Here is a 115,343-nt window from a genome sequence, read left to right as displayed (position 1 = left end):
AGCGTATATTGATCCAACACGTTTAAAAATGCAGAGAGCGCTTCCGCCAGAATCGGCTGCAATCGGCAAGAGGGAGTGATGACACATGTATTATCTTCACGAAAACACTCAACCAGCGCCATCTCATGTTCTGTATCTCGGACCAAAGCCCCCAGTGAAATCGTTTCTGGTGAGCGGCCAAGCAATAACCCACCACTTTTGCCGCGTATGGCGGTGAGATACCCCTTCTGATTAAGCTCTTGAACGATCTTCATCAAGTGATTACGTGAGATGGAGAACGTCTGTGCTATCTCATTGATCGTGGTGCGCTCTTCGCCCTTAACCGCGAGGTAGAGAAGTACGCGAATGGCGTAATCGGTATAGCGAGTCAAGTGCATAGAGGGCCATCAGTTCAAGTAAAACTCTATTGTACGGTCTGCGCAGGCCTGCGGAAATGATATTCGACTTCTGTTTACGCCAAGGGGAAAGCTTGATATTTTAAAGATGTATTTAAAATATATCTTATGAGGCGCTTATGTTGACACCAATGCAAGAAGAGATTGTTCAAGCCACTGCACCTGTGGTGGCAGAACATCTAGACGTGATTACTCAACGCTTTTACCCGCTTATGTTTGAGCGCTACCCCCAGGTAAAGCCCCTATTTAATCAAGCGCATCAGCAAAATGGCGGGCAACCCCGCGCACTGGCAGGGATGATTCTTGCCTATGTGCAGCTACGCCAGTCCCCTCAAAAAGCCAGAGAGACGTTAGAAATCGTGGTAAATAAGCACGTCGCCCTGGACATTCAGCCGGATCAATACCCCATTGTGGGTGAGTGTTTGATGGCGGCGATTGGTGAAGTACTAGGTGATGCAGTAACACCGGAAGTCGCCGATGCCTGGAGTGCGCTCTATCAGGAGCTGGCTGACCTGCTAATAAGCCTGGAAAAGCAGCGCTACCAAGCTTTTGAGCAGGAGCCAGGCGGTTGGCGTGGTGCTCGACGTTTTCGTATTGCGAAAACCCACCAGGAAAGCCGCGTGATTCGCTCGTTCATTCTCGAACCTGAAGATGGTGGCCAAGTTGCCGCCCACCTCCCAGGGCAATATATCGGTGTCAAACTTACCATCGGTGGCCAACCGGTTTACCGTCACTATAGCCTTTCGGATGTACCCAACGGGCACTCCTATCGGCTCTCTATCAAACGGGAAGCTCACGGTGTAGCAAGCCGCTATTTTCATGATCAGCTTAACGTAGGCGACACCATCGAACTGCTGCCGCCTGCGGGTGAGTTGATCTTGGCAGGTAATAAAGAGCCGTTGATGCTGATTAGCGGGGGCGTCGGTCAAACACCCTTGCTGCCAATTGCCAAGCAGGCGCTTGAACAGGGGCGCAGCGTTACCTACCTGCATGCTGCACTAGATGCCGAGCACCACGCCTTTGCCGATGATTTGGCGGAGTTACGCAATGCATACCCCGCCCAGTTGAATACTGTCACCATCTACGAAAATGAGGCGGGCGGGAATCATCAAGGACGCATTAACCGGAGTCTACTATCGGACTATTTGCCGGCCCAGGCTCGTTGCTATTTCGTAGGGCCACACGGTTTTATGGTGCTCATTAATCAAGAGCTGGAGCGCTTGGGTGTACCAGCTTCGAAGCGACACTTTGAGCACTTTGGCCCAGCCGAAGCGTTAAATGCGGCGTAACTCGCAGGGTGCTGCTGAGCAGTGGCGATAGAGCAAGTAGGAGGGGGCTCAAACAAGCTGAGCTCCCTAGTCGATATGCACTATCACTGTAAACCTATCCCCGCTCAATAAGCCTAAATAACGGCTAACAGCACTCCCCACCCTAAAATGCCAGCCGACATAATGGTGTAGGTAGCGGAGATAGTGACGACGTCATGCTCTTTTCTTGTGCAGAGCGCTTGTAAGCCGTGGTAAATCAAACTGCAAGAGATGCCTAGTGCAAAGAGCGCCACTAGCGTATTAAAGAGCAGACTGGGCACCCCCAGCGCCAATGAAGATGCCCAGAGAGGCAAAGGAGCCAAAGCCGCCAGCAGGTAGGCATCTTGATAATTGATGGAGAGCTGCTCCGTGCCATTGACGACGGCGTGGATTACCCAGCCCATGATGAAAAAGGTCAGTAGTTCAGCTAAAAAGAGAATAGTGGTGATGAACCGCCACTCGCGGTCAGCAAAGCCTGTCATGAAAGCATCGCCATAATGCGTGCCAGCAAAGTAGAGCATAACGGGGGGAAGCAGCGACATGGGTAACACCACACACCATGCCAGCAGTGGAATTGAGGGAGACTTTGCCTGAAGTTCTCGCCACCCTTCACGATAGCTGAAAGGCATCTTCATGTAGGCCATTACTTTCATCGTTAACCCCTCCAGTGAACATCGGCTAAACCGTTTTTTGCATCACATGAGATAGTATCTCTAGAGTAGCAGCAAATAGGGCATTGTCAGCGGATAGGGTGACAGAGCGATGATTTATCACATTGAACTAAAGCGCGTATACGCCCCTATCGACGAGCAGGATGGAGCTCGAATATTAGTCGACCGGTTGTGGCCACGCGGGAAATCGCACAGCTCCCTGGCACTGGATGAGTGGTGCAGGGAGGTGGCGCCATCAACCGAATTACGCCGTCACTACCATCAGCAACAGATTAGCCAAGCAGTGTTTAACTCACGCTACCGTCATGAGCTGGAAAGAGCACTAGATAATTTGCTACCGCTAATGACGTATGCGCGGCAGGGGCGTTTGACGCTGCTCACCGCAAGTCGCCACATAGAGAAGTCGCACCTTCCAGTGCTAAAGGAAGCGACGCTGGCCGCGCTTGCAGAAGAGGACGCTAGCGACAGTGAACCTTCTTCTCCGCCTTGCTGGGCTCATATGCTACCCACCTCTAGACACGAGCGTTGATGCCTTAGCCAAGCCAGGAGAGGGCAGAGCGCTCTACCGCAGCGCCGATTATATAAGCGAACACTAAAACCGCGGCGACAGCGGCAGTAGCACGAATTTTAGGTGTTTTACCACGTTTGATAGCGACAGTGCCGAGCAAAATATAAATCACAAGCGCGGTGATTTTGGCGCTCAGCCAGAGCGGTAGTGGCCAGAAGTTGAGTATAACGGCCAGTGTTACCCCGAGTGTGAGCAGTAGGGTATCCATCAGATGGGGTACGATTTTAACCCAGCGCGCTTGCAGTAAAGCTACTCCCCGAACCGACCAGAATGCCCGTAGAACAAAAAATGTCAGGCGGCATAAGCCGCTGTGATATGCAGATGTTTCAGTATTAAGTAGTGTTCAATCACCCTCATCCTCCCTTGCTGTATGCCGCGCCAATAATTGGCGATGGTTAGCCGTCCTCGCCATCAACACGCGCGCTCAACAGTGGCACAGCGTAGTGCAATACAAACACTAGATAGCTTAAGCACCAGGCAATAATGACAACGCTGTAAACCCAGTGGCTAGATTGAGGAAAGAGCACGAGCCATACCGAGCGTAGCAGCGCAGCGATAAGAAGTACCCCTAACGCGACCCCAATCCCTGGCAGTGTGCGAATGGCGCGACCTGTGTGGCCTAGCGATACCCGTGACATCATTGCCAGCATCATCGTGCCCATGCTACCAATCGCAAGCGCGTGCAAAGCGGTTTCTACCCGTTGACCAGTGAAGAAATCGGCCCCCTCGTGAATGAGGCGGGTTTGCTGCAAAGCTTTGGCCACTACATCGGTCATGGATTGGCTTGCTCCTGCAGCACTGCTGATGAATTAAGTATTCTGTATATTTAGCTGCGTTATGGGTGGTCATTTCGCACCACCCTGATAAAGTCCATTGATTAGTAGCATAATGCTGAAAGATGAATCTTTCTTAGCAAGTGCTAAATGCAGATGACATGGAGCCGTTTGTGCGAGTCAGCGACCAAATCTCAACAAATTTTAGTTTCCTAGCCGAGCATGACGCGCTTTTTGTTCAGTTGGCATCCGCTGCTGAGGGGGCTTTCTCCAGTGACCCCAACACCACTCTGATCAAACTCCGCCAGCTCGGTGAAGCCCTGGCCCAACACCTGGCCGCGCTCTCCGGTATCGAGTTTGACGAACAAACCAGCCAGTCCGAACTGCTGTACCGCCTGAACCGCGAATTACGGCTGGAACCGCAGATCAAAGAGCTGTTCCACATCCTGCGCATTGAAGGCAACAAGGCCACCCACCAGTTCCGCACCCAGCACAAAGAAGCGATGGATGGCCTGAAAGTGGCGCGGGCTCTGGCCATCTGGTTTCACCGCTCCTTCGGTAAAGCCGGTGCCAGCTTCAAGCCCGGCCCTTTCATACCCCCCGCCGACCCCAGCGCCCAGTTGCGCCAGCTTCAGGGCGACATCGAAAAGCTCCGGCACGACCTGCAACACGCCAACATGGCGCTGGACAGCAGCCAGCAGCTCAGCCAGCTGATCGAGCAGGAAAAAGCCGAATACGAAGCCCTGGCCGTGGCCATGGATGAAGAATCCCGCGCCCTGGCCGAGCAGGCCCGCCAGCACGAACAGGCCCTGAGCCAACAGCAACAGGCCTACGAGCAAAAGATCAAAGCACTGCAACAACAGCTCACGGAGCAGGGCGAGCAGACGGTTAACCAGCAGCGCCAACAGGTGGCCAAGAAAACCAAAGCTGCCACCGACACCCTGGTACTGAGCGAAGAACTCACCCGCATCCTCATTGACCAGCAACTGCAGGAAGCGGGCTGGGAAGCCGACAGCCAGGATATCACCTTCCAGAAAGGCGCCCGCCCGGAGAAAGGCACCTATCGCGCGATTGCCGAATGGCCTACCAACCATAACGGCGAGAAGGGTCGGGCAGATTACGTGCTATTCGTAGGGCTAACGCCCATCGCCGTGGTGGAAGCCAAAAAAGAAAACACCAACGTGGCCGGTAAAATTCGCCAGGCCGAGCGCTACAGCAAGGGCTTCAAAGTGGAAGCTCCGTTAGTCGGCGCCTGGGAGTTGATGGGCCGCACCATCGCATGGCCCGCAGACGAAAGCGGCCATTACCACGTGCCCTTCGTGTATTCCTGCAACGGCCGGCCCTATGTGCCACAACTGGCAGAACAGTCCGGCACCTGGTTCCGGGATGTGCGCGAACCCAGCAACCTGCGCCGCGCACTGCCGCAGTTCCACACGCCGGGCGGGCTGCTGGATTTGCTGGAACGGGACAAAGAAAACGCCGAGAAGCTGCTAAAGGAAGAGCCTTTCGGCTACCTGAAACTGCGGGATTACCAGCAGAAGGCCATTGTCGCCACCGAACACGCTCTGGCCCGAGGCGTTCGCACCGCCCTGCTGGCCATGGCCACCGGCACCGGTAAAACCCGCACCATCATCGGGTTGATGTACCGTTTCCTGAAAGCCGAACGCTTTCACCGCATCCTGTTCCTGGTGGACCGCACCGCCCTGGGCCAGCAAGCCATCGACGCCTTCAACGAAGCACCGCTGGAACAGAACCACACCCTCAGCAAGATCTATAACGTCGCCGAGCTGGGCGACATGGCGGCGGAAGCCGAAACCCGCATCCAGGTGGCCACCGTGCAGGCCATGGTCAAACGCATCTTCATGAGCGACAACCCGCCGCCCATCGACCAGTTCGACTGCATCATCATCGACGAAGCCCACCGGGGCTACACCCTGGACCAGGAAATGACAGAGGGCGAACTGGCCCTTCGGGACACCAGCCAGTACCTGTCCAGCTACCGCCGGGTACTGGATTACTTCGATGCGGTGAAAATCGGCCTGACCGCCACCCCGGCCAAGCACACCAGCGAGATTTTCGGCAAACCGGTGTACACCTACTCCTACCGGGAAGCGGTAGCAGACGACTGGCTGATCGACCACGAACCGCCCATCCGTTATGAAACCCTCCTTACCCAGAACGGCATTACCTTCGAGAAGGGCAAGCCGGTCGAAGTCATCAACCGCCAGACCGGAGAAGTGAACACCACCGAGCTGGAAGACGAACTCAACTTCGAGGTGGATGCCTTCAACCGCCGGGTGATCAACGAGAATTTCAACCGGGTCATCTGCGAACAACTGGTGCAGGAGCTGGACCCGTTCGGCGACGAAAAAACCATGATCTTCTGTGCCACCGACTTGCACGCGGATATGGTCAAACGCTTGCTGGATGAAGCCTTCAAAGCTCTCTACAACGGCCAGTACAACGAAGCCGCCGTGGCCAAAATCACCGGCCAGAGCGACAAGGTGGACCAGCTCATCCGCCGCTACAAGAACGAGCGCTACCCCAACATTGCCATTACTGTGGACCTGCTGACCACCGGCATCGACGTGCCGCGCATCTGCAACCTGGTGTTCATGCGCCGGATACGCTCACGCATCCTGTACGAACAGATGATCGGCCGCGCCACCCGCCGCTGCGACGAGATCGGTAAGACAGTATTCCGCATCTACGATCCGGTAGACATCTACGCGGCCCTGCAGGATGTAAACACCATGAAGCCCCTGGTGAAAGACCCCAACATCACCCTGGAGCAACTGGTGGACGAACTCACCGACGACGAGCAACTGGAAAAAGCCCTCAACAGCCCCGGCGAAGTTCCCGACGAAAGCCAGGCCGACGTGGTGCTCAGCCAGCTCAGCCAGAGACTCATGCGGGTGCTGCGCAAGGCCGACAACAAAGCCGAAAGCCGCCCGGAACTGAAACAGAAACTGGACGAATTGCACCAGAGCTGGGGCGTGGAACCCAAATCCCTGCACCAGCATCTGCACCAGCTCGGCCCGCGCCAAGCGTCCGCGTTTATCAAACAGCACAGCGGCCTGCTGAGCCAGTTAGCAGAGGTGAAATCCTTGGTCGGCAGCGAATATATGCCGCTGATTTCCGACCACGAAGACGAAATCCGTGAACGTATCCAGAGCTACGGTGTACACGACAAGCCGGAAGACTACCTGGACAGCTTCAACGAGTTCATCAAACAGCAACTCAACCAGTCCGCCGCGCTCGCAGTCGTGGTCAACAAACCCCGGGACCTCACCCGGGAACAGCTACGGGAAGTAAAACTGCTGCTGGACAACCACGGCTACTCCGAAGCCCGCCTGCAAAGCGCCGTGCGCAACCAGACCAACAAAGACATCGCCGCCAGCATCATCGGCTACATCCGCCGCGCGGCTTTGGGCGAGCCACTGATTCCCTTCGAACAGCGCGTGGCCGAGGCCATGGACCGCATCCTCACCCAGCACAACTGGACTCCGAACCAGCGCAAATGGCTGGAACGCCTGGCCAAGCAGTTGGTGCATGAAGTCATCATCGACCGGGAGTTTGTGAACCATCGCTTTGCCGATGACGGCGGCGCAAGGCAAATGGACAAGGTACTGGGAGCGCAGCTGGATACGGTGCTGGAGGAATTGAATGAGGCGATGTGGCCGCAGCAAAGTGCCTGAAAACCATCTGAATGACATGCATAGAAAACCGGCTTTTCTTATCATGTCGACCGCCACATGCACAGATTTCCGGATTATTTATACATAAGGCGCGGAAGAAGCCGGAGCGCCCTTCCAAGGATTACCCATGACCAACAACGACATCGTCCAAAAACTCTGGAATCTCTGCGACGTTCTGCGGGACGACGGCATCAACTACTCGGACTACGTCACCGAACTGGTGCTGCTGCTGTTTATCAAAATGGTCCATGAGAACAAGGATTTTGGCACCCTGGTGAGACACCCACTGCCGGAAGGCTGCCGCTGGACCGACCTGAACGGCAAATCCGGCATCAACCTGCTGAACGACTACAAACGCATCCTGCTCAGCCTGTCCACGGGCAAAGACGGCGACGGCACGCTGGTACACGATGACCCGCTGATCAGCGCCATCTACGCCGATGCCCAGACCCGCCTGCGCGAACCCCGCCACCTGGAGCAGATGATCAAGACCCTGGACCAGATCGACTGGTTCAGCGCCCAGAAAGACGGCCTGGGTGACCTGTACGAAGGCCTGCTGGAAAAGAACGCCAACGAAACCAAATCCGGTGCCGGCCAGTACTTCACCCCCCGCGCCCTGATCAACACCATGGTGCGCTGCCTGAAGCCGCAACCCGGCGAACGCATACAGGACCCGGCCGCCGGCACCGCAGGCTTTTTGATTGCGGCCCACGAATACATCAAAAGCCAGACTGACGACCTGTACGAACTGAACGAGCAGGACAAAACCTTCCAGACCACCCGGGCCTACGTGGGCATCGAACTGGTGCCCGGCACCCGCCGCCTGGCCCTGATGAACTGCCTGCTGCACGGCATGGAAGGCGATGCCGAAGGCGTGGTGCATCTGGGCAATGCCCTCGGGCAGACCGGCGCCGGGCTGGAAAAGGCCGACGTGATCCTCGCCAACCCGCCCTTTGGCACCAGCAAGGGCGGCGACGCCAGCATCACCCGGGACGACTTGACCTACAAAACCAGCAACAAACAACTGGCCTTTTTGCAGCACATCTACCGTAACCTCAAACCCGGTGGCCGCGCCGCCGTGGTACTGCCGGATAACGTTTTGTTCGAAGCCGGCGTGGGGACCGACGTGCGCCGGGATTTAATGAACAAATGCAACCTGCACACCATCCTGCGCCTGCCCACCGGCATCTTCTACGCCCAGGGGGTGAAAACCAACGTGCTGTTCTTCACCAAGGGCAGCGCCACGGACAAGTTCCAGGAAGAGAACTGCACCGAAAACGTCTGGGTCTACGACTTGCGGACCAACATGCCCAGCTTCGGCAAGCGCACCCCCTTTGGTGACCAGCACCTGAAGCCGTTTGAAGACGTGTATGGGGAAAGCCCCAACGGCGACAGCGAGCGCAAAGAGGGCGAATACAGCTTCCACTCCGAAGACATCGAACTGCCCGAACACAGCGACGAAAACGAAGGCATCGACCCACGCCTGGCCCACAGCCGCTGGCGCAGCTTCAGCCGCCAGTGGATTGCCGAACACAAGGGCGACTCGCTGGATATTTCGTGGCTGAAAGACAGCGACAGTGTGGATGCCGCAAATTTGCCGGAGCCGAGTGTGTTGGCGGGTGAGGCGATGGGGGAGCTGGTGCAGGCGCTGGGCGAGCTGGATGCGTTGATGCGGGAATTGGGGGCTGAGGAGGAGGCTGATGGGGCGAGGGTGCTTTTGGGGGAAGTGATGGGTGGGGTTAAGTAATGACCGATCGCAAAATACCCACCGAATGGTTATTTCTTAAATTCACTGAAATCCTGGACGTTCAAGGTGGAACTCAACCGCCAAAGTCACAGTTTATTGGTGAACCCAGAGAGGGTTATATACGGCTCTTACAGATTCGAGACTTTGGGAAAAAGCCCGTACCGACTTTTATCCCAGACACATCCAAACTGAAGAAGTGTAATAAAGATGATCTATTGATTGGCCGTTATGGTGCATCACTTGGACGCATTTGCACCGGCATGGAAGGAGCCTACAACGTAGCCTTAGCAAAAGTAATTATGCCTCCTTCTGTGGATCGTGGTTTTCTGCACGGCTATTTGGGTTCTGAGCATTTCCAGGGAGAGCTGCGTTTGCTCTCGCGCTCAGCACAGAATGGTTTCAATAAGGGCGACCTTGAAACATTCGATTTCTTGCTGCCACCCCTCGCCGAACAAAAAGTCATCGCCGACAAACTCGACACCCTGCTGGCCCAGGTGGAAAACACCAAAGCCCGCCTCGAACGCGTCCCGCAAATCCTCAAACGCTTCCGCCAGTCCGTGCTGGCTGCGGCGGTGAGTGGGCGGTTGACGGAGGAGTGGCGAAATGGAGCCGAATTCGAAGTCGAATCAGACGCGCTCAGTAAATTCGTCTCTATCGATATCGGACATGCATTCAAAAGCAAGGAGTTTACCGATCGAGGTATTTCATTACTGAGGGGCCAAAACATTGAGCCTGGAGCACTAAGATGGAGTGAAACCAAGTACTTTCCTGAAGCCAAGCTCTCGGAGTTTCGCCACCTATTCATAAATTCCGGCGATATAGTCTTGGCGATGGATCGACCAATCATTTCCTCGGGATTGAAAATTGCGAGGGCCAAGCCGTCAGATTTGCCATGTGTCTTAGTCCAGCGAGTAGCGCGATTTAAAGACTTCAACGACCTGCTACCTGACTATCTATATGTCTTGCTTCAAGACATTTCGTTCAGCAATTACATACAGCCCAACCAAACCGGCAGCGATATTCCGCACATTAGCGGAAAACAGATTTTGGCCTACCCGGTAGAAATTCCAAGCATCGAAGAACAAACCGAAATCGTCCGCCGAGTAGACCAACTCTTCGCCCACGCCGACCGCATCGAACAACAAGTCAACAACGCCCTGGCCCGCGTCAACAACCTCACCCAGTCCATCCTGGCCAAAGCCTTCCGGGGCGAGCTCACCGAGCAATGGCGCAAGGACAATCCCGAACTGATCACTGGGGAGAACAGTGCGGAGGCGTTGCTGGATCGGATCAAAGCGGAGCGGGCGGCGATGAAGCCAGTGAAGAAATCCCGTCAAAAGAGAACTACCGCTTGAGCAGTAGACCTGCCTAGGGTTTGTAAGACAGACGAAGTAAGGCATAAAAAAAGCCGCCACGCGTTAGCGTCGGCGGCAGGCTAATTCTTCTACTCTCTAGCGCTATTGTGCCTGCAACATAGGCGTCTCAGGCCGCCAGAAAACGTTTTGCCCAATCCGGCTAAAGCCCCACTGGCTTTTGCTACGAAACGCACGCTGTTGGTTATCTGTCATTGCACTCTGCCCGTCTGCATCACGAATATAACGAGCGAGTGTCATGGCGGCTGGCTGGCCGTAGCGTGCACCCGGTGAAGCACATGTCCAGATATGGCGCAAGGTCATCGCAATATCAGGCTCATGTTGGTCTAAGTAGGCAAGGCCATAGGCACACGCTTCTAGCGTAAATTATTCAACTGCGGGGTAGGGGATTTGCTCGAATTTGATGACGACAGGGAGAGATAAGAAGCGCAAAGAGACGAGGCAGCTTGTTGCCTGAAGGTCGTAGGAAAAAATTGCTGAGGAAGAGAAAAAAGCCAATGTGTCACATATACGTCACAGGAAGTTAGCCAACAAACAAACACAAAAAAGGCAGATCAATAAGTAACTGATCTGCCTTTCGAAATATTGGTAGCGGGGACCGGATTTGAACCGATGACGGTTATGAGACTGATGAAATATGGACATATTATATGTCCTAAGATTACGTTTAATGATCTAAAATCATCATTAGGAAGGGTTTTTTCTGGGTTACGTTCGTGGAGGCAGTGTCATTTAAGAGTACATGAGGGAGCTTATAGTAGGCACAAAGCTTGGGAAAGTTGCCTTGGCAGAAAGTGACCTTCAGGCGTTTTGTCGGGCTTTGACAAGACAGTGACGACAGGAGGTATCAATACTGCCACGATCAGTTAGAGGAAGTTGATTAGCTGCATGCGTACGGAGAAATTTCTTGAGACGATTGGGTTGTTGATAGAAGCTTGGTGCGAAACTAAAGCCAGAATCTGGAAAGGTACACATTTTCAAGGCAATGATGTTACCCATTGCCTCGCGTCGTTTTCTCTGTTTGAGCCTGTGGTAGTATAACTATCTTGTTAATTCTCACTTGACCTCTGGCTAAAGAGATCTTCGAAGAATGTCTTACCGGCATCTGTGAGTACTAGATTGCCTTCCAGCGGAACGGCTTGGGAGGGATGTAGTCCGGCAGCGTGCTGGCAAAGCCCAGCTTGCTCTCCGGCGTGTTTTCCCCATCCAATATATCCAGCCCAACCCGTGAGCCGAACCTAGTCGCGGTAACGGCGAAACCGGAGTAACCACCAGAGTAGATCATGTCGCCGTTTTGGTAACGCTGGAAGTGCACCGCCATTCGTATGGTCAGTCCGATAGGACCGCTCCAGGCATGGGAGAAATTAATCCCACGTAGCCCTGGGAAAGTTTTATAAAAGTTTTCGATTAGAGGGAGAAAGTTTTCTGGTGTTTTGTCTGCTTTCGGGTCGGTATCATTCTCATAAAAGTACCCTAGTCGACAACCGAAAAAGATCTGGTTGTCGGCAGTCAAGCGCATGTAGTTCAACTGCGTACGGGTGTCGTAAATCCCTTGACGGTGCTTCCAACCAATACGTGTTAATTGCTCATCGGTGAGAGGCTCAGTGACAATGATCCTGTCGCGAATCGCAGCGACCCGTTTACGGATATTGCTACCGCTAATGGCAAAGGCGTTGGTAGCCAGCAGCACCTTTTGAGCATTGATCGAGCCTTCGGGGGTGGCAACTTTTACCCCGGGGATAGGTCGTAAGCTAGGCCCTTGGGGATTGGCCAGCTAACAAGAGGTGAAGCATATAGTGGGACCCGTTTGCTTCTCCAATTTGAATTTACCGGGCCCGACACAGGCCCGGTAATCATTAGCGTTGAGTTTATCCGCAGCGCAGATCTATAAGTGGCTTGTTTAGAAGGTTGGCGAGAAAGCACTATATAATTGAATACTCATGTGTTTCCACAAGGCATTATTGCTTGCTGCATCAAGGATTAGTTGCCAATCGGCCCCACCACATGCTTGACCTCCAGGAAGGCCGCCAGGCCCCAAGGGCCTAATTCCCGTCCAATTCCGCTGCGTTTAAAACCACCCCACGCCGTTTGAGGTAGAACTAGTTGCTCGCTGTTATACCAGACGCTACCGGCTCTGAGTTGTCGGGCGATTCGCTGTGCTCGCTTCGGATCCCCGCTTATGACGGTGGCGGCCAGGCCGAAGTCGCTGTCATTTGCCAAGGCGATCGCCTCAGCCTCGTCGCTGATGCTACGGCCACACAGCACCGGACCGAAGATTTCCTCACGCCATAGGCGACTGGTCGTTGGTACGTCCCGATACAGGGTCGGCGCCACGAAGTAACCTTGTTCGGGTAGCATGCGGTGACTTGCGTCGCGAACCGCCACCAAGCCTTCCTCTTGGGCGAGTGCCAGGTAACGCTGCACTGTCTCGCGCTGGCGTGCGCTGGTCATGGGGCCCATGTCGGCTTCCCCGGCCAGCGGGTCGCCCAGCGTTAATGTATCGATACGCTGGGCCAAGGCTGCGTAGAGCGATTCTGCAGCCGACTCATGTACTAAGAGGCGAGAAGTTGCCGAACAGATTTGTCCGGCATTGAAGTAAATGCCGGCCATGACCCAATCAGCGGCTTGTTCGGTATCGGCATCTTCCATAACGATAATCGGTGATTTGCCGCCGAGCTCCAGCGATACGCCAGCCGTCCGCTCTGCAGCCGCATGCATGACGGCTTCGCCTACCCGGTTGCTGCCGGTGAAGGAGATCTTGTCGATATCGGGATGAGCGGCGAGTGGAGCGCCGATGCCCTGACCGTCGCCGAAAAGCACATTGAGCACACCAGCGGGAAGGCCCACCTCCAATACGATTTCGGCGAGCGCGCGCTCCGGTAAGGGAGTCACTTCTGAAGGCTTGAGCACCACGGTACAGCCGGCGGCCAGGGCCGGCGCGACTTTCCATGCGCTGGTCACCAAAGGGAAATTCCAAGGGGTGATTAGACCAACGACACCGACCGGGTCGTGGTAGCAGCGGGCTTCGGCGCCTTCCATGTCGAGGGGGATTGCTGTTCCCTGCCGGCTGTCCAGCTCGCGTGCTTGCCCCGCGTAGTATCGATAGCAAGCGATGGCATCGTCTAGGTCTATGCCGGCTTCGTCCAGCACCTTGCCATTATTTGTCGAGGAGAGCCGAATCAGTTCATTGCGCCGGTGTGACAACGCCTCGGCAAACCTGTCGAGGTGACTACCGCGCTCGGTGCCTGAGAGTGCTTGCCAATCAGTCAGGGCTCGCCGTGCCGCGGCCACAGCGATATTCACGTCCTCAGGGTGGCCTGCAGTAACTTCGGCTAACACGCTTTCCGTAAAGGGGTTGATGACGGTCAGTCGCCTGTCGCTTGATGAGACGAGCCATTGGTTATCGATGAATTGATGATCCAGTACTGTCATGTCAGCTCCTCAGAGGTGGGCGTGTTGTCACTGCACCACGCCAGCCAGGCGTCAGAGTCGATTTCAACGAGATAGGGTCCCTCGGTGGGGCGTGACCTGAGCGCTTGAGCCAACGCTATCGGCGTGCCGGCACGCGTCGCCTGGCAGCCAAAGCCATCGGCAACCTTAACGAAATCCGGTGCCTTTATGTCGACGCCCAGGCGTTCAACACCATGGTTATCCATATAGCGTCGAATTTCTTCATAGCCTTGGTTGTGCCAAAGCAGAATGATCACGGGCAGGCGCGATTCGACAGCGGTAGCCAGCTCCGAGAGGGTGAACATGACGCCTCCGTCCCCGACCAAGGCAATGACGGGCAGGCTCGGTTGGCCGATCTGGGCTCCCAAAGCCGCTGGCAGTCCGTACCCGAGGGTGCCATAGCCCGTTGAGGCGTTGAAGAAATGCCGGGGGGCTGGCAATGCTAATAAATGGTTGGCCGCATAAACCGGTGCAGTGGAGTCGCCGACCCAAATAGCATCGGGCAGTGCTTTGCGCAGGGTGTCACATAAGGGCACAAAGGGAGACAGTGTGGGATCTTGAGTGAGTGCGAGCCCTTCGCGTGTCTTGATCGCTCGTGCGATGCCGTTGCGTTCCAGTGACGTAGGAAAATGCTCGAGCAACGCCGTTAGCGCCTGTGACGCATCACTAATGAGACCCAGCGACAATTGCTGATTACGCACCAACTGCTGCGCATCTAGGTCGATGCGAATTAGCCGACCGCTGAGTGCAAAGCCATCGTCGAAGACGACGTCATAATCGGTCTCGCCGAGCTCGGTTCCGATAGCCAGGATGACATCGGCTTCGCGCGCCAGTTCGCGTACGGCGGGGAGTCCCGTGTTAGCCCCTAGATCCAGCGGGTGAGCATCACCGAGCAGCCCCTTGGCATTGATAGTGGTTGCCGCCGGCGCATCCAGGCGGGTAACCAGTTCTCTGGCCACATCCGGTGCCTTGACGCAGCCACCACCGAGCAGGATCAGGGGCCGTTGTGCCTCTTGCAGCCATTGGGCGGCCTTGGCTATCCCGGTGGGATCCGGCGCCGGAGGGTAGATTTCGGGGGCATCCCACTTAAGCGGGGGGGGCGCAGGGGCGTCGAAAAGATCGATGGGGATCTCTATATGTATAGGGCCCGGTCGCTGCCCTTGGAAAATGGCATAGGCTCGGGCCAAGACCTCGGGCAGTGCGTCGGGGGAGAGCAGAGTATGGCTGAAGCGTGACACCCCAGACACCAGACCCTGCTGGCTCTCAAGCTCATGCAGTCGTCCCTGCCCCCGAGCTAATGTGTCTCGTCGATTCACACTGGAAATGACCAACATAGGAACCGAATCGGCCAGTGCCTGGCCCATTGCCGTAAGGATATTGGTCATCCCAGGTCCCGTGATGATTAGGCACACACCAGGCTTGCCAGTAGCCCGGGCATAGCCATCGGCCATGAAGCCGGCGCCCTGTTCGTGACGCGGGGTGACGTGGCGCACTCCGCTATTCTCCAGGCCCCGATATAACTCGATGGTATGAACCCCGGGGATCCCAAAGAGCGTATCAACGCCATAGCGATCACGCAGCAGGTGAATCAATAATTCAGCACAGGTCATGTCATGCTCCAAAGTAAGCGTCGTGAGAGCTCGTGTCATGGTGAAAGTGTGGGGGGCTGGCCCTGCCAGGTGGCTTCCAGGCCGAAGGACGTCAAAGACTGTTCGCGGTCATAGACCGGGAGACCTTGCAGAAAGCTCATCTCTACCTGCGTCCTATGCAGGTTGCCACGTACTTCTCGTGAGAACGGATCGTGATCCAATACGATCAGGTCGGCGGATTTACCGACTTCCAGCGAACCGGTTTCATGCTCCAATCCCATGGCATAGGCACCGTTAAGCGTGGCGATCTGCAGAGCTTCTTCCAGACGTATTGGCGTGCCGAAGCGTTCTTCGCCGGGTTCCCAAGGGTTCTGGCGAGTCACCAACGTTTCCAGGGCGAGCCAAGGATCAATCGAGGCCACCGGGAAATCGGTGCCGAATACGGCGACGCCACCGGCGTCCAATACGCCGCGCGCGTTATAAGCACGCGCTAGCCTCTCCGGACCGTACCCTGCACGCGCTCCTGATGTGAAGCGCGACGGATACCAGGCAGCGGGGGAGAACTCGGCGATCACGTCGAGTTCGGCGAAACGGGCCAGATTGGCGTCGTGCAGGATAGTGCTATGAGCACACTGATGCCGGATTCCACTGGGTCCGTTGATACGTCGGGTTTCCGCCACAGCATCCAGGAAGAGATCGGAGGCGCCGTCACCGGTACAGTGGGCTATAACCCGGATGCCGCGCCGATCCATATCAACCAGCATGTCGCGTAGATGCTCAGGCGTCAGGTTTATTTTCCCCCGCCACTGATCGTCACTCTCCCACGGAGTGAGCAGGAACGAGGATCGGGGCTCCACGGTGCCGTCGAAGTGGAACTTGACCGCATTGGCACGCAGGCGGCTGCTTGCGTAATAATGACGTTCGCCGCACAGAAGCTCCCAGCGTCGCTTAACCGGAAAGATATCGTCCTGCCAGCTGATTGCCGCTTCAACGCGCAGGCTTAGCGTGCCGGCATCGTCTAGCTCCTTTAGCGCGGCTAGGCGTTGCTCGCAGACATGGACATATTTAGTCGCCGTGACACCTCGACTGGTCTGATAATGCATCCCTTCCTGATAGGCTTTGCGCAACACGTCGACCGGCGTGGGGGGCATAGCGGCATGAATCATGGCATAGGCACCATCGATCATCAGGCCGTTAGGTTCACCAGACAGCGGATCCCGCTCCATGTAGCCATTGCGCGGGTCGGGAGTGTGGCGGTTAATGCCAGCCAAGGCCAGTGCCTTGCTATTGACCATCATGGTTCCCCACATTCGATCCAGAATGGCCACGGGACGGTCGGGCATAAAACTATCCAGCCATTCTCGACCCGGCGTTAGGCCAGCTTGCCGAAAGGTATAGCGTACGAAGTAGGCGCCGTGTATCCAGCCGTCCCCCGGATGCTGAGCGGCATAGTCAAGGATCGCTTGCTTGACTTGCTCAGGCGAGGGGTCTTCGAGACCAATTTTGAGGGAATCATCATATTTGGACGCCAATCCGAGATCCGGGTGGGTATGCATGTCGTGTAGGCCAGGCATGACAAATCGGCCATTGAGGGGAATGACCTGGGTATCGGGACCGATCCATTCATGCATGTCGCTCTCGTCCCCAACGGCACACAGCTTGCCCCCTGCCATGGCGAGCGCCTCGGCCCAGGGCCGGAGAGGATCGAGGGTGTAGATCTTGCCCCCCCTTAGCACGATGTCGGCATGAGTCGGGGCGGGTGCGTGGCTGGAGCGCCAAGGATCGAACATGGGATCACCTCTAATTGTTGTACAAGAGTCACCATAAACCAGCCTAAAAGGTCATGAGGTGTTAATTTCTTGCGTCAGAGGTGAGCATTCTTGGCGTGTCCTTGCGTTAGCCGGACACGGCCGCCGTGCCTAGCAGCCCTTCCAATAACTTCTTTATCCAGTCGCTGAAGGCCTGCACGTTGGGATCTTCCAGGCGACTCTGTGGCGTGACCAGATAGTAGGCACGGTCGCTGGAAATCTTCTCGCTGAAGGGACGCACTAACTGCCCTTGCCGAAGACTATCGCCGCAAACCACGTCATCGCCAATGGCAACCCCCTGACCGGACAATGCTGCCTGTAACACGAGCAAGATATTTGAGAAGTACAGACCTGAATCGACCTTGATTTTGTTTTTTCCAGCACAGCCGGCCAGCCATAGTTGCCAATCGTGGGAATCATGCAGATGTAACAATGTGGCGTTATCCAAATCGCGCGGATGGGTAATATTGAGCTCGTTGAGCAGCCTAGGGCTACATACGGGGTGATACATGGGCTGCGCCAGGAGTTCCACATGCTGGTCGTTATAAACGCCGTCGCTGAATACTACGAATAAGTCGAAATTGGGCTGGTTGATGGTTTCGTCTTCGCGATTGGTGCTCAAGTGCAATCGGATAGTGGGGTAGGCACGGTAGAAGTCATTGATATGTCGACTGACTACGCTCGCGGCAAAGCCAGGGGGCATACAGATATGCAGGTGACCATTGTATTCCTGGCCCGGCAGGTTGGCATGGATCCGCTCCAGGTTATGAAGTACCTCGCGGACCTCGCCGGCATATAATTGGCCCGCCGGTGTCAGGATGACGCCGCGCCCACGGCGCTCATACAGCTGAATATTCAACTGGCTTTCCAGCAGTCTCAGCTGGTGGCTAATGGCACTTCGGGTCAGGCTAAGATAGTCGGCGGCATCGGTCAGGCTACCCAGTCTTGCCAAGGCTTCGAAGGCGCGCATAGCCTGTAGCGAAGGGAGGTGATGAGTTTTTTGTTGAGACATTTTGACCAATAAGATGATTTTTTTTGACTTTTGATGAGTTGAGTTTGCTCTATAGTAGTTTTCAAAGCAACAATACTCCTCAGAGGAGCTTTTGATGACTACGCAGACCCAACGTGATGTTCTGACTCAGCGCGTCGACGCCTTGATGCCCCAGCTTTCCGAATGGAATCAGACCATCTGGCACTATGCAGAAACTGCTTGGCGGGAGTACCGCTCGGTACGTTTTTATGTCGACTTGCTTCGCGATTATGGCTTCGAAGTCGAAGAGGGCTCGGCCGGCATGCCGACGGCCTTCTGCGCCACCTGGAGCAATGGCGAAGGACCAACACTGGGCGGTTACGCCGAATACGATGCGGTGCCCGGCAATTGCCAGGCTGCGGATGTCGTCAAGCGGCCCCGCGATAACCTCAGCCCCTGGGCAGGCGGGCATACCGATCCACATTCTGCTTTGGGCATGGGGTCGCTGGGGGGCTTTCTGGCCATGCAGGCCCTGATGAAAGAGCAGGGTATTACCGGCACATTGAAGTTCTTCGGCGAACCGGCCGAGAAAGTGCGTGGCTCCAAACCGATCCATGCGGCACGTGGCTACTACGATGACCTAGATGCGGCAATCAGCTTTCACCCCTTCTATATGCTGCCGCTCTGCAATACGACTCGCTGGGACACGCATTGTGGCGCTGCATATGGGGTTATCTATACCTTCCTGTGCGAGAGCCCCGAAACCTGGATGACGCGCGGCAGCCATTCTCCAATCGCTGCTTCCCATGCCAGCGCTCGTGCGCCCGGAGCCAACGACGCCGTCACCCAGATGTATACCAATGCCAAGGCTCTGCGCGAGCACGTTATGGCCAGTGGCCTGAACTGGTCGATGAATGAGGTGATACTCAACGCAGGTCAGGCGACCGCCGATAACCTAGCTGCTCAGATGTCACAGATCCAGTACTTCATCCGCGTCTCGTCGGTTGAGCAGGCGGAACATGTGGTGCGAGGCCTTGATCACATTGCGGAATCCGTGGCCAAACTGACGCACTGTCGGGTCGAGCGCCACTGGGTAGCCAAATCACGTCCCGGTCTGCCGAACCATTCCATGGCCGAGCTGACCTACGCCAACCTCGAGCGTGTCGGCCCGCCGCAATTGGGTAAAGAGGCGATCGAATTGGCGCGTCGGATCCAGGCTAACCTGGGCATGAGTCCGATGGAAAAGCCGTTTCTGGCCGATATTGAGACATTACGTACTCCTCAGGACGCTGAACATGAACTGCGTCAGATATTGCCGCCCAACCAGACCCATTTCACCTCCGACGATTACACCGAGTACAGCTGGCATGCGCCTACCGTTCGTTTGTATATCGGACGTCCCGCGCTTGCGCCCCGTGACGATGGCGGCGCGTACCCTGACTGGGTCATGAACGCTCTCGGCGGGCTGGCTCCTTGTATCGATCCGATGATCGAGACGGCAGCGAAGACGGTTGGCCTGACCCTGCTTGACCTTTTTCAGAAGCCTGGTGCGTTGGATGAGGCGCGCGCTGAGTTCGAAACGCGGACCGGTGGGGGTGTCGGGGGCGAGGAATGGATGGCACCACTTTGCGATTACGAGCCGCCGATTCATTTCCGCTGGCCAGAATATGTCACCACGCCACGTGGTGAGAATGAGTGGGTGATTCCAGCATCCAATGAATGCCCTCCGGCATCCCGGTAAGACTAACCCTTCCCTGCAGCAGGAGAACGAATCCATGGATAACAACAAGTTCGCAACTCGCACCCTTACCACCTCCATCAAGGCAAGCTTGGCCTGTCTTGCATTAGCAGGCAGTGCCTTGACCTTCCCAATGCTCGCATTGGCTCAGGATGGTGAGGTTATCGAAATACGCATGCAGCGTTACACGGGTACCGAAGAAGACGAAATTTTCAAGCGCTATCAGGACATGTTGGCTGAAGCCAGCGATGGCCGAATCAAGCTGAATATTTTCCGTGGGGGGGAACTGGTCCCCAACGATCAAATGTTCGCTGCACTTCGCGGTGGTACGTTGCAGGCAATCTACGGCTATGGCGGCTACTGGGGTGGTCAGATGGATACAGCCGTGCTTGAGTCTGGCATTCCTATGGCTTGGACTAGCCTCGAAGAAGCCAAGGAGCTCTGGAATGAGCGTGGACTAGGTGAATTACTGGCCGAAAATTATACACAGCAGGGTGTTCATTACACCGTGCCCGTGTTCGGCGGTAAGTTCGACCTGCTGACCAAGGAGCCTGTCGAATCCCTGGAGGATATGAGCGAGCTCAAGATCCGCGCGACCCCATCCGTATCGGCCGTTCTCAATCACTTCGATATCCCTACCGTCTATATCCCGCCTCAGGAGTTCTATATCGCCCTGAGTACCAATGCCATCGACGGTCTTATCTACGGTGGTCCGTATGACTACTCGGTGCTCAAGCTGAACGAGGTGGCGACGAGCTATACCGAGCTGAACATGCTCTACCCAGGCTTCGTCGACAATGTGCTGGTAAACCAGAATGTGTGGAACAGCATGCCCGAAGACCTTCAGGATACATTCATGGAGGTCACCGCCGAGTGGGCTGATTATCGTCATCAAAAGTTCGTCGAATGGAACGAGGAGGCGGCCCATCTTTTCGAGGTCACGTCTTTGCCAGAAGGCGATGTAGTAGCGATGACCGAAGCGGCCCAGGAGGTTTGGAACGCCGAGGCCGAGAAGTCACCACAGGCCGCCGAGGCGATCGAGATGATCCGCTCCATGTCCCGTGACAAGGGTCGCCTTGAGTGACCGGGAGCTAAGCAATGCACTTGCTTCATGCTTGGATCCGTTGGCAAGACCGCCTGAGCGAATGGCTCGGGCGGTTCGTAGCCTGGCTAGGCTTCGCCCTCGCCTGCATTCTGGTATATGAGGTGGCAGCTCGGCAATTGCTGAGCTCGCCCACCAATTGGGCGCATGAGGCCTCAACCCTGACCTATGGCGTCTACGCCATACTGGCTGGGGCCTATACCGAGAAATGGAATGGCCATGTGCGGATCGATATCTTCTATCAACGCCTTTCGCCAAAAGGGCAGGCGTTGGTTTCCTTTGTGATCGGCGTATTGACGCTGATCCTGCTTGCGCTGCTTCTTACAAGCGCCTACGACTTCGGCATGCAATCCATGGCCATGCAAGAACGCTCCTATCGGAGTACCTGGGCCCCGTACATCTGGCCCGTGAAGGTCATGATTCCCGTGGCCGTTTTCTTGATCATGCTGCAAATGCTGGCAAACACTTTGCGCCATCTCTGTACAGTGCTGGGTAATCCATTGGATAGCGATCCCTCGACCGGCCATTCCACTAACACACGGGGAGATTCGCATGGTCAGCATTGATCCCATACTGCTTACGGCATTGATGTTCGGCGCCATGTTAACCCTGATGTTCTTTGGGGTACCGCTGGCTTGGACGCTGATGGGTGTGGGTGTCGGCTTCGGCTATTGGATCTGGGGGCCCGACAGCCTGGGCATTATGTTGCCTTCAGTCTTCGGCCTCATGAACGAGTTTATCCTGGTCGCGCTACCATTATTCATTCTGATGGGGATGATTCTGGAACGATCCGGCATTGCTGACGACCTTTTTGAGATGATCTACAAGCTCATGGGCGGCGTGCGCGGTGGCCTGGGCATGGGGACCGTAGTGATCTGTGCTTTGATTGCCGCCATGGTAGGCATCACAGGTGCGGCGACCGTCAGCTTGGGGCTCATTGCACTGCCTGCCATGCTCAAGCGTGGCTACAGCAAGCAACTGTCGGCAGGGGCGATCATGGCCGGTGGTGCGTTGGGGTTCTTGATTCCCCCGTCATTGGTCATGATTCTCTACGCCTTCCTGACACGTGAGTCGGTGGGCAAGCTCTTCGCTGCAGGGGTTATGCCCGGCTTGATGTTGGCGATCATCTACATGATTTATATCGGAATACGCTGCCATCGAAATCCCTCCTTGGGGCCACCCATCGAGGCTTCCGAACGCATCGGCACGTGGGGCAAGGTGAAGGCGCTGAAAGCTGTGGTGCTGCCCGGTGCCCTCATTGCCGTGGTGTTGGGAACCATGGCGATCGGTGTGGCATCCCCCACAGAAGCCTCGGCATTGGGCGCTAGCGGTGCCATGCTCTGCGCCTTGGCGCATCGCAGGCTGAACATGACCATGCTCAGCAGTGCGCTGTACAGCACGGCGCGCATCATGGGTATGCTGATGTGGATCATGATCGGCGCGGTGATTTTTTCAAAAATCTATATCGCCCTGGGCGCCGGGCAGGCGATCGTCGGTCAGATAATGGCTGCGGAGCTGAGCCCTTACCTCGTCCTGACGGTGATCTTGCTGAGCTATCTGGTATTAGGAATGTTCTTGGATGACTCGGCCATTCTGTTTATTACCGTGCCGCTTTATGTCCCGATAATTAAGGCGCTGGGCTTCGACCCGATCTGGTTTGCCACGCTGTTCGTGCTGGCAATGCAGAGCGCCTATCTGACGCCGCCCTTTGGTTACAACCTGTTCTACATGCGTTCCGTCGCACCGCCCGAAGTGACGACTGGCGATCTTTATCGCTCGGTGGTCCCTTTCCTGATCATGCAAATACTCGGCATCGTGCTGTTGGTGCTGTTTCCACAGATTGCTCTATGGCTACCTGAGCTCATCTTCGACTAGGAGGCATCATGCCGCATCGAGTGTTACCGGCCCAGGCGACACGGCAAATCGAAGACGAACGGATCATCGTGACGCGCTGGGACTTTGCCCCAGGCGCGGAAACCGGATGGCATCGACATCCTCACGACTACGTCGTCGTGCCGCTCGTCAATGGTGTGATGCGTCTGGAGACGTCAGATGGCAGTCATGAGAGCGCAGTCCAGGCCGGTATGTCTTATCGTCGCTCGGCGGGGGTGGAACATAATGTTATCAACGCGGGCGCAAGTGACTTCGCCTTCGTAGAAATCGAGATAAAATCCGCTGGGGAATAGCAGCATGTCGCAATTAAATCAGCCACTCGGTGGCAACGAAGTGCCCCGGTTCGGGGGGGCCGCCACCATGATGCGGCTGCCAGCCCACGACAGTGCAAAAGACCTGGACGTAGCGTTCATTGGCGTGCCGATGGATATTGCCACCTCCAATCGTCCGGGTACACGACTGGGGCCTCGCCAGATTCGCGATGAATCTCGTATGTTGCGGCCCTATAACATGGCCACTCGCGCCGCACCCTTTGATAGCCTGCAAGTGGGCGACATTGGCGATGTTCCGATCAATACCTTCCACCTGCCGAAGTCGGTCGACATCATCGCGCGCTATTACGACGATGTGCTCCGGCATGGCTGCATCCCGTTGACCTTGGGAGGTGATCACCTCATTACTCTGCCCATCCTTCGTGCCATGGCCAAGAAGCATGGCCCGGTAGGGCTGATTCATATCGATGCTCATGCCGATGTGAATGAGCATATGTTCGGAGAGCCGCTGGCGCACGGGACCCCCTTTCGGCGGGCCCAGGAGGAGGGGTTGCTGGCTCACGGCAAAGTCGTTCAGATCGGCTTGAGAGGGACGGGCTACGCGGCAGAGGACTTCGACTGGTGCCGCCAGCAGGGCTTTCGCGTCGTGCCGGCTGAAGGGTGCTGGTATCGCTCGTTGGCGCCGCTAATGGATGAAGTACGCACGCAAATGGGCGAAACACCCGTCTATATCACCTTCGATATCGATGGTCTCGACCCTTCGGTGGCGCCGGGAACGGGCACTGTGGAAATGGGGGGACTGACCTCCACCCAAGGGCTCGAGATAGTAAGAGGCGCTTATGGGCTCAATATCATTGGTGGGGATCTGGTAGAAGTCTCGCCACCCTATGATACAAGCGGCAATACTGCGCTAATGGGCGCGACGATACTTTACGAGATGCTGTGCGTACTCCCCGGCGTCAAGCGTCGCGATTAATGAAGAGCGAGGAAAGGGCTATGTCAGAGGAACTTGGGGTAACTGTGGTGGCAGGCTTTCTCGGTGCCGGTAAAACGACCCTGATCAATCATCTTCTGAACCAGGCCGATGGTCGTCGACTCGGGGTCATGGTCAATGATTTTGGCGCTCTGAATATTGATGAGGCCTTGGTCGACGAACGGCGTGATGACTTGATCACCCTGAGCAACGGCTGTGTTTGCTGCAGCCTGCAAGGGGAGCTTTCATCCTCTATCGAAGCGATGGTTTCCAGGCGAGGGGAACGGCTTGATCATCTACTAATCGAGTGCAGCGGAGTCTCGGATCCTGAGCGGGTGGTAAATGTGCTGCGCTATCCCCGTATTCGTGCAAGGGCGCGGTTGGAAGGGGTCATCACACTGGTTGATGCTGCGCTCGATTATGCCAGCCTCAGCCCGGCCCTGCGCCATCTTGTATTCTCCCAGATCGCTAATGGCGACCTCATTGTGATCAATAAGAGCGACTTGGTCGATGACGAGGATATCGCTCGACTCGAGCAGGCATTGCTTCTGCCCGACAGTCGGCATGTTCGAGCGACCCAGGCAGCCTTGCCAGCGGATTTCATATTCTGGCCGGCCCTACCGGACACACCATCGTTTCGTCGGGCGCATTCACAGCCTCTCCCAGCCACCCGCATTGAAGATCTGGGGCTCAAAACGCTCAGCTGGCAGCATCCAGGGGCCGTGAATCTGACCGAACTCCGCGCACTCCTAGGCCACATGCCCAAGCAGATTCTGCGCTTCAAGGGCGTCGTGCTGCTGAGCGACGGAAGGAGGCTGGCCCTCCAGCGTGCGGCTGGAAGATTGACTAGTTGGGAGCTGGAACGAAAGGAGAATGAGGAGAGCTGTCTGGTCTTTATAGGCGAAGATACGCCTTCCCACTGGGAGGATATCGTACAGCGACTTGATCGGCTACGAGCTTGACTTAATTTTAACCGACCGAGTACGTTAACACCTATTAGTCAGTTGTGAGGGTAAACTAGCGCATTGCTGTCTCTCTTCAATGTAAGTATTTCCAAGAAAATGACCTGGCTCTGCAGAAAACAAATACATCATGTGCCCGTTATCATGAGGCATGAAGGTGAGCCAGTTCAGCAACCTTGGTATTGCCCTTGAGTATGTACATGAACCACACCGGTCTTATGTTAGGCGATCCGCATTAGAAGGTAGGTACGTTGCTCATCCCACCTTCCTGATGGCTACCCTATAAGCTGTGCGATTCCGAGTGGGGGGACTTCCTGAGAGACAGGTCATTCACGGCCTGTCTCTTGAACTCGATGCCAAGTGTATCTGGTCGCGGATTGGTTGCTCTCCTGATTTACTCCCGCCCGAATAGCGGGAACAGGCTCATTCTCATGCAGACTGAGCCGAACTCAGAGGAATTGAGCGGGAAAAATCTCAGATACGACAAGTCAGACAACGGTCCACCTGCGACCTAGAATCACCCATTACTTGGTTTTGAATCACTCTGCCTTCAGCAGGGATTGTCAGCTGATCGGCGCCTAGCTGGCTCCAGCAGCGGAGGCCGACACCGTCTTTAGTTATATGAATAATCAAAAATGGCAGGATGACAGCTCTGGTGTGCGACTACTTTTGCTACTCGTGCTTGGTATCAATAGATATTGGTAGCTATCACTATTATTTATATATTTTTTAGATATATAGTAACTGTCTATATAAGAAAGAATAAGTCGTAATGGTAGAGCATACGTTCGCGGTCAAAAGAGACGATATAAGCACTGGTAAGCAAATAGCGCGCTTTGGCCACCCCTATCGCGATATATGCCAATGGGCTGCCCAGCATGATCTCAGTGACGCTCTGGAGCTGGCTTTCTGGACGTTGGGGCTGGATCAGCACATCGTTGCGATCGGCAACCTGGTTAATGAGTTTCATCATCCTGAGTCAAAAGACATTCTTGCCCGGTGGCGGCAAACCCCTGTTGTTGCCCTGTTAGATGATCTGGCGAAAGCCATTCGTCAAGATCCCTTGATCAACCGTCAGTATCCTGCATTTCCTCATGCAGGAGACGCTACAAAAACGAAACAAACATATAAAGGCAGCCTTAAAGAGCAAACGTTTCTTATAACGTTAATTACTTACCCGCTGCCTGGGGCGGAGCAATCATCTGAATACGTGTTAAGGCGTGCGCTACGCTTGTGGTTGGTCGCGCAGGCGGCACATCGGGTAGCGACAGAGCAGTGCTTGGCGGATCGCAATATCAGTACTGCCGCGCGCTTTTTGATTGCCGACCGTTACCAAGCGCAGTGGCAGCTTGTTGATGATGTTTTGCGCCGTGCCCGACGTTACCTGACACCTGATACTTGGACATTTGAACGTTTTACTAACGCGTTGTCTTTGGCTGCTGAGCAGTACAAGCAAAGCCATACATTTGGTAAAAGTGGCACCGCATTCATCAACGCCATCATCGAGATTGCCAGTGGTGATACAAAACCTTTCACCACTCAGCGAGATCTCCCTCCGCAGCCTTTTGTACATGCTGAGTTATCTGCAATCACACCTGAGCCGAAGCAGTTAATCAGTTTTGATGAGTCCTCTGGGCAGTTCATCGAAGTATGCCCAGTCCGAGAGGATTCGGCAGATGAAGAGGCTGATGAGGCGATTTACTTACTGCCGGTTGATGCAACCGATACGCAGGCTCAGCAAGAGCTAACCGGGCGTAGTTTTTACCATCAGCAAGCTGAAACGTCCCATTACTTACCCTGGAGCTACTCAAAGCTTTTGCCGCCTGAATGTTTGATGGTAGAGGAGTGGGTGGCCCGTCAGCTGACACACCCGGATGGACAAGAACGATTGGGTGGCGCGTTAGTGTGGATCGCCATCCGTTTTTCTCGGACACTCAGCCAAGTGCTCGCCATGAAGGTGGGGGATGATGTTCAAGGAGAGTGGTCTTTATCCTCCAACCTCCAGCAAATGCACCGTCTATCACCGCGTCGACGTAATACCTGGCAGCCCGATATCGCCGCACAAGCTTATCTAGCAGCATTTCACGAACAGCAGTCTGTTGGTCTAATCCCCGAAGTAAGAAAGACGCTTGTAGTTAGTAGCCAGCCATTAATCACCCCAGCATCACTGGCAGAAGTGTGGCAACGCATATCGCCAGCCCAAAAAATTGAGGTGTGGTTCAATGAACACATGAGCGCTGTATACCCTCGTGTGACTAGCGGCAGGTTGGCTGAGGCATGGGGTCAAACTGTTTTTGATGCGTCAGGCAATCACCATTTCGCGAGGATGTTAACGGCCCACCCCAATAGCGCCTTACCTGGTGCTTGTAGCTATGCTAGCTGGGATATTAATGCGATTGAACAAGGGCTCGCTTTACCGTATCAGTTCCAGGGCGCAGAAACGTTACAGTCGACGAACCAAGGCAGTTTGCTGGTTCCTCTTGAAGCTGAGCTCAATAGGGCGATTAGCAAAGCAACTCATCAGCTCAACGAAACGTTAAACGGCAATGATCTGGTGCGTCTACATAATCAGTGGACCAGCTACTGTGTCATGGCACTTTATGCGTCAACGGGCAGCCGCTACCTGAAAGACCCTTTTGAAAGCCCAGGGTTTTTCAACCACGACCTCCCAGCTGTGTTCATTAATGATAAAACGGAAGGTAGCGGTGCGCGCAATGGCCGTATGGTGCCACTGGCCGATAAAACGCTTGAGTTTGTCGAGGCTTATCTCTCGTATCTTCAGCGTCTCGCTGACCACTTGTTGAGCACCCATCCAGTAGTCGCGTCGCGAATTAACACGCTAGTAGAATTGCCTGCGAAGGCTGAACAGCCACTGTTCTTCTTACTCGATGAGTCGCTCAATTGGCACTCTATGTCAGCGACAGATCTACCCGGTGTCCCTTTATTTGATTGGCCACTACCTCCGAATTTGTTCCGTCACCGACTAGCACAGCAATTACCCTTATTAGGCGTCGATAACGAAGTGGTGGATGGTTGGCTGGGGCATGCGGAAAAAAGTGTCGCCACCTATAGCGACACCTCGGCCCGGTGTTGGATGGACGATTGGAAGGCTTACCGTAAAGAGGTCAACGAACTCTTTGAGCGGCTGTCGTTTGATTTGCTAGCACCACCTGCCTCCTTGCCCGTTGCCGCCGTGAACGTATTGCGGGATTCAACGACAACTTCCCGGGCATTTGGACAGCGGCTACGCGAAAAAAATCGTCGCTTGGCAACACGCAACGTCATCAGATCAGCGCTTAACGATATTGAGCTGTTTTTAAGAGGGCGTGATATAGCCGAACTGTCAGCGGATGAGGTCAATCAACTGGGGCGGCACATGTTGCTTCAGCAGGGAAAAACGCCTTATCCCTCTGCAGCTTTAAGGTTTAGTGTGCTGACACGCAGTTTAGAGCGGCATGAGTCACCGCATCGCCATGCGTTTCAGCGCCGTTACATCCCGATGTTGCCAGAAAAAACGCTGATTCATGAACAGGCGCCGGCTTACGCTGCATTAATGGCGCAGCTAATGCAGTGGGCACCGAAGGTGCGCCCTTACGCAACGCGAGTACACTGTTCGAAACGCCAGGCATTAGCGCTCGGTGCGCTACTTTTATGCATTGAAAAACGCATCAGTTACACACGTTTGTTGAATGATGTGTGTCAGGGGGACAACTTTCGGCTGTTATATCATCGTAAAACCTATTATTTGGAGTATAGCGAGCTCCTGGATAGCACCGACTGGCAAGCCCCCGTACAGCGCCATGCGGTGTCCTACCATGTGGCATCGCTCTTAAGCTATGGACAACAGCTAACATCGACAAAAACGCTCGACGATCTTTGGACGGTCCCAAAGCAAGCGCCTCCGTTGCCTGAGGCGTTTATCCAGTGCTGTGAGAGTCACGAGTGTATATCGATCCAGCAGGTACTTGAGCAGGCGGCCGCTATTGTCGATCAAGCCAATCTTCTGGAATTGCCGGGCGTCGTAGCGGGTGCCCTAGCAGGGCGGATAGTGGCCACCAGCCTTCCTATGCAAGCGCATATGCGTATAGTGCACGGCAAATCGCTGATATTCCCACCGCCAACTGTCAACACTGAGGATTCGGAGTTCTCGGCAGCATTGCCAGCGCTATTACGAGCTAATGGCGATAAACATGAGCTGCAGCAACAGGCGGTACTTCTCTTTAAAGAGGTGAAACAACTTTTAGATGCCTATGCCAAGCCGCAGGCAAAAATAACGGCAAAATCACTGGAGCAACTGGTCACACAGCGAAATGGTAAGGTTAGTAGCGCCATCATGCTGTTGGTCATCTGGATCGCGTCGGTTATCCGAAGGGGCAAGGGAAAAGCGGGAAAGCGCTTTAAGCCGTTCGAAAGCAGTAGCATTCATCGCTACTGGGGGACGTTGCGTAAGCTATTTGAGGAACTGGCGTACGGTGTCGATTTGATGGCGCTTGGTAGTGAAGAGGTCACTGCTTTTTATGCGGGGTTGATTGATTATCAAGAAAACCAGCTAAGCGATATGAGCTATTTTAGCAATCGTCTGCGCTCTTTTCACCGCGTAGCTGCCGCTCATGGAGTTGAAGAGCCGGATTGGGGTGAGCTACCCGTTGCAGAGCAAGGGCGACACGTGCGTGCGGAAATACTCTCAGAACGGGAGTACCTTGAGACACTGAAGCAGATAGGGACAACCCAACGAGATCTGGATATTGGGTGTTTACTTCAATTTGTATTGCTATGCGCGTATCGCTTTGGCTTGCGGCTAGATGAAGCGAGGGGATTGCTTCGGCGAGATTGGTGTACATCTCATGGCTACAGTTGGGTGCTGGTTCGGAATAATCATTATCGAACGCTCAAAAGCGAGGCCTCTCGCCGCGCCGTACCGCTTTTGTTTTCTCTCGACGCAATAGAGCAACGCACTATCAATGCCGTGTTTAACCGTCATGATGCACTGTTGGGCGGGGAAGCAGCCACGCCACTCCTCGGTGAGATGCGTAAGGGTAGCGTCGAAATAGCGCTCAGTGCTTCAGCCATCAGTGCTGCTGAGATAGATGCATTGCGTCACGTGAGTGGCAGCCCATCACTATCACTCCATCACGCGCGCCATGCTTTCTACAATATAGTGGCGGCCTCTCTGCTGCAGCTAAACACGCCTGTGGCCACAAAAATAACCCAGCATGTAGACAGCGCTCATCTGCGTCAGATGGTGATGGGGCAACAACATCACTGTTCGCGTCGCGTGATGATGGGATTGGCGCGCTTAATGGGGCACCGGCAGCCTGCAACAGGGTTACTAAACTATAATCACTTGATTCTAGAATGGGCGGATGCGCTGACGCCTGTTAAAGGAATCAATGGCAGTATTCTCAAAGAAACCATAAAACCACAGGATTTTAAACGTTACACGCCAGCTTCTGCGATACCGCAAGCGCTTCCTTTATTTCACGAACCCACACCGCATTTATTGATGAAAGCGTTGCGATTAGGCGCGCTAAGGCAGAACGTGCGGCGAGCGAGTGAGGCGTTAGGGTTGTCCCCATTACATGCCGCCCTTCTTGAAGATGTTGTTAAAGCGGCTGAAAAAAATATGCGCTTCAAAGTTCGTGGGCAGGATCAGTGGGTGACGTCGCAGGATTATCCTTTGGGGTTGCTGCGCAGTATCAGCGACGCTGCTTGGGATAGGCTACTTGAACATACTAAAACAACTGATAGTGAAACCTTAACTATTCGTGAAGGGCTAGAGCTTGATGAATTAGCGTGCCAGGTTGGGCGTCATCGGCATCTATTGATGAGCGAAGCAAGGCATGTGGCCATTATTGCCCGTACTGTCAAAGCATTTAACGTGGCTAAAAGCCACTACGAGATTGTTGGCAAAAACTGCAGCGATGACATAAGGAGTATGCTGATCGCGTATGGGTTGAAAGGGATCAGTGATACGGGTGTTCAGCTAGATATGTTCGAAGTTGTCAAGGGCAGTAGAGTGATGAAGCATCAGGAATATGCCGGACTGCTATTAACTAAAAATGAAAGTGGTGTCGTTAGAAATCGTTATGAGTTGGCAGTCGCGTACATAGTGACTGCCACTTATTTGTATATGAATAAGAAGTAGTTTAACGCTAGCTAGATTGCAGCTGAAAGTTTTTGTAAGGATTGTCATTGCTCGTGATTGAAAGAGTAGACAATGTATATGTCTTTTGCTTAGTGGGACCTTTAGGGTTTTCCAAGCGCTCACCGGTGTAGTATAAAATGTGGTTATTAACTTTTGCAGAAGCTAATGTCATGATGTGGTCAGTATGATTAGAAGTGAGCGTAAAAGGTGTGCTTGAGACTCTATTGTTTGAATCAATGTTATACAGAGAGACTGTATTGCCATGTTCGTCATAACCTGCTGGAATAGCATAACCGTCAATGGGCGTTGGTTTGGGCGTTTTGAATGTTGGTGCAGAATACTGCCCGCTAACTAAAATTTCAGCTTTTGATTGTTTTTTATCATCTGTCTCAAGCGATACAATAAATGGGTGCTTAATAGATTTTCCGCTTTTTTTATTGATGAATTTTTCAGACTGCTCAGTAATAAATTCTTCATCTTCTGGTGAGTTCTGATTGGTAGGTGCAGTGCTTAAGATGTCTCTTTGTGTAATGACAGAGTGTGTTATTTCGTAAGCCAGTAAAGCGAGTTTGCGTGTTAGATTTTCTTGGTGAGACTGGTCGCTTAAAAATAGCATGCCGATATATTTTTTCTTATTTTCGCCATCTGTTTCTATAAAAAATTTATTTTCAATACGGTCTTCGATATCAGTATAAAAATCTTCGATGTACTGATTTAGAATACTTTGCAAGTGGTAAGTGAAATCTTTTATTTCAGTGTTTGCTAGATTTTCTGGGGTGCATTCGATGCCGTTACTATATTGAAGTTTTATAGCGTCTTCTAAAGAAACTACTTTGATGATGAGGTTGTTCGGGTACTGAAAATGCGTCTTATCTTCTTTTTTAGGCATGCTGTTCCTCAATACTGTGGGACCGAAAGATTTAGGTTTTTCTAATAATAATTAATTTTTTGTGGTAGGATGCACTACCGCTTTTTGCTTTTTTAGTACCATATGTGCTTAAAAATAAGTTATCAGCTACTACATATGCTCAAAAGGCTAAATAGACGCAGGTTTTAGCGCTATTTTCTAATTTAGCAATGATGGCGTCAGTGTTCGTGATGAGCGGGTGTGTAATAGTGCTTCCCAACATACTAGGTAGCGGGGTAGGCCCATTTCGCTAGCTTAGCTGTGCAGAATAATAACTTGGTCGAAACAGGCGTAACCTTTACAGCTATAGCTGCCAAAGACCTTGCATTGCATGCAACAGCTTATGGCTTTCTCCCGTCGAGCGGTCTGATGTGGTCACTGTTGCTGGATAAGACCAATTTGACGATAGATGTGATGCATGGATGAACGGAATCTGATGGAGTTTAGGCACTTCGTGATGTTCGACATAAAGCTTGAGCAATTTAATTGATAAGTCTATTATATCTGTATTGATATAATATTTGTGGTAATTGAGGAGTCAGCGTGGCGCGCAAGAAACCTGTTGCTTTCGTCGGAGATTCCAAGGATAGGCTGCGTGACTTCCCACTGGATGCGAAGAGAGAAGCGGGGTTTCAGATAGACAAAATTCAGTCTGGAGGTCAGCCAGACGATTTTCGTCCGATGCCAAGCGTTGGCTCTGGTGTAATGGAAATCCGTGTTCGAGACCATAACGGTGCCTTTCGGGTTTTTTACGTGGCCAGTCGAGGTGACGTGGTATTTATTCTCCACTGCTTCCAGAAGAAAACCCAAAAAACGTCCCAGAAAGACATCAATTTGGGCAAACAACGATACAAAGAGTTGCCCTGAGTCCAGCTACTAAGTGAGGTGAAATAATGACCATTGAGTATTACGACAGCGTGTGGGATGCCATTGAGGATACGCCTGAAGAAGCGTTAAATATGAGGCTCCGTTCCGAGCTCATGGCCAAAATTGCTGGCCGTGTGAGAGAGTGGGACATTACTCAGAAAGAAGCAGCCAGCCGATTAGGAATTACTCAGCCGCGCCTCAATGATCTGCTGAACGGTCGCATTAACAAGTTCAGCCTTGATGCGTTGGTCAACCTGACAGGGCCGGCTCACTTCCATCTCGAACTAGAGATTGAAGACGAGCAAGAGGTTGCTGCCTAAGAGAACGAGATCAGCGGGCCATTAGCCATCAGTAGATCGCAAAATGATCTACCTTGTGGCGTATTTTTATGGCGAGCCTCTCAATCAAGAACGTCACTAAACCAGCAACCCTGATGAAATATTCAAGTAGTCACTCGCTAACACTTGGTGAAAAATAAAGGTGTGCTGTCATAAAACCTTGAAAGCTGGTCTCAAACATAATGTCACCAAAGCATCGCTTGAGTCGTTGTCTTGGGCCTAACTGTGGCCTCAACGTCTTCTAAAGCAGCTTGTTTTGACCTGAAGCGGTAAACTGATACCCCATGGCTTTGTAGCCTTTCTCGCGTTTTCGATACATGCGTTCAAGCATTGGCAGTCCAGTATCAAGGTAGTCATAGACAGTGACTTCTTGCTTGCCTTCAACTGCTCTATGAATCCTACCCGCGTACTGTGACAGCGTTCCCTTCCAGGCGATGGGCAGTGCTAAAAACAGCGTGTCTAACCGAGGCAAGTCAAAACCTTCACCGATGTATTTGCCAGTTGCAACAATAACCTGAGCTTTATGTAACTGGGCTTCCGCTGCCTGACGCTCTTTGACGCGCATCCCTCCACGTAACACAACCGACGATATCGACTCAGCGGCCAACAGTGCTGCTAGTGCCTCAGCATGCTCTCGTCGTTCCGTCAGGAGAAGGCAGTTTGCCTGGTTGTTCACGCAGCTTGCTACATCCTGAACAATGTCTTTATTGCGGGCGTTGTTCTGTGCAAGCCAACGGTAAACTGAGGCTATATGGGGGCGCTCATGAGACTGACAGATATCGGCGGGTGGAATTTCATGACGCTCCCGAACGATGACACGCTGGACAAACCGAGAGCTGTGTTCCGCCCGAACTTTGTGACGAACGGGCCCCGCAATCATCAACATGATCTTTTGGTGCCCATCCTGGCGGTCAGGCGTTGCGGTCAGGCCGACGACATAGCGAGCGCTGACTTCGTTAAGAAGCATCTCGTAGCGCGGAGCTGAGATATGGTGACATTCATCAATAATGATCTGGCCATACTCTCTAGCCAGGTCGGAGACCGTGTTGTCTTTCTTATTGATCAGACTCTGGTAGGTGGCAACGTCGATCTGGCCGGTAGGTTTCTTTTTTCCACCACCGATGACACCCACAGAGGCACCCTCAATAAAGGTTTCTAGGCGCTCCTTCCATTGTCCTAGTAACTGGCGACTATGAGTGAGGATCAATGTGTTGACCTGTCGCTTGGCGATAAGGCCAATGGCCGTTACGGTTTTGCCGAACGCGGTCGGCGCATGCAGCTCCCCGGTATCATGCTCGGCAAGTGCCTCCACAGCCCTATTCTGCTCATCACGCAGCGTTGCTTTCAGACTGATGCCATTTAGAACCTGGCCGGGTAGTCTGCGATCATCGAGGTTTACCGTAATTCCTTGGCCCAGCAGCAATGCTTGGAGTTCGTCAAAACAGCCTCTTGGTACCGAGAGATAACCTTGCTCGATTCGGGCACAGGAGATGTAGCGAGGGATACCATGCGTTGAGAAACGCAGTGCTTGTGTTTTGAAAAAGACGGGATTGGCAAAGCTCGCCATGCGCTTAATGCGAGCAGCCAGTGTCCCTGGTATATCTGACAACTTCATATAAATATGATTAGCCAGTATGAGCGTGACGACGTCAGGGCATCCGGTTATTTTCTCTGTCTCAACGGGTAGCGCTTGCTCCCAAGGCAATGCGACGTCTGCGGTAGCATCGGTATCAGGTTTCCTGCCGATCTTTTCTTCGAGCTGATCCGGTGAGAGAGATTTTTGCCGACTGAGTAGGGCCCATTGATCCGAATGAGGTATCAAGTGATCGTCAACGAACACTGTACATCCACGATGTCGCGCCTGATGTTGAAGTGGCAGGGCAATCAAATTGCCAAACCCACCAGCAGGTAGCGTGTCCTGATTCGGGAACAACCGGTCATAAGAACTGAAGGACAAGCCCGGATGGAGATTCATGGCTTTATCCAGCAACTTGAATCCCAACGTCCTCGCTGACCAAGCCGGAACGGCTTCCGAAAAGAATATCCACAGATGGGCACCGGCTCCTGACCGAGAGATCTCAACAAGATAAGGAATACCTTCATCACGACAGGCTTGAGCAAGCGCAAGAACGTCAGCTTTCCAATTCTCTTTATCAAAATCGACTGCCAGCAAATAGCAGGAGCTATCCGGCAGTAAAGGGTAAAGGCCAGCCACCTGCCTGCCAGAAAGATGGTCGTACACTGCACTGACGTCCAGGGGTTTGAATTGTCTGTGGTGACATTCTCCGCACTTGATCTTGGGTTTCTGACATAGGCCAGGGGCCCATTCGTTCTCACAGGCGACGGCATAGCCGGAACGACCACTGGAATTCTGCCATCGAATCGCATGGACGTCCTGCCTGCCACGAAAAAGCTTCCCGAACAGCTCGACTTTTTGATCGGGGGTTAGCGGCGGTGCAGTGAGCCGGTGCGCAACATGCTGCAGCTCGCGCTTCCGGGAAAGAAGGTCAGCCTTTTCCCTCTCAAGCTCTGATAGCCTTAACTCAATAGCAGCAAGCTCTTGATCTGCTCGGATACCTACCTCGTGCTTAGTGCAGTTACTTTATTTGATGATCGAGTGTTTCAGTAGAGGCTTATGAACGCTAATTTACCGTCAGTGCTTTAACAAAGAGGGCATCATGCCCATTTCCCTGGTATTCACGGCTGCATTAGGTTTTCTAATTCATCCGCTCGCCTAGTGGTTTCGCTGAGCAAGCATGAATTGGCGTTGATGCGCGCCATTGTTCCTCCTTCTGGGTCAGCATAGAAACCACAATTAGCTTCCTTGTATGTTATCCATTTCCGCTGAACGCTAAACAGCTGGTCGCGGCGTTCATCGCTCAGATGGCCACGAAGCTGCTGGTAGTTGTCATTGAGCCGCTGGTCCTGGCGCTCATATTCGTTTGATATGCAGGTGACTATATCGAGAGTGCTAAACGCTTGCTGCATACATGCCTCATAGGATTTTGAATATTCGTTACCGTAAGCGGAAGCGCTAGTCAGAAGGGTAGCGATGAGTAGGAGACGTTTGATATGAGGCGTTTCATGGCGCTATTGCTCTCTGTTCAATTGTTGTACTGATGCTTGCCGACAAGAAAGTGGCGATCGGTTCAAATCCATTGCTTCTATTATCAAGATAGCCAATGATTCTGAAGTGGGTCACGAGTGCATACCGTACAGAAAAGCAGAGGTTACCGAGTCGTAAAGCTGTCACTTTTTATAAGTCCCTGCTCACTAAAAAGCTATTGATTTAAAAATGAGAAACGCGCTGTCCTTACCCCAGCTATGGGAAAGTACCAAATACGTGTCGTGGCCCAAAAGCCACAGTAATCCCATGGTGCGCGTGCCACGCCCATCAGGAAAACCTGAAACCAAGTCGATCCCGCGCTTAGCCAGTGAGTACGATACTTTTGAGCGTTGCCTTGCGTATCGAGACCAGCGTGGCAGAGAGATTTGGGGCGAGCGTCGTTGGAAGGAGCGGTTGCGAGTAGAGGCACGCTCCGTCGCGCGTCATCGTGAACGGCCCGCTGGCCCGATAACGGGCGTTTACCACCATGAACGCCCCACAGGAACAACACTCTGGGTGGCGGCTTGGTATGAGTTGATGCCCGACGGTTCACGCAAAAAACGCAGCGCGCAGTTCAGTTACGGTACGTCACGCACCCGCTATGCGACCTCAGAAGAAGCTATGCAGGCGGCGATTAAACGGCGGCAAGAGGAAGAGGCGCGCTGGTACTGTGTCGTGGGTAAGCGTGATCAACGGCGCGTGAACCAGTGACGTAAGGTTCCTGCTTCAAGGAGTGTCGATGGCTTTTCGTTTTCAACGTCGTATTTCGCTTGCGCCCGGCGTGCGCCTGAATACCAGCAAGCGTGGTGTGGGCCTTTCTGTCGGCCCGCGAGGTGCAAGTGTCAGCATAGGGCCACGAGGTGTCTATGCGCATGCCGGTCTTCCTGGAACAGGACTGGCCTATCGAACCCAGCTGTCGTCATCTCGTCGAGCTTCTTCAAAGGAGCAAACAAGTGTCCCCTCACCCCCAACAACGCTAGAAGCGCGCATTGGGCAAGGTGAGTCGCTAGGGCTTCAGCTGTCGGTTAATAAAGACGGCAACGTGCGCTACCGATTTGAATGGCACCCCGCTCAACGACCAGGACGTACGCTGGCTGCGCCGCCATGCACATGACGCTATTCGTGCACAGCTCAAGACACTCTGCGATGAATTAAACGCGGATATCGTGCGCTTAGGGCAGCTGCACCACGACACCCCATCTCCTCACTGCCGTGGCTACACCCCACGCCATTTTGCTGAGCCAGTACCCACACCGCCCACGCCCGTGCCTCTTCCATGGTGGAAAGCACTATGGCCACAGGCACGCCGCCAATACGAGGCCGATAACACACGTCGCCAGACGCAGTTTAACGATGACTACCGTGCCTGGGAGCACCGCAAAGCCGATTTTGATGCCGCCGAGTTTGCCCGACAACAGCGAGAAGAGCAGGGCGTGCTAAGACAACGTGATGACATGACACTCACGCTTCAAGAGCGCCTTGAAGAGATCGACTGGCCCCGCGAGACAGTGATCGATTTTGACCTGGGAAGCGATAACACCACGATAGCGCTGGATATTGACCTGCCCTCTGACGATGACATGCCGGATCGGGAATGGATGATACCCGCCAAAGCGCTCAAGCTCACCCCGAAATCCCTGAGTGCCACACGACAGCGAAAACTGTACCGTGACCATGTCCACGGCATTGCCTTTCGCGTGCTAGGTGCGGTGTTTGTGCGTTTGCCACGGGTTCAAGAAGCACGGGTTTCTGGGTATCGGCAAGTGATCGATCCTGCCACTGGTGGCACTCGCGATCAGTATCTCTATAGCATCAAGGTCACCCGAGCGCAGTGGAATCGTATCCACTTTGATCAGCTTGAACAGGTCGACCCGGTGGCGGCTGTAGAAGCCTTTACACTACGCCGTGACATGACCCCAACAGGCATTTTTCGAGACATTGAACCGTTTAAGCTGGTCTAAAAGGCCTCTCGCCAATACTGGATGGACGTCTCAGAGACCACCCCCCTGCTGGGTGCCAATCTCGATAACAGCTTGCTGAAAATCGCGAGCAAGGCCTGGCTGATAGCACAACGCCAGCGACCGAATAATACGTGTGATGCGTAAATGATTATGGCCACCGGCTTTCAACCAAATGTGCGTTGGTATCGCTAAAGTTGGTTGAGCAGCGATGCCATTTTCGTCCCAAACAGGTTCAAGAAAATCCAGTAAACCTCTAGCGAGCGCTGCTGATGCTGGCGCATAACGTCGCTATCTTCAAAGTCGCCCTGTACGGTTGGCGTTAAAAGGGGCGCAAAGCTGTTAAACCGACCTGCTTAGGGGGGAGGAAATAGTCACTGAATATAGTCGTGCGTGTGTTCCAGCCAAAAACGCGAAAGCGCCCAAATATCGTCAGTGCACCGACCTTTGTGATCGTGGCCTTCTCCCCCGATAAAACGCAATGAGGCGTGTGTCGTGATGGTTCATACGTTGCTTATGACTGGTTGGGTGGGCGTATATAGCGCCCTTTATCTCGCATGGCGCTCGGTATTGTCATCCAGATGTGCGTCAACGCTCTACAGGGCGTGAACGTAACAGGTGTCTAGGCCATGCTCGCGCGCCCCTGTGAGCAAATGGTGCTTGTACCAAGTGTATGGGCGAAGAGCGAGCACGGTGTTGTTACCGATATACGCGTGCACCTCAACCCGTCGGTCAATCGCTAGGTCAGTGAATGTCGTTATATGCTCCCCCTAGCCCCTCATAGCTATCGAACGCCGGCTTGTGATGAGAGGCCATTTCCCAAATGACACCATAGACAGCGGATTGCGCTGAGGCGGGGACAATATCGCATTTGCCTGAGCCGTGACCTTCGCGCTGATGAAACGGAAGACGGTAAGCTGGCAGCTAATATAACTTTCAGGTATGTCTTGGCATACGGACGGTGCACCTTGAGCTAGCTTTCAGACAGGTTGTTAATTATTGTTTGCTGATATGTTGAATGGTATGGTGAAACCTAGCACTGGTCTATTGCTTTAAAGATATACGTAAATCGGCCACGGATAAATATAAATACCCCGCCTGCCAATCAATTGGACTCAAAACGCGGATGCCTAAGTCACTACATAAAACCTTAGTTAGCTGGATAGGGGGCAATGATCTAAAAGCTGTGGGCCATGAGCCTGCTGGTCCAATATGGTCTACTCTGAAAAATATCCAATTTGACGCAGTCAAATTACTTTATGCCTATCCATACGAGCAGGTGGCGCCTTACATTGCTTTGCTCGAATGTCATACTGACATCGCAATAGAAGCATGTGAGGTAAGTCTCAGTTCTCCTGTCAATTTTGGGGAAATTTACTTGGCGGTTGAGCCTTGTCTAGCCAGGCTTGCGTCAAAAGGCACAGAGATATCTATTCTCCTAAGTCCTGGTACACCGGCAATGCAGGCAGTCTGGATCTTATTAGGAAAAACTAAGTTTTCGGCTGTCTTCTATCAGTCTTCTCTTGAGAAAGGGGTAGAGAAGGTAAGAATACCCTTTGAGCTTGCCGCTGAGTTTGTCCCTTCCATTTCTGTAATCTCAGATAATAAATTTCGTGCCCTGGCGGATTCTCGGGTACCCATTAATGCAGCATTCGATAATATCGTCACCCAGAATCCGAGCATGCTTTTGCTTAAACAGCAAGCGCAGATGCTCGCTGAACGCCATGTACCAGTTCTGATCTATGGTGAGACAGGGACAGGAAAAGAGTTATTTGCCCGTGCCATCCACAATGCCAGTCCGCGTCGCGAGAAGCCATTCATCGCATTAAATTGCGGAGCCATTCCCGAAGAGCTAATTGATTCGACTTTGTTTGGTCATAAGAAGGGGGCCTTTACGGGAGCGGTTGCAGATCGTTCTGGTGTGTTCCAACAAGCAGATGGAGGTACTTTATTTCTCGATGAATTTGGTGAGCTATCACCACAGTCGCAGGTTCGGTTACTTCGCGTATTGCAGGAAGGTAGATTAGTCCCAGTGGGTAGTGACGCAGAACACCCTGTAGATGTGCGCATTATCACAGCTACACACCGCAATCTTATGGAGGCGGTCGCAGGAGGCCAGTTTCGGGAAGATTTATTTTATAGGGTTGCTGTGGGTGTTTTGCACCTTCCCCCTCTTCGCGCCAGGCAGGGGGATCTTTCGCTGCTCGCAGACGTGGTACTTAAAGCACAAGGGGGGCAAGACTCAGTATTTCTCGGTAAGAAACTTTCTGCTGAGGCAAAAAAAATTATCCTCCAGCATCCGTGGCGTGGGAATGTCCGGGAGCTCCAATCAACTCTGGTAAGGGCAGCGCTCTGGAGCGCTGGGGTGAACATAACCGGCGCCGAATTACAGCAGGCACTGTTCACAATGCCAGAGCGTGAGCCCGAGCTGCTAAACCATGATGTGAGTCAAGGTGTTGATCTAAATGATCTAATGGGAGAGCTCGCGGCGCATTATATCCAGAATGCGATGGCTCACACCGGGCAGAACAAAACGAAGGCGGCCAAACTTCTTGGCTTGAAAAGCCAGCAAACCTTAAGCAACTGGATCGAAAAATACGGAATCGAACAATAATGGCATGGTCCTCGCATTGGGATCAGCATGAGCAGAGTATCTTTTATGAAATCGGTCAATTTTGAGTTTCTTCGGCCAAAGTACGACGTCCTGGCAAATCTTGGTGGTTTGGCAGAGGCCGTTCTTCACGTCGACCCCGGCAGCGCCCTTACAAGGCTGCGCAGCTTTGCCGAGGAGATGACCAAGACCATCTACAAAGAAGAGTCTCTGCCGAGATTGCCTCAGTCCAGCTTCTATGAGTTGGTTAAAAATCCGGTATTCGCTGATTGTGTCGATAAGTCATTGATCCATCAGATCAACTTTCTTCGTGTTCAAGGCAATGATTCCGCACATGGTGCCCAGGGAGATTTGCGAAGCGCAAAGATGGCGCTCTCAACCGCACATCAGCTGGCGGGCTACATGGCGCTCACCTATTGCGGGGAACCAAAGGAGAATCTGCCATCTCTCAAAGAAATCCCAGATCCGACCAACACCATTGTTGAGCTCAAAAAGTCGGTCTCCAGCTACAAGAGAGATATAGAAAAGCAGCAGGAAGAGCTCGATCGAGTAATGGACGAACTGGACCGTGAGCGCGCCAAGCAGGCAGAGGCGTTCAGGCCGCCAGCTGAACCTGAGCAGCAAGCCCGTAAACAGCGAAGCCAGCAGGCGGCTGACTCCCTCCAATGGAACGAAGCCAAGACCAGAGCTCAGCTGATCGACGCGATGCTGGTGAAGGCGGGATGGGACATTGGCAATCCTGCCCAGGTTGGCCAAGAAGTAGAGGTAAAGTTCCCAGATAACCCCTCAGGGAAGGGCTATGTAGACTACGTTCTCTGGGGAGACAATGGGCAGCCATTAGCGCTGGTCGAGGCCAAGAAATCTGGAACGGTTAACCTTCAGGCTGGCCGCGAGCAAGCTCGCTTGTACGCCAACTCTTTCGAGTATATGGGGTTCCAGCGCCCGGTCATCTTCTACAGCAATGGCTATGAAACCTTTATCTGGGACGACCACCAATACAACGCCTATCGCCCAGTCTATGGGTTCTACAGCAAGGAAAGTCTGGAGTACCTGATTTACCAGCGCCACTATCGCGCTGCTGAACTGGAGCGCTTCAATCCGGAGCTCAAGATTGCAGACCGTCCCTACCAGATTGAAGCCATCAAAACAGTTGCAGCACATTTCCAGAATCAACGGCGCAAGGCGCTGATCATCCAGGCAACCGGTACGGGCAAAACGCGCGTAGCCATTGCCCTCGCTGAGCTTTTGTTGCGAACTGGCTGGGCCAAGCGGGTTCTGTTCCTGTGTGACCGAAAAGAGCTGCGTGTTCAAGCTGATGATGCGTTCAAGCAAAATCTGCCGAGTGAGCCGCGCTGCATCATCGGTGAAACCCGCCAGATTGACGAATCCGCACGCATTTACATCGCCACCTATCCCGGAATGATGAACCGGTTTGCTCAGCTGGATGTGGGCTTCTTCGACCTGATCATTGCCGATGAAAGTCACCGCAGTATCTACAACAAATATCGTGATCTGTTCGATTACTACGATGCCTTGCAGGTCGGTCTTACCGCGACACCGGTCAAGTTTATCAGCCGTAACACCTTCGACATTTTTGATTGTGAAACCACAGACCCAACCTTCGAGTTTGGGCTGGATGCGGCGATCAATAACGAGCCACCCTATCTGGTGCCGTTCCGGGTAAAGGACCTGACCACCGAATTCCTTCGCGACGGTATTCATTACACCGATCTGACGCCCGAGCAACAGCAACAGCTGGAAGAGGACTTGGGCGAGGAAGAGGCCCGCAATACCAGGATTGCCGGAAAAGACATCGGTCGAAAAATCTTCAGTGAGGAAACAGATAGGGTCATCCTGGAAAACCTGATTAAAAACGGTATCAAAGATGAAACCGGGTCACTGGTTGGGAAAACGATCATCTTCGCCCAGAGGCAAGACCACGCAGAGCATCTCGAAAGGGTGTTCTGCGATATGTACCCCCAATACGGTACCAAGGTCTGCAAGGTTATCCATAACGACATTCCCCATGTGGATAGCCTGATCAAAGAATTCAAAAAACCGGATAACGATTTCCGAATTGCCATCTCCGTCGACATGCTCGATACCGGCATTGATGTGCCTGAGATCGTTAACCTCGTCTTTGCCAAGCCGGTTAAATCCTGGGTGAAGTTCTGGCAGATGATTGGCCGAGGCACACGCTTGCGTCCAAACCTGTTTGGTCCCGGACAGGACAAAACCGAGTTCCTGATCTTTGATCACTACGGCAACTTTGATTTCTTCGAAGAGGAATACAAAGAGCCGGAAGACACCGGCAGCAAGTCACTCCTCCAAGCCACCTTCGAGGAACGATTGGCCCTCGCACAAGCGGCCCTGAAGCAGAATCATGCCGCCGGTTACGATGTTGGTGTACGCCTGCTCAAGGAAGACATCAATGACCTGCCGGATGAAAGTATTGCCGTTCGCCGTAACCTGCGAGTGGTTCATCAGCTCCAGCAGACGGATCTGTTGGACAAACTGGATGCCAGAACGCAGCACCTTCTGGCCGAAACCATAGCCCCGCTTATGTCCAGCCGGGTACTTCGGGATAAACACGCCACAGCGCTCGACAAACTCATGGCAGAGATTGAGCGCTGCCTGGTGGAAAAGGCGAGCTGTTTCCAAGATGGCAAAACGGCGCTCATAACGGAAGTTGAGAGGCTGGCGGTCAATATCCAGGCCGTTCGTCAGAAAGACAAAGTAATCGAAGAAGTAAAAAGTGCCTCATTCTGGGCGGATCCCAGCATCAAAAAGCTTGAACATGCCCGCCTGGAGTTGCGTGGCATCATGAAGTATCGGAAGTCTAAGGTTTATCCTGGCTCAGGTACGCAAACGACCACTACTCCAGACGGTAAGGTCCAGGGGGAAGAGCGCGAGGTCTACATCACCGGCGCAAACGAAGCCATGATCTACCGCCGGCGCCTCAAGGGCATTCTGGACAAAATGCTATCGGATAATCCGATTCTCCAGAAAATCCACAACGGAGAGACTATCGGTGAGTCAGACCTGAAAACCCTGACATCGACGATTCTCACCACGAACCCCGGGGTCAGCCTAGATGTACTGAATCAGTTTTACGGACGCACGGCTGACCAGTTGGATGTCACGGTCAGAGAAATCATTGGTCTTGATCCCCAGGCAGTCGAGGAACACTTCAAACAGTTCCTTCATGCGCACCCGACGCTAACTGCTCAGCAGGTACGGTTTATGAACCTGCTGAAAAACTACATCGCCCAACATGGCTCCATCGTCGTCGAAACCCTTTACGATGCGCCGTTTACCTCAGTCTCCCACGAAGGAATCGACGGTGTTTTCAAACCGGATGATGTGGGCGAGTTGATCACCGTACTGAAACCTTTCCTGAAACCAGAAACACCAGCCACAGAGCTACAGGGATAACGATGCAGAATATCCAATGGACCACAGAACTGATCGTGATGGCCAGCCTGATTGGCGCTGTGTTGGCAGGGTTGGGCTTTTTGCTGGCATCTGTGCTGCAAGGCCGTAAGTCTACCCGGCTTGCTACGCAACTGGAGCAACTTCAGGAGGACCTGGAGCAAGCGAAGGCACGTGACGAAGCTGCCCAGACTGCCATCAAAGAGCTCGAAGCCTCTGTGCATGAAAAGGATCTGGCAGAAAGCCGCTTGCAAGCGCTGCTGGCCGGCGCCCAATCCAACGAGCAACGGCTTACCGGCGAGCTCCAGAGCCAAAAAGATGAGCTCTCGGCTGCGCATGCGAGGCTGGAAGAATCGCGCCAGCGCCTTCACGAGACAGAGAAACAGCTGGAAAACGCTCAGGCAGATAACCGTGCTTACCATGATCGCGTAGAAGAACTTCGTCAGCGACTCTCACGCTCAGATCAGGATCTTCAGGCAGAACGGGAGCAGGTCAGTCAGCTGAAAGAAAGGCTCGCAGAAGAAGGCAAAAGGTCGCGGGCCTTCGAATCTTCAAGCTCGGATGCCAAAGAGCAACTGAAGGAAACTAAGGCCAATCTGCTGGCTCAACAGGATAAATACGCCGAGCTTCAGGAGCGCTACCAGTCCCTCAGCGGTGAACACACGGAACTCAAAACCACACTGGAGCGCAAAGAAGAGCACTTCAAAGAACAGATGCAGCAACTGGGTGAGGCCAAGCAATCCCTCACCAAAGAGTTCGAAAATGTTGCGAACAAGATCTTCGAGGAGAAAGGCAAGACCTTCACCCAAACCAGCCAGAGCAGCATCGACAGCATGCTCAAGCCTTTCCGGGAACAGATTGAAGGGTTCCAGAAGCGCGTGAACGATGTCCATGAATCTTCGGTGCGCGGCCAGACGGAGATGAACGCAAAAATTCGCGATGTTCTGGAAATCGGCATGAAGATGAGTGCTGAAGCCAACAACCTAACCTCCGCTCTGAAAGGCGACTCCCAGCAGCGGGGTGCGTGGGGCGAAGTTCAGTTGCGTAGAACCCTGGAAATGAGCGGCCTGATCGAAGGCGAGCACTACGACGCTCAGGGCGAATTCAAGGACGCGGAAGGCAAGAAGAAACGCCCCGACTACCTGATCCGCCTGCCCGACAACAAACAGATCATCATCGACAGCAAAGTCTCCCTTGTTGCTTACGATAAAGCGGTGGGCGCGGAGTCACCTGAGGAGTCACGCCTGGCGATGGATGAGCACGTTAAAGCGGTTAAGCGCCACATCGACGATTTGAGCAGCAAGGATTACACCAGCCTCATCGGCATGCGTAGCCCCAGCTTCGTGTTGATGTTCATGCCCATAGAGCCCGCCTACATCGAGGCCCTTAAGTACGACAAGGGGCTATTTGAATACGGCTATAGGCAGAATATCGTACTGGTCTCGCACACCACTCTGATTCCCATTCTGCGCACAGTCTCCAATCTGTGGATGATCGAGCGAAGCAACGCCGAGGCCCGGGAAATCTCCGAAAAGGCCGGGGAAATATTCAATCAGGTCTGTGTGGTTGCTGACCGGCTGAATAAGCTGGGCGGCACACTGAAGACTGTAAGCAACCATTACAACAACACCGTTACGGCTCTGGCAGGCCAGCAGGGTCTATACGGCAAGGTGGATCGTTTTAGCCAGCTCTCAACCAAAGTCAGCAAATCCTTGCCACAGATCGAGCCTGCCCATACAGACTTCGAGTCTGAGCGCCTTGCCCTGATTGTTGAACCGCTCGATGAGCCGGAAGAACAGGAGCAAGAAATGCTGGAAGAGCTCGGCTCTGATCAGCAACTAACCAATCAAACTGATACTCCGTCTGAGGAACCGGAACAGGAAGCCTCAGATGCAACATCGAATGAAGAGATCCATTAAATGCTCACAGGTCAATTACGCAACGACATCGACAAGCTCTGGGAAAAGTTCTGGACCGGAGGCATCACCAACCCCCTGACCGTAATCGAGCAGATCAGCTACCTCATGTTTGCCCGCATGCTGGACATGCAGGAAGAGGTGGCCGAGCGTAAGGCCGCGCGAACTGGCAAATCCTTCGACCGGTTGTTTCCGGATACGCCGGAAGGCCAGCTTCTGCGCTGGAAGAATTTTCACCATATGAGCGGTAAGGAGCTGCACAGGCATCTGAAGCTTCATGTGTACCCGTATTTCGCCAGCCTCGGCCAGCACTCAGAGGAAGAGGGCCTAGGAACAGAAGGCAGCGCCGCCCAAGCACTGGGCCACATCGGCGAGTACATGCAGGATGCGGACCTGGAGATCAAGAACGAGTCGGTACTCGTCTCAGCGGTGGAAATGGTCAACAACCTGCCGCTCACTCAGAGCGACGTCAAAGGGGATATCTACGAATACCTGCTGAGCAAACTGACCACGGCAGGTATCAATGGCCAGTTCCGCACCCCCAGACACATCATCGATGCGATGATCGAGCTGATCGACCCGCAGCCCACCGACATTATCTGCGATCCCTCCTGCGGAACAGCAGGATTCCTGGCTCGAACCATGGAGTACCTGAACAGAAAGTATTCCAGTGAAGCGGGAACCTTTACCGATGAAGAAGGCAACCTCCACTACACCGGGGACATGCTCGAACCCTACCGAGACCACATCAACAAACAGATGTTCTGGGGCTTCGACTTCGACACCACCATGCTTCGTGTGAGCAGCATGAACATGATGCTGCACGGGGTAAACGGGGCCAACATTCTCTATCAGGACAGCCTCAACAAATCCATCAAAGAGCATTACCCGGAACAGGAAGAAGACTTCTTCGACGTCATCCTCGCCAACCCGCCGTTCAAGGGCAGCCTGGACGAAACCAACACCAATCCGGATGTGCTGGGCCTGGTAAAAACCAAGAAGACCGAGCTGCTGTTCGTGGCACACATACTCCGAGGCCTGAAGCTGGGTGGCCGTGCCGCCGTGATTGTGCCGGACGGTGTTTTGTTTGGCTCATCTAAGGCCCACCAACAACTGCGCAAGGAGCTGATCGAAAACAACCAGCTGGAAGGTATCGTCAGTCTGCCCAGTGGTGTTTTCAAACCCTATGCAGGCGTGAGTACGGCGATCCTGATGTTCACAAAAGGCGGTACTACAGACCGTGTTTGGTTCTACGATCTGCTAGCCGACGGTTTCAGCCTTGATGACAAGCGAACCGAGCTGAAAGGCGAGGGTAGCAATGACCTACCGGATGCTATCGCCAAATGGAAGCAATACCGTCAGCTGGTGGAAGCCAACGCCGATGCAGAAGAGATTGAACAAGCCTTTGGCGACAAGGCCCAAAAGGCGTTTGTGGTAGACGCCTCCGATATTACCAGCAACAAGTATGATCTTTCTATTAACCGCTACAAGGAGGTGGTGTATGAGGAGGAGGAGTACGAAGACCCGAAGGTGATCCTGCAGCGTCTTAAAGTGCTGGAGAAGGAGATTTTGGCAGATCTGGGTGAATTGGAGGGGATGTTGTGAGTTGGCCTATTGTGCGACTCGGCGACGTGGCCCAAATAAATCCACGGTTGCCTAAAAATATAGACGACTCCCAAACAGTGTCGTTCGTAGCAATGGCGTCGGCGGGTGAGGACGGAATGCTCCTGAATGAAGAGCCCCGGATTTTGGCCGAAACCAAGAAGGGGTTTACCTATTTCGAAAACGGCGATGTTCTTTTGGCTAAGATAACCCCCTGCTTTGAAAATGGAAAATGCTTGCGACCGGGCCAGATAAGCAATCAGGTCGGATTTGGCTCCACGGAGTTTCATGTTCTAAGAGCTGATGAGAAGTTGTTAGATCCCGATTACCTTTTCTACATGATTTGGAGCAAGCAGTTCAGGTTCCTGGGCGAGAAGTCAATGTCTGGTGCCGCAGGCCAAAAGCGGGTTAGTACCGATTTCTTGACGAGGTTTGAGATTCCACTTCCTCCCTTGGAAGAACAAAAACGCATCGCCACCATCCTCGACAAAGCCGATGCCATCCGCCGCAAACGCCAGCAAGCCATCCAGCTCGCCGATGAATTCCTTCGGGCTGTTTTTCTGGATATGTTTGGCCCGAGAGTATGCAAAGACAGCTGGCCTTTGGTGACCTTTGAGGTGGTCACACGAGTCGATGCACCAATGGTCGATCCCCGGGATGATCAATACTTGGACATGTTGCACATTGGTCCTGATCGTATCGAAAAGCATACCGGGAGGCTTTTACCAGCCTTAACTGCTCGAGAAGAGAGCCTGATAAGCAAAAAATTTCTCTTTGACGATTCTTATGTCCTCTACTCGAAAATACGACCCTACCTGAGGAAGGTCGCTCTACCAGATTTTGTTGGTTTATGTTCTGCCGACATGTATCCCATACGCCCGAATAATGGGGCGATGACGAGGGAATACCTTTGGCAGTTGTTGCTATCGGATGAATTTACCCAATACACGGAGTCGCTTCCCGCGCGTGCGAATATACCTAAACTCAATCGGTTTGAACTCGGAAGCTTCTCATTCAAATTGCCACCAATTGATTTACAGAAAAAATTCTCTGAGATTTTTAATTGCTACTCAGATGTTTTAAAAGCAAACGAGTCTGGACTTGATTCAAGTAACGAGATGTTTGCGTCATTAAGTCAGAAAGCATTTTCCGGAAATTTGAGATAAGGAAGTCAGCCATGCGCTTAAAATCCGTTAAATTGACAAATTTTCGCGGTTATCAAGGACCAACCGTGGTGCCGATCGATGAGGCTATGACCGGTATTGTTGGCCGAAATGACTACGGTAAGTCGACTGTTCTTGAAGCGCTGGCGATTTTCTTTGAAGCCGATGGGGCAAAAGCCGACAAAAATGATATGAACTGCTTCCGGCTGGAGGCAGGAGAAACGCACTTCGAGATTGTTTGTGAATTCGATGAACTTCCAGCGCACCTGATTCTTGATGAGAACGTTGAAACCACATTGGCCGATGAGCTGCTTCTGAATGCAGACGGTTGTCTTGAAATCGTTAAAAGCTTCAAGGCAACAACCTCTGGGAAGCCTGATAAAACTTTCATCCGTTGTCTGCACCCGGAAGGTGAAGGATTGAATAATCTGCTTGGGCTGAAAATGGCAGATCTGAAGAAGCTGGGGAAAGAGCTGGGTGTTGAAGGCGATGTAGCGGATCAACGTGTTGCGTCTCTTTGGCGTGAGGCCGTTCGAAAAAGCGCAGAACCACTGACGCTTACTGAAACGCTCCTGGATGTGGATAAGGGGCTTTCGACTGAGGGGAAGTCGGTCTGGGGAAAAATCCAGGATCAACTACCAACCTTTGCGTTGTTCAAGGCAGACCGTGAAAGCAGTGATGGAGATGCAGAAGCCAAGAATCCGCTCCAGCAAGCGGTAAAAGAAGCCCAAGCCGCTTTGCAGCAGCAGATTGCGGACTTGGAGGAAAAGATTGAAGCTAGCGTGTTGGATGTGGCTAATCGAACACTGGATAAACTGGGGGAAATGGCCCCAGAGCTCGCAAATGAACTCACGCCAAGGTTCAAAGACAAGCCCAAGTGGACCTTCAACTTCACCCTGGATGGTGAAAATGGCATCCCGATAAACAAGCGCGGTAGCGGTGTTCGCCGCCTGATTCTATTGAACTTTTTCCGTGCCGAGGCAGAGAAAGCAGTGGCAGGTTCGGCAAAAAAGGTCATCTACGCCATCGAAGAGCCAGAAACATCCCAGCATCCCAATTATCAAATCATGTTGATGAAAGCTCTTTTGGCGCTGGCAAACCAGGAGAATCGACAGATTCTGGTTACCACGCATGTGCCTGCTTTGGCAGGACTGATTCCTACTGAGGGCATTCGTTATGTCACTAAGGACTCAGACGGCGTGCCACTAGTGAAAATGCCTGATGAGTCAGTTCTGAAGGAGGCAGCTGATAGCCTCGGAGTGCTGCCTGAGATGGGGATGGAGCGAGCCAATGGCGTCGTGCTCGTCGAAGGGAAATCCGATGTGACGTTCTTACGACATACTACCAAGGCGTTGAAGGAGGCTGGCCATACGTCTAGCGATTTGGATGAAGCGGGCATTGTTCCGCTTCAGACCGGGGGTAGCGGCAACGTCAAGCATTGGGTAACGCACAAGTTGGCGGATGACCTCGGGCTACCGTGGTGTGTTTTCCTGGACTCAGATATTGGTGGGGATCCTGCTCAGGTTAAATCTATCCAGAAACGTAAGGCTGAGGTTGAGGCCCAAGGCCGTGCGTTCTACTCGACGAGAAAGAGAGAAATTGAGAATTATCTCTGCCCAGAACTGATTAAAGCCGAGACACAAGCCGAAGTCGCATACACGGATACCTGCGACGCGAAAAAGATCATAGGCAAGGCTGTTGGAATGAAACCCGACGATGTCATTGAACGCTTTTGGCCAAGTATGAGTGCAGAGAAGATTATCGAATGCTCAAAGTACGAAGATGGTACTGAGCGAATAGAGTTGGTTGAACTGGCGGAAAACATCATTGCGCTGGTCGAATAGGGGTTGTTGAGGCAATGATGCGTTTACCGATTAGTTACAACGGAAACTCAATTGTCGAATTTGCAAGCCTGACTGTTCACGGTTGCGCAGCTTTTGGCGGCTATGGTTTCGCGGTTGATAAAAGACAACTGGGACGGAGAAAGCCTGTATTTCAGTTGGTCATGTGTGATTGACCCTTTGGGAACGGATGAGTGTGCTGCCAAGGCCGGTCAAAAAGGAGACTGGAACGGTGAACTCTATGTCAGCCTCGGTACCTCTCCAAGTGGTCATAGCTGGTGGTAGGCGTTGGTACATCAAAACGTTGTCCATGCTGAAACCAGGTGATCGTGTTTGGGTAAATATCCCCGGTACAGGTTTACGTTAGTGTGGCAGAGGTCATACGTATGAGTATTAATGACTGTTAGTAAATGTGATGATAAGAAAAATTACTTATGCGTAAATAACTCTACTTTTTGTTCCTCTGCCTTCTGTGCATGTTTTTCACAGCCAATTGAAATATATAGAATTTTAATTCTTGGCATGCTTATCGCTATATGGTTGGAAGCAATTCAAGTGAAGGTTTTTCAAGGAGATTTATAGATGTCAGAACTAAAAAAATTCCAGGTACAAAACGCTCGTCCTCTGCCTGTTATCGTGTTGGCGGATACTAGTGGGAGCATGTCGGTGGACGGAAAAATTGAGGCATTGAATCGAGGCTTGAAAGATATGGTCGCGAGCTTTGCGAGTGAGAGCCGTCTGCGAGCCGAGATAGAGATATCTGTCATAGCATTTGGTGGTGATAGCGCTGAAATGATTTTACCGCTCACCCCTGCTCATCAAATAGGGGGGATTGCCCAACTTGAAGCAACTGGTATGACACCGCTTGGTGGTGCTCTTAAGATCGCCAATGAGTTAATTGAAGATAAAGAGAGCATACCGTCACGAGCTTATAAACCAGTTGTGATTCTCGTCTCTGATGGTTATCCGAATGATGATTGGCAAGGGCCATTTCAGCGCTTTGTGAATGGTGAGCGTACTGCCAAGGCAACTCGGTTTGCTATGGCGATTGGTTCGGATGCGGACGAATCCATGCTGGGTGATTTTGCGAATGACCCGGAAGCACCGTTATTCCGTGCGGAGAATGCTCGTGATATTCATCGGTTTTTCCGGGCAGTCACCATGAGTGTCAGCGCACGCAGTCAGTCGGCTAAGCCAAACCAGTCAGTACCTCTGCAAATTCCAGCTGCTGATGACGAAGACTGGGAGTTCTGATGATGCTAGTAGCTGCTGGTGCTTCGGTAAAGGGGCCAGCCCATGAACAGGATGGTTCTCCAAATCAGGATGCTGTTTCCGTACATGGGTGTGGCCGAGGTCGCTTTATTGCAGTGGCCGATGGCTTGGGAAGCCGGTGTTTAAGCCATATTGGCTCGCGTCGGGCGGTCGAACTGGCTCGTGAGCTTATGCTCGACCGAAGCAACCCTGTATGCAGTGCAGATGCCCCAGTGCGGCTCAGTCAGCGTTGGCGAGAAGCATTTTTTGGTGGTTATAACGACTATGAAACCACCTGCCTCTGGGCATGGGTTGACGGTCGTGGGCAGGGCCTGGTTGGGCAGGCTGGAGATGGCCTGGCCCTCATACGAAGCCAAGGCAGATTCCGGATATTAACAGCCCAGAAAGATGGGTTCGGCAATCAGACCACAACGCTCGCCCAGGCCGATGTAAAAGGAGCGGCCAGTTCTGACGTCATGCTGAGCTTACCAGGCGACGGTGTGCTGCTAATGACAGATGGAATCTCTGATGATCTCATTCCAGAGCAGCTAGAACCCTTTTTCAACGCGATTTATCGGCGCCAGCAGCGCAGCAACAAGCGGCGAATGAGGCGCTGGCTCGAGAGCGAGTTACAGCAATGGTCCACACCACGCCATGGTGACGACAAAACCATCGCAAGCATTTTCAGAATGGATTGAGCACATGAGTACAGCAGCCAAACAAAAAGCGCCTCGCGTTGTTCAGGATACTAAGGGAGCTAGTTATCAGCTTGTTCAGAAGATGAGTCAGGGCGGGCAGGGTGTCGTCTATCGAACTAGTCATCCTCAGGTCCTGGTCAAAGGCTTCACGAATAAAGATGATCAGGCGATAGGGCGCTGGCGTCGGCAAATCGAGTGGCTGGTGCGCCAGGACTTTGGCGGGCTAAAACTCGCCAAGCCTTTGATTATGCTAGCTCCGCCTCGAAATGGTTACGTTATGGAGCTTATGGATGGCTTGGTCCCACTGCAGAGCCTTCTTGATAGCTTCATTGAGGCTGGAGATGAGTCTTCTGAAGACTACCTCAAGCAGGGCGGGCTTCGCAGACGTGTGCGTATTCTTTGCCAGCTGGCGAGAACACTAAATCAGCTGCACTCAAAAGGTATGCTTTACGGCGACCTCTCGCCGTCCAATATCTTTGTCTCTGATGAACCTAAATATGCTGAAACCTGGCTGATCGACTGTGACAATATCAGCCTTGAATCACACAGTGGTATTACCCTGTATACGGTTGATTACGGTGCTCCTGAGGTTGTGCGGGGTGACTCACTGCTTTCAAGCCTCACTGACTGCTGGAGCTTCGCAGTCATTGCCTACCAATTATTGACTCACAATCACCCGTTTAAAGGCGACTTGATTAATGATGGTGAGCCAGAAGAAGAAGAGGCCGCCTTGCGTGGCGAGTACTCCTGGATTAACCATTCCGAAGATTTCGACAACGAGTGCACTGGCAATCTGCCTATACAGTTCATCGAACATAGCCGCCTGCCCGAGCTATTTCGGCGTTGCTTTGAGGATGGGCTTGCGAATCCTGGAGAACGTCCCTTGATGGCGGAGTGGTTAGAAGCTTTGAGTGAATGTGATGAGCGAATGGTGAGTTGCCGAGGCTGCGGTGGTCATAACCTTTTACCCGCTAATTTTCATAAGGGGTTTGGGGCGGAGTGTTTCTTCTGTCCGTCGGTTATTGATGAAAGTTTAGTGTTGTTTGAGGAATTTATTGTCCCAAAGCCTGAAAAAGGCGCTGTTCCGGGATTGGATGACTGGATACCCACTGGCCGGAAGGTTGTCCTGCAATCTGGTGATAAACGCGAGCTTAAACGCCTGATGCCAACATTCAGCTATGACCGTTGGCCTGAAGATCATTTGAAAATTGAATATTCGGAGCACGGGCTTGGGATTCACCCTTTACCTGAAGGGATATTAAACCTACAGCGGCAAAGTAAAACCAAGCTATTGGACCGTTACCAGGGGCTTAAAGAAGAACTACGTGGTAAACACGATGCTCCCTACTGGATCCATGTCGGCGAGATGGATGAACAACATATTGTTTGGCAGTTCAGGTGGTGATGGTTCATGAATTTTAAAGATTTTCCTCTTTTTTCAGAAGATCTGCTCACGTTAACTAGCAAAGAAGACATGAGCCGTTTTCGACCTGGACACAAAGTTCAGTTGCAGCCATACAGCGATAACTGGATGGCGGTTCAGGGAGATGCACGTGTAATTGTTAATTGCAACCCAGTTGATCGGATTCTGTTTGAACGACTTGCTCAGCGAGATCAAGTGCAATGGTTGTTAACGACAACGCGTAAAGGGCAATTATTAGTTCAGTATTGCTCTCCAGTAGAAGTCACACCAATGGATCTGGAACTTGGACTTGATGAGCTAATCGTTGAAGACCTGTATAGCAAGCGAGAGATTGGTGGCAACAATATTGAGCTCGCATGTCGTTGGTTTGAATCCCAGTTTGTGGTGGATGCGGAAGGCGAGTACTGGCTTACCATTGCGAAGTTTTCGAACCGAACTGCTAAAGGTGGTTTTCAGCTGTTGGGAAAAGGTTGGCGAGCAGATGTTGAGCGCAGAGATGAAGGTGCTTTACTTATTAAGAGAGTAACTCGCCACAAGGGGAATGACAGTGCGTTCTCTTTGCTGACGGGAGATTTTACATTCGTGGATGCATCCGTTGCGGCTGTTCTGAGCAGCGGTTCTCAGCAAGCGATTCTAGATGCGACATTGCGCGACAACGAAAGCTATTTAGAGTTATGGAATTTATACAATGACAAGGAGTGGCAGAACGCTCTGAAACAGGCGGAGACATTGCGGTCCCTGCGATTTGTAGACTGGGAGACCTTTGAAGATGGGCGAGAGAACGCTTGGCGCCTGATTCCGCGGACACCCGATGATTATCGAGAGTTTCGTGATCGTTGGACGGGCCTTGATCTGTCATCGAACACCCAAGTAGATATTGGTATTAACCCACCAGACTGGATGGAAGAGTTGACAACAGATGAGAGCGAAAGTGCTTCTGCGAACACGCCGCGAGGTACGATCGTTTTCAAATCTGATCACGTGATTTTCAAGCCAGCCTCCAATCGGAAATCTGTTCGGCCTCGGGAGAAAGAGGGCTGGTTATACCTGTCATTGGCGGGGCACCGCACCGCAGGTAAGCGTCGGCTTGCAGCCAAGCAATCCATTGATTCCGGAAAGCGTTTGCCTCAATTGAAATGGCTCTTGGAGGGTGTCGCTGTTCCAGCTGCTCGCAGAAGGCGAATTGATGGGCTCACACCCTACGCCAAAGAGACATTTAAGGGTGGAAAGCCGACAGAGAAGCAGATCCAGGCTTTGGATGCTGCGCTGAATACCCCTGATTTGGCAATCGTTATTGGCCCTCCTGGTACCGGTAAAACTCAGGTGATTGCTGCCTTGCAAAGGCGTCTGGCAGAGGAATCCCAGGATCAGAATCTCTCAGGACAGGTTTTGATAAGCAGCTTTCAGCATGATGCTGTTGATAACGCTTTGGACCGAAGTGATGTCTTAGGGCTGCCCGCCACCAGGATTGGGGGGAAGCGTGGTTCTGGTGACGACGAAGCTTTGATTGTCCCTTGGTTGGAGAGGCAAACGAGCTATCTCCAGGAGAAAGTTGCAACGGAGTACGAAAAGTATCCTGAGCTTAAAAAGCTCAAAGAAATATCTGAGACCATGGCCTTCATCCGCGTGGCTGGGTATGAGCCTTATCGCCTTGCTGAGGAGCTTGAGAAAATTCTGGCTGGGGTGAAGGCACTGGAGGCCCACGGACTAATCATTCCCCCCAGTATAGAAGCGCAATTGGGAGATTATATAAATGAATTATACAGGAGTCATCAAAGTACACAGAACAAGGTAGAGCGGAGCCACTCTGTGCTACGTAAAATCAGGGCTCTGAGGGAGACTGAAACGTCGTTTTTGGACGATGGTCCAGACCGAGCCTGGGATTTGTTGAGCTGGTTAAAACGAAATGCTCCACGAGCTGACGGAGAACTTCTCTCATTTCTGGAGCAGATTGCTGATACAGAGCAGGTGGATCAGTCAGGCTTGAAGCAACTGGTTGGTTGGAAGAATCGGCTATTGGATCTTTACTTGCCGGACTATCGTCCTCCAGAGCTGAGATTCCGAATCAATGGTAAAGGATTGGAGTTGCTGAATGATTTAGAGAGGCTTATTGAGAGTAAGGTCCAGAAGCGTAAGCAAGGTGTTGCCTGGGTGCTTGAGCAGCTCTCGGATAGTCTCAACTTTGACCGACAGGCGGCTCAATCCGTTGTTGATGAGTATTCTATGGTGGTCGGTGCCACCTGCCAGCAGTCTGCTGGCCAGCAAATGGCTAATCTAAAAGCAGTGGCTGGGTTTGATAGTTCTGAAATAGAGTTTGAAACGGTGGTAGTAGATGAGGCCGCACGTGCTAACCCGTTGGACTTGTTTGTTCCGATGGCGATGGCCAAGCGGCGTATTGTTTTGGTGGGCGATGATCGTCAGTTACCACATATGCTCGAGCCTAACATAGAAGGGCAGTTGCAGGAGGAACATGACCTTACGGAACAGCAACTTGCAGCATTTCGATCAAGTTTGTTTGAGCGACTGAGAGTCAAGCTTCAGGATCTTGAACGGCAGGACACTATACGGCGAGTTGTGATGCTCGATACCCAGTTTCGTATGCATCCTGTTCTGGGGGATTTCGTGAGCAAATATTTTTACGAGGCGGCAGGGCTTGGAAAGTTGCAGTCTGGCCGTAGTGCGGAGGATTTTGCTTTTTCGGAAATGTTCCTGAGTGGCATGCAAGAGCTGCGTCAGCATTATCAGGGGCATGTTTGCCAGTGGATTAATGTTCCACTGGCAGAAGGCAACGCTGTCAAGAGAGGAACCAGTCGCGTTAGGGAAGTAGAGGCTGAGCATGTCGTGACAGAAGTTCGGCGGGTAATGGAGGCCGGAGGAGAGTCCGTTTCTGTTGGTGTTATTACGTTCTATGCCGCTCAGCGGGATTTCATCATGGAAAAAATGGCGCAAACGAAAATTAACGGAAAACCTCTGATGGTTAAGCAAGAGAGCGGGTACGAACCTCACGATGACTTCAAGTGGACGAAGAAACAGAACGCAGATGGCTCTTACAGTCAGGAAGAGCGGCTGAGGGTGGGATCAGTGGATGCCTTTCAGGGGAAAGAGTTTGATGTGGTGCTATTGTCCTGCGTTAGAACCTACCAACCAACGCAGCTTGCAAAGATTCAGTGGGATGATGACGCTGCCAGGGAAGAACAACTGAACCGTCAGTTTGGATTTTTACGGTTACCAAATCGAATGAACGTGGCAATGAGCCGTCAGCGACAAATGTTGGTTTGCGTTGGTGATGCCAACCTCGCTACTAATCCTGTTGCCAAAGAAGCTGTTCCCGCGCTGGCCGCCCTCTACGAGCTTTGCGGAGGTGATCATGGCAGCCTTCGTTGAGACGGGGACCTACCTAAAATTCAGTGACCGACCCAGGTCAAAATCAAGGCCGGTTCTTTGGCCGGTCTTGGTTCATCGTGTTCTTTATCCTGAGCCCAGACAGCCCGAGTTGAACTTGTTTCAGCGAGCGGTTCTGGGGTTAGTCAGGGCCAAGCGCGTCAAACAGGATGATATTGCTGCTTTGACCGGCTTACACCCTGAACTGATCGCTCTGATCGTTGCACAAGGGGTCAGTAATGGTTGGCTAACCTCTGACGCAAATGGCCTGACTGAAAAAGGACATAGGTTGCTGGATGATGAAGAAGACGAGTCGACGAGCCTCAAGGCTGGTTTCCTCATTCAGGATGCGATAACCGGCTATTTCTGGCCACGAATGGTGACCAAGCTTGAACAGATTGAGCCTGTGGATCCGCAAGCCAAGTTTCCGGAGTTTTCTGCCAATAGGCGGACAGGTCATATTTTCCGGCCTTATCTAGCTAGAGCCAAGAAGCAAAGTCTTCCTGACTTGGACAACGAGCTACTGGCCCGAGCCTACCGTGACTATCGGAAAGATTATCGAGCAAGTCAGCAACTAGGGGGAGAGCATTCATCATCTGAGTTTTTTCGTTTGCAAGGCGTACAGCGTCTGGATGCTTCTCCTGAGGCTGCTAGGATCGTTGTTTGGGTGACGGGTGATGACGAAGGAGATGAACTCTGGTCGGTCAAGGATCCACTCGGGCTTAGGGCGGGCGCATGGTGGCTTGAGGAGCCTGTCAAACAGTTGCTGGGCTCTGACACAAAACTTCGGAGTTTCTTAGCACCGCTGATTGGTATTCCTGATGCAGGGACGCTGACAAATGATGAGTGGCTGAGAGAGCTTCAAAAGAGAACCGAGCTGGATATTTTGATTGAGTTCCCTTGGATAGAGGCTCAGCCTGATATCAGGCGGTATTTCGCAAGGTTATTGAAGTGGAGACGCAAAATTGAATCGGGTTCGACTTGGGATTCTGACTTGGAGGCCGCCCTGGGGGACTGTCAGAAGCTCCTAGAGGTTGTTATGCAGTGGATGATCAAAATGTATCCGGCAAATGTTGGGCAGATACCTCCAGCTAAAAAACTGGATTGGAAGTTGAATGAGCGGCTGCTTGGTGCACTTGGTATTCCATCTTTTACTGAAGATGTCGTTCGAACACTGGCGCGGCAGGATTTGCGCCAGGTTATACGTGCATGCCAGAACCCTTCAAGCTCTCTCAAAGCACTGCTTTTCGCGGCGGGAATGGGGACGCTCACTGACGATCAGCACCCGCTAAAAGTTTTGCAGGATGAGAACTTACAAATAGTGCAGTTGTTAAATCTGGCAGACCTTCGCAACCAAAGTAGCCATGGCCAAAGTAAATTTAAAAAAGGCAAGGTCGAAAAGATCACTCAGGATGTCGTGTTAGAACACATTGAGTATGCACTGAGTTTCACGGAATGTTTTAAGGACTGGATGTAATGGCTAAAAAGAACGGAAACAAGCGTAATCCCTCACAGGTGGCACCGGGAGCTCCGGCCGCAATTTCTCGTCAGGCCGCGTCACTGGAAAAACTTGGGCCAATCTGGTCAGCTTCGTTTGAGAATGCATCAAAAATTTATCAAGCCACTGGTTCAAACATTGATATTGACGTTGATAAAGAGTCGGTCGATAAGGTCCTTGATTCGCTTCGGAAGATTGAAGAGTCAGCCACTGTAGCGCGATGGATTGAGCGATTCGCAGAGGTGTGCAAAGAGCTCAGCAAGTATCAGGACAAGCTTAATGAGGAATATCTCCAACGCTGGGATCAGGCCAGTAAGCTCGGTGAAGAAAATGATGCCGAAAACAAACGACTGCAAGACGAAGCTGAACGCATCGAAGCGGACAGGGCTGCCTTGGAGCAACGAATCAATGATGTAGACAATGTGGCGCTTGAGCTAGCCAACAAGAAAAATGAGTTGCTGATCATGGAACGGTCCCTCAGGCAGAGAGAGGCGAACGCTGAGGCAGGGTTTGCAGAGGAGAATGAGAAATCACTCAGGCAATTGGAAGAGCAGCAGCGGCAACTGACGATCCAGAGAGAGTCTGATATTGAGGATTTTCAGAATCGGAAGAAAGCTTTAGCGGAAGAAATCAGGCAGGCCGAGCGGCAGCTAAATGAAATCAAGCATAGTTGCTCTGAGGCAGAAGCCGAACGAATCAAGTTGCTCGATGAGAAAGAGGATGAACTCCGACAAGAGAAGGCAAGGCTCAGTCGTGACAGAACCAGGCTAAATCGAGAGTGGTCAGAACTAAAAACAGAGCAAACCGAGCTAGAAGAGCGTGTAACTGAGGAAATGGAAGCCGAGCGCAGTGGATTTGCTCTTGAGTTGGCAAAGGTATCCGGACAAAGGGAAAAGGCTTGGGAAAAAGCTCAGGAGCTACAGGAGCGGTTGTATGAGCTTCAGGAGTTGGGTGCCGCGCTGGGCAACCGTTCTCCAGTAGAACTACTTGAGACTTTAGAGAAATTGACGGCTGAAAATCGCGATCTAAAAAGACAGTTGGAAGTCTCAGACACATCTGAGTTGCAGCGAGACAACCAAACTTTACGAGACAAAGTCTCAGACCTGGAGCGAGACATTGCTGCTCTGCGCCCGGAACTGGACGAGGCGCGCAGGGAGTTGAGTGTGAAGCGCGTAGCTGCAACGGAGCTTGAGGCTATCGCTCGCGAAAAGCGGGTTCTCGAATCTCACAAAAACACGCTGGCGGTCCACATTGACGATCTTGAAACCCGTATTGATCAGTTGACCAATGCGCAAAAGGCTAAAACAGCGTTCCCGGCGATGTCGATCATGGACACTGACAAAGCATTCCAGGCCAGCATCGAGCTTGAGCATGTCCCAAATTTGAAGTTCTTTGCAGAAGAACTTCAGCACCGTATTGCCCGAGCTGAAAAGAATGTGGAGCTATTCTATCCGATTGAGGATATCAGGCTGCTTCTCGGTGGTTTGGCTATGAGTCAGTTACACGTGTTCCAAGGAATTAGTGGCACGGGTAAAACGAGCCTTGCGAAGGCCTTTGCAAAGGCCATGGGAGGGTTCTGTCAGGACATAGCCGTGCAGGCAGGCTGGAGAGATCGCGATGATTTGCTGGGTCATTTCAACGCCTTTGAGCGCCGTTTCTACGAAAAGGACTGCTTGCAAGCTCTATACAAGGCACAGACCCCTCGCTGGCAAGACTCTTGTAATGTGATCCTGCTTGATGAGATGAACCTCTCTCGACCAGAGCAATATTTCGCAGAATTCTTGTCCGCTCTTGAAAAAAATAATCCGGCCGAGCGACTAATCAGCCTTTCTGAAACAGCGTTGCCCGGGGCACCAAGGATGCTAATGGATGGTCGTCAGATTCTTGTTCCAAATAACGTTTGGTTTATCGGTACGGCAAACCATGACGAGACGACGAATGAGTTGGCAGACAAGACGTATGACCGCTCTCATGTGATGACGCTACCAAAGCAGGAACACAGTTTTGAGATAAGGGATTACCAGCCTGCGAGCTACTCCTTTAGATCGTTACAAACCGCTTTTGATAACGCCTGTAAAGAGCATGCATCGTCTGTCAAAAATTTGCTCGGTAAGCTGACCGGTAATGAGTTTACAAGACAGCTTGAAAATGACTTTGGCCTGGGTTGGGGTAACCGCTTTGAGAAGCAGGCGCTTCGGTTTGTCCCAGTGATGATGGCATCAGGCGCCACTAGAGGAGAGGCCTTGGATCACCTGCTCGCAAGCAGAATAATGCGGCAGGGTAAGGTGACTGGTCGATTTGATGTAAGTGCAGACTCTGTCCGCAAACTCATGGATTCTTTGGAAGCGTTCTGGAACTACTCGAGCCTAGAAAGCGTTCCAGTGACCTCACTTGAGCTCTTAGAGAAAGATATCAAGCGCAAGGAAGGTGGTTTTTGATGTGGGTGGATCGGCTGACAGGGCAGCGTATTGGGCATTTGCCCGAAGTTATTGAATCTGGTCGTTATCTAGCCGAGATAGTGACCAGTGATCAATCCACTGTGAACCTGGGAGCGAGCGGGCTATTAGTCGATGATGGGAGCGAAATTGCTCTGGTTGATGGCCAGCGAAAATCTATCAGGCTACCGGACAAGGCTCTAGCCCAGAAGGTGGAGTTATTCGAGCGTATCCTAGAGACAATTGACTCAAGCATTGAGGACGAGATTGAGCTGGTATCTCCGTTGATGCCCGAAGGTGTGGTTGATAATGATAGCCATTTGAACTCATTTGACTCGAAACTGCTCACTATCATCGAGGCAGGGCACCTTCATCAAATATCGATGAGACCAAGACTGGATCTGCATTATGAAGAGGAGGTTACCGATGTTGCGAGGGCGAAGAAATTAGCCAGGGGAGCCTTAGTTCATCTGGCCTCGCATTCTGAATGCTGGCAACGTCAGACCTTGACCGGAGTGATACCCAAGAGAGTGAAAGCCCGGTTCAGCGATGACGATTTTAATATTTACGAGAACCGTGTGTATGCAAGATTGCTCGACAAGATAGATCAGTATTTGAGTAAACGAGTCGGCACGCTCAGGCAAATTCAGTCGGCGGTAAGTGAGGCGTTAGAGTTTTACGGAACTAATGATCGGCATCATCGCCTGACAGAAGAAATATGCAGGCTTTGGGGAAAAGCCTTTACGCAGGATTCAACCAGCAAAGCGTCCGAACAGCTCTCGAAGACGCTTGACAAGCTTGAGAATGCACTTGGAATAATTCGAGGTCTTAAGCAGAGAGGCCTTTACCTGCTGGTGAGTCGCTCCGCACAGATTGGAGATGGACTCCACCTTACAAACATTCTGAGTCATGATCAGCACTATCGCCATTTGCCTATCCTTTGGAACGAATTGAGAAATATCGTCGGTGGCAAAAGGATAACGCCTGATGAAAGAAGAGAGCGAAATGAGGGACTAAATCGAGCTTACTCAAAGTATGCAGGGCTTGTACTTCGCCATGCTTTGACTCCTTATCTCGGAGTAAAGCTTTCATCAACTTGGGCAGGATTTAATCTTGAGCTTAAGCAGGTAGGATTCAATTGGCAGCTTCTCGTATCAACAGCTGATACACTCAGTGAAGAGCGAGTTTTGCTTGAGGTTGTTCCTTGGATGGGGTTTGTGGGCCGTCCAGTTGATTTCTATTCCTTGCAAAATGAGAAGCAGAATTATCAACCATTACGAATGTTAGCCTGGCCCAACCTGTGTGAAGATAGTTTGCATTCTAACCAAGCTGTTGCTGAGGGTGCCTGGGTGCTACTTTCGCCATTTGATTTGTACGGTGTAGAGAGGTTTGGTTATTTAGTTGATAAACTTTTGCAGAGAGAGCTGGTTTCAGATTATGGACGAGCGCTTATCAAGATTCCTGCTAAGACAATTGGGGTAGCTGCTCAATTGTCAGGGCTAGAGGTGAGTGCAGAAAAACATGAAATAAAAGTTCTTGATGCGCTAGCACCTGCCGATTTTGCAAAGATCGAGCGTTCTTTGGTTAATGAAAATGCTCTTGAACAAGCCTGGAAGTTTAAAAAGCGGCATGAAGAAATAATGGAATTACAGAAATGTCCTATATGCTCAGGGTTTGTCAAGCTAAAGTGTCAGAAGTCTACTGGATTTAGTATAGATTGCAATAACTGCAAAACACAAAGGTATTTGCGTACTAAAGGCAAGGGTCAAGAATATGAGCAAATTCTTTCTGGGAATACCGAGTTTAAGAAAGTTGGAAGGAGAAGTTTTATATTTGAAATATAGAGCAGTGACGTAGCTGCTTGAACCCAACTGCTGATCAGGTTATGAATTATTGATCAGGTTGATAGTGGTCTAGCTTACCCTGTGTTTTTGGCTGGCAATGAAGGTAATGACCTTAGTACCAAGCATGTCGGTGGCGGTTTGGCGATACCTAGGCGTTGGTTAGCAACACAGTTATTCATGTGAACGCAGTCTTTTTAAACTTAAGTCGCATCTTGATCAATCATATTTTACTATTGATTCAGGTATCCATGGAGGCTGGATTCGGTTAGGCTAAAGGTAAATTAAGTTTTAAATGGCAGTGGTAATACAGGGAGGTAGCATGGTGAGTGCGTATACCCGTTCGGATGATGACTTAAGGACTTCGCTACGGAATTGGGTTTACGGCTACCTGAGCAGAAGGGGCTTGAGAGCCCCTAGTGGTTGGCCTCTTTACAGCTATGCGACGAAAGAGAGTGAACTGAATTTTCTTGCTGCTTTACTTGTCACTAATTCGAAAGAGCGCCATAGCCCCATCTATAAGATCTACTGGGCAGCCGGGTATTGTCTTTTCATAGCGGATAAGTATCGCCGAGATTATCAAGCGAGCTGGTCCTGGCAAGCCTTTGATAATGAATTGGGTGTTCACCTGCAGCCCAATGAGCATATCGAGTTGGTTAAGCTCGGACTGGGTTATTGGGATCGGCCTATTCGCTATCGTACTCATGGTGCTGACTATCTTGGTTCTCTCTTTGCTGAAGGAGGTTTGCCGTGGCGGCTGTTGCAGAATGAGCAACATGGGTTTGGCCGTGCCATTAAGGCGGTGCTTCATCGTTACCATGAATACAAACGGGATGGTCGAGATCTTGTTCAGGTGATCTGTGAATACAGCCATTATTTCCCCCAGTCTTTTCAGAACGATGAAAAGTATCAATTGCTCGCCAGTATTGCAGAAACCTTGATGCGGCTTGCTGAACAACATGGACTTAACCAACAGGATGACCCTGCCGCCTTTTTGAATCTCCACGAGCCCAAGTGGCGGGAGGAATTTCCACTACCATTGGAAGAAGAAAACGGCGAGGCCTTAGTTAACGAGTGGCTCGTAGATGCAGGAGCGCGACTCGAAGAACGTAAGCGAGCTCGTGAAGTAGCTCGTGCGTTTACCTGTGAGCATTGGCTTGATGGTCCCATGGCATCGGCTACCTTGGAGGCCAGGGTATGGTTAAGTACTTCTCTCCAGATAGACTTGGATGGGCGTCATATCAGCACCAGTCGCGTAGAGCTGGCCATTTATGAAGGTGAGCGCTTAGCCCAAAAACTAGGTGTTTCTTATGGGCGGATTGAAAATAATAGGCTGACGATCAAATTGCCTCTGGAGGTTGCTACTCTGCGACGACAGTCACCGGAAAAGTCACTTTTTCTCGTGACGTCTTGTGCAGGCGAACGACTGGATACATTAGCTATCCAGTCCAGTGAGGTCGACTGGTATCAACTGCCGGCTGTCTTTGTAGAGGAAGAAAGCGGTTTTCGCTTGGCAGGTCTGGCTTCTGTGCAATGTCAGGCCGCTGAGGTTCTTTTGCGGGCTCCTGAGGGAATGCAGGCCCTAGATGTTGAACGTCTGCTCACGGATGACAGTGGCGGTCACTGGTATCGCCTTGATAAGCGCTATGTGTTGATGGAAGCCGAGGCTCGTTATGTCATTGAGCCGGGGCAAGCGCCTAATGTAGCGCGGCTTGAAATACAGGGCTTGATATCTCCCTACAGCACCTTGCCGACAGTCACCTGGCGGGGTTGGCCACGTTGTTTGTTGATTGATGCACAGGATGTAGGACATTCCCCCAAAGCGTTTCGCGTGAACGGTTGTCTGGTGAACAGTCTGGAGACATTAACCAGCGTAGGATGCTTTAAGGTTGATGTCCTCGGCGAAGATCAGCGCCTGGTGGCTCGGCGTAAGCTAGGTATTTTGCCAAGAGATTTTTCACTCACTGCTATGCCTGCTTCTTCCCGGGCGCTGGCACGTATCGTTATTCGTAGTGTGAAAGCGCTGGATGTTTGCGTGCTTAATACGGGGGTCCGCGCCGAGATATACAAAGAGGGTAGCGAGACAAAGGTTCAGCTAGACTCAGGTGGTCAAACGTCGCAGATACAGTTGGAAATACGCGAGGAAGGTACCAACGTAGAGGGTGTTGTGCTGCGTTTACCTTATCCTAAGCAAGGCGCTCAACTGATAGCAGCAGATGGGCAGGCGTTTGTAGGTACGGGTCTGACGTTGGATGACATACTGGGCATGACGTTAATATTGACGCCACCGCCGGACGTGCCTCGTACTTTTTTTGTCTCTCTTGAGTTGATGGGGCAACACCGTCCACTGATTAAACAGTATCGTTATCATGCCCAGCATAAGGTAGTACAGATTAGCCTGTATTCACTCTACGATGACATTCTTTCACTATTGAGCTGCAGCGCCGATCAGGATGCGACCATTCGCTGCCGGGTAGAAACGTCTCAATTACACAAGCAGTTCTATATTTACCGTTACCAGGCATCTATTAGGTTCACCAACGAACACTGTGAGTTTTTTGAGTTAGTAAATCATGGCGCTCAGCCCTTAATGCATCGCTCAGAAGGAACCATAGTGAAGGCGATGCAGCTTGCCAATCCAGAAAGCACACCTGTGGTGATACCACCGCAAATATCCAACGGGGTGGTTACTGGTTTTTATACCGTGCCTGAGGCGTTACACAAAGAAGGCCCCTGGCTCTTATACCCAGCGGAGGGAGCTTCGGTTACGTTTCGGCCGGCCATATATATGCCTGACCCTCTTGCTTGCCAGCTCGATGAACAGACCTCCATCAGCACCTTGAATGCAGCGGCTCGTTACTATCATCCTCAGTACTACCCTATGGCTTTTGACGGGGTGCTCAATGAGATGGCAGTACGGTTTTTCCATCCGAGTTGGCTTTATCTGGCTGAGATGAAGACACAATATCCGCATCTACCGCTATCTTCCCTTGAAAGCTGGAAACACCTGGTACAGGTCCCTAATGCCCTGGCACTGGCGGTATTCCGGCTCGAAATAACGCCCGTTTTTGCTGATCGGCTGACCCATGAGCTGGCGGTAATCTGGGAAAAAATCACGGTAGTGCAGTGGCAATCCGCCGTGGAGCTTTATGTGGAAGCTATGATGCAGGAGTTTGGTCTTCCCCAGGCATTGATGTGCAATAAGGCGCACGAACGTATGTCATTGCTCTCTGAGCAGGTGCCAGTGTTTAACAGCTTTTCAGACGTACTATGCGATGCTACTCGGGCTTTGCCTGGAGCACCGCCCTTGCAGGCCATCTTGCCTGTTTGGCTAAATGAGCTACGTGCCCGTCAGGATGATGTGCTATGGCCGACTAATCTGACTAACCCGCTAAGTGGCTGGCTTCAGGAGCAAGAGGGGTATGCCTGGCTGACCGAGCTTGAAGTACCTGGTTATATGAGTTCAGTGTGTTTTATGCCACTTTTTGCGGCTTTTCTGACAGCTGGTGAAGCGCGTCTGAATGATTTGCCAGTTGATGAAGCTGAATTGCGCTTTGGCTTTCGAGTGTTATCTGATTTTGACAGAAATGCATGGTATGAGCCGGTTTATTCGGCAACGTTATCCAATTTGCTTCACGCTAAAGTGAGAAAGGTATGAGTGTTAACTTCAAAGAGTTAATAAACCAGTCGCTGAATCGTTCACGTGAAGCCACACTCTCCATTCTGGGCGTCAATGACGCTGGTCTCAGAACCCATCTCGCCGAGCAGATGCATGATCGTATGGGCGAGGAAGGCTGTTTTCTGGCACCGCCAGTGTTTGAACATACCTTTGGCTGGCAGCCAGGCGATGTCACCCTGGCTGATTTGCAGGGAAGACTACTGGCTGAATCGGTAGTGAGTGCCCTGACAGCGGACACTGGGCACGGGTTTGATGCGGATATGAGTCCCTACCAACACCAGCTGGCAAGCTGGCAGACGCTGTTGGCCGATAAACCTATGTCAGCGGTGATCACGACTGGCACTGGATCAGGCAAAACGGAATGTTTTATGGTGCCCATCCTACAGGATCTGGTGAGTGAATATGAAAATAGTGGTACCCCCTTGGTAGGTGTAAGGGCACTGTTTCTTTATCCGTTAAACGCCTTGATCAATTCGCAGCGTGAGCGCCTCAATGCCTGGACGTCGCCTTTTCAGGATGGCGTTCGTTTCTGCCTGTATAACGGTAATACCAAAGAAACTATTGCACAGCGACATCAAAACCAGCGCCCCAATGAAGTGTTATCGCGTCAACAGCTGCGGCGGCAGCCACCCCCCATTTTGATGACCAATGCCACCATGCTGGAATACATGCTAGTACGACAGGTGGATGATCCGATTTTACAAATATCGCGTGAACAGCAGTCGTTACGCTGGATTGTGCTAGATGAGGCACACACTTATATAGGTTCGCAGGCAGCTGAATTATCACTGCTGCTGCGGCGGGTAGTAGAAGCCTTTGGCAAGAAAGCCAGTGACATACGCTTTGTAGCGACCTCAGCGACCATTGCAGGTGAAAATGCAGTGCAAAGGCTGCAGTCATACCTGGCATCGCTGGCCGGCGTGCCAGATGAGCAGGTGGTTGTGATTGGCGGTTCACGCCAGGTGCCCGTTGAGAAGCCTCAGGCACCGACGAATCTTAGCTTTAAAGAAATTTGCCAAATTGAGCCGGGTAAGTCGGTATCCGCTGGACGCTATGCAGCCCTGGTCAATCATCCTCTAGCCTACCGCATACGTCAAACAGTGGTGAACAATGAAAAGCCTCTGGATCTGAATGAACTGGTTGAGACCGTTCAGGCGATGATGGAGAGCGGCCAAACAGCCGCATGTCAGCAGGAAATGTTGCAATGGCTTGACCTGATGGCGGGTACTTCGCCTACAGAAGATGCGCCACCTTTTCTCAAACTGCGCTGCCACCTGCACCAGCGCATGTTACATGGGCTGTGGAGCTGTATTGATCCAGGGTGCGAGGCAAAATCAGAGCATCTCAAGCAATGGCCGTTTGGCAAGGTATACGTTACCCAGCGAACCCGCTGTGAATGCTCGGCGCCAGTTTATGAATTGGCGTTCTGCAATGAGTGTAAAACTCCGCACCTAGTGGCTGAAGATACCGGCGGCATACTGAAGCAAGCAAGCCCCTATGCAGGCGATGAGTTTTCTCTTCAGGATGACAAGGATGAGGAGGCGCCAGAGCAGGAAGGTACCCAATACAGTCACCAACAAGCGGTCATCCTAGCGGCTGCGTCAGCCGATGGTTATGAACCCATACCGCTGGATCTTGAATCTGCCGAGCTTGGTGTGTTGAACGGGTTGTCAGTGATAACGGTCACTCTGTCCGCAGAAGCAGGCTCAGCATGCGTCCAGTGTGGCGACGCTGGGCGGCGGCCAGGGGGGTTTCTGAGGAAATGCCATCTGGGCGCACCTTTTTATGTCAGCAATGCGGTACCTACTGTGTTGGAATTCTGCCCTGACCCAGAAGGTGTGGTACCGGAAAGTCTTCCAGGACGAGGCCGCAAGCTGATCACTTTTACCGATAGCCGCCAAGGAACAGCACGCATGGCGGTGCGTATGCAGCAGGAGGCGGAAAGGTCGCGGCTCAGAGGGTTAGTGTTTGAAGTGCTGCGTAATCGGCAGGCTGTTGAAAATATGAATGCTCCGGTTTTGCCTGATAAATCTGTTGAAGAGTTATTACGAGAAGCAGCGCAGCTTGAAAGTATGGGTATGGGGGACTTTGCTCAGCAGAGGCGAGACCAGGCTAAGGCGATGGAACAGCCTTTTGTAGGAAGGCCTCAGATACGGTTGGGCTGGCATGAGATGGTCAATGAGCTGGCAGCGGCCAATGATATCAGGCACTCGATTCTGGACTATAACCGCTATGCTAACCCTGAGTTCTTTGGTGGCAGCAATAACAGCCTGACATTGGCCGGTTTGCTGCTCCTGAGAGAGTTTGCTCGCAGACCAAAAAATCAGAACAGCAGCGAAACTTTGGCGCTGGTTCAGGTGGGGTATCAGGGACTGGATCAGGTTCAGGCGGTACCGCGTCACTGGGCGGAAACCCAGGCGCCCAAGGTAGGCAATTCCTATGAGAAAGAGGCGCTTTCTCTGCAGGATTGGAAAGATTTTCTCAAGACGGCGTTGGATTTCTATGTTCGGGAAAACACGTACTTTGCCATTAATGATAATGAACGCCAGTGGTTAGGGGCAAGGTTTGCTTCCAAGCAGCTGGTGCCACCCAACCTGGATTACCATGATACACAGCGCGTTAAATCGTGGCCGCAGTTCAAACCGGGCAGATCGCCCTCGCGCCTGATAAAACTATTGTTGCAAGGTTCTGCCCTTGACCGCGATTCTCCTATCAGCCGAGATAAAGTGAATGAGTGGCTAAAGGCGGCGTGGTCAGAGTTGACGCGTTTACAAATTCTACAAAGTCAGGGCGGCGGCTATACTCTTAACCGAAATATCATTACCTTTGCCTTGCCTCAAAAGGCCTGGGTGTGCCCTATTAGTTATCGGTTGCTGGATACTACCTTCAGAGGGATCACGCCCTATATTCCCAGAAAAGCAGAGCGGGTACAGCTTGAGTGCCAACCCGTCAGCCTACCTAATTTTACGTCGTTAGCACCTCAAGGAGAAATTGAAGGGGCCTTATTGGCCATCCGAGAAAAGGTTGCTCGTAATGATGCGATTCAGCAGCTGCGCCTGCAGAATCTCTGGAGCAATATTTCTGATCGCACCGTCGAAGGCGGTTTTTATTACCGCACGGCAGAGCACTCTGCCCAGCAGTCAGCAGAACGCCTGCAAACCTACGAAGGTTTATTCCATAGCGGCAAGATCAATGTTCTGAACTGCTCGACCACTATGGAGATGGGCGTCGATATTGGCGGAATCTCAGCAGTAGTAATGAATAATGTGCCACCTCATCCGGCCAACTACCTTCAGCGAGCAGGCCGCGCAGGCCGTCGCAGCGAGCCCAGGGCTATTGCCTACACCTTGTGCAAGGCTGATCCGCACAATACACGCGTTTTCAACAATCCAAAGTGGGCATTTAATACAGCTATTCCTGCACCGGTGATCACGCTAAATGCACAGCCTCTAGTTCAGCGTCATGTTAACTCGTATCTGCTGGCGGCCTTTCTGAAAACCTATTCACCAGTGGAAGGTGATCGTACCCGGCTGACCGTTCAGTGGTTTTTCAATGCTGAAGAAGGCATGGTCGACCGATTTATTGACTGGTTGGGCAGTGATGCCAGCGCCTTTGAGCAAGGTGTCAAAAGCATTGTAAAGCGTACATCCCTAGAATTGATTAGCTTTGGGACTCTGCTCAACTATACGGAAGAGGCCATTCGCCCAATAGCTGACAACTGGCAGTCAGAATACCAGCAGATCAATCAGCGACTTAATACGGCGTCTGACGAGCGCTATAAGCGGGCGCTAGAGCGTGAAAAAGCACGTCATGAAGGCGAGTATCTGCTCAAGGAATTGGCCACTAAAGCCTTTCTGCCTGGGTATGGATTCCCGACCAATGTGGTGGCACTGAATACGCACAATGTTGAGGATTCCAGGAATAGACATCAGCCTCAACATGATCAAGCTGATCGGGAAGATAATATTTTTACCTATAAAGAGCAGCCATCCCGCGGGCTGGATATTGCGGTCAGGGAATATGCGCCCGGCGCCCAGATTGTTATTGATGGCCGTGTCTATCGTTCAGCAGGCATTAAAATGCAGTCCTATCAAGAAGGATCTGCTGGCAGCCACCAAAAGTTTGATGTTAGTTGGCAATGCGTGAACTGTGGCATGCCAGGTTACCAGGCTTATGCATACTCTCACTCGGATGATTTGCACTGCTCGCAATGTGAAGCAACCATTCCGAATACGCAGGTCAAGAGAGTACTTCGGCCTATGGGGTTTGTCACCGATTTCTATGAGCCGACCACCAATGATGTATCGACCCAGAAATTCATACCGGTAGAGCGACCTTTGGTGTATGTAGATGGTGCCGTAATTGCATTGCCTGACCCTGCTTGCGGCTATGTGCGTTTCGGTGAGGACGGGCAGATTGTGGTGCGTTCCGGCGGTGAGAATGGCAACGGCTTTGCAGTATGTATGTGTTGCGGGCGAGCGGAGTCAATGACGTCGCAGGGTGAGCTGCCTGCTGGGATGCAGCCTGATCAGCACCACCGTCCTGTTGGTGGTGCTGTTGGTAGTAAACCTAAACAAGAATGTCCTGGTGAAGCGATCTTGCCTGATATTCACCTGGGCTATCAAGCAAGAACGCATGTGGTGGAGTGGGTGCTGAAAAAACCGCTAACAGGAGCCTGGATTCCTGATAATGAACAAGGACGTATCATTGCCATGACGCTGGCAGTTGCGCTTCGCGATGCGGTAGCCGATCAATTAGGCATAGCCAGCAGTGAAATGGGGTTTGGTGTTCGACTTGATCGCAGCCTGGAAACAGGCGAAAAACGCTATATTGTTCAGGTTTACGATAACGTGTCTGGTGGCGCGGGCTTTGTACTGGCAGCCCTGGACAAGATGACAGACCTGCTAAAAACGGCGTTTGCAAAGCTTATATGTTCGGCAGATTGTGAAACCGTATGTTCATCATGCCTTGCCAGCAAGGATAGCCGTGTGGAATTCGAGCATCTAAACCGGCGGCTGGCCATTAAGTGGCTGGAGGAAGGGCAGTTCAACCAACACCTTGTATTGCCCGAGCGGTTTAGTGTGCTGGACGGAGCAAGCTACTGGCCTTATGACCCTCTTCGCTTTGTGCGCCATTGGATCAACCGTTCAGCCAACGAAGTTTCTGTACGATTAGCAGGTGACTCGGAACATTGGGACCTGGGGGCACCCGAGTTTCGCCGTCAGTTGATGGCTTGGAAGGTGGTTGACGATTGTCAGGTCAATATTGTGCTTGAAACGCAGGATCTGCCCGCTGTTATCAAGGAAGAGCTGGCGCTATTGGCTCGTTTCGGTATTCGAGTGTTACAGCACGCCGGGGCTAATCATATTGGCAGTGTTACAGCCCTAGTTCAGCTAACCACTCAAGAGGGTGGAGTGGTGACCCTGTTTACGGATAGTCAGCTAGCAGTTATTCCTGGTGCAAACTGGCTGGAAGCGCATGATGCAAGTACCTGGGTGGCGTCAGAGCAGTTGCCTGCCTGGAAGTGTTCATTAGTTAATACTGATGACTGGCTGGGTATATATGATAGCGCCACTGTGCTTGAAGTGACCAAGGAACTTAACGGTCCTATTGCCAAATTACCTCAACGCTGCAAAGCACTGCTGATGGAAAAAGCACCTGGCTTTATGACACGACTGCAAAGTGAGAAAGTGGTTTCTATCCATTATGAAGACCGTTATCTACGATCACCCTGGACGGTTATGCTGCTGGTGGGCTTCATGCAGATTATTCCGAGTGAAGCTGTCAGTGCTGTCAGTGTTGATATCGTCGCGGCTCCTGATAACGGTAAAGGCTCGCGTTTGTGGGATAACTGGACTTGTCAGCAAGGTATGCATCAGGTGCTAACGCAGTGGCTGTCGGCCATTCTGGGAGCTGAAACAGAGGTTAATATCAGTAACTCGCTGGCAGAGGTCAGCCATCGACGTGTCCTAACTCTGACCCTTGAATCGGGTAAACAACTGAAGTTGGCTTTTGATCAGGGTATGGGGTACTGGCAGTGTCATAGTACGGTGCATGGCTTAAAACGTTTTGATTTCTCCCTGCCGGTGGAAGGCCAGGTCAAGCAAATGCTGGAAAGCTGGAAGCATGTCTCGCTACTGAACTCTGGCGAATGGCCAACAGATATCGCACTGTATGAGTCGACTTCCTAGATATTACTGATAAATAAAAGCCGCCACGCGGAAGCGTATTGGCGGCATAAAAATGATTCCATCTGTACCACTATTGTGGCTGTAAAGCGGGTATGTCAGGCCGCCAGAAAACGTTTTGACCAATTTGGCTAAAGCCCCATTGGCGTTTAGTGCCAAACGCCCGCTGTTGGTTATCGGCCATTGCGTTTTGCCCATCCGCGTCACGGATATATCGAGCCAGTGTCATGGCTGCTGGCTGGCCGTAACGCGCACCCGGTGAAGCACATGTCCAAATATGGCGTAAGGTCATCGCGATATCGGGTTCATGTTGATCTAAGTAGGCAAGGCCATAGGCACATGCTTCTAGCGTAAATGCATCGTGGCTACAGAGCTTCCAGGCCGCGTTAGGCTTGCCTTTCGAGTCGTAGGTATACGTCTTACCAATATCGTGCAACAGCCCCGCTACAAAGCATGTTTCCTGCATCAGGCGCGGCATAGCTGGCTCATTTAAGCGCAGCATGGCAACAGCATTATTCGCGACGTTCAGCGAATGCTCTAGAAGACCACCTGGATAGGCATGGTGATAGGTCACGCTGGCGGGTGCATTCAGAAACACTTCAATGCGCTCCTTGCGCTCCAGTACCCGTGTTAAAAAACCGCGTAAGTGCTCCGATTGCAGCGACTGTACGGTCTTCACTAATTGATCAAATACCTCTGGTGCTGGTGAGTATACTCGTGGCAACGATTGTAGCGTGTCCAGTGAGCGCACTTCCTCACGGGTCGCCTTGCGAAACTCATCGAGTAAGAATTGCTCTGACAAGCACTTTACTCCTGAAGCTGTAACAAAATCCAAATGACCAATGCGCTCAGGCACAAGCGTTTTGTTCAGGTTAAGCATCGCGATACGATCTCCTTCGTAATCGCTCAGCCGAAGCTTTAGAAAAGGCGTTTTCGCATTGTCGAACTCGACCACGCGTCCCGTAAGGCGATAAGTGCCCGTGAAGGTGCGAGACAGGTGTGCTGGAGCTTGTTGATTAGGCCGTTTCATGGCGGTGCTCCTTCTCGGGCTTGGTGGACGTGGCATTGCCTAATAAACGCTCGAAAGCAGAGCCGTCCATACGCGTGGCATTAGGCACATAGCGCGAATAGACCTTAAACAGCATCTCGGTTGAGCTGTGGCCTAACATGCGCGCTACCCACTCTGGATTCTCACCCGAGGCTAGAAACAGCGTCGCGGCGGTATGGCGCGTTTGGTACGGGCGGCGTTTGGACAGCCCCAGTGACCGTAGTAGGGGATACCACACGCGTTTCGTCACATTGTTGTGATCTAGCGGCTGTCCCAGTTGATTGCAGAACACGTACTGGCTCATACGCCCAGTCGCGGCGTACTGCGTTTTTAAGGCGTCATATACCTGCCCAAACATGGGGATTTCACGCTGGGAGCCATCGGTCTTAGTGTATTCCGTTTCGCCATTTATCAACGTTTCGCGCACCAAGATTTCTCGTTTAGCGAAATCGACATTTTTCCACTTCAATCCATCTATCTCACCGGTACGCATACCGGTAAAAAAGCGCACCGTGTAGTAGTTGCGATAGTCGGGACGCACGTTATCGATGATGCGGTGGACTTCATGGAGCGAGAAGGGCTCGATGTGCGTCTTCTGTAGCTTTAACGGTTTGATGTTTTTGTATGGCGTCTCGAAATCGAATCGCTCTGCGGCCTCATCCAGCACCATGCGAAGAATGGTCATATGGCTGTTGATGGTCTTTGGTGACACCAGCCCCGTTGCGCCGCGTCCCTTACGTCTAGACAGCTTGGCGCGAAACGCCAGGATATCGGCCTTCGTAATGTCACCGACGAGCTTTTTACCGAATGCGGGCTTAAGTGAGCTATCTAAGATCGAGTTCACATTGCGCACATGAGAAGCACGCCACTGGATCTTGCTCTCTTCAAACCATTGCTCAGAAAACTCGTTGAAGAGTGGTGTGCCTAAAACAGCAGCATCTTGCTGCTCATTGGGAACGGTTGGCTGGTGAGCTTTCAGTTTTTGTAAATTGCTGCTATTAGGGAAGAACTCTGCATAATGGAACTCTCCAAGCAGCATTTTTGCTTCCATGCGCTGTAAAAGCAGTTCCAGTTGTTTGCGGTTTTTTGCGTTATCGTCAAGCAGGGTCTGCTCACGAAAGCGCTGGCCGTCAAATCGAAAGTCGATGAAAAGCTTTTTGCTTTCCTGGCGAACGCGGACCTTACCCATGGCAGATGCCTCCGTTAGCCATCGGTATGACGACTTGCTGTTGGCGAGGAGTTTCTCGCAGCATTTCCTCTTGAATAGCTTCCCAGATATACAGGATTTTCCGACGACCAAAGGGGCGGATGTAATGGGTGCCTTCGATAAGCACGCTGTCTTTGAGCTGCTGGCGGATGGTACGTGCATCGTATTTGATACGAGAGGCGAGTTCTTCCGTTGTCAGAAAAGTGCAGTCCATGAGACTATCTCCTCATGTGGTGATCATTTGATAATATTTTTAATCGCTCGATTAGAAATATATACAATCAAATGATTATTTCAACCACTTTTTGATAATTTTTATGATCAATAATAGAGAAGACGATGATTCGGTATCACTTAAAAGAGCTGATTGCTGAGAAGGAATTTGCCGAGCGGCGCAGAATTACGATCGGGGAGATAGCGAAAGAAACGGGCATCAACCGGATGACGTTATCGAAAATTATCAATCACCCAGGCCACAGTACGGTCACAGATAATCTAGACAGGCTTTGCTACTACTTTGATTGTGAGATCGAACAGCTAGTGACTCACATCAAGGAGCCCAGTCCAGAACCTGAACCCTAACTCGGTAGGAAGGAAAACGAAGGAAGTGTTGAAGAAGCTGCTCGGTGCCTGAAGGTCACCACTTTTTTTACCTATCGAGAGGCATTTTAAAAAATGGGCACGGTGTGGGCACAATTTGGGCACAGAGCTTTTTGGAAGGGCAGGCAACAAAAAAGGCAGATCAGTAAGTAACTGATCTGCCTTTCAAAATATTGGTAGCGGGGACCGGATTTGAACCGATGACCTTCGGGTTATGAGCCCGACGAGCTACCAGACTGCTCCACCCCGCATCAACGTGTGGCGTATTCTACGTATTTTTGACGTTAAGTCAACCCCTAATATAAAACGCTTCCTTGCTGGTAGTCATCTTCATCGTGCTGCAACATTGAGAGAGTAAAGCTATGCTTTCAATCAGCATAACAAAAAGCTTACTGTCGGTGTGTCGCCCAATAGAACAAGCGGCGTGCTGTGAGTGAAAGAAGCGCGAATGCGCTTATTCAGAGTGGCTTGCGACGCCATAACAGTGATTAAGGTCCAAGCCATTTGTCTTATCAGGGAGGTAGTCAATGGCCAATCAAGCCCCCGTCGCCTGGGTAACTGGTGGAACTGGTGGAATCGGAACGGCAATTTGTCGTTCGTTGGCAGATGCGGGTTATCTGGTGGTGGCGGGGTACCATAATCCCGACAAAGCCAAAACCTGGCTGGAAACCCAGCAAGCCGACGGCTATAACAACATCGCATTATCGGGTGTTGATTTGTCCGACCATAACGCCTGTCTCGAAGGCGCCCGCGAAATCCATGAAAAACATGGGCCGATCAGCGTGCTGGTCAACTGCGCAGGCATTACCCGCGATGGCACCATGAAAAAGATGTCCTATGAGCAGTGGTATCAAGTGATTGATACTAACCTTAATAGCGTCTTCAACACTTGCCGTAGCGTCATTGAGGGAATGCTGGAGAATGGCTATGGGCGCATTATTAACATCTCATCCATCAACGGTCGTAAAGGCCAGTTTGGTCAGGTGAACTACGCAGCGGCCAAAGCGGGAATGCACGGGTTAACCATGTCGTTGGCGCAGGAAACGGCCACGAAGGGTATTACCGTGAATACCGTCTCCCCCGGCTATATCGCCACCGACATGATTATGAAAATTCCGGAGCAGGTCCGTGAAGCGATTCGTGAGACGATTCCGGTAAAACGCTACGGTACCCCAGAAGAGATTGGTCGTTTGGTGACGTTCCTGGCCGACAAAGAGTCCGGCTTTATCACAGGTGCCAACATTGATATTAACGGCGGCCAGTTTATGGGCTAAGCCCTACCCTTAAGCACCGGCGATCTTTTCACAAGAAAGAAAGCGAAAAACGGGGGGCGATGCGCCTCCCGTTTGCTTTGTGTGCTAGCGCTATGTGTAAGCGAGTTATGGTTGGGGCGGGCGGGCCAAACGGCTCAGTAGGTTATCCAGCTCATTGACTTCTTGCAGCCATAAGTTGTGAGGCATTGGCCCTAGCGCCAACAGCGCCACCAGTACCTCGTCCAGCTCATCCGCTTTACTGCGCTCAGTATGAATGCCGCTGTTTAAGCGCTCAACTTGAATGGCGAGTCGCAGTGGTTCATCACGCTGTTTGACGCTGCCTAAGGCGAGCAATGAAAGATGGACTCTTAGGCGTGCCAACTGCTCTTCTAACGCACTCTGTTGCTCACTTGAAAGTGGCAGTGGGGTAGAGAGGCGAGCGTGATTGCGCTGCTGGTGTGCTTCGCTGAAGGCCTCTGTTAGCTCAAAGGATATCTCGCTGGTAGCCTCCACGGCCTGTGCGCCCTCACCATTGAGCGCTTGCTGGTCAGCATGTAAGTGCGCATTCACTAGCGGTAGTAAGGCATGCCACTGCTGCACCTTGCCAACAATTTCTAGGCGGCTTAAACGCTCTCGTTTGGCTCGCACAATGCCGCTGAGGCGGCGCTGCATCCCTTCGCTACGGCGATTGCGGGGCATCGGCTCTAGCTGGCTGATACTGGCAAGGTAGGTGTCTAGCCGCTCCGATTCATCTGCCTGGGTAGGTTGCCAGCCATCCATTTCATCAATAATGGCCTGCAGTTGGTCAAGCGTGTGCTGCTGGCGGTTGGCTTGTTCGTGCTTATGCGCGTCGCGCTGAGCAAACAGCTGGTCGCAGGCGCTGCGGAAGGTCTTCCATAGTGCTTGCTCCTCCCCTTTGGGCGCGCGGCCTAACGAGCGCCATTGCTGCTGTAGCTGCTTGGTGCGCGTAATGCGCGTTGCCAGTGGCTGTTCACTATCGTTTTGCAGTGCTTGCACTTGCTCAATCAGCTCACGCTTTTGTGCGGCGATCTGCTCAGCACGCTGGTCAATGAGCGCCTGCAGGCGGTGACGGATTGCCCCAAAACGGCGGCCAATGGCCTCGGAGTGCTCCCGTGGCACGGGGGAGTAATGGCGCCACTGGTGGCGCGCTTTATCACGAATCTCCCGCAGTATATCGGGGTCGGCATCTTCAGCGGGTTGAGCAAGCAGCGTTTCCAGCTGCTCGCACAGCGCTTCGCGGCCGTGCAGGTTGGCCTCTCGTTCCTGGTCAAGCTGTGCACGCCAGGGCGCTAGGCGCTCATGGATACGATCCGATGCCGCCCGAAAGCGGGCCGATTGCTCTCTGTTGGCCGCCGCATCGCCGAGTGCTTTCCACTCTTTCACCAGTTGGCGGTGGTGCCGGTCAAGCGCAGACTCCGCCATATGCGGGTCGTCTGCCAATGCCTCAATGCTGGCGCAGAGCTGCTCACGTTTAGGGCCTGCTACAAAGCCGCGCCAGTCGCGCAGTTCGGCAAGCCTCGCACCCAGGTGCTTTAAGCGGCTTTTTAGCGGTTTGGCATCGCCGCTTGTCAGCGCTTCAATGGCGGGCTTTAAACGCTGATGTAAACGGCTGGCACTTTTAAATGCTCCACGCTCTAACAGGTGTTCAAAGTTATCCAACTCAGCGCTAAGCGCATTAAGGGAGAGGCTTGGCTGCTGGGGCGGAGCATGTTGTGTGGCAAGCTGCTTTTGCGCCTGAGCGAGCAACGATGGGGCCGTCAGCGTCGCTGGCCAGCGGCACTGGGCGACGTGCTCTGCTAGCCCGTCGTGATCGCTGTTGACCAAGGCTTGCTCTACTGCAAGGCTCACGGTTTGCCAACGCTGCCAGGCTTCCATGCTCTGCTCATACTGCTTAAGCGCTTGGCTGTAGCGCTGCTGGGTGGCCTCATTCGGCGGGTGAAGGTCCGAGAGCGACTGCCAGCGCTGGCCCAAGAGCTGGCGCTGAGCGCGCAGGCTGTCAATGTCCTGAGCGGTCAGCTCGTTGGCGTGGGTGAGCCCCTCTAGCGTCTCTTCTAGCCCTTCTAGCAGCTGATCGCGGGTGTTTTCTGCTTCAGCGCGGCGGGCAAGGCTTTGCTGGCGGGCCTGCTCTTGAGTTTCATGGTCGTGGAGCGTTTTGCGGCAGCTCAGCACCGCTTGATGAAAGCGCTGCTCCTGGCTAACGCTGGGCGGATGACTGAGGTGTTGCCACTCTCTTTCTAAATGGCGGAAGCGGCCACCGTAAAGCGGTTCCCAGGGCGCGCGGGCATGCTGCTCTAACTGGGTGAGCAGGTGCTCCCGCTGGGCCTGCTGTTCTGCAAGCCATTCAGCATCGTTACGCAGCTGGGTGAGCTTCTCTTTAGCGAAGCGAATCACCTGGCGGTCACGGCGCGCCTCTTTAAGCAGCCTCTTTAGGTTCTCTTCGTCGTTGACCCGCTCTGCTGCTTGATGACGCACCGCCGCGACGCTGTTATGACACGCCTGCTGCACCCAGTCTTCTTCACTCGTCAGCTGCTTTAGCGCGGTGAGTCGTAGCCCCAGGTTATCGCCCTGCATGGCAATCGTATTCAGCAGACGTTGATCGGTCAGGCTCTCCACGTGAGCTTGGCGTTGCTGCAAGTCTACATGGCCCTCAGCCCCGGTGAGCCGCTGGCAAACGGCGTTGAACCATGCTTCGTCCTGGCTGTGCTGCTCATAGGAGACAAGCAGGCCATTGAGATCGTCAAGCGCGAGCAGCGCCGCTAACTGAATAGTGCTGTCGCTATCGTTGGCGAGAGCGTGTAGGGCCTCCCGCTGCTCTGTTTGCTGAGGGTCAAGCTGATGGAGTGCCTTGCGGCGCACCTCGGGATCGGGGTGTTGCCACCGAGGAGCGAACAGGCGTCGTAACAGTCCGTGCATGGATCATCCTGCTAAGAGGTGCGTAACGTGAAAAAAATAAGACATCGATGAGCAGGCGGTTGCAGTCCTCGTCGCTGTCGCTTAGCTTTGCCGTAGCGCTGTGGGTTTTCCAGCGATTCACAACGCAAAGCGCGAGATTGCGCTACCCTTATCTTACCTGAACATGACATGGAGTTCGGCCATGAGCCTCAACGCCAACAGCGCCGACGTAGCCTTTACCTTCAAGGGCGGCATGCTGCCGATGACCGTCATGGAGTTAACGAGCGCTGACCCGGAGCGTATCCGGCGGCAGCTTGCTGGCAAACTGTCGCAATCTCCCGCTTTCTTTCAGCATACACCCGTTGTGCTTAGCGTGGAAAAACTCGATGAGCCCCACCTTGCGTTAGAGCGGATTTGCGCCGTATGCCGCGACCACAAGCTGTTACCCGTGGCCGTACGTGGTGGTGCTGAGCCGATTCGCCAATCGGCATGGGCGCTGGGGCTCGGCTGGTTCGCGCCAGTTGAAGAGGGGCGCGCACGAGCGTTGGAAACTGTCGCTCCGTTGAACGAGCCAGAAGATGATGACATTAAACCCGCTACTGCCGTTTCCGTAACCACTCGGCTTTACCGGGGGACAGTGCGTTCCGGCCAGCAGGTCAGCGCTGCAGGTAGTGACCTGATTGTAATCGGTGCGGTTAATGCCGGTGCTGAAGTGCTCGCCGCTGGCAGTATTCATGTTTATGGTGCCCTGCGCGGGCGCGCGCTGGCGGGTATTCATGGCAATACCCAGGCGGGCATTTACTGCCGCGAACTGGAAGCAGAGCTTTTATCTGTAGCGGGTAACTATAAGCGGCTGGAAGATATCGACTCGCAGCTTTTAGGGCGCGCTGCAGAAGTCCATTTCATAAAAGAGCAGCTGGAAATTAAGCCATTGGGGTAAGCCGCTTGGATGAGAGGCGGTTAATGCTTCATGCCTAGCGACGCCACGGCCGCTATCCGTTACAGTGTGCTGTTTTGATGACATTGATGTTCCCGTTATGCGCGTAGCGCAACGTAATCGTGCTCGCAATGAACGACTTCAAGAAGGAAGTGACTCTTGGCCAAAATTATTGTTGTGACCTCAGGTAAAGGGGGGGTCGGTAAAACCACCAGCGCCGCAGCGATTTCGACGGGGCTTGCGCTACGTGGCAAAAAGACGGTCGTCATTGATTTCGACGTAGGCCTGCGCAACCTGGATTTGATTATGGGCTGCGAACGCCGGGTGGTGTACGACCTCGTCAACGTGATTCAAGGAGAGGCCGGGCTAAACCAGGCGCTGATCCGTGATAAACGTGTCGAAAATCTGTTTATTCTCCCCGCCTCACAAACCCGGGATAAAGACGCCTTAACCCAAGAGGGCGTCGAGAAGATTCTTGAACAGCTTAAAGGTGATTTTGACTATATTTTATGCGATTCGCCCGCGGGGATTGAGCGTGGCGCGCAGCTGGCTATGTACTACGCCGACGAAGCGATTGTCGTGACTAACCCGGAAGTCTCTTCCGTGCGTGACTCTGATCGTATTCTGGGGCTGCTAGGCTCGAAAACCCAGCGTGCTGAGCAGGGCTTAGATCCGGTGAAAGAGCACCTGCTGATTACCCGCTATAACCCAGCCCGCGTGACGTCAGGCGATATGCTGACCCTGGACGATATCCGTGAGATTCTCGCGATTGATCTGCTCGGCCTGATCCCCGAATCAGAAGCGGTGTTGCGTGCGTCTAACCAGGGTGTTCCGGTCACTCACGATGCTTCAAGTGACGCGGGCCAAGCCTACACTGATACCGTTTCGCGCCTGCTAGGTGAGGAGATGCCGCTGCGCTTCCATGAAATGCAGCGTAAAAGTCTACTGAGCAGGATGTTTGGGGGTAGTCGTCGATGAAACTGCTGGAGTTCTTGAAGCGTGAGCGCAAGAAATCCGCCTCGGTGGCCAAAGAACGGTTACAAATCATCGTGGCGCATCAGCGTAGCCAACGTGGTCAGCCTGACTACATGCCGCTGCTTGAGCGCGAACTGCTCGAAGTGATCCGTCGTTATGTGCATGTGGATGACGACGCCATTCAAATTTCGCTGGATAGTGAAGATAACTGTTCGGTGCTTGAGCTTAACGTCACGCTGCCTAAAAGCTAAACGTTAAGGAGCGCTCAGAGGGGCGGCGGGAAGCGTCGCGGGTGTGCTAGGCTTGAGCTTTTGTTCCCATCCAGCGAATGATGCCTCGGCGCATGGGTGGGCTGTCACGCTCAAGGGAGTTTGCATCCATGGCGCCACCGAATGCCGCCCCTGCCAGTTTTCTCTGGCACGATTATGAGACCTTTGGTGCCGATCCGCGTCGCGATCGGCCCGCTCAGTTTGCTGCATTACGCACCGATGCCGACCTCAATGAAATCGGCGACCCTATCGAGCTGTACTGTAAGCCCGCCGATGACTACCTGCCGCACCCCGCCGCCTGCCTGATTACCGGCATCACGCCTCAAAAAGCGCAGCGTCGTGGGCTTCCCGAAGCCGAGTTCGCCCGTCAGGTGCAGAGCGCCATGAGCGAGCCCGGCACCTGCGTGGCAGGCTACAACAGCCTGCGTTTTGATGATGAAGTCTCCCGCCATCTGTTTTATCGCAACCTGCTCGATCCCTATGCCCGTGAGTGGCAAAACGGCAACTCCCGCTGGGATTTGATCGACGTGGTGCGGGCGTTCTATGCGCTGCGCCCAGAGGGTATTGAGTGGCCGCTGCGGGAAGATGGTGCTCCCAGCTTTAAACTGGAACACCTCACCGCTGCGAACGGCATTGCCCATGAGGGCGCCCACGACGCGGTGGCAGATGTGCGCGCCACCATCGCGCTGGCGCGGCTGTTGAAAGCGCGTAACCCTAAACTGTTCGATTACCTGCTTGGCCTGCGCGGCAAGCGCGCGGTGGCCAAGCAGCTGGACCTGCCCAGCGCCAAGCCGCTGCTGCATATTTCCCGCCGCTATCCTGCCAGCCGAGGTTGTAGCGCCTTGGTGATGCCGCTGGCGGAGCACCCCACGAACCCTAACGGGGTGATCGTTTACGATTTAAGTGTCGACCCCGGCGATTTACTGTCGCTCAGCGCCGAGCAGATTCGTGAGCGGGTGTTCGTCAGCCAGCAGGATCTTTCTGAAGGAGAGGCGCGCATTCCTCTCAAAGTCATTCATATCAATCGCTGCCCGGTGATCTTCCCAGCCACGGTGCTGAAAGACGTGGAGGGCGAGCAGAAGGGCGAGTACGGCGCGATTGTGGCGCGCTTGGGTATTGATATCGCCGCCTGCCGAGGGCACTGGAAAACCCTGCGTGAGGCTAGCGGTGTGGCGCAAAAAGTGACCGAGGTGTTCAGCGGCGGCTACGAAGAGTCGCCCCAAGACCCTGACTTAATGCTCTACTCAGGCGGTTTTTTCTCTGCCGCTGACCGTCAGCAGATGGAGCGAGTGCTGGCCATGGACCCCTGGGACTTAGTGGGGCAGCGCTTCGCCTTTCAAGACCCACGCCTGGAAGAGATGCTGTTTCGCTTTCGCGCCCGCAGCTACCCCGACACCTTAGAGGGCGAGGAGCGAGAGCAGTGGGAGGCGTTTCGTTGGATGCGCATGAATGACCCGGCACTATCAGGCTTTACGCTCAAGGCATTTGCTCGGGAAATCGAGCGTTATAATCAGCAAACGCTAACAGACCGAGAGCGCCAGATACTCGAAGAGTTGGTGATGTTTGTTGAGGCTATGATGCCAGCCCAGGCATTTGATGCCTGAGCTGGCGATGGGGCTAGCGCGCGTCGAACGGCGTGCGCGCTTCACGGTAGGTCGCGATATCGCTGGGCGAGTCGCCGGGATTGAAGCGAATATCGAGCTGGTGTGAAAGCAGCACGGGCCACAGTGCCTGCAGCTCTTCTACGCTGACATCCAGCGCCAGCTCAGCGATCTGCTCGCGACGGTCAAAGCGAACGTCATCCAGGGCGGTGGCCTGCCAATAGCGGTTGGCCATGCTCGGCAGGCTAGTGTCCCGCTGGTTCAGGCGGTCATGAACTGCTTGGCGATGGGCCGCAAGTTCCTCATCGCTCAGCGCATTAAGGCGCGTTTTCGCGTCGTCCATGAAGGCATCCATGCGCTCGGCAATGGTGCTGCTATCCACATCCGGCGACTGCACGATCAGACCAATGCCCGGGGCTTTCAGCATCGGTGAATAGCCCGCATTGACGATATAACCTAGTTGCTCTTCAGTGCGCAACTGCTGGTAGAACGGCGTGTCTAGCCACTGGGCTAGCACGCTCAAGCGCGCCTGCTCCTCAACGCTGGTGTCGCGCCCCTGCAGATAACGCAGCACCAGCGACTCTTCGCGAGTGCTGTGAGGATGCAGTATTTCCGACTCACTACTGACTTCCAGCGGTGTCAGCGGCGGAATGTCGTCGCGTGTCAAACGTGGCGTAAGCGCACCGCGAATCAGGTTAGCCTGTTCCTGCGCCTGCTCGGTGTTCAGGTTGCCCACCGCCATGGCGTCGATGTACAAATCATCTAAGAAGCGCTGACGGAAATTCTCTAAATGGCGCTTCTCTAGCCGCTGGCTCGCTTCCAGTAGTTCAGCAGTGGACCACTGCGGCGTCAGTAGCGCTTCACCTAGTGCGCGGCTTGCTTGGCCGGTGAGTGATGCTTGAGGGGCGTTGCGCCACTCCCGCTGTAGCTGATAGCGCACCCGCTCAAAGGCACCGGTAGAGATATCCGCCTGCTGAAGCTGTTCAAGGGCTTGCTCGATCAGCGGAGTTTGGCCATCGCGCCAGCCGGAAAACGAGAGCGTCATACCGCGCGCGTGGGCGTAAGCACTAAATGACTGCCCAGCGATCCACGCGGGGTAGAGCGACTCATTAAGGCTGTCGTTCAGCCAACCTGCCAGCAGGCGAGTCAGTACGGCTTCCTCGGCAGAGTAGCTGGCGCTGGGGTGCTGCAGGCTCACCCGCCACTCAACGCTTGGGGTGTTAAAGCGGCTGTCCTGCATGTGCCAAGCGGTAAACGTAGGCGTCTCAATCAAGGCAGTAGGCTGCTCATCCTGGCCCCCCTGAAGGGTGAGGTCGCTGGCAATAAAGGGGTTAGGTTCTGGTAAGGCTAAGCCGCTCAGCGCCTGACCGGTGGTGGTCGGCGACTGCTCTTTCCACTGGGTGTTAAACCACGGCGATACGGTGTCGCTTTCGACATCCGGGGCAGAGTAAAAACGTAGCATGTTGTCCTGAGTCAGCGCGTCCAAGTAGCGCTGCTGGCGCTCACTGTCCATGCCGTCCATCCGGTACGCGGCGTACTGCACATCCTCGACCGGGTAGCGGGAGAGGCTCATGGCTAAGCGGGTTGCCTCTTGCTGGGGAGCGCCGTGCTGCTGAAAGCGAAATGCCTGCTCGCTAAGGCTTTTCTGCTCGTCATAGCGCCATTCGGCTAGGCCTGTGTCGCGTATTTGCTCAATGGCGGCAAACAGCGACGCTTCGATATCGTCCAGGCGTTCGGCGCCCGCCGGAGTGAGGCTGATGGAAATGGTAAACAGCGCTTCGTTACCATCGCCACGGCCCACACCTGCGGAGAGCCCGTCGGCCAAGCCTGACTCACGCAGTACCGACAGCAAGCTGCCATCACCCTCATCGCCCAGTAAATGCGCGATGAGCTGAGTTGGCTTGGTGCGATACTCGTCGGTAGGGTCAGGAACAGGGAAATAGAAACGCAGTTGGCGACGATCCTGCAGCGATTGGCGTTCTACGTAGCGCGGCAGCGTGTCGGGGTCGATCAGCGGCGCATCAATGGCGGGGGCGCTCAAATCATGATCGGGAATATCGGCAAACCGCTCCACCACTAGGGCTTCCAGCTCGTCCAGCGGTTGGGGAGCTACCACCGCCAAGTTCATCACGTTGGCATCGTAGTAGCGGTGGTAGAAGTCGATCACTCGCTCGCGCAGCGTTGCCTCGCCTTCTGGGTCGGCTAGCGTGTCTCGGCTGCCCACCGCAAACCCTGTAGTGGGATTGTCAGGGTTGAGCAACTGGTTTAGCACATCGTTCTCGCGGCGTGATTCATCGCGAATACGCGCCATATACTCGGAATGAACGATATTGCGCTCACTCTCTAGGTGATCAACATTAAACAGCGGAGAGAGGAAAAACTCGCTAAAGCGATCTAATGCGCCAGGCAGCGCTGAAGGCTCAATATCGAAAAAGTAGTTGGTGTCCTGCTGGGCAGTAAAGGCGTTATGGGAGCCTGCATTGTCGGAAATATATTGCTGGTAAGCATCCGATTGCGGATAGGGCTCGGTGCCCAAGAACAGCATATGTTCCAAAAAGTGCGCCAGCCCCTGCAGGTCGTCTGGGTCCTGGGCGCTGCCGACCCGCACGTTCATGGAAGCAGCGGCCTTGTCGGCATCGGGGTCGCTGACCAGCAGCGCCTGTAGGCCATTATCGAGCGTTACCACGCGGTAGTCGCGATCATCGAAGGGGCTGACCGTGGGTGTGATGACCTCGGCAACCGGGCTCTCTTCCGCCCAAAGGCTAGGGGCAGGGGCCAAGAGCAGGCCGATGGTTAGGCCAAAAACGGCGCGCCGCGCCTGAAGGCGAGGCGGAATAGCAGACATGGTTGGCAACATTACGGCTCCTGTGACACGGTCCAGCGCAGCATTGGCCCTGTGGGTTGCGCGCAAGAGGGTGACTGGTAGGCAGGGTTATTCACATGCTTTGATACCGGAAAAGCGCCCAACAGTTCCAGCGGTGCCGGTATCAATAGTGGTGTTAGCGACGATAAATCAGTGCTGGGGTCTAACCATTGCGTCAGCGCTTCCGGTGGAATGATCACCGGTAGACGGTCGGTGAGCGACGATAAGCAAGCGTTGGCGGGCACACTGATCAGCGCCGTTGAGTCGGCAAACGTAGTTAACGTGGTGTGATAACGGCACCATAGCGCGCCTAGCAGCAGCGGCGCGCGATTCACCTGGGTGACCAGAAACGGCTGTTTGCTGCGGGCCTGGGGCTTCCAGACGTAAAAGCCGCTGACCGGAATTACGCAGCGCCGGGCGCTAAAGGCCTCGTGAAACATGGCCCGCTTGCTCAGTGTTTCCGCCCGCGCGCAGTGGGGGGCGTGGTCGAGCACTTTGAGCCACGGCGGCGTCAGCCCCCAAAAAAGAGGGGTGTGCGTTAAGCGCCCCTGCTCAAGGCGGAAGGCCGACACTGGTTGACGCGGGGCTAGATTGGGCGACTCAATGAGTGGCTCGGTGCTCTTTAGGTCTGGCGCAAGGCGGGCGAGCGATAGGCGCTGTACGTGTAGGCGTCCCGTCATGCCGATCTCCTTAATGCGCGATGCCTGCGGCGCTGGTACAAAATGGCGAGGGGGAGTAGTAATACGTTAAATGTCGCGTTTTAGTGTCGAAAACAGTGTTCGATGTAAGGTATCCTATCGTATACCTTGCTCACGCTAAAGCGCGATGAGGCATTCTTCCCTGTTTGCCGTTGACCTGAAGAGATCGCCATGGCCCGTCCTAGACAGCATGCGCCCGATGCCCTCCACGCGCAGGTCATGCACGCTTGTGATGAGTGGTTGGCTAAGCAGCCAGTCCATGGTTTATCACTACGTGCCCTGGCCAGAGAGGTGGGCTGTGCGCCCAGTACGCTGCTAAAACTATACGGCAGCTTTAATAATTTATTGCAGCACGTCAACGTCGAAACCCTCGCACGTTTGCAGCATACCATTACCAGCCTGGCTGAGGATGCCCCGGAGCCGTGGCTGCGTTCCCTGGCACACGCCTATTGGCGGTTTGCGGAGCAAGACTGCTACCGTTGGCAGCTGCTGTTTGACTACCCGCTCGCCCAGGAAGGGGAGTTGGACCAGCGCCAGAGCGACCTGATTGAAGCCCTGTTTACCCAGGTGGAGACATCGTTAAAGCAGTATCAACCTGCGCTGGATGACCTGGAAGCACGCCGCCTTGGCCGTACCTTGTGGGGCAGCGTTCACGGCTTGGTGCAGCTTGGCTTGAACGAGCGGCTAGGCTACTGGCAGGGGCAGCAACTCAAAGTCGATGAGCTATTGGATCAACTCATGAGCACCGTGCTGGCCGGGTTACGACACCGGGGGTCGGTGACGTGACATGGGGGATCAAAACCACCCGCTGCTTGCTGCGCCGCGTGATCTATGTGGCCATGCGCAGTTGCTACCGGCTGTCGGTGCATGGCCAAGGGCACGTACCCAAACGGGGCGCTGCGTTGGTCGTCTGTAACCACGTTAGCTTTATGGATGCGCTGGTGCTGGGCGGTGGAAGCCCTAGGCCGCTACGGTTTGTGATGGATCAGCCCATCTTCGAATCCCGCTGGCTGAAGTGGTGGTTTCAACTGGTCGGAGCGATTCCGATCGAATCGGAACGCCATAGCCCGGGAGCGCTGCGGCGCACCCTGGATGAAGTGAGCAAGGCGCTGCGTGAGGGCGATATCGTGATGGTGTTTCCGGAAGGGCGCTTAACCCCAGATGGCGACATTCATACCTTTCGCCGCGGGCTCGAAACCATTCTCGCCCGAGACAACGTGCCGGTAATTCCGGCAGGCTTGGCGGGGCTCTGGGGTTCGTGGACCTCCCACTACGGCGGCAAAGCACTAAAGAAGTGGCCCTCGCGGTTTAGAGCGCCAGTGAGCCTGCACTTTGGTCCGCCCATTTTAGTGCATGAAGTCGAGGGTGTGGCGTTAAGGCGCTTCTTGGAGCAGCGGGTTAGGGCATTGAAGGCCGCAGGCGATAGCGAGATCGCCCGTTGCCAACCGCGACAGCAGGATTAGCGGCGGGCCAAGCGCAGCTTTTGCCAGCAGCGCGCTGAGGTGATCAGGTTATCGCGAATTTCCAGAATCTCCATCCGTGTGTTGCCGATCTGCAGGCAGGCTGGACCTTCTGGGAAAGCTTCTAAGTGCTCAAGAATTAACCCGTTTAACGTCTTTGGGCCGTCGGTCGGCAGTTGCCACCCCAGCATCTTATTGATCTCACGAATGTTAGCCGTGCCTTCAATGACATGGCTACCATCATCCTGCTGGTGAATCTCGTCATCTTCAGAAACGTCGGTGGTGAACTCGCCGACGATCTCTTCGAGAATATCCTCAAGTGTCACCAGCCCCTCTACATCGCCGTACTCATCCACCACGATGCCGATCCGCCGCTTCTGCTTTTGAAAATTCAGCAGCTGGGTATGCAGCGGTGTGGATTCGGGAATGAAGTAGGGCTCGCGTGCCTCTTGAACAATCGCCGCTTTAGTGACTTCGCTGCGGGATAAAAAGCGCGCCGCGTTGCGCAGGTGCAGCATGCCAATAATGTTGTTGATATCGCCCTTATAGACCGGCAGGCGTGTGTGCTGGCTGGTGCGGATCTGGGTCAGAATATCTTCCAGTGAGTCGTCCAGGTCGATGCCCAACACTTCGTGGCGGGGCACCATGATGTCGTTCACCGTCACGTTCTCAAGATCCAGAATCGACAGCAGCATGGCTCGGTGGCGGTAAGGGATCAGGGTGCCCGCTTCATGCACCACAGTGCGCAGCTCGTCACGAGTTAGGCTATCGCCGCCGTTATCCACGCTTTTCACGCCAATCAGTCGCAGCAGCCCGTTAGACATCACATTGACCAGCCACACCAAGGGGTAAAGCAGCTTTAGCAGCGGCTCCAGGGCGTAGGAGGTGGGGTAAGCAATGCGCTCAGGCTTAATAGCGGCGTAGGTTTTGGGCGTCACTTCCGCAAAAATCAGAATGGTAATGGTGAGCAGCGCGGTGGAAATAGCCGGGCCGGACACATCGCCAAAAAAGTGGATGGCAATAATCGTGGCAATGGAGGCTGCCAAGTTATTGACGAAGTTATTGCCAATCAGAATAACGCCAATGAGTCGATCGGGGCGGGTAAGCAAGCGCATCACGCGCTTGGCGCTACGGTCGCCGCTGTTGGCTTGGTGGCTAAGTCGATAGCGGTTGATCGACATCATGCCCGTTTCAGAACTAGAGAAGAAGGCAGACAGCAGGATGAGTAAGGCTAGCAGGCCGAACAGTAACCCCAGGGGGAAGTCGTCGCTCAAGTCGAAAGTTCCTTTATGGCGTATTAAGCTCGATTTTTAGAAGCATGGCAGTGGCGTGTCAAGCGCGCGTTTACTGACGCGATCACCACTAAGCCCGCAGGCTTAGCGGTTAAGCAGAATTTCCAGCACGAATTTACTACCAAAGTAGGCCAACAGAAGAAGGGCGCAGCCACCGAGGGTCCAGCGCACGGCTCGCATGCCGCGCCAGCCAAAACGGTAGCGGCCCACCAGTAGCGTGGTGAAAATGATCCATGCGCCCAGTGAGAGAACAGTTTTATGAACCAAATGCTGAGCAAATAGATTATCGAGGAAGATTAAGCCGCTAATAATTGACAAGGTCAGCAGCACAATACCCGCCCATACCAGCTCAAACAGCACACGCTCCATGGTGGTGAGCGGCGGTAAAGACTGGACGATGCCGCGAATATGGTGATGACGCAGCGCCTGATTCTGTAATCCCACCAGCACCGCCTGCACCGCGGCAATGGCCAGCACGGCAAAGGCCAGCGCTGAGCTCACGGCATGCAGCAAAATACCCGGTGTTAAGCCGCTATGGCTGCCCTGGCTAGGCAGCCAAGTGGCCACAATCAGGGCAATGCCAGCAAGTGGAAACAGCGCGATGCCCGCATTAAGCACTGGCTTGAATAGGCTGGCCACCAGTACCACATTCACCGCCACCGCCATCAATAACGTGGCACTGGTGGTAAAGCCGGGTAGCAGCCCCGGTGATTCCCCCACCAACTGCACGACCACGGGAATATGCAACAGCAGGCCCAGCGCGCCTAGCAGACGTACCATGCCTTGGCGGGGAGGCACCCGGCGAAACAGCGTCATGCCCTGCCAAATAGCAGCGGCGACATAGAGAATAAAAGCGATCGTGGCGAACGGGAGCGCCTGCATGATGCTATCCATGCGCCTTGCAGCGCGTTGTTGAGAAAAATAGGGTCAGAACAGCGCCTGTATCCGAGTGGCAATACCTCCCAGTCAGGACGCCTCAATGTATTTTCCGGTCAATCTAGATCGGCTCGCCTACTATAACCAATCAAGGCGGCGTCGCACAGCCATCGAGCGCCAACGCTGACGCCCATGGAGACTCAGGCCGCGAGCGCGTATAATCGCGGACACATTCGTCCGGTGAATACGCCCGGCGACAGCGACGGAGGCAGAGGCCCCATGTTTCAGAATCTGAGCGAGCGTCTTTCCCAGACGCTGAAGTCGATCAAAGGCCAAGCACGGCTAACCGACGACAATATCAAAGATACCCTACGTGAAGTACGCAAAGCGCTGCTTGAGGCAGACGTAGCGCTACCGGTAGTTAAAGCCTTTATTGAGCGGGTGCGCGAGCGTGCGGTCGGCCAAGAGGTGTCGAAAAGCCTCTCGCCGGGCCAGCAGTTCGTCAAAATCGTCCAGCAAGAGCTGGAAGCGATTATGGGCGAGGCCAATGAAGGCCTTAGCCTAAAAGGCTCTCCCGCTGTCGTGCTGATGGCCGGTTTGCAGGGGGCGGGTAAAACCACCTCCGTCGCCAAGCTGGCCCGCTATCTGCGTGAGCGCGAGAAGAAAAAGGTGCTGGTGGTCTCGGCGGACGTCTACCGTCCGGCGGCCATCGACCAGCTTGAAACCCTGGCGAAAGAGGTTCAGGTCGACTTCTTCCCCTCCCGCTCTGACCAGAAGCCGGTCGACATCGCCAACGCGGCCATCAAGCACGCTAAAATTCAGTTCCACGACGTAGTGCTAGTCGATACTGCAGGCCGCCTTGCCATCGATGAAGCGATGATGGCGGAAATTCAGGCACTGCATAAGGCGGTTTCTCCCCAAGAAACGCTGTTTGTCGTCGATGCCATGACTGGCCAGGATGCGGTAAATACCGCCAAGGCGTTCAATGAAGCGCTGCCCTTGACCGGTGTGATCCTGACCAAGGCTGATGGTGATGCAAGGGGTGGTGCTGCACTGTCTGTCCGTCATGTCACGGGTAAGCCGATCAAGTTTATGGGGGTTGGTGAAAAGGTCGATGCGCTAGAGCCTTTCCACCCCGACCGGGTCGCGTCTCGAATTCTTGGCATGGGCGACATGCTGTCGCTGATCGAAGAGGCCGAGCGCACCGTCGATAAGGACAAAGCTGCCCAGCTTGCCAGCAAGGTGAAGAAAGGTGACGGCTTTGATCTGGAAGACTTTCGCGACCAGCTTCAGCAGCTCAAAAAAATGGGCGGCATGGGCGGCCTGCTCGGCAAGCTGCCGGGTATGGGCCAAATGGCCGAACTGGCGCAAGGCCCCGGCCCTGAGAAGGAGCTAGGCAAGCTAGAAGCGCTGATCAACTCCATGACGCCCAAAGAGCGCCGCAAGCCCGACATCATTAACGGTTCGCGCAAGCGCCGCATAGCAGCGGGGGCGGGCCTGCAGGTGCCTGACTTGAACCGCCTGCTAAAGCAGCACAAGCAGATGCAGAAGATGATGAAGAAAGCGGGCAAGAAAGGTGGCATGCAGAAAATGATGCGCGGTATGTCGGGCATGATGGGTGGCGGCGGCCCGGGTGGCCCCGGTGGTATGGGCGGCATGGGTGGTCCTGGCGGCTTACCCTGGCGCTAAATGGTACCTGTCGTCGCGTTCTGATGCGCTTGGTAAGGTTGACGGCCTGTGAGTTTTCTGGCTGTCAGGCTTTCCAAGCCGAGCGCATTTGCGTAGAATGCGGCCTCTTCATGCGTGGGTGTTGGCAAAATGTGCGTTAGCACGGCCCCAATACTTGCCAATGAAGGTCCTGATGGTGTGTCGCCTTGGCTTATATAAGCAGGTGGTGCGCCAAGAAAACAGTATGACGAGTGTTCTGATAGCGGTTTGCGCTATGCCCCACTCTCGTAACCTCAACCGAAGGATAGTTATCGTATGGTTACCATTCGTTTGGCACGTGGTGGCGCCAAAAAGCGTCCCTTTTATCACCTGACTGTTACCGATTCTCGCAACGCCCGTGACGGCCGTTTCATCGAGCGTATCGGCTTCTTCAATCCGGTTGCCCGTGGTCAAGAAGAGCGTCTGCGTGTTGATCTGGATCGCGTTACTCACTGGCAGAGCCAAGGCGCCCAGCTGTCTGGTCGTGTTGCTGAGCTGGTTAAAGAAGCGCGCAAGCAGGCCTAAGCCTGTTGCCCGTCGCAAGTCATAGCAATAGATGCTGTTGTAGCTGGAGTGGTCGTCAATGACGCGTTTTAACACTAGCCATACTGACGACACACATGTGGTGCTTGGTAAGCTAACTAGCCCTCACGGGATTAAAGGTTGGCTGAAGGTGTACTCCTATACCAACCCCATGGACAGCATTCTAGAGTACCCTGAGTGGTGGGTGCGCCAAGGGGAAAACCTAACGCGTATGACCGTTGTTCAGGGAAGTCGGCAAGGTAAAGGGCTTGTCGTGCAGCTGAAAGGTGTGGGTGACCGAACGGCAGCCGAAGCGCTGGCGCAAGCGGACATCCTGATGCCGAAAGAAGCACTGCCCGAGCTTTCCGACGATGAGTATTACTGGCATGAGCTTGAGGGCCTTACTGTCTTCACTCAGTCAGGCGAGCGGTTAGGGCAGGTCAGCTACCTGTTTGAAACCGGCGCGAACGATGTCATGGTGGTACGCGGTGATAACGACGCAATCGATAAGCGCGAGCGGCTGTTACCCTTCCTGCCCGATGATGTGATCGTTGAGATCAGCCTGGAAGACGGCCGTATGGTGGTTGACTGGGACCCTGAGTTTTGATGAGCCAAGACGCTTTGAACGAACTTACGGCGACGGATGCAACGGTGGCAGCAGAGGAGTCTGCAGGCAGCCAAACAGACGCACCAGCGATGTGGATTGGTGTGGTATCGCTGTTTCCTGAGATGTTCGATGCGATTACCCAGCAGGGCGTGATCGGTCGGGCGGTAGAGAAACAGCGCATTGCCCTAGAGTTTTGGAATCCGCGGGATTATGCCACCGACCGCCACCGCAGCGTGGACGATCGCCCCTATGGCGGCGGCCCCGGTATGCTAATGAAGGTAGACACCCTCCGGGCGGCTATCTTTGATGCTCGCCAACGTGCCGAGCAGGCAACCGGTCTCACGCCGACGGTGATCTACCTATCGCCCCAAGGGCGCCGGTTAGATCAGCAGGGCGTGCAAGCACTCGCCTCGGCAGGCCCTCTTGTAGTGGTTGCCGGGCGCTATGAAGGCATCGACGAGCGCGTGGTGGAGAGTGACATCGATGAAGAATGGTCGATTGGCGACTATGTGCTGAGTGGCGGTGAGCTGCCCGCGATGGTGCTGATCGACGCAGCGGCAAGGCTGGTACCCGGCGTGCTGGGCCACCAGGATTCCGCTATCGAAGACTCGTTTAATGACGGCTTGTTAGACTGCCCGCACTATACCCGTCCTGAAGTCATCGATGGGCGCCAAGTGCCTGAGGTGCTGCTAAGCGGAAATCATGCAGCCATCAAGCGCTGGCGGTTAAAGCAGTCGCTGGGGCGTACCTGGCAGCGTCGTCCTGATCTGTTAGCAGGGCGAACCCTTAACGCCGAGCAGCAAGTGCTGCTAGACGAGTTTATCGAGGAACACGCTCTGTCCGCTACGTTGGGTAACACGGAGTAGGCAGAGCGGCGGTGCAGGACGGATACAGTAGTAAGCTTACGTACCTGCGTCACCCATAACGACTCCCGCGTAGCTCGCTTCGAGCGCCGGGATCACGGTTTGCCCCTTCCACGACTGCGTGGCAAGCCATTACGTTATTTAGGAGTATGAAGATGAGCAGCAAGAACAAGGTGATCCAGGCGATCGAAGCCGAGCAAATGAGCAAAGAGATTCCTGCTTTTGCACCGGGCGACACCATCGTCGTTCAGGTTAAAGTAAAAGAAGGTACTCGTGAGCGTCTGCAGGCGTTTGAAGGTGTGGTCATCGGTAAGCGTAACCGCGGCCTGAACTCCGCTTTCACCGTACGCAAAATCTCCCACGGTGTTGGCGTTGAGCGTACCTTCCAGACCTACAGCCCGCTGGTTGACTCTATCGAAGTCAAGCGTCGTGGTGACGTTCGTCAAGCCAAACTGTACTACCTGCGTGAGCGCAGCGGTAAGTCGGCGCGTATCAAGGAAAAACTGGCTTAATCGCCACTTTTTTCACGGGCGCACGGCGCTCGGATACGGAAAACCCCGTCACCGCTTTGCGGGGCGGGGTTTTTGTTTGTCGCCTTGCAGTGAGACCGTTAGCCTATGAGCGTGATTGATGCTTATCTGGATGCTCTGTGGTTAGAGCAGGGAGCCAGCGACCATACGCTAGCGGCCTATCGGCGCGATTTAACCGCTTGGCAGCAGCAGCTTGAACGCGATGATGAAACGCTGCTCACAGCCTCGCCAACGCGTTTTAGCACTTGGATGGAGCAGCGTCGCGAGCAAGGCTACCAACTGCGCAGCAACGCCAGAATGCTTTCGTCACTGCGCAGTTTTTATCGCTGGGCACGGCTCTATGGACATATAGACAGCGACCCGCTTGCCAATGTATCGCTTCCCAAGGTACGCCCTAGCCTGCCCAATACGCTTGAGGAAGACGAGGTTGAGCGCCTGCTGCTGGCCCCGGATGTGGGCACGCCGCTTGGCGTGCGTGACCGCACCATGCTGGAGCTGCTCTACGCCTGCGGGCTGCGGGTGTCTGAGCTTGTTGGCCTGACCGGCGATGCAGTCAACTTGCGCCAGGGGGTGGTGCGCGTGCGCGGCAAAGGGGATAAAGATCGTCTGGTGCCCATGGGGGAAGAAGCCGCCGAGTGGCTAGCGCAGTACTTAAAAACGGCGCGGCCAGCGTTGATGCAAGACCCTACGCGCCCGGCACTATTTCCTGGGCGAGGCGATAACTCAATGACGCGCCAGACGTTTTGGCACCGTATTAAAGCCCACGCCATCACCGCAGGCATATCGCGGCCGCTGTCGCCACATACACTGCGACACGCCTTCGCGACTCATTTATTGAATCATGGGGCTAATTTGCGGGTCGTACAGCTGCTGCTAGGTCATAGCGACCTATCCACTACGCAAATTTATACACACGTTGCCCAGGCGCGCCTGGAGCAACTGCACGCTGAACACCATCCGCGAGGTTAATCAAAGAATGCGTCAACGTATGCCCTCAGTTGCGAAATCCTGCGCCCCTTTGTTAGTACTAGCAGGCAGTTTATTGCCTACTTTTGCCTACGCCGATGATGTAGCCGAGCGCTTGGCTGAGAATTTACAGGTCAATGGTCAGGCAATGCCAGTTGAGCAGGTAAGTGCCACGCCCATGGAAGGGGTGTATCACGTTCGCTTGGAGAGCGGTGAGTCGTTCTATTCGAATGCAGACGGCAGCCACTTTTTGGTAGGGGACCTCTACCAAAATGCGGATAATGGGCTGGTGAACCTAACCGAGCAGTCCCGCAACCAAGAGCGCGCGTCAGCGCTGGCGGCGATTCCTGAAAGCGAGCGCGTGGTGTTTAGAGGGGTCGATGAACCTAAGGCCACGGTGGTGGTGTTTACCGACCCTACCTGCCCTTACTGTGAGCGCCTCCATGAGACCGTGCCCGAGCTCAACGAACGTGGGATTGCGGTACACTACCTCGCTTTTCCACGAGCTGGTATGGGCAGTGGCGCCGCTAACACCCTCCAGCAAGTGTGGTGCTCGGAGAATCGCAGTGAAGCGATGAATCAGGCTAAAGAGGGCCAGACGATTGCCGCTTCAGCCAACTGCGACAACCCTGTGGCAGATCAGTACGCCTTGGGGCAAGCGCTAGGGGTGCAAGGCACGCCAGCTATTATCCTGCCCGATGGGCAAATGGTGCCTGGATTTGTACCCCCCGAGCGGCTCGTTGCCATGTTAGGCTTGGAAGATGAATAACGTCACATAAGTGACGAACGGACACGCTGAGACACTGATTTAAGAAGCGGCACCCGCGGGTGCCCAACACGAAAGGGGAAGTATTTTGAAACCGGTAAGAGTAGGCATTTGTGGGTTAGGCACTGTGGGTGGCGGCACCTTCAACGTATTAACGCGCAACGCGGACGATATTAGCCGCCGCGCAGGCCGCCCGATTGTGATTGAGCAGGTTGCCCACCGCAGTATTCATCCCGACTGCGACATTACCGGCATTAACGCGACATCCGATGTCTTCGAGGTGGCGAACAACCCCAACGTAGATGTGCTGGTAGAGCTGATCGGCGGCTACGATATTGCCCGCGAGCTGGTGCTCACCGCAATTGCCAACGGCAAGCATGTAGTCACCGCCAACAAGGCGCTGATCGCCGTTCACGGTAACGAGATTTTCCGTGCGGCCCATGAAAAGGGCGTGATCGTTGCCTTTGAAGCCGCCGTCGCGGGGGGGATTCCCGTCATCAAATCGCTGCGTGAAGGCCTGGGGGCTAACCGTATCGAGTGGGTGGCCGGTATCATCAACGGCACCGGTAACTTCATTCTGACCCACATGCGCGACGAAGGCCGTGCCTTTGAAGACGTATTGGCCGAGGCCCAGGCGCTTGGCTATGCCGAAGCCGACCCGACGTTCGACGTGGAAGGCATCGATGCCGCCCACAAGCTGACCATTCTGGCTTCCATTGCTTACGGCGTGCCGCTGCAGTTTGAAAAAGCCTTCACCGAAGGCATTTCGCGTATCACCGCCGAAGACGTGGAACAGGCCGACAACCTCGGTTACGTCATCAAGCATCTGGGGATCTCCAAGCGCACCGATCAAGGGCTGGAGCTGCGGGTTCATCCCACGCTGATCCCCAAAGAGCGCCTGCTGGCCAATGTCCACGGTGTGAAAAACGCCATTGCGGTGATGGGCGACGCGGTTGGCCCCACGCTGTACTACGGAGCGGGTGCCGGTGCCGAGCCAACGGCGTCAGCCGTGGTGGCGGATCTGCTGGACGTGGCGCGCGACATCGCCACCGACCACCACTACCGCGTGCCTTACCTGGCGTTTAGCGGCATCGATGAAGATGTTAGCCAGCTGCCGATTATGCCGATGGAAGAGATCACCACGGCCTACTACCTGCGCCTGCTGGCGGTGGACCGCCCCGGCGTACTGGCCCGTGTAGCGACCATTCTGGCCGAGCAGGGCATCTCCATTGAAGCGCTGATTCAGAAAGAGGCCACCGAAGGCGAGCTGGTACCGATCATTCTGCTGACGCATCGCACCAAAGAGAAGCAGATGAACGAAGCGATCCGCGAGATCGAAGCCATGGCGGATATTGCAGGCCCCGTCACGCGTATTCGCGTAGAAAGCCTGGACGAGGGAGAGTAACCGATGCGCTATATCAGCACGCGTGGGCAAGCGCCCGCGCTCTCTTTCGAAGAGGTGGTGCTTACCGGTATGGCCAGCGACGGCGGCCTCTACGTCCCGGAAACGCTGCCTGAGTTCTCCAAAGAGGAGCTGGCCGACATGGCCGGGCTCTCCTACGCCGAGATCGCCTTTCGGGTGATGAAGCCGTTCGTCAACGGTGAGATCGACGACGAGACCTTCCGCCGTTTGGTGACCGAGGCGTACGCCACGTTCAACCACGACGCGGTGTTGCCGTTAAAGCAGCTGGATGCCAGCCACTTCCTGTTAGAGCAGTTCCACGGCCCGACGCTGGCGTTTAAAGACGTGGCGCTGCAGTTGCTGGGGCGACTGCTGGATCACTTCCTGAAAAAGCGCAACGAGCGTGCGGTGATCATGGGGGCTACCTCTGGTGACACCGGCTCGGCGGCCATCGAAGGCTGCCGCCACTGCGACAACCTCGATATTTTCATACTGCACCCCCACAACCGCGTCTCCGAAGTGCAGCGCCGTCAGATGACCTCGGTGCTCGCCGACAACGTCTTTAACATCGCCATCGAGGGCAACTTCGACGATGCCCAGGCGATGGTGAAAGCCAGCTTTGCCAATCAAGACTTCTTGAACGGCACGCGGCTCGTGGCGGTGAACTCGATCAACTGGGCGCGCATCATGGCCCAGATCGTCTACTACGTGGCCGCAGGTGTGGCCTTGGGTGCGCCCCAGCGGGAAGTGAGCTTCTGCGTGCCCTCGGCTAACTTCGGCAACGTCTTTGCAGGCTACATGGCCTACAAGATGGGCCTGCCGGTGAAGCAGTTCATTATCGCCACCAATGCCAACGATATTCTGCACCGCACGTTGGCGGCTAACGACTTCTCTAAGAAAGAGCTCGCGGCCACGCTGGCACCCTCTATGGATATCGTTGTGTCGTCCAATTTCGAGCGTCTGCTGTTCGATGCCTACGACCGTGACGGTGCCGCCGTGGCAGCCTTGCTTGAGCGCTTCCAGCAAGAGCCTACTGCGCTTGCCGATGCGCCGCTGGCCAAGCTGCGCGAGAAATTCGCCAGCTACAGCGTCGATGACGAGACGATTCTGGAAGTGATTCGGGAAGCGCATCATCGTACCGGCGAGATTCTTGATCCGCATACGGCTACCGGCTACCGAGCGGCCGAGCGGGCGCGTGTGGATACCTCCACGCCGATGATCACCCTGGCCACCGCCCACCCGGCGAAATTCGCCGAGGCGGTGGTGAAAGCGGGCTTCCAGGGCGTGCCGCTGCCGACCCACATGGACGACCTGCTGGAGCGTGAAGAGCGCTACACGGTGTTGCCCGCCGAGCTAAGCGCGGTACAGCAGTTCGTTGCTGACAACCGCCGCTGAGGTGATATGACTCAGGTGTCGGCACTTTCTCAGCAGAATAGCCAACCTCGCCTAGAGCCTCGTCCCCTGGACGAGGCTGTCTATTTACGTGCGCAATCCGAAGGGTTGAGCGAGCTACAGGCGCGGCTCTTGGCATCGCGGCTGCCCGGCTATACCGGAGAGCTTGCGCCGCTGGTGTCACCGAGCCTGCGCTATCTCGTGCATCCTGAACAACTCGCCGATGGCCGCCGAGCGGCCGAGCGGATTGCTCAAGCGGTGTCCGAAGGCGAGTCCATTGGTATTCTGACCGACTACGATGTGGACGGCATCACCTCCCACGTGGTCATTCGGCGTACGTTGGTCGAGCTATTTGGCGTGCCGGAGCACAAGTTGCATAGTTTGATTGGCCATCGTATTCACGACGGCTACGGCATCAGCCTGCCGCTGGTGGAGCGAACGCTGAGCTTAAAGCCGCTGCCGACGCTGGTGATTACCGCCGACTGCGGCAGTTCTGACGAGCCGCGCATTGCACGGCTGAAAGCAGCCGGTATCGATGTGGTGGTCAGCGATCACCACGCGCTGCCCCTGGAAGGCCCACCGCCCTCGGCGTATGCCTGTGTGAACCCGACCCGCAGCGACTGCCACTACCCGGATAAAACCATTGCGGGCTGCATGGTGGCGTGGCTGCTGATGTCGCTCGCCCGCGGCGTACTGGTGGAGTGGGGCGCATTGCCGGAGGTCACGCCGAAGCTCTCACCGTGGCTCTCCTACGTGGCGTTAGGCACCGTGGCGGACTGCGTCTCGCTGGGTGGAAGCCCTGCCAACCGTGCGGTGGTGAGCTACGGCTTAACGCTGATCAACCGTATGGATGCCGCCTGCTGGCGGGCCATGGCAGCGCGCTTAGGGGCCGACAGCGTGCCCTTCAACGCCGAAACACTGGCGTTTCAGATGGGCCCGAGGATCAACGCCCGTTCGCGGCTAGATGACCCCTACGCGGCGCTACACTTTATGCTGGCAGAGAGCGACGGCGTTGCGAACCGGCAGCTTGAGGTGCTGGACCAAGATAACCAGTCCCGCAAGGCGATTGAGGCGGATATGGCCGAGGAGGCGCGGGCGCTGGCCGTTCCCGCCTTGGAGGCCAACGAGCCTGCCGTCGTGGTGCTGTTGGAAGATGGCCACCCCGGTGTGCAGGGCATCGTCGCCTCGCGGCTGGTGCAGGCCTACGGACGTCCAGCCGTAGTGCTTACGCGGGCAGCCGCGCCCAATATGCTCACCGGCTCCGGCCGTTCTATTGAGGGGCTGCATCTAAGAGATGCCCTGCAGCGCACCTTTGAGCTTGCCCCAGAGGCGCTGCCGCGCTTTGGGGGCCACAGTGGCGCTGCAGGCGTGGGCGTGCCACGGGAGCAGCTAGCGGCCTTTAAAGCCGCGTTTTTGCAAGCGGTTGGCGAGCAGTTGGGCGACACACCGCTCTACCCGCGTCTGTGGACCGATGGCGAGCTCTCGACCGCCCAGCTCTCGCTGACGACGTTGGTGGAAATCGAGACCTTGGGTCCCTACGGCCGGGAGTTTGACCCGCCGCTATTTGAAGGGCGCTTTATTGTGGAAGCGCTGCGCCCGGTGGGTGCAGAGGGCTCACACCTAATGATGGAGCTCTCCATGGGGGCCGTCACTAGCAAAGCGATCTGGTTTCGCGCGCTTACACCGGGGGAGCTGCCCTCGTTTAGCGTGGGCGATACGCTGCACTGCGCTTACAAACTCAATCGCAACCGCTGGCGCGGTCGCGAGTCACTACAGCTGATGGTGGAGCACGCTAGCCCCGTTTAATACTCTCCGCTATCCTCGCGTCCTTGGCCGCTTAAGCGGCCGCTCTAATAATCCTAAAAAGGACGCACTCATGCGCATGGAAGACCTGCCTAAAGACCCCCACAAGCCCTACGAAGACATCATGGCGATGCTGTTGGGCACGCTGTTTGTGGCGCTGGGGGTGACGTTTTACACCCACGCGGTGCTGCTCACCGGCAGTACCGCAGGGCTCGCGCTGTTGCTGAACTATGTAACGGGGTGGGGGTTTGGCATCTGGTTTTTTGCTATCAACCTGCCGTTTTACTATCTGGCGATCAAACGCATGGGGTGGAGTTTTACACTTCGCACTTTTGCGGCCATCGGCTTGGTATCGCTGTTCTCCGAACTCACCCAAGGGTGGGTCGAATTTGCCAACGTGCCTTCGCTCTACGCGGCGCTGATGGGCGGCGCATTAATGGGGATTGGCATGCTGATGCTGTTTCGCCACCGCACCAGCCTCGGCGGTATCAACATTCTCGCCCTCTACCTGCAGGATAAACACGGCCTGCGGGCGGGCTATGTGCAGCTCGGCATCGATGGCGTGATTCTGCTGGTGGCGCTCACCCAGCTACCGCTAGACCGTGTGGGCTATTCGGTGCTGGGGGCGCTGATGCTCAACTTGATTATCGCCCTGAACCACAAGCCAGGGCGTTATATCGGGGTTAGCTAAACGGTTGCTAGTTAAGCCAAAACCACCAGACGATCAAGCCAATGACGGCGATACCCGCAAGATTGATCAGTAAACTCATACGGCCTCCTGCTGGGTGGGCTTCCATAACCGCAGGCGGTTGGCGTTGCTGACCACGGTGATGGAGGAGAGCGACATGGCCGCGCCAGCAATGATCGGTGACAGCAACATGCCGGTTACGGGGTAGAGCACGCCGGCGGCAATCGGGATACAAAGTACGTTATAGCCAAATGCGCCTACTAGATTCTGCTTGATGTTGGTGAGCGTGGCCCGGCTAAGCTCAATCGCTGTGGCCACGCCATGCAGTGAACCGCGCATCAGGGTAATGCCGGCGCTCTCCATGGCGATATCGGTACCCTGGCCAATGGCAAAACCCACGTTGGCCCGGGCCAGCGCGGGTGCGTCGTTAATACCGTCGCCCACCATGCCGACCACTTCGCCCGCCGCTTGGCGGCGCTCAATTTCTGCGTGCTTGTCGTCAGGCGTCATACCTGCCTTGAACTCGCTAATGCCTACCTCGCGGGCCACCGCAGCGGCGGTATGCTCGTTATCGCCCGTCAGCATCACAACGATTAACCCATCGTTCTGTAAGCGCTTTACGGCTGCGGCGGCGTCGGTGCGTAGCGGGTCGCTAACGCCGAAGAGGGCGGCCAGCTTACCATTCACCGCTAAATAGACCAGCGAGCGCGCCTTGGCTTCCAACTGGCGAATGCTCTCGTCTGCTGGGGAAAGGTCGACGCCAGACGCTTCCAATAAGCGCGCATTGCCTAGCAGCAGCGTGTCATTAGCTTGGCTGGTGCCTTTAACACCGCCGCCGGTCACGCTATCAAAGCTAGCCAGCGCATCGGGGCGGGCGTTGTGCTCTTCGGCGTAGGCCGTCAGCGCTTTGGCAAGGGGGTGCTCCGAGCGGCTCTCTAGGGCGGCCACCCAGGCCAGTACTTGGGTGCTATCGTCGTGCAGCACCGTTGCCTCGGTCACACGAGGTTTGCCTTCGGTCAGAGTGCCGGTCTTGTCCACCACCAGGGTGGTCAGACGGCTAGCGGTTTGCAGCGCTTCGCCGCTGCGCACCAGCACGCCATGCTCGGCGGCTTTGCCCACGCCAATCATGGTAGAGATCGGGGTGGCCAAGCCCAGCGCGCAAGGGCAGGCGATAATTAGCACGGTAGTAGCAGTGACCAGCATGTGAATAACCACCGGAGCGGGTCCGAGGTTGTACCAGGCAAGGGCCGTTAGCACCGCAATAATCATCACGGCGGGTACAAATATGCCTGAGATCGTATCGGCCAGCTCGCCAATCGGTGGGCGGGAGTTTTGTGCGCTGGCCACCTGTTCGGTGATACGTCCCAGGCGGGTATCGCGGCCGATGCGGGTGGCGCGGTACACCAAGCTGCCGCTGCCATTCACCGTGCCTGCGTTTACCTCTTCATCCGCTGCTTTGCGCACTGGCACCGGTTCGCCGGTGAGCATCGACTCATCGATATAGCTCTGGCCGTCGAGCACTACGCCATCTACCGGCAGCCGTTCACCGGGGCGCACGCGAATATGGTCATCCAGCGATACATCGTCCACCGCAATCTCTTGTTCAACGCCGTCGCGTATCACCCGGGCGGTTTTCTCCTGTAGGTCGAGCAGCCGTTTAAGGGCGCTGCTGGTGCGGCCTCGGGCGCGTAGCTCCATGGCGTTGCCCAGCAGAATAAGCCCGACCACCATGGCCGACGCTTCAAAATAGATGCCCTGAGCCACCTCCGGCAGCCAGGGGGCGAAGAGCACCACCATCATCGAGTAGAGCCAGGCGGTGCCGGTGCCCATCGCCACCAGGGTGTCCATATTGGCCTGATGATGCTTGAACTGTTTCCAAGCATTGGTGAAAAAGTGCCGCCCGGGAAAGGCCAAAATAGCGAGCGTCAGCAGGCCAATCACCAGCCAGTACAGGCGGCCAACGCCCATGGGGTGTGGGTGATAGACGAACATGCTCAGCATGAGTGGAATGGCGAGGGAGAGCGACAGCACGCTGCCCTTGAGGCGCTGGCGGTAGGTAACGGCCTCTTGCGCCTCGCGAGTGCGCTCGGCTTCACGCATATCCACAATCGGTTCGGCGCGATAGCCCGCCTCAGCAACGGCCGCCATTAACGCTTCCTGAGTAGCACTGCCGGTGACTTGTGCGGTGTGGGTGCCGAAATTCACCGAGGCACTGTTCACACCAGGGGTATGGGACAGTGCTTTTTCGACGCTTTTGACACAGCCTGCGCAGGTCATGCCGCTAATCAGCAGGCGCAGTTGGGGCGCATCCACGGGAGCACTCTGCGATTCAGCGGGTTCAGGTGCGTCTGGGGTGGGTGCGTCACTCGCGTCGTCACTGGGTGGGTAACCTGCTTCGTTGAGTGCACTATCTAGCGCTTGATCGTCAAGAGAGCTGGTCACTTCCAGGCGCTTTTCTGCAGGAACCCCTTCCACTTGGGCGGCCGGGTCCTGGGCTTGAATGGCCTCACGCATGTGCTTGACGCAGCCATGGCAGTTCATACCTGGCACGGTGCGTATCAGCATCACGGTTTGCTCGGTGTCGTGCTGCATGGGGCCTCCTCAGGAAAACTTTCGATTAAGCGGCACAGGCTGTGGCCATCGGGGGTGCCGTCGGGCATGTCTTGCCAACTTTCGAGCGCCTGCTCCATTCGCTGGGCAAGCGCCTCAAGCTCGGCAATGCGCGCGCGTATTTGCGGCAGCCGATGAGCGAGCAGGTCGCGCACCAGCGGGCAGGGGGAGTCGCCTTGGTCGGCATGGGCTAGGATGTCGCGGATTTCCGCCACGCTAAACCCCAGCTTGCGTGCCCGCTGAATAAAGTGCAGACGCTCCAAGTCGGTGGCGGAGTAGAGCTGGTAGCCGTTGTCGGGATGGCGTTGGGGAGATAGCAACCCTTCTCGGGTGTAGTGGCGGACGGTTTCAGCAGTGACGTGACCGCGTTTGGCAAGCTCGCCAACTTTCAAATCGCTTAACGACATAACCTCCCCCCGATTGGTGGTAAATGTTCAAACTGTAGTGTAAAACCTTTGGGTAACCCATAGGTCAAGCTGCTGCGAGTAGCTCAGTCGAAATGACTAAAACACTGATTTAAAACGAGCGTGCGACTAATGTATAAGCGGAAAATAAAATAAAACGCTCGTTTGCACTTGAACCGAACCAAGCATTGGGCGAAAACTGAGGTGTAGGAACAACGCGGATGGATGGCACAGTCCGCCGGATCATCGGGAGAGAGGCCCACAATGCATAATAACTTCAAGAAATTAACCCTAGCGGCCGCGGTTGCAGCAGTTACCTTTGCAAGCCAAGCCAACGCAGGCGGATATCAGATTAACGAACAGAGCGTCAGTGGGCAGGGGTATGGCCATGCGGGACGTAGTTCAAACGTACACGATGCTACGATTGTGTATGGCAACCCGGCGGGTATGTCGTTCCTCGACCGCGCTCAGATTACGGCGGGTGGTACTTTTTTAAGCGTCGATACGGATATTAGTAATGCTAGAGCGTCACAAAATAGCCCTGCCTTTTTGCCCGCTACCGGTGGGTTAACCGATACGCTGCCGGTCTCCGGGTCAAATGATGGCGATATGGTGCCTGGCACGCTAGTGCCGTTTGCTTTTTATGCTAACCCAGTAAATGAAAAGCTTGCGTTTGGGTTTGGTGTCTATGCTCCTTTTGGTTCCAAAACTGAGTACGAAGGTGGCTTCCAGGGGCGTAACCAAGGTAACTATACAGAAGTAAAAGTGATGACCGCCCAGCCAACCGTGTCTTACCGCTTTAATGAGCAGTGGTCGGTGGGGGCCGGTATTACTTATAACAAGGTCGAAGGTGAGCTGCGCCGTCAAGTGCCTGTTGCAACACCACTAGGTCTCTCGGAAGTCGACTCGCGGGTAGAGGGCGACGACGAAGCTTGGGGTTACAACCTAGGTGTGATTTATCAGCCAGTGCCTGAAACAACATTAGGGTTAACTTATCGCTCTAAAGTAGACTTCAATCTGGAGGGCAGCTTTACTGCAGACTCACCTGTATTGGACCAGCTAGGTATTGGTACAGTAACCGATTCCGCAGCACTCGATCTCACCACGCCTGAAACGGTCAACTTCTCGCTGACCCAGCAAATGAGCGACAACTTAAAGCTTATGTTCGGTGCTTCATGGGCGCGTTGGAGCCGCTTTGACCAGATTTTGGTCACTGGCGACGAGCGTGGTGAAATTACCAACGAGCAGCAAAATTACTCAAATGCTTGGGCATTTTCGACAGGCGGCGAGTATCAGCTAACACCAACGCTAGCCCTTCGTGCTGGGGTAACGCTAGATTTCACGCCTACCCAGGATGCAACTCGCAGTGTGCGTATTCCCTCCGATGACCGCCGTATTTTTTCTATTGGTGCTGGTTGGAGCCCTACGCCTGATCTGACGCTAGACGTTGCTTACTCTTATTTGACAGAGCGCAGCACGCAGATAGACCAAACCAAAACGGACAGTTTTACCGTGGCAGGCCAGCGGACGCCGCCGATTACCTCTAACTACTCCGCTGACTACAAAAACCAAGCCCACGGCTTTGGTGCTCAGTTGACCTATCGGTTCTGATCGGCTGCTCGCGCTTACGATCGGTCTTCGACCTACTGACCCGGCTTCGGCCGGGTTTTTTACGTTAGCAACGAAGGGCTGGATGGATGCGGTATGCGCTGGGTTTCGTTACAATACGTGCCAGAATTCCGCCGCTGGGGTGGCTCGCGAAGGTGTTAAACGCCAAGCGGTGAGTCACCTCAGCGGCGCCTGTCTCTTTTAAGCCGCGTTTTAGCGCGCATGAGACCCCGCTATTTACTGAACAAGGCTAGGGCGATCCATGTTGGAAACCAACCCGATTCATAACCAGATCAAGGACCTGTCTGAGCGGACAGACGTTCTTAGGGGGTATCTTTGACTATGCCGAGCGTAAAGATCGGCTAGAAGAAGTATCCCGCGAACTCGAAGACCCCAACGTCTGGAACGATCCAGACTACGCTCAAAAGCTGGGCAAAGAGCGTGCCTCCCTCGAAGCCATTGTGGCCACCATTGACGAGTTGGATCAGGGCCTGGCCGATAGCCACGACCTGCTGGAACTCGCCGAGATGGAAGAGGATGAAGGCACCGTCGAGGAAGTACGCAAAGAACTCGATGGCCTGCAGGGCGCCCTGGAAAAACTCGAGTTTCGCCGCATGTTCTCGGGAGAAATGGACGAAAACAACGCCTACCTGGATATTCAATCGGGTTCCGGGGGCACCGAAGCCCAGGATTGGGCCAACATTTTGCTGCGCATGTACCTACGCTGGGCCGAGAGCCACGGTTTTAAAACCGAGATCATCGAGATTTCTGCTGGGGAAGTAGCGGGCATTAAATCGGCGTCGCTGCATATCCAGGGCGACCACGCTTTTGGCTGGCTGCGCACGGAAACCGGCGTTCACCGCTTAGTGCGCAAAAGCCCGTTCGACTCCGGTGGCCGCCGTCACACCTCGTTTGCGTCGGTGTTCTTGTCTCCTGAAATCGACGATAGCTTCGAGGTTGAGATTAACCCGTCCGACCTGCGTGTCGATACCTACCGCTCCAGCGGCGCCGGTGGTCAGCACGTTAACACCACCGACTCGGCGGTGCGGATCACTCACGAGCCGACCGGCATTGTGGTGGCGTGCCAGAGCCAGCGTAGCCAGCACGCGAACCGCGACTTCGCCATGAAGCAGTTGAAGGCAAAGCTGTGGGAACACGAAATGCAAAAGCGCAATGCGGCCAAGCAGGAAGCGGAAGACTCCAAAGCCGATATCGGTTGGGGCAGCCAAATTCGCTCTTACGTACTGGATGATCAGCGCATTAAAGACCTGCGTACCGGCGTTCAGTCCAGCAACTGCGACAAGGTGCTCGACGGGGATTTAGATCAGTTTATCGTCGCCAGCCTGAAGCAGGGTTTGTAATCTTTTTAGCGTTTGAACATGAATAGGGTGCCCGATGGCTAACCAAGACGCGTCTTCTCTCGATAACGAAAATCACCTGATCGCCGAGCGCCGTGCCAAGCTGGCGGCCCGCCGTGAGCGGGCGGCCGAGCAGGGCAAAAGCGCTTTCCCGAACGATTTCCGCCGCGACAGCCTCACCGTTGAGCTGCATAACCTGCTGGGCGAGAAAGACAAAGCCGAGCTGGAAGCGCTGGACCACCAAGCGTCGGTGGCCGGGCGCGTGATGCGCAAACGCGGCCCGTTTATCGTGATTCAGGACGTGGCGGGCCAGATCCAGCTCTACGTGGATAAAAAGGGGCTGCCGGAAGACGTTCTGGAAGACATCAAGGGCTGGGATATCGGCGATATCGTCGCCGCCCGTGGCCCGGTGCACAAGTCCGGCAAAGGCGACCTGTACGTGATGATGGTCGAGGCGCAGCTGCTGACCAAGAGCTTGCGCCCGCTGCCGGATAAGTTCCACGGCCTGACCGATCAAGAAGCCCGCTATCGTCAGCGTTACGTGGATCTGATCATGAACCCGCAGTCGCGTAAGGTGTTCGAAACCCGCGCGGCGGTGATCAGCTCCATGCGCCGTTTCTTCGAAGCCCGTGGCTTCATGGAAGTGGAAACGCCGATGCTGCAGCCGATCCCCGGCGGCGCGGCGGCGCGTCCGTTTATTACTCACCACAATGCGCTGGATATCGATATGTACCTGCGTATTGCGCCGGAGCTTTACCTGAAGCGCCTGGTGGTGGGTGGTTTCGAGAAAGTGTTCGAGATCAACCGCAACTTCCGTAACGAAGGCTTGTCCACGCGGCACAACCCTGAGTTCACCATGGTGGAGTTCTACTGGGCCTACGCGAATTACCGCGACCTGCTGGACATGACCGAAGCCATGCTGCGCACGGCAGCTCAGGAAGTGCTGGGCACCACCACGATTACTTACCAGGGGGCCAGCTACGATTTTGGTCAGCCCTTCAAGCGTCTCACCCTGCGCCAAGCGATTCTGGATCACGGCGACGGCATCACCGATGCCGACCTAGATACCCTAGATGCTGCCCGCGCTGCGGCGGAAAAACTGGGCATCAAGGTCAAAGAGAGCTGGGGCCTGGGTAAAGTTCAAACCGAGATCTTTGAAGAAGTGGCGGAACACAAACTGGACCAGCCCACGTTCATCACTGAATACCCGGCAGAAGTTAGCCCGCTGGCGCGTCGTAACGATGCCAACCCCTTCGTGACCGACCGCTTTGAGTTCTTCGTCGGTGGACGCGAGATCGCCAATGGCTTCTCGGAGCTGAACGACGCCGAAGACCAGGCAGAGCGTTTCCGTGAACAGGCCGCCGAGAAAGACGCCGGTGATCTGGAAGCCATGTACTATGACGCCGACTACGTGCGCGCGCTGGAGTACGGCCTGCCGCCCACGGCGGGCGAGGGCATCGGCATTGACCGCTTGGTGATGCTGTTCACCGACAGCCCCTCCATTCGGGATGTGCTGCTATTCCCGGCCATGCGCCCCGAGGTGGATTAACGCTCAACCAGGCGGTAGCGGACGAAAAGTTGGTAAGGGCGCGATTTAGCGCCCATAATGGTCAACGTTTCGACGGCGAGGAGAATCCCATGAAACTGCTAAATCGCTCTGCCCTGAGCGTCAGGCCGACCCAGACCTTCGTGGACTGGATCAATGCGCTCGAACCCACCATGGGAGACGACGACCTGACCCTGGACGACGTCGAACGTGAAAGTACGGTATACCTGATCCCCGAGATGGATACCCCAGAGGCGTTGGAGACGTTCGTGCGTGAGCGTCACGTAGAAATCCTAGAGACCGAGCTGCGCGCTTGGGAAGAGGATGAGCGTCAGTGGCCAGAAAAACTCGATTGGTCGCTGTTTCAGGAATTCCTGCGCGTTGAGCACAGCTACTTAGCCATTGACCTGGACGACGAAACCGCCCTGGAAATCTCGGATGTTGACGACGCGCTGCTGCTCGACAACGAACAAGATTAGCGTGCTACTATTTTAGCGTAAGCGCACAGTGAAACCGGCTTCGGCCGGTTTCGCCGTTTGTAAGGGGTCTGTTTAGGAATTCATTACCATGCGACTGTTTGAAACTCGCCCTGGCGACGATGGGCTGCCGGGGCCTGAGCGCCTGCTCGCCGTGCTGGCGCTGGTCACCGGTACGTTGATGGCGGTGGTCGATACCACCATGATCAACCTCGCCCTGCCCACCATTGCTGCCGATCTGAATGTGCCGGCCTCCAGGGCAGTATGGATTACTAACCTGTTCCAGGTCGTGTGTGCTGCGTTCTTACTGGTATTTGCGGGCATCAGCGAGCTCATTACTCGCAGGCGGCTCTACTTGTTTGGCCTTGGGACGTTTGTGGTAGCAGCACTAGGGGCGGCGCTGTCGCGTAATTTAGAAACATTGCTAGTGTTTCGCGCCTTCCAAGGCCTTGGGGCAGCCGCGACCCTTTCCATTGGGCCGTCCCTCTATCGGGCTATTTTTCCATCCCGCTTGTTAGGCAGCGCGCTCGGTCTAAGTGCTCTAGTGGTAGCGGGTGGTTATGCCGCAGGCCCCACGCTCAGCGGGGTTATTCTCTCGTTTGTGGATTGGCCGTGGTTGTTTGCGCTCAACGTGCCCCTCGGGGTGTGCTCGCTCTGGCTAGCCAGCCGGGCGTTGCCGCGGGATACGCCTCGCCAGGGTAGTTTTGATACGCTGGGGGCACTCTACTCGATGTTGATGCTGGCGAGCTTCTTTGTCGCAATGGACGCCGTTGGTCACGCTGCGCCTATCTGGCAAAGCGGCGGTTGGGCCATGTTGGCAGTGGCCGCGTGTACTCTATTTATCCGGCGCCAGCAGCGCGCTCCTTATCCACTGCTGCCGCTGAGCGTGTTTGCTGAAAAGCGCTTCACGCTGGCGGTTTCCGCCTCGGGATTAGCGTTTATTGGGCAGGGACTCACCTTTGTAGCGCTATCGTTTTTCTATCAAGAACAGATGGGCTTTTCGCCACTAGAAACCGCTTGGCTATTCACGCCATGGCCCCTGGCGATCATGCTAGTGGGGCCGTTGGCGGGGCGGCTGGCGGATCGAGTTAATCCCAGCCTGCTATCTAGTACCGGGCTGATGCTACTGATTATTGGCCTAGTCGCGCTGGCGCTGGTGGATGAGAGCACCGGCGTGGCGGGCAGCCTGTGGCGCACGGCGCTGTGTGGTATTGGGTTTGGACTTTTCCAGCCGCCGAATAACCGTGAAATGATGGGCAGCCTGCCACCTGAGCGCAGTGCCAACGTTTCCGGGGTGATGAGCACCACGCGCACGGTGGGGCAGTCATTCGGAGTGGCTCTCGTTGGGGCAGCGCTGGCGCTGGGGTCGCCAATTCAGGTCACGCTCTGGTTGGGAGCGGGGACCACCCTGTTAGCGTTGCTGGCGAGCCTTTCGCGGGTGTCGCTTGCCCAGAGGGCGCTGGTTGAGCGGCGGGCATCGTCTGTTGGAAAGTAAGGGCGTACAATAAGCCAGTTGCTGACTGAAGGAGAGTCCCATGGCGATACAGACACAAATCGAGCAGAAGTTGGCGGCCTTAACCCCTGACGTGCTGCAGGTCGAAAACGAAAGCCATATGCATAACGTGCCGGCCAACTCTGAAACTCACTTCAAAGTGACGCTGGTAAGCGATAGCTTCGATGGCATGATGCCGGTCAAGCGCCACCAACAAATTTATGCCCTGTTGGCGGATGAGCTCTCTGGCCCGGTGCACGCCCTGGCGCTGCACCTCTACACACCGAAAGAGTGGCAGGCACGGGGCAGCGAGCGCCCGAACTCCCCCAACTGCCGTGGCGGCGGCCAGTGACCCCGGAGGTTGTTCGTCGGCACTACCTGGATGCTATGGGTATTACCGCCTGGGCATGCCGCTACCAGCTGCCCAACGCCCGCCCGACGGAAGCCTGCGAGTGGGAAGAAACACCGACCAAAACACCACCACGGGAGCGGTTGCATGCGCTGCTGGATGATGCACCAGCACCGCGAACACGTAGCCAGCCTGCCGCTGTCGAGCAAGAAAACACTTCCCCAGTGGCATCGCCCTCGGCGGTCAAGGCGCTCTTAGGTCATTCGCCTGCCGCGGCACCCACCCCGGAGGCGAGCCCGGTACCAGAACCCAGAGTACCGCCTGCGCAACCCGCCAAGCCGCTGAACTTTAGTCTCTCCTGTGCTTGTGTGGGAGGACGCTGGCTTAGCGTATGTGAAGGGGAAATGTCTCCGGTTGAACAGCAGTTGCTTGCCAATATGCTGCGGGCGGCTGGTGTGTTACGCGGCGAACTGCCAACAGTGACCCACTTCAAATGGCCGCCCATGGCCACAGCCTTTGCGCCGGAAGAGCCGCTTGAGGAAGCTCAGGAGGGTGTGGCAGCGTTTGTTGCTGGGGCCGCGACCCGACAAGGCTGGCAGTTAGAGCAAGTGCTCTGGTGGGGCGCAGAGGAGACGGCTACTGACCTTGCTCGAGTCATGGCGCTTACCGACGGGCAGAGCCAAACGCTCGCACTTCCTGTGTGGCAAGGCCCGTCGCTGGCCGCGCTCACTCAGCAGGCCAGTGCTAAACGCGCGCTATGGCCGCGTTTGGTGGCCTTAGGACAGCAGTGGAGTGCTGAGTGATCTGCCGGTTAAACGCTGCGCATCGAGTGCCGCTACATACTTTAGAAGCCGCCGCACACAGCGGGGCAAGCCCCCAGCAGTTAGATGAAGCGCTGGCCGATGAGCAGGCCTGGGTAGTGGGCTATTGGCAGGACGACGTGCTAATGGGTTATGCGTTGTTGGCGAAGTTGCCGTTTGACGCTGAGCTACAGGCGATTGGTGTACTGCCCGCTTGCCAAGGGCAAGGCATAGGCCAGCGGCTGCTTAACAAAGTGGTCGCGGTGGCGAAGCAGTGGCAAGCTGAGCGGCTGCTGTTGGAAGTGCGTGCTGGAAACCAGCGAGCGATTGCGCTGTATCAGCAGGCGGGGTTTGGCGAAGATGGTCGTCGGAAGGAGTACTACCCGGCCGTGAAAGGCACGACCGGGCGGGAGGATGCGCTGTTAATGTCGCTGCCGTTGGCTTAGGACGCGTTGCTATCACTCATGCCATCGAATTTGCTAAGCACACCTTGTAAGCGGCTTTCCCACTCTTCACGCTCTTGTTTTAACTGAGCGTTTTCGTTACGCAGCTCTTCGTTTTCCAGCTTCATCATCTCCAACGCCTCAACAGTGTCGGTGATTTTCTGTTCTAACTGATTAAAAAGCTCAAGGCTCATGCCTACCTCCAGTAACGGACGACAGGCGGCTGCCTATCGTCATGAAATAAAATGGGCCATCAATGTGTGACTCAATCGAGCGAGCGTAACGCTGCTGTCAGTTGGCGGCAAGCGCTTTACGAGGGCAAGCGTTGATAGAGCCTGGCAATACTCTCACCTGCCTGAGTTTCACGGTGTAAATGCCAGTTAGCCGGTACCGCTGGCGTTAGGCTCTGTTCGGTTTCCAGGTAGATCATCGCATCGCTTGCCAGCCATCCGCCCGCTTCCAGCGCGGCACAGCAAGACGCGGCTAACCCTTGGTGGAACGGCGGGTCGAGAAACACCAGATCAGCAGGTTGGCTAGGCTTTTCAAGAAACGCCTGGGCATCAGCAGTCACTACCTGCCCCTGCGTTGCACCGAGGGTGGCAAGATTGTCGCGAATCAGCGCGGCAACGTGTGTATCGCGCTCGACAAAGGTGACCTGCGCAGCCCCCCGAGAGAGCGACTCGATGCCAAGCGCGCCGGTACCGGCAAATAGGTCCAGCACCTGCTTGCCATGCAGCGCTTGGCCCAGCCAGTTAAACAGCGTTTCACGTACGCGATCCGGCGTAGGGCGTAGGCCCGGGTGGTCGAGCACAGGCAGCATGCGGCGGCGAAAATCGCCGCCGATAATGCGCAGTTTCCCCGGCGGTTTGGCAGTTCCGCGGCGGGGAGTCGACATGCGAGATGATGAGCGAGAGGAGCGTTGTCGTTTCATAACGCGGATTGTAGCGGGCTACTTATCCAAAGTCTTGGTCTGCGGTGGTAGGATAATCGCAATGTTCACCTATTTAGTCGGATGACACCTATGTTCGGTTTTTTCAAACGTAAGAAAAAGCACGACTCCCAGCAGGAGCCTCAAGACGCCCAAGAGCAGCCAGCGCTGCCAGACGAGCCCGAAGGCGCGCCTGATAAGGAGCCTGCTGCCGATGTATCAGCGCCTTCGGAGACGCCGGCTGAGCTAAAAGAGCCGCCTTCCGAACTGCTGGCAGAAGAACCGCCCAAGCCCGCGCCGGAGCGCGAAAACGAACCCACTGAGGTGCTCGCTCAGGAGCAGTCGCCTGAGCCGGTGAGCAAAGAGGACGTTCAGCCAACGGGCGTTGACGAGGAAGTCACCCCCGCGCCAATCATGGACACTGTGCCAGAGCCAGAGCCAGAGCCAGAGCCAGAGCCAGAGCCAGAGCCAGAGCCAGAGCCAGAGCCAGAGCCAGAGCCAGAGCCAGAGCCAGAGCCAGAG

General features: G+C 54.2%; 85 protein-coding genes, 1 tRNA gene and 1 pseudogene (1 of these 87 only partly in view). 61 read left to right on the top strand and 26 right to left on the bottom strand.

Annotated features, from left to right (window positions below; all coding sequences use genetic code 11):
- On the bottom strand, positions 1-377 hold the 5' portion of the coding sequence (locus tag ACIGG6_RS08350; RefSeq protein WP_399843854.1) for an RrF2 family transcriptional regulator. Its footprint begins 76 nt before the window's first position; only the first 377 of its 453 coding nucleotides appear in the window; the start codon lies at positions 375-377; the stop codon falls past the left edge of the window.
- A gap of 137 nt (positions 378-514) precedes the next feature.
- Here ACIGG6_RS08350 and hmpA point away from each other — a divergent pair, with 137 nt between their 5' ends.
- Complete coding sequence (gene hmpA, locus ACIGG6_RS08345) at positions 515-1,684, top strand: NO-inducible flavohemoprotein (RefSeq protein WP_399843852.1); 1,170 nt, start codon at positions 515-517, stop codon at positions 1,682-1,684.
- A 113-nt stretch (positions 1,685-1,797) separates the two neighbouring features.
- Here the strand turns inward: hmpA and ACIGG6_RS08340 are convergent, their stop codons facing one another.
- Positions 1,798-2,355 (bottom strand): YIP1 family protein, encoded by a 558-nt coding sequence (locus ACIGG6_RS08340; RefSeq protein WP_399843851.1) that lies wholly within the window; start codon positions 2,353-2,355, stop codon positions 1,798-1,800.
- Positions 2,356-2,464: 109 nt separating this feature from the next.
- Between ACIGG6_RS08340 and ACIGG6_RS08335 the strand changes: the two genes are divergently transcribed.
- The gene (locus ACIGG6_RS08335; RefSeq protein WP_399843849.1) at positions 2,465-2,902 is read left to right on the top strand and encodes a DUF488 domain-containing protein; all 438 of its coding nucleotides are present in this window, start codon (positions 2,465-2,467) and stop codon (positions 2,900-2,902) included.
- Positions 2,903-2,906: 4 nt separating this feature from the next.
- On the opposite strand, the gene ACIGG6_RS08330 is transcribed toward ACIGG6_RS08335, so the two are convergent.
- On the bottom strand, positions 2,907-3,185 hold the full coding sequence (locus ACIGG6_RS08330) for a SirB2 family protein (RefSeq protein ID WP_399843878.1): 279 nt from the start codon (positions 3,183-3,185) through the stop codon (positions 2,907-2,909).
- Positions 3,186-3,336: 151 nt separating this feature from the next.
- Positions 3,337-3,717 (bottom strand): NnrS family protein, encoded by a 381-nt coding sequence (locus tag ACIGG6_RS08325; RefSeq protein ID WP_399843847.1) that lies wholly within the window; start codon positions 3,715-3,717, stop codon positions 3,337-3,339.
- A gap of 170 nt (positions 3,718-3,887) precedes the next feature.
- Here ACIGG6_RS08325 and hsdR point away from each other — a divergent pair, with 170 nt between their 5' ends.
- The 3 genes from hsdR (at position 3,888) to ACIGG6_RS08310 (ending at position 10,514) form a co-directional block, all read left to right on the top strand.
- A complete protein-coding gene (gene hsdR / locus ACIGG6_RS08320) occupies positions 3,888-7,412 on the top strand; it encodes a type I restriction-modification system endonuclease (RefSeq protein WP_399843845.1) in 3,525 nt (1,174 codons plus the stop codon).
- 127 nt (positions 7,413-7,539) lie between these two features.
- A complete protein-coding gene (locus ACIGG6_RS08315) occupies positions 7,540-9,159 on the top strand; it encodes a class I SAM-dependent DNA methyltransferase (protein WP_399843844.1) in 1,620 nt (539 codons plus the stop codon).
- Entirely contained in the window at positions 9,159-10,514 is a 1,356-nt protein-coding gene (locus ACIGG6_RS08310) for a restriction endonuclease subunit S (RefSeq protein ID WP_399843842.1), read from the top strand. The genes ACIGG6_RS08315 and ACIGG6_RS08310 overlap by 1 nt, the downstream gene beginning before the upstream one ends.
- Before the next feature lie 102 nt (positions 10,515-10,616).
- On the opposite strand, the gene ACIGG6_RS08305 is transcribed toward ACIGG6_RS08310, so the two are convergent.
- The 6 genes from ACIGG6_RS08305 to ACIGG6_RS08280 all read right to left on the bottom strand — a co-directional run bounded on the left by ACIGG6_RS08305 (position 10,617) and on the right by ACIGG6_RS08280 (position 18,349).
- Positions 10,617-10,835 carry a hypothetical protein gene (locus tag ACIGG6_RS08305; RefSeq protein WP_044629634.1) on the bottom strand — a complete coding sequence of 73 codons (219 nt, stop codon included), beginning with the start codon at positions 10,833-10,835 and terminating at the stop codon, positions 10,617-10,619.
- 811 nt (positions 10,836-11,646) lie between these two features.
- Complete coding sequence (locus ACIGG6_RS08300) at positions 11,647-12,273, bottom strand: NAD(P)/FAD-dependent oxidoreductase (RefSeq protein ID WP_399843877.1); 627 nt, start codon at positions 12,271-12,273, stop codon at positions 11,647-11,649.
- 239 nt (positions 12,274-12,512) lie between these two features.
- Positions 12,513-13,964: an aldehyde dehydrogenase family protein gene (locus ACIGG6_RS08295; RefSeq protein ID WP_399843840.1), complete on the bottom strand. Its 1,452-nt coding sequence runs from the start codon at positions 13,962-13,964 to the stop codon at positions 12,513-12,515.
- Entirely contained in the window at positions 13,961-15,592 is a 1,632-nt protein-coding gene (locus ACIGG6_RS08290; protein WP_399843838.1) for a 5-guanidino-2-oxopentanoate decarboxylase, read from the bottom strand. Before ACIGG6_RS08290 ends, ACIGG6_RS08295 begins: the two co-directional genes overlap by 4 nt.
- Before the next feature lie 35 nt (positions 15,593-15,627).
- Positions 15,628-17,361 (bottom strand): amidohydrolase, encoded by a 1,734-nt coding sequence (locus tag ACIGG6_RS08285; protein ID WP_399843837.1) that lies wholly within the window; start codon positions 17,359-17,361, stop codon positions 15,628-15,630.
- Between the two features lie 106 nt (positions 17,362-17,467).
- Positions 17,468-18,349 (bottom strand): LysR substrate-binding domain-containing protein, encoded by an 882-nt coding sequence (locus ACIGG6_RS08280; RefSeq protein ID WP_399843835.1) that lies wholly within the window; start codon positions 18,347-18,349, stop codon positions 17,468-17,470.
- 136 nt (positions 18,350-18,485) lie between these two features.
- Here ACIGG6_RS08280 and ACIGG6_RS08275 point away from each other — a divergent pair, with 136 nt between their 5' ends.
- From ACIGG6_RS08275 to ACIGG6_RS08240, 8 genes are all read left to right on the top strand, one after another.
- On the top strand, positions 18,486-20,090 hold the full coding sequence (locus ACIGG6_RS08275; protein WP_399843833.1) for an amidohydrolase: 1,605 nt from the start codon (positions 18,486-18,488) through the stop codon (positions 20,088-20,090).
- 34 nt (positions 20,091-20,124) lie between these two features.
- On the top strand, positions 20,125-21,171 hold the full coding sequence (dctP, locus tag ACIGG6_RS08270) for a TRAP transporter substrate-binding protein DctP (protein WP_399843832.1): 1,047 nt from the start codon (positions 20,125-20,127) through the stop codon (positions 21,169-21,171).
- Between the two features lie 14 nt (positions 21,172-21,185).
- Positions 21,186-21,755, top strand: a complete 570-nt coding sequence (locus ACIGG6_RS08265; RefSeq protein WP_399843830.1) for a TRAP transporter small permease subunit — start codon at positions 21,186-21,188, stop codon at positions 21,753-21,755.
- The gene (locus tag ACIGG6_RS08260) at positions 21,742-23,064 is read left to right on the top strand and encodes a TRAP transporter large permease subunit (protein ID WP_399843828.1); all 1,323 of its coding nucleotides are present in this window, start codon (positions 21,742-21,744) and stop codon (positions 23,062-23,064) included. The genes ACIGG6_RS08265 and ACIGG6_RS08260 overlap by 14 nt, the downstream gene beginning before the upstream one ends.
- An 8-nt stretch (positions 23,065-23,072) precedes the next feature.
- A complete protein-coding gene (locus ACIGG6_RS08255; protein ID WP_399843827.1) occupies positions 23,073-23,375 on the top strand; it encodes a cupin domain-containing protein in 303 nt (100 codons plus the stop codon).
- 4 nt (positions 23,376-23,379) lie between these two features.
- The gene (gene speB, locus ACIGG6_RS08250) at positions 23,380-24,330 is read left to right on the top strand and encodes an agmatinase (RefSeq protein WP_399843825.1); all 951 of its coding nucleotides are present in this window, start codon (positions 23,380-23,382) and stop codon (positions 24,328-24,330) included.
- A gap of 20 nt (positions 24,331-24,350) precedes the next feature.
- Positions 24,351-25,289 carry a CobW family GTP-binding protein gene (locus tag ACIGG6_RS08245; protein ID WP_399843823.1) on the top strand — a complete coding sequence of 313 codons (939 nt, stop codon included), beginning with the start codon at positions 24,351-24,353 and terminating at the stop codon, positions 25,287-25,289.
- Positions 25,290-26,061: 772 nt separating this feature from the next.
- Positions 26,062-31,434: a hypothetical protein gene (locus ACIGG6_RS08240; protein WP_399843821.1), complete on the top strand. Its 5,373-nt coding sequence runs from the start codon at positions 26,062-26,064 to the stop codon at positions 31,432-31,434.
- A 7-nt stretch (positions 31,435-31,441) separates the two neighbouring features.
- Here the strand turns inward: ACIGG6_RS08240 and ACIGG6_RS08235 are convergent, their stop codons facing one another.
- The gene (locus tag ACIGG6_RS08235) at positions 31,442-32,323 is read right to left on the bottom strand and encodes a hypothetical protein (protein WP_399843819.1); all 882 of its coding nucleotides are present in this window, start codon (positions 32,321-32,323) and stop codon (positions 31,442-31,444) included.
- A gap of 561 nt (positions 32,324-32,884) precedes the next feature.
- Between ACIGG6_RS08235 and ACIGG6_RS08230 the strand changes: the two genes are divergently transcribed.
- A complete protein-coding gene (locus ACIGG6_RS08230) occupies positions 32,885-33,208 on the top strand; it encodes a type II toxin-antitoxin system RelE/ParE family toxin (protein WP_044629647.1) in 324 nt (107 codons plus the stop codon).
- A 26-nt stretch (positions 33,209-33,234) separates the two neighbouring features.
- Positions 33,235-33,528, top strand: a complete 294-nt coding sequence (locus ACIGG6_RS08225) for a helix-turn-helix domain-containing protein (RefSeq protein ID WP_044629646.1) — start codon at positions 33,235-33,237, stop codon at positions 33,526-33,528.
- 259 nt (positions 33,529-33,787) lie between these two features.
- Here the strand turns inward: ACIGG6_RS08225 and ACIGG6_RS08220 are convergent, their stop codons facing one another.
- Both ACIGG6_RS08220 and ACIGG6_RS08215 read right to left on the bottom strand, forming a co-directional pair.
- The gene (locus ACIGG6_RS08220; RefSeq protein WP_399843876.1) at positions 33,788-36,094 is read right to left on the bottom strand and encodes a TOTE conflict system archaeo-eukaryotic primase domain-containing protein; all 2,307 of its coding nucleotides are present in this window, start codon (positions 36,092-36,094) and stop codon (positions 33,788-33,790) included.
- Positions 36,095-36,243: 149 nt separating this feature from the next.
- Positions 36,244-36,534 (bottom strand): lysozyme inhibitor LprI family protein, encoded by a 291-nt coding sequence (locus tag ACIGG6_RS08215; protein WP_399843816.1) that lies wholly within the window; start codon positions 36,532-36,534, stop codon positions 36,244-36,246.
- Between the two features lie 355 nt (positions 36,535-36,889).
- On the opposite strand from ACIGG6_RS08215, the gene ACIGG6_RS08210 reads away from it, so the two are divergent.
- The 18 genes from ACIGG6_RS08210 to ACIGG6_RS08125 all read left to right on the top strand — a co-directional run bounded on the left by ACIGG6_RS08210 (position 36,890) and on the right by ACIGG6_RS08125 (position 73,572).
- Positions 36,890-37,363, top strand: a complete 474-nt coding sequence (locus ACIGG6_RS08210; RefSeq protein ID WP_399843814.1) for a hypothetical protein — start codon at positions 36,890-36,892, stop codon at positions 37,361-37,363.
- A gap of 28 nt (positions 37,364-37,391) precedes the next feature.
- Positions 37,392-37,766 carry a DUF4236 domain-containing protein gene (locus tag ACIGG6_RS08205; protein WP_399843813.1) on the top strand — a complete coding sequence of 125 codons (375 nt, stop codon included), beginning with the start codon at positions 37,392-37,394 and terminating at the stop codon, positions 37,764-37,766.
- Complete coding sequence (locus ACIGG6_RS08200; protein ID WP_399843811.1) at positions 37,708-38,613, top strand: DUF4236 domain-containing protein; 906 nt, start codon at positions 37,708-37,710, stop codon at positions 38,611-38,613. The genes ACIGG6_RS08205 and ACIGG6_RS08200 overlap by 59 nt, the downstream gene beginning before the upstream one ends.
- A 1,123-nt stretch (positions 38,614-39,736) precedes the next feature.
- Positions 39,737-41,224 carry a sigma-54 interaction domain-containing protein gene (locus tag ACIGG6_RS08195; protein ID WP_399843810.1) on the top strand — a complete coding sequence of 496 codons (1,488 nt, stop codon included), beginning with the start codon at positions 39,737-39,739 and terminating at the stop codon, positions 41,222-41,224.
- 45 nt (positions 41,225-41,269) lie between these two features.
- Positions 41,270-44,656 (top strand): DEAD/DEAH box helicase family protein, encoded by a 3,387-nt coding sequence (locus tag ACIGG6_RS08190; RefSeq protein WP_399843808.1) that lies wholly within the window; start codon positions 41,270-41,272, stop codon positions 44,654-44,656.
- A 2-nt stretch (positions 44,657-44,658) separates the two neighbouring features.
- A complete protein-coding gene (gene rmuC, locus ACIGG6_RS08185) occupies positions 44,659-46,572 on the top strand; it encodes a DNA recombination protein RmuC (protein WP_399843806.1) in 1,914 nt (637 codons plus the stop codon).
- Positions 46,573-48,174 (top strand): type I restriction-modification system subunit M, encoded by a 1,602-nt coding sequence (locus tag ACIGG6_RS08180; protein WP_399843804.1) that lies wholly within the window; start codon positions 46,573-46,575, stop codon positions 48,172-48,174. It abuts the gene before it with no gap.
- Positions 48,171-49,337 (top strand): restriction endonuclease subunit S, encoded by a 1,167-nt coding sequence (locus ACIGG6_RS08175; RefSeq protein ID WP_399843803.1) that lies wholly within the window; start codon positions 48,171-48,173, stop codon positions 49,335-49,337. Before ACIGG6_RS08180 ends, ACIGG6_RS08175 begins: the two co-directional genes overlap by 4 nt.
- A gap of 11 nt (positions 49,338-49,348) precedes the next feature.
- Positions 49,349-51,178 (top strand): AAA family ATPase, encoded by a 1,830-nt coding sequence (locus ACIGG6_RS08170; protein ID WP_399843802.1) that lies wholly within the window; start codon positions 49,349-49,351, stop codon positions 51,176-51,178.
- A gap of 579 nt (positions 51,179-51,757) precedes the next feature.
- Positions 51,758-52,429 (top strand): vWA domain-containing protein, encoded by a 672-nt coding sequence (locus tag ACIGG6_RS08165; RefSeq protein ID WP_311959834.1) that lies wholly within the window; start codon positions 51,758-51,760, stop codon positions 52,427-52,429.
- On the top strand, positions 52,429-53,124 hold the full coding sequence (locus tag ACIGG6_RS08160; protein WP_399843800.1) for a PP2C family serine/threonine-protein phosphatase: 696 nt from the start codon (positions 52,429-52,431) through the stop codon (positions 53,122-53,124). The genes ACIGG6_RS08165 and ACIGG6_RS08160 overlap by 1 nt, the downstream gene beginning before the upstream one ends.
- 4 nt (positions 53,125-53,128) lie before the next feature.
- A complete protein-coding gene (locus ACIGG6_RS08155; protein ID WP_399843798.1) occupies positions 53,129-54,529 on the top strand; it encodes a protein kinase domain-containing protein in 1,401 nt (466 codons plus the stop codon).
- A gap of 6 nt (positions 54,530-54,535) precedes the next feature.
- Positions 54,536-57,931 carry a DEAD/DEAH box helicase gene (locus ACIGG6_RS08150; protein WP_399843797.1) on the top strand — a complete coding sequence of 1,132 codons (3,396 nt, stop codon included), beginning with the start codon at positions 54,536-54,538 and terminating at the stop codon, positions 57,929-57,931.
- The gene (locus ACIGG6_RS08145) at positions 57,915-59,405 is read left to right on the top strand and encodes a hypothetical protein (RefSeq protein ID WP_399843795.1); all 1,491 of its coding nucleotides are present in this window, start codon (positions 57,915-57,917) and stop codon (positions 59,403-59,405) included. Before ACIGG6_RS08150 ends, ACIGG6_RS08145 begins: the two co-directional genes overlap by 17 nt.
- Positions 59,405-61,864 (top strand): AAA family ATPase, encoded by a 2,460-nt coding sequence (locus ACIGG6_RS08140; protein ID WP_399843793.1) that lies wholly within the window; start codon positions 59,405-59,407, stop codon positions 61,862-61,864. The genes ACIGG6_RS08145 and ACIGG6_RS08140 overlap by 1 nt, the downstream gene beginning before the upstream one ends.
- Positions 61,864-63,705 (top strand): hypothetical protein, encoded by a 1,842-nt coding sequence (locus ACIGG6_RS08135; protein WP_399843791.1) that lies wholly within the window; start codon positions 61,864-61,866, stop codon positions 63,703-63,705. Before ACIGG6_RS08140 ends, ACIGG6_RS08135 begins: the two co-directional genes overlap by 1 nt.
- A gap of 319 nt (positions 63,706-64,024) precedes the next feature.
- Positions 64,025-67,360, top strand: coding sequence for an STY4851/ECs_5259 family protein (locus tag ACIGG6_RS08130; RefSeq protein ID WP_399843790.1), 3,336 nt, complete (start codon positions 64,025-64,027; stop codon positions 67,358-67,360).
- Positions 67,357-73,572 carry a DEAD/DEAH box helicase gene (locus ACIGG6_RS08125; protein WP_399843788.1) on the top strand — a complete coding sequence of 2,072 codons (6,216 nt, stop codon included), beginning with the start codon at positions 67,357-67,359 and terminating at the stop codon, positions 73,570-73,572. The genes ACIGG6_RS08130 and ACIGG6_RS08125 overlap by 4 nt, the downstream gene beginning before the upstream one ends.
- A gap of 70 nt (positions 73,573-73,642) precedes the next feature.
- Here ACIGG6_RS08125 and ACIGG6_RS08120 read toward each other — a convergent pair whose 3' ends face one another.
- From ACIGG6_RS08120 to ACIGG6_RS08110, 3 genes are read right to left on the bottom strand one after another with little or no spacing between them, the layout of a single operon-like run.
- On the bottom strand, positions 73,643-74,599 hold the full coding sequence (locus ACIGG6_RS08120; protein ID WP_399843786.1) for a TraI domain-containing protein: 957 nt from the start codon (positions 74,597-74,599) through the stop codon (positions 73,643-73,645).
- Positions 74,586-75,806 carry a tyrosine-type recombinase/integrase gene (locus tag ACIGG6_RS08115; RefSeq protein WP_399843784.1) on the bottom strand — a complete coding sequence of 407 codons (1,221 nt, stop codon included), beginning with the start codon at positions 75,804-75,806 and terminating at the stop codon, positions 74,586-74,588. Before ACIGG6_RS08115 ends, ACIGG6_RS08120 begins: the two co-directional genes overlap by 14 nt.
- Positions 75,799-76,038: a hypothetical protein gene (locus tag ACIGG6_RS08110; RefSeq protein WP_153843422.1), complete on the bottom strand. Its 240-nt coding sequence runs from the start codon at positions 76,036-76,038 to the stop codon at positions 75,799-75,801. The genes ACIGG6_RS08115 and ACIGG6_RS08110 overlap by 8 nt, the downstream gene beginning before the upstream one ends.
- 125 nt (positions 76,039-76,163) lie before the next feature.
- Between ACIGG6_RS08110 and ACIGG6_RS08105 the strand changes: the two genes are divergently transcribed.
- Complete coding sequence (locus tag ACIGG6_RS08105) at positions 76,164-76,406, top strand: helix-turn-helix domain-containing protein (protein WP_153843423.1); 243 nt, start codon at positions 76,164-76,166, stop codon at positions 76,404-76,406.
- A gap of 192 nt (positions 76,407-76,598) precedes the next feature.
- Here ACIGG6_RS08105 and ACIGG6_RS08100 read toward each other — a convergent pair.
- Positions 76,599-76,675, bottom strand: a tRNA-Met gene (locus ACIGG6_RS08100).
- Between the two features lie 276 nt (positions 76,676-76,951).
- Between ACIGG6_RS08100 and phbB the strand changes: the two genes are divergently transcribed.
- Complete coding sequence (gene phbB / locus ACIGG6_RS08095; protein WP_058579713.1) at positions 76,952-77,698, top strand: acetoacetyl-CoA reductase; 747 nt, start codon at positions 76,952-76,954, stop codon at positions 77,696-77,698.
- Between the two features lie 105 nt (positions 77,699-77,803).
- Here phbB and ACIGG6_RS08090 read toward each other — a convergent pair whose 3' ends face one another.
- The gene (locus ACIGG6_RS08090) at positions 77,804-80,611 is read right to left on the bottom strand and encodes a DUF349 domain-containing protein (RefSeq protein WP_399843782.1); all 2,808 of its coding nucleotides are present in this window, start codon (positions 80,609-80,611) and stop codon (positions 77,804-77,806) included.
- 181 nt (positions 80,612-80,792) lie between these two features.
- Between ACIGG6_RS08090 and minC the strand changes: the two genes are divergently transcribed.
- From minC to sbcB, 4 genes are all read left to right on the top strand, one after another.
- Positions 80,793-81,530: a septum site-determining protein MinC gene (gene minC / locus ACIGG6_RS08085; RefSeq protein WP_054640813.1), complete on the top strand. Its 738-nt coding sequence runs from the start codon at positions 80,793-80,795 to the stop codon at positions 81,528-81,530.
- Between the two features lie 156 nt (positions 81,531-81,686).
- Positions 81,687-82,505, top strand: a complete 819-nt coding sequence (minD, locus tag ACIGG6_RS08080; RefSeq protein WP_253501812.1) for a septum site-determining protein MinD — start codon at positions 81,687-81,689, stop codon at positions 82,503-82,505.
- Entirely contained in the window at positions 82,502-82,753 is a 252-nt protein-coding gene (gene minE / locus ACIGG6_RS08075; protein WP_016915987.1) for a cell division topological specificity factor MinE, read from the top strand. Before minD ends, minE begins: the two co-directional genes overlap by 4 nt.
- Positions 82,754-82,881: 128 nt before the next feature.
- On the top strand, positions 82,882-84,375 hold the full coding sequence (gene sbcB / locus ACIGG6_RS08070) for an exodeoxyribonuclease I (protein WP_399843779.1): 1,494 nt from the start codon (positions 82,882-82,884) through the stop codon (positions 84,373-84,375).
- Positions 84,376-84,388: 13 nt separating this feature from the next.
- Here the strand turns inward: sbcB and ACIGG6_RS08065 are convergent, their stop codons facing one another.
- Positions 84,389-87,229: an insulinase family protein gene (locus ACIGG6_RS08065; protein WP_399843777.1), complete on the bottom strand. Its 2,841-nt coding sequence runs from the start codon at positions 87,227-87,229 to the stop codon at positions 84,389-84,391.
- The gene (locus ACIGG6_RS08060) at positions 87,229-87,915 is read right to left on the bottom strand and encodes an SOS response-associated peptidase (protein ID WP_399843775.1); all 687 of its coding nucleotides are present in this window, start codon (positions 87,913-87,915) and stop codon (positions 87,229-87,231) included. The genes ACIGG6_RS08065 and ACIGG6_RS08060 overlap by 1 nt, the downstream gene beginning before the upstream one ends.
- Before the next feature lie 189 nt (positions 87,916-88,104).
- Here ACIGG6_RS08060 and ACIGG6_RS08055 point away from each other — a divergent pair, with 189 nt between their 5' ends.
- Together ACIGG6_RS08055 and ACIGG6_RS08050 are read left to right on the top strand one after the other, a co-directional pair.
- On the top strand, positions 88,105-88,719 hold the full coding sequence (locus ACIGG6_RS08055) for a TetR/AcrR family transcriptional regulator (protein ID WP_399843774.1): 615 nt from the start codon (positions 88,105-88,107) through the stop codon (positions 88,717-88,719).
- Positions 88,716-89,396, top strand: coding sequence for a 1-acyl-sn-glycerol-3-phosphate acyltransferase (locus ACIGG6_RS08050; protein WP_399843772.1), 681 nt, complete (start codon positions 88,716-88,718; stop codon positions 89,394-89,396). The genes ACIGG6_RS08055 and ACIGG6_RS08050 overlap by 4 nt, the downstream gene beginning before the upstream one ends.
- Here the strand turns inward: ACIGG6_RS08050 and ACIGG6_RS08045 are convergent.
- Both ACIGG6_RS08045 and ACIGG6_RS08040 read right to left on the bottom strand, forming a co-directional pair.
- Positions 89,393-90,667 (bottom strand): HlyC/CorC family transporter, encoded by a 1,275-nt coding sequence (locus ACIGG6_RS08045; RefSeq protein WP_253501825.1) that lies wholly within the window; start codon positions 90,665-90,667, stop codon positions 89,393-89,395. The two genes, ACIGG6_RS08050 and ACIGG6_RS08045, sit on opposite strands and share 4 nt — an antisense overlap.
- A gap of 102 nt (positions 90,668-90,769) precedes the next feature.
- Positions 90,770-91,567 carry a cytochrome C assembly family protein gene (locus ACIGG6_RS08040; RefSeq protein WP_062374909.1) on the bottom strand — a complete coding sequence of 266 codons (798 nt, stop codon included), beginning with the start codon at positions 91,565-91,567 and terminating at the stop codon, positions 90,770-90,772.
- 273 nt (positions 91,568-91,840) lie between these two features.
- On the opposite strand from ACIGG6_RS08040, the gene ffh reads away from it, so the two are divergent.
- The 11 genes from ffh (at position 91,841) to ACIGG6_RS07985 (ending at position 102,810) form a co-directional block, all read left to right on the top strand.
- On the top strand, positions 91,841-93,250 hold the full coding sequence (gene ffh, locus ACIGG6_RS08035; RefSeq protein WP_287836540.1) for a signal recognition particle protein: 1,410 nt from the start codon (positions 91,841-91,843) through the stop codon (positions 93,248-93,250).
- A gap of 294 nt (positions 93,251-93,544) precedes the next feature.
- Complete coding sequence (rpsP, locus tag ACIGG6_RS08030) at positions 93,545-93,793, top strand: 30S ribosomal protein S16 (RefSeq protein ID WP_009098555.1); 249 nt, start codon at positions 93,545-93,547, stop codon at positions 93,791-93,793.
- 58 nt (positions 93,794-93,851) lie between these two features.
- A complete protein-coding gene (gene rimM, locus ACIGG6_RS08025; protein WP_399843770.1) occupies positions 93,852-94,397 on the top strand; it encodes a ribosome maturation factor RimM in 546 nt (181 codons plus the stop codon).
- An 89-nt stretch (positions 94,398-94,486) separates the two neighbouring features.
- Positions 94,487-95,263 (top strand): tRNA (guanosine(37)-N1)-methyltransferase TrmD, encoded by a 777-nt coding sequence (gene trmD / locus ACIGG6_RS08020; protein ID WP_399843874.1) that lies wholly within the window; start codon positions 94,487-94,489, stop codon positions 95,261-95,263.
- A gap of 152 nt (positions 95,264-95,415) precedes the next feature.
- Positions 95,416-95,772, top strand: a complete 357-nt coding sequence (gene rplS, locus ACIGG6_RS08015) for a 50S ribosomal protein L19 (RefSeq protein ID WP_054640811.1) — start codon at positions 95,416-95,418, stop codon at positions 95,770-95,772.
- 105 nt (positions 95,773-95,877) lie between these two features.
- Positions 95,878-96,759, top strand: a complete 882-nt coding sequence (gene xerD, locus ACIGG6_RS08010; RefSeq protein ID WP_253501834.1) for a site-specific tyrosine recombinase XerD — start codon at positions 95,878-95,880, stop codon at positions 96,757-96,759.
- A gap of 19 nt (positions 96,760-96,778) precedes the next feature.
- Positions 96,779-97,525: a DsbC family protein gene (locus ACIGG6_RS08005; protein ID WP_399843768.1), complete on the top strand. Its 747-nt coding sequence runs from the start codon at positions 96,779-96,781 to the stop codon at positions 97,523-97,525.
- An 85-nt stretch (positions 97,526-97,610) separates the two neighbouring features.
- A complete protein-coding gene (locus tag ACIGG6_RS08000) occupies positions 97,611-98,927 on the top strand; it encodes a homoserine dehydrogenase (RefSeq protein ID WP_044629618.1) in 1,317 nt (438 codons plus the stop codon).
- A 3-nt stretch (positions 98,928-98,930) separates the two neighbouring features.
- Positions 98,931-100,319 (top strand): threonine synthase, encoded by a 1,389-nt coding sequence (gene thrC, locus ACIGG6_RS07995; RefSeq protein WP_399843765.1) that lies wholly within the window; start codon positions 98,931-98,933, stop codon positions 100,317-100,319.
- Positions 100,320-100,325: 6 nt separating this feature from the next.
- The gene (locus ACIGG6_RS07990) at positions 100,326-102,122 is read left to right on the top strand and encodes a DHH family phosphoesterase (protein ID WP_399843763.1); all 1,797 of its coding nucleotides are present in this window, start codon (positions 100,326-100,328) and stop codon (positions 102,120-102,122) included.
- Between the two features lie 70 nt (positions 102,123-102,192).
- Positions 102,193-102,810 carry a YitT family protein gene (locus tag ACIGG6_RS07985; RefSeq protein ID WP_399843762.1) on the top strand — a complete coding sequence of 206 codons (618 nt, stop codon included), beginning with the start codon at positions 102,193-102,195 and terminating at the stop codon, positions 102,808-102,810.
- Between the two features lie 75 nt (positions 102,811-102,885).
- On the opposite strand, the gene ACIGG6_RS07980 is transcribed toward ACIGG6_RS07985, so the two are convergent.
- Both ACIGG6_RS07980 and ACIGG6_RS07975 read right to left on the bottom strand, forming a co-directional pair.
- Positions 102,886-105,399 carry a heavy metal translocating P-type ATPase gene (locus tag ACIGG6_RS07980; RefSeq protein WP_399843760.1) on the bottom strand — a complete coding sequence of 838 codons (2,514 nt, stop codon included), beginning with the start codon at positions 105,397-105,399 and terminating at the stop codon, positions 102,886-102,888.
- On the bottom strand, positions 105,372-105,809 hold the full coding sequence (locus tag ACIGG6_RS07975; RefSeq protein ID WP_399843872.1) for a MerR family transcriptional regulator: 438 nt from the start codon (positions 105,807-105,809) through the stop codon (positions 105,372-105,374). The genes ACIGG6_RS07980 and ACIGG6_RS07975 overlap by 28 nt, the downstream gene beginning before the upstream one ends.
- Positions 105,810-106,085: 276 nt before the next feature.
- Here ACIGG6_RS07975 and ACIGG6_RS07970 point away from each other — a divergent pair, with 276 nt between their 5' ends.
- From ACIGG6_RS07970 to rimI, 8 genes are all read left to right on the top strand, one after another.
- Entirely contained in the window at positions 106,086-107,432 is a 1,347-nt protein-coding gene (locus ACIGG6_RS07970; protein ID WP_399843758.1) for an OmpP1/FadL family transporter, read from the top strand.
- 259 nt (positions 107,433-107,691) lie between these two features.
- Positions 107,692-108,790 (top strand): peptide chain release factor 2 gene (prfB, locus tag ACIGG6_RS07965; RefSeq protein WP_399843756.1). Its coding sequence is split into 2 segments (ribosomal slippage): positions 107,692-107,766 and positions 107,768-108,790, totalling 1,098 coding nucleotides; the frame shifts between segments, so codons are not numbered across the junction.
- A 34-nt stretch (positions 108,791-108,824) separates the two neighbouring features.
- Complete coding sequence (lysS, locus tag ACIGG6_RS07960; protein WP_399843754.1) at positions 108,825-110,336, top strand: lysine--tRNA ligase; 1,512 nt, start codon at positions 108,825-108,827, stop codon at positions 110,334-110,336.
- Positions 110,337-110,425: 89 nt separating this feature from the next.
- Positions 110,426-110,812: a hypothetical protein gene (locus tag ACIGG6_RS07955; protein WP_044629610.1), complete on the top strand. Its 387-nt coding sequence runs from the start codon at positions 110,426-110,428 to the stop codon at positions 110,810-110,812.
- 88 nt (positions 110,813-110,900) lie between these two features.
- Positions 110,901-112,304, top strand: coding sequence for an MFS transporter (locus ACIGG6_RS07950; protein ID WP_399843752.1), 1,404 nt, complete (start codon positions 110,901-110,903; stop codon positions 112,302-112,304).
- A 40-nt stretch (positions 112,305-112,344) separates the two neighbouring features.
- A complete protein-coding gene (locus ACIGG6_RS07945) occupies positions 112,345-112,653 on the top strand; it encodes a BolA family protein (RefSeq protein WP_054640807.1) in 309 nt (102 codons plus the stop codon).
- Positions 112,650-113,453 carry a hypothetical protein gene (locus tag ACIGG6_RS07940; RefSeq protein WP_399843749.1) on the top strand — a complete coding sequence of 268 codons (804 nt, stop codon included), beginning with the start codon at positions 112,650-112,652 and terminating at the stop codon, positions 113,451-113,453. The genes ACIGG6_RS07945 and ACIGG6_RS07940 overlap by 4 nt, the downstream gene beginning before the upstream one ends.
- On the top strand, positions 113,450-113,896 hold the full coding sequence (gene rimI / locus ACIGG6_RS07935; RefSeq protein ID WP_044629606.1) for a ribosomal protein S18-alanine N-acetyltransferase: 447 nt from the start codon (positions 113,450-113,452) through the stop codon (positions 113,894-113,896). The genes ACIGG6_RS07940 and rimI overlap by 4 nt, the downstream gene beginning before the upstream one ends.
- Here the strand turns inward: rimI and ACIGG6_RS07930 are convergent.
- Complete coding sequence (locus tag ACIGG6_RS07930) at positions 113,893-114,087, bottom strand: cell division protein ZapB (RefSeq protein WP_044629605.1); 195 nt, start codon at positions 114,085-114,087, stop codon at positions 113,893-113,895. The genes rimI and ACIGG6_RS07930 overlap by 4 nt on opposite strands.
- A 116-nt stretch (positions 114,088-114,203) precedes the next feature.
- Positions 114,204-114,788: a 16S rRNA (guanine(966)-N(2))-methyltransferase RsmD gene (gene rsmD, locus ACIGG6_RS07925; RefSeq protein WP_228168866.1), complete on the bottom strand. Its 585-nt coding sequence runs from the start codon at positions 114,786-114,788 to the stop codon at positions 114,204-114,206.
- Positions 114,789-114,914: 126 nt separating this feature from the next.
- Between rsmD and ACIGG6_RS07920 the strand changes: the two are divergent.
- Positions 114,915-115,343, top strand: a pseudogene (locus tag ACIGG6_RS07920) (signal recognition particle-docking protein FtsY); the annotation flags it as partial.

Origin of the sequence: Vreelandella lionensis (assembly GCF_044543515.1) — a bacterium.
Taxonomy (GTDB): domain Bacteria; phylum Pseudomonadota; class Gammaproteobacteria; order Pseudomonadales; family Halomonadaceae; genus Vreelandella; species Vreelandella lionensis.
This window is presented reverse-complemented; position numbering and strand designations above follow the sequence as displayed.

Excerpts from the sequence above, each read along its gene's own strand:
- ACIGG6_RS07945 (WP_054640807.1), top strand. The coding sequence starts at position 112,345 with ATGGCGATACAGACACAAATCGAGCAGAAGTTGGCGGCCTTAACCCCT.
- ACIGG6_RS08135 (WP_399843791.1), top strand. The coding sequence starts at position 61,864 with ATGTGGGTGGATCGGCTGACAGGGCAGCGTATTGGGCATTTGCCCGAA.
- ACIGG6_RS08325 (WP_399843847.1), bottom strand. The coding sequence starts at position 3,717 with ATGACCGATGTAGTGGCCAAAGCTTTGCAGCAAACCCGCCTCATTCAC.
- minE (WP_016915987.1), top strand. The coding sequence starts at position 82,502 with ATGAAACTGCTGGAGTTCTTGAAGCGTGAGCGCAAGAAATCCGCCTCG.
- ACIGG6_RS08315 (WP_399843844.1), top strand. The coding sequence starts at position 7,540 with ATGACCAACAACGACATCGTCCAAAAACTCTGGAATCTCTGCGACGTT.
- ACIGG6_RS08115 (WP_399843784.1), bottom strand. The coding sequence starts at position 75,806 with ATGGGTAAGGTCCGCGTTCGCCAGGAAAGCAAAAAGCTTTTCATCGAC.
- thrC (WP_399843765.1), top strand. The coding sequence starts at position 98,931 with ATGCGCTATATCAGCACGCGTGGGCAAGCGCCCGCGCTCTCTTTCGAA.
- ACIGG6_RS08125 (WP_399843788.1), top strand. The coding sequence starts at position 67,357 with ATGAGTGTTAACTTCAAAGAGTTAATAAACCAGTCGCTGAATCGTTCA.
- ACIGG6_RS07955 (WP_044629610.1), top strand. The coding sequence starts at position 110,426 with ATGAAACTGCTAAATCGCTCTGCCCTGAGCGTCAGGCCGACCCAGACC.
- ACIGG6_RS08150 (WP_399843797.1), top strand. The coding sequence starts at position 54,536 with ATGAATTTTAAAGATTTTCCTCTTTTTTCAGAAGATCTGCTCACGTTA.
- ACIGG6_RS07950 (WP_399843752.1), top strand. The coding sequence starts at position 110,901 with ATGCGACTGTTTGAAACTCGCCCTGGCGACGATGGGCTGCCGGGGCCT.
- speB (WP_399843825.1), top strand. The coding sequence starts at position 23,380 with ATGTCGCAATTAAATCAGCCACTCGGTGGCAACGAAGTGCCCCGGTTC.
- rsmD (WP_228168866.1), bottom strand. The coding sequence starts at position 114,788 with ATGTCGACTCCCCGCCGCGGAACTGCCAAACCGCCGGGGAAACTGCGC.
- ACIGG6_RS08155 (WP_399843798.1), top strand. The coding sequence starts at position 53,129 with ATGAGTACAGCAGCCAAACAAAAAGCGCCTCGCGTTGTTCAGGATACT.
- ACIGG6_RS08090 (WP_399843782.1), bottom strand. The coding sequence starts at position 80,611 with ATGCACGGACTGTTACGACGCCTGTTCGCTCCTCGGTGGCAACACCCC.
- ACIGG6_RS08055 (WP_399843774.1), top strand. The coding sequence starts at position 88,105 with ATGGCCCGTCCTAGACAGCATGCGCCCGATGCCCTCCACGCGCAGGTC.
- rplS (WP_054640811.1), top strand. The coding sequence starts at position 95,416 with ATGAGCAGCAAGAACAAGGTGATCCAGGCGATCGAAGCCGAGCAAATG.
- ACIGG6_RS08120 (WP_399843786.1), bottom strand. The coding sequence starts at position 74,599 with ATGAAACGGCCTAATCAACAAGCTCCAGCACACCTGTCTCGCACCTTC.
- xerD (WP_253501834.1), top strand. The coding sequence starts at position 95,878 with ATGAGCGTGATTGATGCTTATCTGGATGCTCTGTGGTTAGAGCAGGGA.
- ACIGG6_RS08110 (WP_153843422.1), bottom strand. The coding sequence starts at position 76,038 with ATGGACTGCACTTTTCTGACAACGGAAGAACTCGCCTCTCGTATCAAA.
- ACIGG6_RS08255 (WP_399843827.1), top strand. The coding sequence starts at position 23,073 with ATGCCGCATCGAGTGTTACCGGCCCAGGCGACACGGCAAATCGAAGAC.
- ACIGG6_RS07990 (WP_399843763.1), top strand. The coding sequence starts at position 100,326 with ATGACTCAGGTGTCGGCACTTTCTCAGCAGAATAGCCAACCTCGCCTA.
- lysS (WP_399843754.1), top strand. The coding sequence starts at position 108,825 with ATGGCTAACCAAGACGCGTCTTCTCTCGATAACGAAAATCACCTGATC.
- minC (WP_054640813.1), top strand. The coding sequence starts at position 80,793 with ATGAGCCTCAACGCCAACAGCGCCGACGTAGCCTTTACCTTCAAGGGC.
- trmD (WP_399843874.1), top strand. The coding sequence starts at position 94,487 with ATGTGGATTGGTGTGGTATCGCTGTTTCCTGAGATGTTCGATGCGATT.
- ACIGG6_RS08065 (WP_399843777.1), bottom strand. The coding sequence starts at position 87,229 with ATGTTGCCAACCATGTCTGCTATTCCGCCTCGCCTTCAGGCGCGGCGC.
- ACIGG6_RS08335 (WP_399843849.1), top strand. The coding sequence starts at position 2,465 with ATGATTTATCACATTGAACTAAAGCGCGTATACGCCCCTATCGACGAG.
- ACIGG6_RS08275 (WP_399843833.1), top strand. The coding sequence starts at position 18,486 with ATGACTACGCAGACCCAACGTGATGTTCTGACTCAGCGCGTCGACGCC.
- ACIGG6_RS08180 (WP_399843804.1), top strand. The coding sequence starts at position 46,573 with ATGCTCACAGGTCAATTACGCAACGACATCGACAAGCTCTGGGAAAAG.
- rmuC (WP_399843806.1), top strand. The coding sequence starts at position 44,659 with ATGCAGAATATCCAATGGACCACAGAACTGATCGTGATGGCCAGCCTG.
- ACIGG6_RS07970 (WP_399843758.1), top strand. The coding sequence starts at position 106,086 with ATGCATAATAACTTCAAGAAATTAACCCTAGCGGCCGCGGTTGCAGCA.
- ACIGG6_RS08235 (WP_399843819.1), bottom strand. The coding sequence starts at position 32,323 with ATGCCTAAAAAAGAAGATAAGACGCATTTTCAGTACCCGAACAACCTC.
- ACIGG6_RS08170 (WP_399843802.1), top strand. The coding sequence starts at position 49,349 with ATGCGCTTAAAATCCGTTAAATTGACAAATTTTCGCGGTTATCAAGGA.
- ACIGG6_RS08060 (WP_399843775.1), bottom strand. The coding sequence starts at position 87,915 with ATGACGGGACGCCTACACGTACAGCGCCTATCGCTCGCCCGCCTTGCG.
- ACIGG6_RS08160 (WP_399843800.1), top strand. The coding sequence starts at position 52,429 with ATGATGCTAGTAGCTGCTGGTGCTTCGGTAAAGGGGCCAGCCCATGAA.
- phbB (WP_058579713.1), top strand. The coding sequence starts at position 76,952 with ATGGCCAATCAAGCCCCCGTCGCCTGGGTAACTGGTGGAACTGGTGGA.
- ACIGG6_RS08290 (WP_399843838.1), bottom strand. The coding sequence starts at position 15,592 with ATGACCTGTGCTGAATTATTGATTCACCTGCTGCGTGATCGCTATGGC.
- ACIGG6_RS08245 (WP_399843823.1), top strand. The coding sequence starts at position 24,351 with ATGTCAGAGGAACTTGGGGTAACTGTGGTGGCAGGCTTTCTCGGTGCC.
- rimM (WP_399843770.1), top strand. The coding sequence starts at position 93,852 with ATGACGCGTTTTAACACTAGCCATACTGACGACACACATGTGGTGCTT.
- hmpA (WP_399843852.1), top strand. The coding sequence starts at position 515 with ATGTTGACACCAATGCAAGAAGAGATTGTTCAAGCCACTGCACCTGTG.
- ACIGG6_RS08280 (WP_399843835.1), bottom strand. The coding sequence starts at position 18,349 with ATGCGCGCCTTCGAAGCCTTGGCAAGACTGGGTAGCCTGACCGATGCC.
- ACIGG6_RS08215 (WP_399843816.1), bottom strand. The coding sequence starts at position 36,534 with ATGCAGCAAGCGTTTAGCACTCTCGATATAGTCACCTGCATATCAAAC.
- ACIGG6_RS08205 (WP_399843813.1), top strand. The coding sequence starts at position 37,392 with ATGGCTTTTCGTTTTCAACGTCGTATTTCGCTTGCGCCCGGCGTGCGC.
- ACIGG6_RS08285 (WP_399843837.1), bottom strand. The coding sequence starts at position 17,361 with ATGTTCGATCCTTGGCGCTCCAGCCACGCACCCGCCCCGACTCATGCC.
- ACIGG6_RS08310 (WP_399843842.1), top strand. The coding sequence starts at position 9,159 with ATGACCGATCGCAAAATACCCACCGAATGGTTATTTCTTAAATTCACT.
- ACIGG6_RS08340 (WP_399843851.1), bottom strand. The coding sequence starts at position 2,355 with ATGAAAGTAATGGCCTACATGAAGATGCCTTTCAGCTATCGTGAAGGG.
- ACIGG6_RS08190 (WP_399843808.1), top strand. The coding sequence starts at position 41,270 with ATGAAATCGGTCAATTTTGAGTTTCTTCGGCCAAAGTACGACGTCCTG.
- ACIGG6_RS08195 (WP_399843810.1), top strand. The coding sequence starts at position 39,737 with ATGCCTAAGTCACTACATAAAACCTTAGTTAGCTGGATAGGGGGCAAT.
- dctP (WP_399843832.1), top strand. The coding sequence starts at position 20,125 with ATGGATAACAACAAGTTCGCAACTCGCACCCTTACCACCTCCATCAAG.
- ACIGG6_RS08145 (WP_399843795.1), top strand. The coding sequence starts at position 57,915 with ATGGCAGCCTTCGTTGAGACGGGGACCTACCTAAAATTCAGTGACCGA.
- ACIGG6_RS08225 (WP_044629646.1), top strand. The coding sequence starts at position 33,235 with ATGACCATTGAGTATTACGACAGCGTGTGGGATGCCATTGAGGATACG.
- ACIGG6_RS08105 (WP_153843423.1), top strand. The coding sequence starts at position 76,164 with ATGATTCGGTATCACTTAAAAGAGCTGATTGCTGAGAAGGAATTTGCC.
- ACIGG6_RS08260 (WP_399843828.1), top strand. The coding sequence starts at position 21,742 with ATGGTCAGCATTGATCCCATACTGCTTACGGCATTGATGTTCGGCGCC.
- ACIGG6_RS08305 (WP_044629634.1), bottom strand. The coding sequence starts at position 10,835 with ATGACCTTGCGCCATATCTGGACATGTGCTTCACCGGGTGCACGCTAC.
- ACIGG6_RS07980 (WP_399843760.1), bottom strand. The coding sequence starts at position 105,399 with ATGCAGCACGACACCGAGCAAACCGTGATGCTGATACGCACCGTGCCA.
- rpsP (WP_009098555.1), top strand. The coding sequence starts at position 93,545 with ATGGTTACCATTCGTTTGGCACGTGGTGGCGCCAAAAAGCGTCCCTTT.
- sbcB (WP_399843779.1), top strand. The coding sequence starts at position 82,882 with ATGGCGCCACCGAATGCCGCCCCTGCCAGTTTTCTCTGGCACGATTAT.
- ffh (WP_287836540.1), top strand. The coding sequence starts at position 91,841 with ATGTTTCAGAATCTGAGCGAGCGTCTTTCCCAGACGCTGAAGTCGATC.
- ACIGG6_RS08295 (WP_399843840.1), bottom strand. The coding sequence starts at position 13,964 with ATGACAGTACTGGATCATCAATTCATCGATAACCAATGGCTCGTCTCA.
- ACIGG6_RS08240 (WP_399843821.1), top strand. The coding sequence starts at position 26,062 with ATGGTAGAGCATACGTTCGCGGTCAAAAGAGACGATATAAGCACTGGT.
- ACIGG6_RS08165 (WP_311959834.1), top strand. The coding sequence starts at position 51,758 with ATGTCAGAACTAAAAAAATTCCAGGTACAAAACGCTCGTCCTCTGCCT.
- ACIGG6_RS07985 (WP_399843762.1), top strand. The coding sequence starts at position 102,193 with ATGCGCATGGAAGACCTGCCTAAAGACCCCCACAAGCCCTACGAAGAC.
- ACIGG6_RS07930 (WP_044629605.1), bottom strand. The coding sequence starts at position 114,087 with ATGAGCCTTGAGCTTTTTAATCAGTTAGAACAGAAAATCACCGACACT.
- ACIGG6_RS08040 (WP_062374909.1), bottom strand. The coding sequence starts at position 91,567 with ATGCAGGCGCTCCCGTTCGCCACGATCGCTTTTATTCTCTATGTCGCC.
- ACIGG6_RS08005 (WP_399843768.1), top strand. The coding sequence starts at position 96,779 with ATGCCCTCAGTTGCGAAATCCTGCGCCCCTTTGTTAGTACTAGCAGGC.
- ACIGG6_RS08140 (WP_399843793.1), top strand. The coding sequence starts at position 59,405 with ATGGCTAAAAAGAACGGAAACAAGCGTAATCCCTCACAGGTGGCACCG.
- ACIGG6_RS08130 (WP_399843790.1), top strand. The coding sequence starts at position 64,025 with ATGGTGAGTGCGTATACCCGTTCGGATGATGACTTAAGGACTTCGCTA.
- ACIGG6_RS08265 (WP_399843830.1), top strand. The coding sequence starts at position 21,186 with ATGCACTTGCTTCATGCTTGGATCCGTTGGCAAGACCGCCTGAGCGAA.